Raw genomic sequence first — 110,576 nt, forward strand, 5'->3', positions numbered from 1 at the left:
GTGTCACTTTCTCTTTGGCAGCAGTGCCTTGCCCGACTGCAAGATGAATTACCTGCCACAGAATTCAGCATGTGGATCCGCCCGCTGCAGGCGGAACTGAGTGACAATACGCTCGCTCTTTACGCGCCCAATCGCTTTGTGCTCGACTGGGTTCGCGATAAGTATCTGAACAACATCAACGCGCTGCTTAACGACTTTTGTGGGACTGAAGTCCCAAAGCTTCGTTTTGAGGTCGGAGCCAAGTCGGTGGCTCCCGCTCGCGGCGTGAAGAAGGCGGCGCCCAGCGGCGCAGAGCCGGCGGAAAGCGCTCGCTCGGCGGCCGTGCGGCCAAGCTGGGAGAACGCGTCGTCTCAGCCCGAGCTGGCCTACCGCTCCGGCGTTAATCCCAAGCATCAGTTCGACAACTTTGTCGAGGGTAAATCCAACCAGTTGGCGAGAGCCGCGGCGCGCCAGGTGGCCGATAACCCCGGCGGCGCCTACAATCCGCTGTTCTTATACGGCGGCACCGGTTTGGGTAAAACCCACCTGCTGCACGCGGTCGGCAACGGCATTATCGAACGTAAGCCCAACGCTAAAGTGGTTTACATGCACTCCGAGCGCTTCGTTCAGGACATGGTGAAGGCGCTGCAAAACAATGCGATAGAAGAATTTAAGCGCTACTACCGTTCCGTTGACGCGCTGCTTATCGACGACATTCAGTTTTTTGCCAACAAAGAGCGCTCGCAGGAAGAGTTTTTCCACACCTTCAACGCGCTGCTAGAAGGTAACCAGCAGATCATTTTGACCTCCGATCGCTACCCGAAAGAGATCAACGGCGTTGAGGATCGTCTGAAATCCCGCTTCGGCTGGGGCCTGACGGTGGCGATCGAGCCGCCGGAGCTGGAAACCCGTGTGGCTATCCTGATGAAAAAGGCCGATGAGAACGACATTCGCCTGCCGGCGGAAGTGGCGTTTTTCATCGCCAAGCGCCTGCGTTCCAACGTGCGGGAGCTGGAGGGCGCGCTCAACCGGGTTATCGCCAACGCCAACTTTACCGGCCGCGCAATTACCATCGACTTCGTGCGCGAAGCGCTGCGCGACCTGCTGGCTTTACAAGAAAAGCTGGTGACTATCGATAACATTCAGAAAACCGTCGCCGAATACTATAAAATCAAAATCGCCGACCTGCTTTCCAAGCGCCGCTCCCGTTCGGTCGCCCGACCGCGCCAAATGGCAATGGCGCTGGCAAAAGAGTTGACCAACCACAGCCTGCCGGAAATCGGCGACGCGTTTGGCGGTCGGGATCACACTACGGTGCTGCACGCTTGTCGTAAAATTGAGCAGCTGCGTGAAGAAAGCCACGACATTAAAGAAGATTTCTCTAACTTAATCAGAACACTATCATCATAACGCTTATGAAATTTATCATTGACCGCGAACATTTGTTAAAGCCGCTGCAACAGGTTAGCAGCCCGCTGGGTGGCCGTCCTACGCTGCCCATTCTCGGCAATCTTCTGATTCAAGTGACGGAAGGCTATTTACTGCTAACCGGTACTGACCTGGAAATGGAGATGGTCGCACGTATTAGCCTGACGCAGCCCCATGAACCGGGCGCTATCACCGTGCCGGCGCGGAAGTTTCTCGATATTTGCCGCGGCCTGCCCGACGGCGCGGAAATCAGCTTTACGCTGGAAAACGACCGCGTGCTGGTTCGCTCCGGGCGCAGCCGCTTCTCGCTTTCTACGCTGCCGGCGGCGGACTACCCGAATCTGGACGACTGGAAGAGCGACGTAGAGTTTACGCTGCCGCAGGCGACGCTCAAGCGCCTGATTGAAGCGACCCAGTTCTCTATGGCCCATCAGGACGTGCGCTACTACCTCAACGGTATGATGTTTGAAACCGAAGGGGAAGAGCTGCGCACCGTCGCGACGGACGGCCACCGCCTGGCGGTCTGCTCGATGTCCGTCGGCCAGAAGCTGCCGCCTCACGACGTTATCGTGCCGCGCAAAGGCGTTCTGGAGCTGTTCCGCCTGCTGGACAACAGCAACGACGTCAGGCTGCAAATCGGCAGCAACAACATTCGCGCCCACGTCGGCGACTTTATCTTCACCTCCAAGCTGGTCGACGGCCGCTTCCCCGACTATCGTCGCGTTCTGCCCAAAAATCCGGACAAAACGCTGGAAGCCAACTGCGATGAGCTCAAGCAGGCGTTTTCTCGCGCGGCCATCCTCTCTAACGAGAAGTTCCGCGGCGTGCGGCTGCATCTGAATCAGAACCAACTGAAGATCACGGCCAACAACCCGGAGCAGGAAGAGGCGGAAGAGATCCTCGACGTACGCTACGACGGCACCGATCTGGAAATCGGCTTTAACGTCAGCTACGTGCTGGACGTGCTCAACGCCCTGAAGTGCGAAGAGGTGAGAATGCTGTTGACGGACTCGGTGTCCAGCGTACAGCTGGAAGACTGCGATAACGTCAGCGCAGCCTACGTTGTTATGCCTATGCGCCTGTAAGCGGAGCTCACGTCGTATTTAAATGGCATTAACCCGCTTACTGATCAACGATTTCCGCAACATTATGTCGGCAGACCTGACTCCGTCTGCCGGCTTTAATTTTTTTATTGGCCCTAACGGCAGCGGAAAGACCAGCGTATTAGAAGCGGTATACGCGCTGGGGCACGGTCGCGCCTTTCGCAGCCTGCAAACCGGGCGCGTAGTGCGGCATGAGCAGCAGGAATTTGTATTACATGGTAGAATAGCCGACGGCGGCGAACGCGAGCTGTCGATTGGTCTGCGTAAAAGTCGGTTGGGGGATACGCTGGTGCGTATTGACGGCAGCGACGGGCACAAAGTGTCTGAATTGGCTCAGCTTTTACCTATCCAGCTGATAACGCCGGAAGGCTTTACGCTATTGAACGGCGGGCCGAAGTACCGTCGGGCCTTTTTGGACTGGGGATGTTTTCACAGCGAGCCCCATTTCTTTCACGGCTGGAATAACCTCAGGCGGCTGCTGAAGCAGCGTAACGCCGCGCTGCGTCAAACCCAACGCTATTCGCAGATCCGCCCGTGGGACAAAGAGATCGTCCCGCTGGCGACGCAGGTGAGCGAGTGGCGCGCGGCCTACGCCGAGGCAATCGCGCAGGATATTACTCAAACCTGCAGCGCGTTTTTACCGGAGTTTTCGCTGTCGTTCTCTTTTCAGCGCGGTTGGGATAAAGAGTGCGACTATGGCGAACTGCTCGAACGGCAGTTTGAGCGCGATCGGGCGTTGACCTATACGGCGTCCGGCCCGCACAAGGCGGATTTCCGCATTCGGGCGGACGGCGTGCCGGTCGAAGATATGCTGTCTCGCGGGCAGCTTAAGTTACTGATGTGCGCACTGCGCTTGGCTCAGGGTGAGTTCCTTACTCGCCAGAGCGGACGCCGTTGCCTGTATCTTATCGATGATTTTGCCTCTGAGCTTGACGTTCAGCGCCGCAAGCTGTTGGCTGACCGCCTGAAAGCGACCGGCGCACAGGTGTTTGTCAGCGCCGTCAGCGCTGAGCAGATTGCTGACATGATGGACAAAAATGGCAGGATGTTCTTAGTAGAACATGGCAAAATACAGCATCAACCACAGGATTTAGAGTGAGCGAGAAACGCTAATGTCGAATACATATGATTCCTCAAGTATCAAGGTGTTAAAAGGTCTGGACGCGGTTCGTAAGCGACCGGGAATGTACATCGGTGACACGGACGACGGAACCGGCCTGCACCACATGGTATTTGAGGTTGTCGATAACGCGATCGACGAGGCGCTGGCGGGTTACTGTAAGGATATCGTAGTCACCATCCACAGCGATAACTCTGTCTCCGTACAGGACGACGGCCGCGGTATTCCGACGGACATCCACCCCGAAGAGGGCGTGTCGGCGGCGGAGGTTATCATGACCGTACTGCACGCCGGCGGCAAGTTTGACGATAACTCGTATAAAGTTTCCGGCGGCCTGCACGGCGTAGGGGTATCGGTAGTGAACGCGCTGTCCGATAAGCTGGAGATGGTTATCGATCGCGGCGGCAAGGTCTACCGACAAATCTATCGTCACGGCGTGCCGGAAGCGCCGCTTGCGCCTATCGGCGAGAGCGATAAAACCGGTACCCGCATTCGCTTCTGGCCAAGCCCGGACACCTTTTCCAGCAATCTGGAATTCCAGTACGACATTCTGGCCAAGCGCCTGCGCGAGCTGTCGTTTTTGAACTCCGGCGTTTCTATCAAGCTAAACGATGAGCGCGACGATAAGCACGATCACTTCCACTATGAAGGCGGCATCAAGGCGTTTGTCGACTACCTGAACCGCAACAAGAATCCGATCCATCCGTCGGTGTTTTATTTCTCCAACGAGAATAAAGAAGGCATCAACGTAGAGGTTTCTCTGCAGTGGAACGACGGCTTCCAGGAAAATATCTACTGCTTTACCAACAACATTCCGCAGCGCGACGGCGGTACTCACCTGGCCGGCTTCCGCGCCGCGATGACCCGCACGCTGAATAACTATATGGAAGCGGAAGGCTATAGCAAAAAGGCGAAAATCAGCGCCACTGGCGACGACGCCCGTGAAGGCCTGGTTGCCGTTGTTTCCGTTAAGGTGCCGGATCCCAAGTTCTCCTCTCAGACCAAAGACAAGCTGGTGTCTTCCGAAGTGAAGTCTGCCGTTGAATCCGTTATGGCGGAAAAGCTGTCTGAATACCTGCTGGAAAACCCCAGCGACGCTAAAATCGTCGTCGGCAAGATTATCGACGCCGCGCGCGCGCGCGAAGCCGCCCGTAAGGCGCGGGAGATGACTCGCCGCAAGGGCGCGCTGGACTTGGGCGGCCTGCCCGGCAAGCTGGCGGACTGCCAGGAGCGCGACCCGGCGCTGTCTGAACTCTATCTGGTGGAAGGGGACTCGGCGGGCGGCTCTGCCAAGCAGGGGCGTAACCGTAAGAATCAGGCGATCCTGCCGCTGAAGGGCAAGATCCTCAACGTCGAGAAGGCGCGCTTTGACAAGATGCTCTCCTCGCAGGAAGTCGCGACGCTGATTACCGCACTGGGCTGCGGCATTGGTCGCGACGAGTACAATCCGGACAAGCTGCGCTATCACAGCATCATCATCATGACCGATGCCGACGTCGACGGCTCGCACATCCGTACGCTGCTGCTGACGTTCTTCTATCGTCAAATGCCGGAAGTCATCGAGCGCGGCTATGTCTATATCGCTCAGCCGCCGCTGTACAAGGTGAAGAAAGGCAAGCAGGAGCAGTACATCAAAGACGACGAGGCGATGGATCAGTATCAGATTACCACTGCACTGGACGGCGCTGCGCTGCACGTTAACCCGCATGCGCCCGCGCTGGCCGGCGAACCGTTGGAGCGCCTGGTTGCCGAGTACTATGCAATTGAGAAGATGTTTAAGCGCATGGAGCGCCGCACGCCGATGGCGCTGCTGAACCAGTTGGTATACCAACCTACGCTGACGGAAACGCTGATGGCCGACAGGGCGTCGGTTCAGTCCTGGGTCGATGCAACCGTAGCGACGCTGAACGAGCGCGAGCAGCACGGCAGCGCTTATATCGCCGACGTGCGTGAAAACGCCGAGCGCGGCGTATTTGAGCCGGTTATTGGCGTTCGCACCCACGGGGTAGATACCAACTACCCGCTGACCGTCGATTTTGTGCTCGGCAGCGAATACCGCAAGATTTGCCAGCTCGGCGAACAGCTGCGCGAACTTATCGAAGACGGCGCCTTCATCGAACGCGGCGAGCGCCGCCAGCCGGTAGCCAGCTTCGCGCAGGCGATCGACTGGCTGGTGAAAGAGTCGCGCCGCGGCCTGACTATCCAGCGCTATAAAGGACTGGGCGAGATGAACCCCGAACAGCTGTGGGAAACCACCATGGACCCGCAGGGCCGCCGCATGCTTCAGGTGACCATCAAGGACGCCATCGCCGCTGACCAGCTGTTCACCACGCTGATGGGCGATGAAGTTGAACCACGCCGCGCCTTTATCGAAGAGAACGCGCTGAAGGTGGCGAACCTCGACGTGTAGCGGGGCGATTGCCTAAGAGTAAAAGCAGAAAGGCAGCCTGTGGGCTGCCTTTCTTATATAAACAAGGGCCCTTAATATAGCCATTGTCATGAATCACATTGATATTTGTGCCGCTCCGACGCCTCATGGATATAGTGAAGACTATCTGACCATAGACGGTATCCCTATCGTTGATTGTCTGGAACAGTGGGTTTCAGAGAGCAAACACGATGCCCTGCCTCCTCTTAAGAGTCTAAAAGGGCTGTATCCGGCCTGGGGGCCGGAAATGATGTGTCGAGGAGAGCGGCTATTTATTCAGGAGCTGCTGCAAAGCCCATTAACGCAAAACGTGCCGATTCTGGTCTGTGAAGACGATCTGGACTTAAGCTGTCTGGTTATTGTCGCTAAAGTTCGTAAAGAGGCAGAGACAGTGCATTGGGACGGTATCGGCCTGTTTCAGCCCGTAGGCATGAACAATGAAGATGAGGTGATGTCTGGGATGCTGCGGTTTGGCGAACGGTGGCGAGGCTGGGTGAGCGAACGCTGGGACGAAGAGCGGCTGATGCGCTGTAGGAACTATGTGAACCGCTTTTTACAGCGGGATGAAAATATCCTTTGGATAGCGCATCCCGGCTGGAGGTTTGAGAAAAGGGCGTGGGAACAGTGCGTATCTTTTTATCAGAGCCTGACTTAGCTACTTCTTAGCCTCAGGCTTCTTATACCCCGAATCCCTCATCTGCCCGCTGGCCCGCTTCTGTTTGTCTGATTCGGACACCTTTTTTCGGGAGGATTCTCGCCCGTTGGTGGAGCGGTAGTAGTCGTAGGGCAACAGTACGGTGTCGAGAACGGCGGTAAACGGCATGTCGAGAACCACCAGCGAGCGCATCAGCCAGCCGCTGTTATCGTTCTGGAGCTCATTGACGTTGTGTTCGACGCCGGGGTAGTAGCCTTCGTAGGGCGCGACGTGGCCCATGATGCTGGAACAGCCCGACAGTGAAAACATCGTTGCGCTGGCGAAAGTCGTCAATAGCGTACGTTTTATGCTAACCACCATTCGTTGCCACCCACAAATCGGTTATTAAGGCCGGATTCGTTCCCTGAAGTTCGAAGACACAGAGTTATAACATTCATCTCAGAAAATGAGAATAAGCGATATCTCATAATGCTACGCCGCCGTCATTAATTAGGCGGGGCGCAGCCTGAGAAGAAAATCAAAGTCCACTATTGAAATGCGTCCCGGTGTCCCCATTTATTAAGTGTAGCTGAGAAGGTTTATGCCGAATGAGGGTAAACCGCTATTTAAACCGTTCGTCCAATGGTGGAGAACGGGAATTATCACCTCGCTGATGAGTTAGGAGGCTTTGTATCTATGCGTAACTTTGACCTGTCCCCGCTGTTTCGTTCCGCCATTGGTTTCGACCGCCTGTTAAACACCCTTGAGTCTGGATTAAATCAGGGCAACGGCGGCTATCCTCCCTATAACGTCGAGCTGGTCGACGAGCACCACTACCGCATTGCGATTGCGGTTGCGGGCTTTGCCGAAAGCGAGCTGGACATCACCGCCCAACCGAATATGTTGATCGTACGTGGCGCAAAGCAGGGGCAGCAGCCGGAAAAGACCTATCTCTATCAGGGGATCGCCGAGCGCAATTTCGAGCGCAAATTCCAACTGGCCGAGCATATTCAGGTAGAAGGCGCCCATTTGGAAAACGGCCTGCTCTATATCGAGCTGGCGCGCGTTATCCCTGAGGCCTCCAAGCCGCGCCGTATCGACATTAAGTAATTAAGGCTTGGCAAAAGCCGAAGAGATTTAATCGCCTGCCGTAACGGGGGCAAACTTTACTCGCTTCAAAGAAGGAGTTAATACCATGCGTAACTATGATTTATCACCCTTACTTCGTCAGTGGATCGGCTTTGACAAACTGGCTAATGCCCTGCAGGGAAGCGCCGACTCGAACTTCCCTCCGTACAATATTGAGAAAAGCGACGATAACCACTACCGCATTACGCTCGCGTTGGCCGGGTTTAAACAAGACGACCTGGAAATCGAAGCGGAAGGCCAGCGCCTGACCGTTCGCGGCAATCCGACGCAGGTCGAAAAAGAGGTTAAATACCTCCATCAGGGCTTGTCCTGCAAGGCGTTTGAGCTGAGCTTCACGCTGGCGGACCACATGCACGTTTCCGAAGCCAAGTTTGAGCTGGGGCTGCTGCACATTGATATCGTGCGCCAGGTGCCGGAAGCGCTGCAGGCGCAGCGGATAGCGATTGGCACGAAGGTAGAAACGCCGGCGATCGACGTTCAGCAATAGCGCTGACGGCCCAGAAATAAAAAAGGCGAAGCCGTAAGGCTTCGCCTTTTCTTTAAGCAAAATCAGCCTTCGGCGTGAGCTCGCTCGATCTCTTCGGCCAGAATGGCGATGCCCTTTTCTATCAGCTCGGGAGCGGGAACGTAGTTCATGCGCATGCACTGCTGGGTGTGCGGCCACGCCCTATCCAATCCGGGAAAGAAGTGCTGACCAGGCACCATCAGCACGCCGCGAGCTTTGAGGCGTTCATACAGCGTTTGGCTGGTAATCGGCAGGTCTTTAAACCACAGCCACAGAAAGATAGCGCCTTCCGGCTTGTGGATGAGACAGCGCTCCGGCGACAGGTAGCGGCGAAGGATGCCGAGCGTTTGTTTCACTCTGGCCTGATAAAACGGCCCGATAACCTGTTGCGACAGCTTTAACAAATCGCCGCGCTGAATCATTTCCAACGCCAGCGCGGGGCCGACGCTGCCCGGCGCCAGGCTGATAATGCCGTTCAGGTTGCCGAGGGCTGTGATTATCTCTTCATTGGCGATAACGATGCCGCAGCGCGTGCCCGGCAACCCAAGCTTGGACAGGCTCATACACAGGATCGTGTTGGCGTTCCACAAGGGCGTCGCCTGGCTGAAAATGATGCCGGGGAAAGGCACGCCGTAGGCGTTATCGATGATGAGCGGGATCCCTTTTTGGCGAGCGATGGCGTCGAGGCGGGTAAGCTCTTCGTCCGTCAGCACGTTGCCGGTCGGGTTGGTCGGTCGCGAGACGCACATTAGGCCGATATCGTCGCCAACCTGAAGGTGGTCGAAGTCGACGTGGTATTTGAACATGCCGTCCGGCAGCAGCTCAATGGTGGGCTTGTAAGAGACCAGCAGGTCGTCCTCAAGGCCGACGTCCGCATAGCCGACGTACTCCGGCGCCATCGGGAACAGCACCTTTTTTACCTGACCGTCCGGCCGATGCCCGGCAAACAGGTTAAACAGGTAGAAAAATGCGCTTTGGCTGCCGTTGGTTAAGGCGATATTTTTTGCCTCAATCGGCCAGCCTAGGGTTTGGCTTAACAGCTCGGCCAGGGCCGTTAAAAAAGCGTTTTTCCCCTGCGGGCCGTCGTAGTTGCACAATGACTCGGTCAGTTTGCCTTCTTTTAGCAGGTCGGCGCAGAGCGTCTCAAAGTAGCTTTGCATGGCGGGGATCTGCGCAGGGTTGCCGCCGCCGAGCATAATTGCGCCGGGCGTGCGTAAGCCGTCATTCAGGTCGCTCATTAACTGGGTAATGCCGGAAAAGCGGGTGAACTTATTGCCAAAAGAAGAAAAAGTCATGGGTATACGTTAAAAGTCAGGGTGAGAAAACATAGCCGGTAACAATAACCGATAGGCAAAGGCCGATGCAACGGGGCCGCAAGGGGGGATGTGCCGCCGTCGCTTGGCGTAAATGCTGCATTTGCCTTTCTATTTGGTGATATTTTCGGCGATATCCGCCGGTCGTAAACCGATTGGGAATGGGGAGCGAAAAAAACGTTGCGTTTGTGCTGGAGGAAAAAGTGCCGCTTAACCTAACCTGTATCAAAAAGCGTTTGGTTAAGCGGCGCAAAAGGGCTTAGCGGATGACCTGTGGGTTTACGCAGTTGTCGCTGATACTGTCGGCCATGGCGGCGATCAGGTTGTCCACGGCGGATTTCGCCATAGCGTAGCGGGCCTCAAAGGTGGCGGAGCCGACGTGGGGGACGGCCACGACGTTGGGCATGGAAAGCAGCGGAGAGTCCGTGGGCAACGGTTCTCGCTCGAAGACGTCCAGCCCGGCGCCGGCGATTTTCCCCTGCGAGAGGGCGTCAATCAGCGCATTTTCGTCGACCACGGGGCCGCGCCCGGCGTTGATAAAATAGGCGTCGGGCTTCATCAGCGCCAGCTTCTCGGCGTTGATGAGATGATGGGTCTGCGGCGACAAAGGCAGGATCAGGCACACGTAGTCGGCGGTCGACATCAGCTTGTCCAAATCCATATAGATGGCGTTAAACCGATCTTCCGCTTCGGCATTGCGGGTGCGCGTGTGGTAAATGATTTTCATATCAAAGCCGAAGTGGGCGCGCTGCGCCAACGCGGTGCCTATTCTACCCAAACCGATAATGCCCATGGTTTTATGATGTACGTCGGTGCCGAACCAGCTTTCGTCAACGCTGCCTTTCCACTCTCCCGCTTTTACCCGTTCAGCGACGTTGACGATGCGCCTGCCGCAGGCCAGCACCAGCGCCATAATGGTGTCCGCGACCGTGTCGGTCAGCGCGCCGGGGGTGTGCATCAGCGGGATGCGCCTCTCGGTAAGCGCCTCAACGTCAAAGTTGTCGTATCCGGCGGAAATGGTGGACACGGCCCGCAGCCTGGGCGCTCTTTGCAGCAGGTCTCTGTCGATAGTTAACCCTGCGCCGATAAGCCCGTCTGCGTGCTCAAGCGATGCGAGGAATTCGGGAAAGTTGTCGTCGTTGATAGCGTCAAAGGCGGTAACGTTAAAGCGCTTTTCCAGTTTTTGTTTGAGTTCGGCAGGCAGCTTTTTATAACAGACGATCGAGGGTTTCATGACGTCTCCTCATGGAATAAAACGTAGAGAACAGAGTAGGAACGTAACGATAAACAATAGCATATAAAATGGGCAGAATATGACTGTTTTTTCAGCACAATGCGGCCTGCATTCCATGAAAAAGAATAGCTTTTAATGGCTTTTCTGCAATGATGTCATTCTCTTTTATAAATACGGTTTAGAACGCTCAATGGACGATTTTTCCCCGCTTTTAGATACCGAGCACATGTTTAAATGGTTGGCCGACGAGCCCTTCCCGGCAATCAGGACTGACGTTGAGTCACTGCTGTGCCAGTCGGTGGCCGGTTCGCGCTTGCTGTCTTTTCAGGTGACGTCGACGCCGCAGTGGCTGACAGGCGGACGGAGCGAGGGTGAAGATGCTAAACATGTGATTCTGGTTCGTACGGGCGTAGCGTTTGAATTTACGCTCTCGGTACAGACGCCAGCGAACGATGTTTTCGATCTAAAAGGCGTCTATACGCGATGCGGATATCGTCTGGACGATCCTGAGAACAGGAAATATCAGAGTTGGCTGGATATCGACGGCGAACTGGCGGCCTTTGGCAAAGACGGGGAGCTTATGCTCAGGCTCTATGAGGAAAATGAGGAATAGCCCCAGCAAGAAATAAAAACGCCGACAAAGGTTTGTCGGCGCCTAGTGTGTAACGAACGGTGATTACAGCGGGCTGAGCGTGATGGTCACGCGGCGGTTTTGCGCCTTGCCCTGTTCGGTACTGTTAGAGGCTACCGGCTGATCCGGACCGACGCCCGCCGTACGGATACGGCCGGCAGATACGCCCTGAGTAATCAACGAGCTGGCGACGCTGTCGGCACGCTGCTGTGAAAGCCGCATGTTGGTCGCGCGCGAGCCGGTGCTGTCGGTGTGGCCAACGACGTTAACGGCGGTTTTGTCATACTCTTTCAGCACCATCGCGACACCAACCAGCGTATTGGCTCCAGCAGGCTTCAGAGAGCTGCTGCCGGTATCGAAGGTGACGTTATCAGGCATGTTCAGGATAATCTGGTCGCCGTTACGCGTGACGCTAACGCCGGTTCCGGCCATCTTTTCACGCAGTTTGGCTTCCTGCACGTCCATATAGTAACCCGCGCCTCCGCCCAGCAGCGCGCCGGCGGCTGCGCCGATAAGGGCGCCCTTGCCGCGATCTTTCTTCGAGGAGGAAAGCGCGCCTACGCCGGCGCCCACGGCCGCGCCGATGCCTGCGCCGATGCCGGCTTTACCGGCCTGGGATTCACCGGTATAAGGATTGGTGGTACATCCGGAGATAACCAACGTGCCGCTCAGCAGTGCGGCAAGCGCGATTGTCGATTTTTTCATGTTCATTCCTTACGAATTACTGATTTGAGCTACTGCCCAGAATAGCGCCTGAGGCTGCGCCTACCGCAGCGCCAGCGGCCGCGCCGATAAGCGCGCCTTTCTTGTAATCTTTATGCGACGAAGAAAGCGCGCCTACGCCCGCACCGACTACGGCGCCAACGCCAGCGCCTACGCCGACGTTAGCCGCCTGATTGTTATTCTGGTTGCCGCCGCCATAAGGGTTAGTGCAACCCGCTAAAGTTAGCGTGGATGCGGCGACCAGCACAACGGTTGCAATCAATGTTTTCATGGTCTGTTCCTCAACAAGAATCAGCGTTTAGATACATTGATTAAAGATCAATTCTAACAAAAGGGAAGATTCTTTACGCAAACTTTTCACTTGCGCGACGTTTCTTTAACAAAGAATATCTGTTTATTTTCAGTGTATTGAGCATATCTCTATAAAAATTGAAGAAAATGTAACAGGTTCTTCTTTTGTTATCTTTTAGATAGATGAGTGGCGTGCCAGCGCATGACGTAAGTGGTTTGGCCCGTTTCCGGATGGGGCTGTTCGGCTACGGCGTTAAATCCGTGTTTTAGATAAAAGCCGACGGCGTTGGCGTTCTCTTTATACACTTCTAACAGCAGTATGGGATAAAGCGTCTTCGCCTTTTCAATCAACGCGCTGCCGACGCCGTAGCCTTGCGCCGCGCGGGTAACGAACAGCGCGCCGATAAACTGCCGTTTCATAATGCTGATAAAGCCCAGCAGCGCGCCGTCTTTTTCAGCAATCCAGGTCTCGGCGTCGGGTAGATAGACGTCGCGCACCAGCGCTTCGCTCTCCAGCCAATACGATTTATCGACAAACGGGTGAGCCTCTATGGTGGTTGTCAGCCATAGAGACATCAGCGCGTCCAGCCTGTCCGCCTGAAACGGTCGGATCATGCCCCGTGTTCCGGGTGGCAAAAACACTCAATCATATGATCGTTGATAAGCCCCATCGACTGCATGTAAGCGTAGCAGATAGTGGTGCCTACAAACTTGAAGCCGCGCTTTTTCAGGGCTTTGGCCATGGCGTCGGAGGTCGGCGTTGAGGCCGGCAGCCCCGCGACGTCCTTTAATGAATAGTGGTTAATAACCGGCGCATGGTTGACGAACGACCAGATAAAGTCAGCGAAGTCTTCACCATTCTCGCGCATCGCCAGATAGGCTTTGGCGTTGTTGATAATGGCTTGAAGCTTGCCGCGGTGGCGAATAAGGCCCGGGTTTTGCAGCAGGCGTTCAACGTCGGCATCGGTCATGGCGGCCACTTTTTCCGGCGCAAACTGATGAAAGCACTGGCGATAGGCTTCGCGCTTTTTTAACACCGTTATCCAGGATAGCCCGGCCTGTTGCCCCTCAAGGCACAGCTTTTCAAACAGTTTCTGACCGTCAAAGACGGGGACGCCCCACTCTTCATCGTGATAGGCGATGTAAAGTGGGTCTTGGCTCACCCAGCTACAGCGTTGCATAACGTTCTCTCCTGACGTTGGTTTGCGTTTGGCGCGAGAATTGAGATTTTGCCCTCTGTTTATGGCTATTTATCGCCTTTCTCCTGCCCGTTGCCGCTCGAAATCTATAGGTTATATAGGTTATACTGATTAACTACACTAATTTAACCCCATTCTATCGTGCGCGGATCCAACATGCAGAAGTTTGATACTAAAACCTTTCAGGGATTAATCCTTACGCTACAGGATTATTGGTCGCGTCAGGGCTGTACCATCGTTCAACCACTTGATATGGAAGTGGGCGCCGGTACGTCTCACCCAATAACCTGCCTGCGGGCGCTTGGCCCAGAGCCGATCGCTGCCGCTTACGTTCAGCCATCGCGTCGTCCTACCGACGGGCGCTACGGCGAGAACCCCAACCGCCTGCAGCACTACTATCAGTTTCAGGTGATCATCAAGCCTTCTCCGGACAACATTCAGGAGCTCTATCTGGGCTCGCTGAAGGAGCTGGGGCTGGATCCGACCGTGCACGATATTCGATTCGTTGAAGACAACTGGGAAAACCCGACGCTGGGCGCCTGGGGCCTCGGTTGGGAAGTATGGCTCAACGGCATGGAAGTTACGCAGTTTACCTACTTCCAGCAGGTCGGCGGCCTGGAGTGTAAGCCGGTGACCGGCGAGATCACCTACGGGTTGGAGCGTCTGGCGATGTACATTCAGGGCGTCGACAGCGTCTACGATCTGGTTTGGAGCGACGGTCCGTTCGGCAGAACGACCTATGGCGATATCTACCATCAGAACGAAGTAGAGCAGTCGACCTACAACTTTGAGTATGCGGACACCGACTTCCTGTTCAGCTGCTTTGAGCAGTATGAAAAGGAAGCTCAAAGCCTGCTGGCGCTGGAAACGCCGCTGCCTTTGCCTGCCTATGAGCGCATTTTGAAAGCGGCGCACAGCTTCAACCTGCTGGACGCGCGCAAGGCCATCTCCGTTACGGAGCGCCAGCGCTACATTCTGCGCATTCGCACGCTGACCAAGTCGGTCGCCGAAGCCTACTATGCGTCTCGCGAGGCGCTGGGCTTCCCGATGTGTCACTCTTCATCAGATAAGAAAAAGGTTTAAGAGAACGCCATGACTCAACAGACTTTCCTTGTGGAAATCGGCACGGAAGAGTTGCCACCGAAAGCGCTTCGCTCTCTTGCCGAATCATTTGCCGCTAACTTTACCGCCGAGCTGGACGCGGCCTCTCTGGCTCACGGCGCAGTAGAGTGGTTCGCCGCGCCGCGTCGGCTGGCGCTAAAAGTAGCCGGGCTCAGCGCATCGCAGCCCGATCGTGAAGTAGAAAAGCGCGGTCCCGCCGTTGCGCAGGCGTTTGACGCCGACGGTAAGCCGAGCAAGGCCGCCGAGGGCTGGGCCCGCGGCTGTGGAATTACCGTAGATCAGGCCGAACGCCTGACGACCGACAAGGGCGAATGGCTGCTGTATCGCGCTCAGGTTAAAGGGCAACCGGTGCAGGACATGCTGGCCGGGCTTGTCGCACAGGCGCTGGCTAAGCTGCCTATCCCCAAGCCGATGCGCTGGGGCGATAAAGAAACTCAGTTTATCCGCCCGGTGCATACCGTAACGATGCTCTACGGCAGCGAACTGATTGCCGGTTCCGTTCTCGGCATTGAGTCTTCCCGCGTTATTCGCGGCCACCGCTTTATGGGCGAGCCGGAAATTACGCTGGAAAGCGCCGAGCAGTATCCGCAGGTATTAAAAGAGCGCGGTAAGGTCATTGCCGATTACGATACCCGTAAGCTTCTTATCAAGCGCGATGCCGAAGCGGCCGCGCTTAAGCTTGGCGGCATCGCCGACATCAGCGACAGCCTGCTGGAAGAGGTGACCTCCCTGGTTGAGTGGCCGGTGGTGCTGACGGCCAAGTTTGAAGAAAAGTTCCTGGCCGTGCCGTCGGAAGCGCTGGTGCACACCATGAAGGGCGACCAGAAGTACTTCCCGGTGTATGACGCGCAGGGACGCCTAATGCCGAACTTTATCTTCGTCAGCAACATTGAGTCCAAAGATCCGCAGCAAATTATTTCCGGTAATGAGAAGGTCGTACGCCCGCGCCTGGCGGACGCCGAGTTCTTCTTTAATACCGACCGCAAGCATCGCTTGGAAGACCGCCTGCCGCGTCTTGAAACCGTGCTGTTCCAACAGCAGCTGGGCACGCTGCGCGACAAAACCGATCGCATTCAGGCGCTGGCCGGCTGGGTAGCCGAGCAGATTGGCGCCGACGTGAATAAAGCGACCCGCGCGGGCCTGCTGTCCAAGTGCGACCTGATGACTAACATGGTGTTCGAGTTCACCGATACGCAGGGTGTGATGGGCATGCACTACGCGCGCTTTGACGGTGAAGACGAAGAGGTGGCGCAGGCGCTAAACGAGCAGTACATGCCGCGCTTCGCCGGCGATAGCCTGCCGGATTCGCTGGTGGCCTGCTGTGTTGCCATCGCCGACAAGATGGATACGCTGGCGGGCATTTTCGGCATTGGCCAGCATCCGAAAGGGGATAAAGATCCGTTTGCGCTGCGCCGCGCCGCGCTGGGCGTGCTTCGCATTATCGTCGAGAAGTCCCTGCCGCTGGATTTGGCTACCCTGACCGCAGAGGCCGTTCGCCTGTACGGCGGCAAGCTGACCAACGGCAATACGGTCGACGGCGTGGTGGAGTTCATGCTGGGCCGCTTCCGCGCCTGGTATCAGGATGAGGGCTACACGACGGACGTTATTCTCGCCGTTCTGGCGCGTCGTCCTACCCGCCCGGCAGACTTCGACGCCCGCGTGAAGGCGGTGTCCCACTTCCGTACCTTGGATGCCGCGACCTCTCTGGCGGAGGCCAACAAGCGCGTCTCCAACATTCTGTCCAAGTCGACGGATACGCTGCACGAAAGAACCAACGCGGCGCTTTTGAAGGAGCCGGCGGAAGTGCATTTGGCGGCGCACCTTGCCGTCATGCGCGACAAGCTGGAACCGCTGTTTGAGGAAGGGCGCTATCAGGAAGCGCTGGTCGAGCTGGCGGAGCTGCGCGAGTTCGTCGACGCCTTCTTTGATAACGTCATGGTGATGGCCGAGGATGAAAGCCTGCGGGTTAATCGCTTGACCATGCTCAGCAAGCTGCGCGAGCTGTTCTTGAAAGTGGCCGATATCTCTGTACTGAGTAAAGCCTAATCCTGCCCTACGCCGCTGAACCATAATTTACTGATATTTATGGTTCGGCGGCGTTATTTTTTGTAACCGCTACGACATTTTTTAACAATATTTCTACCTAAAATTAATTAAAAGGATATTATTTCATCAGCAGCCTTATGGGCAGCTTTTCATTTTTCGCCAAGCGGGCTTATCTCTATTTCCGCTTTCTTTTTCACTATTTCCTGTTTATCAGAGTGGGATTATTTATGGAAAAAATGACGCCACTAAAGCCAGTTCCATCCCTGATTGCAATCGCCGTTACGCTCCTTATCTGGTTTGTTATTCCTGTCCCTGAGGGCGTGACGCCCAATGCCTGGCAGCTTTTAGCGCTGTTTGTCGGCACGATTGTGGCTATTATCGGCAAAGCCATGCCGATAGGCGCGCTTTCTATTATCGCCATTGCGCTGGTGGCGTTAACGGGGGTCACCAATCCAGGCAAGCCGGGCGCGGCGCTTAACGACGCGCTGAGCGGCTTTTCCAATCAGCTTATTTGGCTTATCGGCATTTCGATGATGGTCTCCTTGAGCCTGAGTAAAACCGGTCTGGGGGCGCGCATCGGCTACTATTTCATTTCACTGTTCGGTAAAAAGACGCTGGGAATTGCGTACGCGTTAGCCATCGCCGAGACGACGCTGGCGCCGGTGACGCCCAGCAACACCGCGCGCGGCGGGGGCATCATTCACCCTATCATGCGCTCCATCGCCGATAGCTTTAACTCCAAGCCTGAGCCGGGCTCTACGGAAAAAATCGGTCGCTATCTTTCTTTGGTCAACTACAACATCAACCCGATTACGTCGGCGATGTTTATCACCGCGACCGCGCCGAACCCGCTTATCGTGGCGCTGATTATCAAAGGCACCGATCCCAGTATTGAGCTGACCTGGGGCATGTGGGCTATTGCGGCGATAGCGCCGGCCATCGTTTCGCTGCTCGTCGTGCCGTTGGTGATCTACTGGATTTATCCACCAGAAATTAAAAGCACGCCGAACGCGCCGGTATTTGCCAAAGAGAAGCTGCGGGAGCTTGGGCCCATATCGCTGTCAGAAAAGATAACGCTGGCGGTTTTCGCTCTGCTGCTGGCTCTGTGGGCCGGTATTCCCGTCTTTTTCTTCGGCGACTCGTGGGCGGTTAACCCGACTACGGCGGCGTTCATTGGCCTGGCTGTTTTGCTGATGACCGGCGTACTGAGCTGGGAAGACATACTCAAGCATAAGGGCGCGTGGGATACGATAACCTGGTTTGCCGCGCTGGTCATGATGGCGACGTTTTTGGGTAAGCTGGGGCTTATCAGCTGGCTTTCTCAATCCGTCGGCGCCGCAATAGGCAGCCTCGGCATCGGTTGGATTGGCGGAACGCTTTTGCTGATACTGGTCTATGTCTACTCGCATTACTTCTTTGCCAGTACGACGGCGCACATTACCGCCATGTTCGCCGCGTTTTTCGCCGCCGGGCTCGCGTTGGGCGCGCCGCCGGCTCTGCTTGGGCTGATGCTGGCGTTCGCCTCCTCGCTGATGATGTCGCTAACCCACTACGGTACGGGCACGGCGCCTATTATCTTCGGCTCTGGCTACGCAACGCTTTCTGAATGGTGGAAGGTCGGCTTTATTCTCAGCGTGGTCAACCTGACCATCTGGGCGGTTGTCGGCGGCGCGTGGTGGAAGTGGCTGGGCTACTGGTAACTGCTGCGAAAGGATAAAAAGCCGCGTTAAGCGGCTTTTTCATTAAGGGCGGTCGCTAAACGACGCCTTTAGCTCGTTAAGCTGCTCGTCCTTACGTTGCCAGGTTTCGTGCAGCCACAGCTGAAACTGGCGCTTGTAGGCTTTGTCGTTCAGATAGTCGCCGCGAATGCTGTCATCTACCGGCAGGGTTTCAATACGCATAACGATGCGCTTCATCCGGCCGCAGAGCAGGTCGATAAACGGCTTTTTCTGATTATCAGGATAGAACAGCGTGACGTTGAGAATTCTGTCGAACTGCGAACCCAGCACGTTAAGCGCCAGCGCGATGCCCGCTGACTTCGGGGGCAGCAGGTTTTCATAGGGGGAATTGTTTTCCAGCCTCTTTTGTTCCGTAAAGCGAGAACCCTCTACAAAGTTAACGATGGTGGTCGGAGTATGGCGAAACTTTTCGCAGGAGCGGCGGGTGGTCTCAATATCCTTACCTCGCTTTTCCGGATGCTTTAGCAGATAGGCGCGGGAATATCTGCGCATAAACGGCATGTCCATCGCCCAGCACGCCAGGCCGATGAACGGCACCCAGGCCAGCTGCTGCTTAAGAAAGTATTTGTGCATGGGAATGCGATCGCGCAGGGCGACGCAGAGCACTACGATGTCCGTCCAGCTTTTATGGTTGCTGATAAGCAGATACCAGCTGTCTTTGCTCAGATTTTCCGTACCTTCGATGTCCCACTCTATACGTCCATTTGTTTTAAGAATAAAGGCTAAAGAGAGGCACCAGCAGTACATCATTACGTTGCAAAAGGCGCTGACGCCGCGGTGAACGGCAGGGAAAGGCAGTAAAAGTTTGAAAACTCCGGCGACGGCCATCGGCACTGAACACAGTGCGGTAAAAATAATCGTTAACGCTGTTGAGTATAAAAATATAAACGGAGCAAACAGGTTTGGCATGTCGTGGCTTTCATTGTTGTCGTTAAAAATGTGAAAATAGGCGAGGCGCTAAATTAGGGCTAATTCTAACAGAAAGCGAAAAGTATGATAAATTTTTGCTGCAATCTTAGCCTGATGCAACAGGTTGGGGTATTAAGCCGTTTGCAGGGAACCCAGAAAGCGTTAGCGTGAACTATTATTAAAAGCGCTAAACGTTGCCCCGATCTTTTGGCCTTAGGAGTGGTTTTAGATGAACGCGCTGATATCCTGCCGGTTGATGGGATTATTCAGTAAATTGTCAGGAAGTCTACCTCTCCCCCTTGACAGATATGAATGACTGGTAAATCAAATATCCACAGTTGAAGATCGTGTTGTTAATGGCAAAAAAATAAGTAAGTTAATTGTATCTATATGATTCAACGTTAATTAATTTTCACATAAAGCTAATTTGACATTGCTGTATCAGATTAACTTAATTTTAGTCACAGACTTATCCACAGGCACGCGTCTTTTTATGACGCTTTTTTGACGTTTTCCACCGGGCATTTTATCTCTACTTCCCGCCGTTGGTTGCAGCGCGCTTAGGCAGCCTATTGCCGCGTGCGATATGTTCCGTATTGGGCAAGGTTTTTTGGTCCTGCGTCAGCGCTGTGTATAATGGACTCATATCGCCAACCTCATTCACGACTCCAACCGCGAAGAATAAATACCATGGCTAAAATAGCAGAAAATTCGTTTGTCCTCGTTGACGGTTCTTCCTATCTCTACCGGGCGTTTCACGCCTTTCCGCCGTTGACTAACCGCCATGGAGAGCCCACCGGCGCCATGTATGGCGTAATGAATATGCTGCGCAGCCTGGTGGCCCAAAGCAGCCCTAGCCATATTGCCGTGGTGTTTGACGCGAAGGGTAAAACGTTTCGTGACGAGCTGTTTGCCGAATATAAGTCCCACCGCCCGCCGATGCCTGATGATCTGCGCGCCCAGATAGAGCCGCTGCACCAAATGGTGCGGGCGATGGGGTTCCCGCTGTTGGTTGTGCCGGGCGTTGAGGCGGACGACGTTATCGGTACGCTGGCGAAGGCCGCGGCGGCAAAGGGGCGCGACGTACTGATAAGCACCGGCGATAAGGATATGGCCCAGTTGGTGACGCCCCAGATTACGCTGATTAACACCATGAACAATACCCTGCTTGGTCCGCAGGAAGTCTGCGACAAATACGGCGTGCCGCCGGAGCTGATTATCGACTTCCTGGCGCTGATGGGCGACTCGTCGGACAACATCCCCGGCGTTCCCGGCGTTGGTGAAAAGACCGCTCAGGCTCTGTTGCAGGGAATCGGCAGTATCAGCAGCATTTATGGCCAGCTGGATAAAATCGCCGAGCTGAGCTTTCGCGGGGCTAAAACGATGGCGGCGAAGCTGGAACAGCATAAAGACGCTGCCTATCTCTCCTATCAGCTGGCGACGATTAAGACGGACGTAGAGCTGGACGTGACGGAAGACGCCCTCACGCTGGGCGAACCGGATGTGGATCAGCTTCGCGATCTGTTTGCCCGCTACGAATTCAAACGCTGGCTGACGGAGCTTGAAACCACCGGAACGGTGAGCGCGGGAGCGAAAAACGGCAAAAGCGCGCCAACCTCCTACCAGTCGGCGCCGGTAGAAAAGGCGCCTGCGAGCGTTAGCCTTGCGCGCGACGGCTATGAAACGGTTCTGGACAAGGCGCGTTTTGACCACTGGCTTGCCCTGCTCGCCAAGGCGGACAACGTCGCTTTTGATACGGAAACCGACGGGCTGGACTACATGAGCGCCAATCTGGTCGGCGTTTCCTTCGCCATCGAGCGCGGTAAGGGGGTATACGTTCCCTTTGGCCATGACTACATTGGCGCGCCGGAGCAGCTTCAGTGCGACGAAGTGCTCAATGCGCTCAAGCCGTGGCTTGAAGATGCCTCTATTAGAAAGATTGGCCAGAACCTGAAGTTTGATCAAAGCATGCTGGCGCGCTACGGCATCGAACTCAAAGGCATTGCGTTTGACACTATGCTGGAGTCCTACGTGCTCGACAGCGTCGCCGGTCGCCATGATATGGACAGCCTGGCCGATCGCTATCTGGGCCATAAAACCATCAGCTTTGAGGAAATCGCGGGGAAGGGCAAAAATCAGCTGACCTTTAACCAACTGGCGCTTGAAGAAGCGGGCGTCTACGCGGCGGAAGACGCTGACGTCACGCTTTGCCTGCATCAGGCCATGTGGCCTAAGCTTGAGGCGGAACCGGGGCTTAAGAAAGTATTCTGCGATATTGAGATGCCGCTGGTGCCGGTACTGTCTCACATGGAGCGAACGGGCGTGCTGATCGACAGCGGTATTTTAAACCAACACTCCGTCGAGCTGGCGGAGCGCCTTGCGGCGCTTGAGGTCGAGGCACACGAGCTGGCGGGCGAGCCGTTTAACCTGTCGTCCACCAAGCAGCTTCAGGCGATTTTTTATGAAAAGCAAAAGCTGCCGGTGTTAAAGAAAACCCCGGGCGGAGCGCCTTCAACCAACGAAGAGGTGCTGGCCGAGCTGGCTCTCGACTACCCGCTGCCGAAGGTGATTTTGGAACACCGCGGTTTGGCCAAGCTGAAGTCGACCTATACCGACAAGCTGCCGCAGATGATTAACCCGGTCTCCGGGCGCGTGCATACCTCGTTTCACCAGGCGGTGACGGCAACCGGTCGCCTGTCGTCCAGCGATCCTAACCTGCAGAATATTCCGGTTCGCAATGAAGAAGGGCGACGCATTCGCCAGGCCTTTATTGCACCGGAAGGCTATCGCATTATGGCGGCGGACTATTCGCAGATTGAGCTGCGCATTATGGCGCACCTTTCCGATGATAAGGGGCTGCTGGACGCATTCGCACAGGGGAAGGACATTCACCGCGCGACGGCGTCCGAAGTGTTCGGCACCCCGCTTGAACAGGTGACGGGAGAACAGCGCCGCAGTGCCAAGGCGATAAACTTCGGTCTGATTTACGGCATGAGCGCCTTTGGTCTGGCGCGCCAGTTGGGGATCCCTCGCGGTGAAGCGCAGCGCTATATGGATCTCTACTTTGAGCGCTATCCTGGCGTTCTCTCCTACATGGAGCGCACTCGCGTGCAGGCGTCGGAGCAGGGCTACGTTGAAACCCTGTTTGGCCGTCGGCTGTATCTGCCTGACATCAAGTCCAGCAACGGCATGCGCCGCAAGGGCGCCGAGCGTGCGGCAATTAACGCGCCGATGCAGGGGACGGCGGCCGATATTATTAAAACGGCGATGATTGACGTCGACAGCTGGCTTAGAGAAGAAGCGCCGCGAGTCAAAATGATCATGCAGGTACACGATGAACTGGTGTTTGAAGTTCATGAAGCGGAGCTTGCCGAATGCGGTGAGAAGGTGCGTAACATCATGGAGCAGTGCGTTACGTTAAAAATTCCGCTGAAGGTGGACGTAGGCAGCGGTATCAATTGGGACGAAGCGCATTAATGGCCTTTTGATATATTGACTACTCTTTTATTTAAATCCCCGATAGGCATATCGGGGATTTTTATTGGATTAATGTCTTTTTTCTTTAATATATCGATAAAGATAGGTTGACTATAAGTATTAGCTAATGTTTTTTATTTTTGTAATTCATTATTCTTAATCTTGATAGGCTGTTACTTATGCCTTCGTTGTCATCGAAATAAAATAAATAAAAAGAGCTAAACTTTATTATTTTGCGCTGATAGGCTCTCAATGCCTGATTTTTTAATGGAAAAACTAAGCTATTTCCAATTAAAAATAATAAAGGCGGATTAATTAATTCGTACATTAAAGGGAAAAGAATCACATGCGTTGTAGCGCGGCGAAATTTTATGCATAGTTCGGCGTGGTATTTTGCATAACAAGAACGCCAAAAAAATGCTGATTTTGCATTATGCAAAATTGAACGCCTCAACGCCACTTATAGATAAAAAAGCCCCACGATGAATGGGGCTTTATAGGTGTTACGCTTTGCTAGTTAGTAGAGCTGATGACTATCCAGCCTTGAGCATTAACTGAATACTGTAATGTAACGGTCTTGTTGTTTGCGGAAATAGAATATAAACCAGAGCCATTAATACCGTATGGTTCGGCTGACAGCAAATTAGTATTCGATATGCCTGGCTTATGAAATGTCACTGTTAGACCGTCATATCCGCCAAATAAACTAATGTTACCATCCATTGCGTAAACCAAATACGTATCAAAATCATATTGTGTCATGGTAGTTGGAACGCCTATAAATTTACTGATAGATCGCCGGCTGACATATCCAGAATCATAAATGGGTGTAAACGGGGTAGCTGTATCCCCGATACTAGCAGGCGCTCTTGTTACCTGCGCCGCCGCGCATAGGTGCGTGTTATAAACGATTAATGATGATGCCGACCACGCTCTAAGTTCTATTTCATAGACTGTTTGCTCTGTCAATCCATAAGCGCTAGGGGAACTATGGGAAAGCTCAACAATTTTGCTACCACCAAGCAATCTAATCTCTTTACTATATATCTTGCCGCTCGTTACGCCTTGCGCTTTAATAAAAACATCCACATCACCTGTTAGAACTTGAACGGCAATACCTAATGATAAATCACTACTAAAAGTAGTTGTAACATTTTGTGATATAACATAAATATCAGCTTCAGATGTGGCGGCTCTTGATATATTTATTTTAGTCCCATACGCGTATCCATTCGAACTATTTGAATTATAATTCCCATAAGTGAATGTTAAATCAGATAATGATGCGCTTCCTAGCACTCCTTTATACCATGCTGAATTACCTAAATCGTTAGAGTACACTAACAGTTGATTGATAGTTGGAGATGAAAGTATTTCTTTATGTCCAGAACCAAAAACTTTAGCATGGTTATTTGTAGACTGTATCGGCTGTAGGTTTTTAAAGGTTAGCGTCGCTGTTGCGCCGGTTACATTTTCCCCATAAGTGGCCCTAGATAAAAGGATTTCATAACTATTACCTGCACCACTAACTAAGAAGCCATACGGCCCACGCGTAGTATTCCCGCCGTTCATTACCTGATATTTATTTTCCGTCCCCATCAATACACCAGGTTGAGAACACGCCTCAATGTATCCATAAAATTTATTCGCCAGCCCATGATCTTCAAACGGCTTTGAATATACGCTACGTTTACAATATTCAATAGTTGCGTATACCTCGTTGGTATTGCTTGTAGAGTCCCACTCAACGCCAACGTCACAACTGGACGGAATAATATCAACCGTTCCGTATGGGCCACCAATCCGACCATAAATTTTATTAGCGTTAGAATTAACCCCGCGAACCCCACGGAATGCATCATGACACCAACCAACATGAACTTCATTTGTATACGCGTCAGAAAACTTTATGTTTGTTCCGAACCCCCCAATATAATTAATATAGTGAGGTGAACATCCCATCCCTGCGACTTCAAGACCTATTGTCTGATCCAATCCAATGATTTCTGTGGATGTTCCTACTAAATGTCCTATGATAATTTGACATGCTGGGCTTTTAACTCTTACAGCCGTACCTGAAGATGGGGTGTATATCAGTTTCTGTAGCTTTAATTTTGTAACACTAAAATCCTCTAGCTCGGGGGGTAAATTAGCGGTTTCCCTAATTTCTAGGGTGTTGGATATTTTATAGGTTTGATATCCAATCACATCCATGTGTTTAGGTAATACATACTGAATGGCATCAAGAATCGCCTGAGTATCATCAGCCACTCCATCACCAATCGCGCCGAACATTTCAGGCGTTACAAATGTTATAGCCTCATCCAATGTACCTATGTTTGTACCAATGAGAGAACCATTCCCATTAGCTAAATCCTTACGTAAGGCAGCATCACTAATACCAATCCATGCCCCTTGGCCTATTCCCCCTGTAGAGTCAGGGGTTGAACCTGTTGGAACTGTTTTAGGAAATGCCCCATCCCAGCGGTATAAGCTGTTTTCAGACTCAAAAATAACTAATTGAAACTGATTCGTTAACGCTTTAATTTCAAACAGCCCCGCCTCAAAGCTGCCTACTGTTCCGTAGCCCTTATTCATTACGAATTGTTTGCTGGCTAAAACGGTATCATGGTCAACGACGAGTTCGACGGCTGCGACGTTATCAACCTTGACCACGATATTGATATAAACTTGTTTTGCTGAACCAAACGCCAAGGCGGGGATATAGGTTTCAGGATATTTACCAACAGCAATTAACCCGCCTTTATCGTCATATAAGCCCACCTCACGAACTACCCAGTCGCCGTCTATATCTTGAGGGATAACGGCTTCAGCGATAACGTTGTTTTGATTATCGTCATCCGTTCGTAAATCATTCAGATTTCCGCGCCATAGCTCATTGCGTAAATTCGTTTGATCGTCGGTCGGCTCATAATACGCGCCGCCCCCATCACCCGCGCCCATCGCCGGGATTTTCAAAGGTTGTTGTGCGGCTAACGCATCGGCTAACGCTTGTTTTCCGTAATTAGTGAGTATCGTATAAAAAGTTTTCATAGCGTTGCCTTACTTGGGGTATATAGTGGTAATTTCGCCGCCGTAACCGGCGGTCGTGGTAGTAATAGTCAATGTCCCGCTGGAACTGTCCATAACCGGGCAGATAACGTAGCGGCCATACTGGCCGAATACGTCATGAGGCGATCGTGATATGTCCAGCAATACATCGGCTTGAACTTCTAGCCCTGACAGGGCCGAATCATTATTGATAAGGTCAATAACACCCACGGGATCGAACTGGAGCCTGAAGAGTTCAACGAGTACCGGCGCTTCGTTCTCGGCCAGATTTACGCCTTCATAACGTAACGCCACCTTATGCGGAGGTTCATTTAGTAGCGGTATGCTGGTATTTCCTGCATGTTTGTACTTCACCGTGACCGGCTGAACGATAGGAGTTTTTAAAAACTCAATGGCTCCCCACCGTTCGTCAACGGTGTAATCCGTGCCGGCAGTTAAACCCGAAATAGAAACATCCCAGACGCTGGAATATTCCAACGTATAGCGGCCGCCAGCCTTAACGCCTGGTCGTAGTGTTTCTGATATTGCACGGGCTGAACGGACAACGTTTTTTCCATACAGTAATAACGCCAGGTTAGCCGGCGAACGGTCGAACCATACCGCCTTCATGACACCTTCCTGGCTAACGATATGGTTATCAATATTCCCGATACGACCGTTTATTGACTGCTTTTGATATTGGGTTTCGTGGGTTAGCTCTACCGTTAATTCCCCGACGTCGCCCACCCATCGCCAGGCATTCGCCACGCCGTTAATACAGGGGGAGAGATACACGCGGCCCTGGCCGTAATAGTAGTTATTACCGGACATCATGCCCCCTCATATCCGCGCGGCAATTCGGCGGTGTAGTGATAAAACGATGCCAGGCCATCGCGACGGCTTCCTATCCTGAGAATGTGCGCCTGGCCGCTTGATGAGGCTGTATAGGGGACAGTGAATGCGTTTAGCGTAGTTTCAGCCGACCAGACCACGGCGGCAGTGTCTTTTCTGACGATTTCCAGGCGGTAGATTGTCCCCAGTTCTGGGCCTATGTTCCCCGCCAGGCAATCAATGAGTTGATCGGCTTGTAGTACGCGATCGCGATATGACCAGGTAACGCTATACGTTGACGCTTCAGCAATGCTCGCCGGCCAACTTACCCCATTAACCTTTATGTTACTCGGCGGATACGGGCGCGCCTGGCGTTGGGCCATTGTATGAGAGAGAACCGGCGCCGATGTGAACGGCAACACTTCGCCGCTTGTCTGGGTTAATAGCTTGGCTTCGACGGTTTCACCTGCTACGTATTCAACGCGATCGGACTCCATGTCGGTGATAAGCCACAGCACGCTTCCTTTTGCGTGGGCGGCGGGGAGTGAATCGCCACAGCCACGCCCAACGGTTAACGTGCGCGCGACCAGGTCGACGCCGTCTATCCTGACTAGCTCATCGTTAATGAACGCTGACAGCCCGACCGGCGGGGCCGCTATCAGCTCTTTTAGATAAAATACGGTGTCCAGGTTGCCGGCTGCTCTGTCTAATTCGGCAGACAACAGCCAGTCACCGTTCCCATGATTAGCCCAGTCCGCGCCCTCGGCGTGGGTGTAGAGCTGATAGTTAATGGATGCCGACGACGGCGCAGCGGCCAGAACGCCGAGATAACAGCTACTGGGTAATACGGCGTTAAGCTCTGCCGGCGTCAAATACGCTGCCAGGGAAATATAGGGTTGCTCAATCGCTCGGCTTAGTTCTACCGGGCGGGCGGTTGCGTCAGAAGGTACCCAGATACTGTCCTGCTGTCCGCTGCTCCATACCGTCGCCGGCATCCCGAAAACGTCTTGCACGGCCGTTATTGTTAGCGCCCCGTCGTCGCCTTCTTCGATTTTGCCAACGCGTAACACCATGTTATCGATATTGCGATCGGGAAGACTTACGCGGAAACAGGACGCCGGCGCTAATTCGCTCCCCCTGCGATCGAACTTGATAACCAGGCGGGCTATCCCGGACGCGCCAACCTCTAACTCCCGTTGTGCGACGCGGGCGGCCAGGTCATACGTTGGTAGTGCTTTATATTCGATGGCGCTACTAATTAATCCTACGGACGTTATCGAACCCAGATTCTGGGCGCGGGCCTCGCCGTCGGTATGCGTGACCGGATCGTGATAGGTGATGACCACCTCATTAACGGCGTTGTCCGTGCTGGTGTTATCGTCGTCTTGCACTTCGATAATGCCGTTATCTAGAGTAAATAACGGTAAATCATTAGGGTTATAGTCCGCCCGGATTAAGACCAAGTTTAACTTACCCGTATTGAGATCGGCATACTGCGCCGCGCTGATATGGTCTAAAACCTGCTGTATGAACGTGTCCAGGCTGTCCTGGCGGTTATACCGAAAACACAGCCCAAATCCCTCGTTATAGAGCGTATCAGCGGCTTTAACGTAACTGGCTATGTTGATATCGTCATACGACAGGCCGCGCCCCCAGTCGCGATTTGTGGCGCACTCAATCAAAATATGCGCCGGGTTCATGGCGTGGATACTGCGCAGGTTAGCCCGCTGGGCGTCGGTTAAGTCACTGTCGTTCTCAAGCGTAGCGTCAGGATTAGACAGTTTTATCATGGCTTTCTCCGGATACCAGGCCGGGCCGTTGTCCCAGCCCCTGGTTGAGCGCCGAACGCGAAACGACCACGGCTTAGGGGCGGCGCTGTAGCAACTTACCAGGCCACTAAAAAACGTTGTCACCAGGCCACGGAAACCGGGAATGAGGCCCGACATAATGCTGTTTAAACTGGGGGATGGTTGTTGGTCTGCGTCACCCATTGCAACTTCTAACACGCCCTTGATCCCGCCTTCGCCGCCGGTATCCTCACCGCCGAATAGGTTCGGCTTGTTGATATAAATATATGTGCTGGCGCTTATCTGGCCTTCTGTGCCTGCAAATACGCATTTCTTATCTGCACTGATCGCCACGATTTCATTAACCGGGCCACGGCCTAAGCCAGATTGAATGTCCCAATAATAGCGATAGCCTACCGTGACTTTTTTACTTCCCTTACTGCCGCCCATTATTCGCCGCCCTCGGTTTCTTGCGCCTTCCTAATGACGCGTAGGGCCAGCTCGTCGCCGGTGGCCTCTAACGTTTCGGAATCGATGAAGCCATCGCGCAGGAACGCGTCCAGATCCAGGTTGTACCGGGCAAAAAAGTTACGTAATCCCCAGGCGCACCCGCCGCCGTTTCGTATGTGTTCCATCGTAATTTTCATGGCTCCCCCTTACTTCTTAATCGCTGAATAGCGATAGTTACCGAACGCCAAAACAAACCAATCCTCTGTCCAGCAGTCGCCAAAAAAGATGCATTGCGGCGTACCTTCTTCCGGCTGTGGTAATTGCCAGTCGTCCTCGGTCGCCGCTTCTGGCGTGGTATTTTTATTCCTGGGCGTTAATGCCTGATTTAAGACATAAGACGCGACAAGAACGGCAACGAATTTGGCAACAGCCCACCACATGGCGATCTCCTTAAAAAAGTTTGATAATTCCGAACGGCGACACGCCCGGCATCTGGGGTTGTCCGCCGTAGTTCAAATGGTTGTTAAACTTGCTTGAACAGGTGTTAATAATGCGATCGCAGCCCGGATAAAGCGTGACCACCTGACCAACGCTAAAGCCGGCAGTGCCGCCAAAGATGCCGATCGTGTTGCCGTTCTGTCCCTTCAGGCCGCGCCGTTCTGTGAGGCCGTCAACCGTCCATTCGATGAAGCCGCCTGAAAACCAGCCGTCCGGAAGCGAGCCAGGAAGTGCGATCGTCAAGCTGGCACCGTCCAGGGCTAAAACGGTCAGGCTCGTAGCGGCAAATTTGGTTTTATCAACCCGGCAGTTGTGGTCGTACAGCGAATAGGGGCAGTTTCGCCCCCAAGTGAGCCGTAAGCCGTTACGCGTAAAGGTACTGGCGATACTGTTGGTTATCAGCTTCACACGATCGGTCGCTTCCCGTTTTGCTTCCGTGACCGTTCCCACCCAGACGATCCGGTAATCGCCGCTGGTGTCGTCCGCCTGATTGCGAAAAACGCGCAGGCGTACAGAACTAGACGGTGGAGCCCCGCGAAACATCAACGCGACGGGGTTGGTTGCCGGCACGGTAATTTCCAGCCCGTCACTGGTGCCGACGGTCACGCCTGGACACTGGATTGCGGCCGCCTCCCAGGTGTAGCCGTTAAATGCCATATCCCTGTCGGCGTTGGTGTAGCGGTAAAATCGCGTGTCATCGCGGCTAAACTCGTAGAACTCAACCGGACGACCGTTAGCGACAGACATTTCGAACTCATTCCAGCTCATCGCGCAGGCTCCTAAATTGGGCGGATACTGTCGCCACGCCGTCGGCGTCCGTTAGGTGTTCCCATTGCACGGCGTCAGCGTTCAAACGAAACAGCCCCATAAACGACAGGTTAGTGATTTGTGATAAAGGAATATGGAGGGCGGATCCATCCAGGCTTAAGCGTTCAACGTCATTAGAAAGCCGGCTAACGTTGATTATGCGACGGTATACGCGGGAGCCGTCCGTCAAAGTAATGGCAATATCTCGGCGGCCTGAAGTCAGTCCGTAAGTGCTGAGGCCGGTAAACTGTACGTCCAGGTGGTTGCCGTTCGCATCGCTCACGGGCTCAAGGTCGGAGGCTGGCCCCTGCATCCAGAGGGGACGCTGACAACCGCGTAAATAATAGAATAAGGCCCGTAACTGTCCCTGCGTTCCACGCCCGGCGGCAACCCAGGTATGCTGCAGTACAATAAACGCCTGTTGCGCGGTATCGGTTCTAAACGGGATCCCGGTGCTGTTGTCCAGTTCTAACAACATGCGCGAATACTCCGCGCTTAAATCGTCTATCCACTCGGCGTCATGCTCCAGAACGGGGTGCCCTCGGTACATTGTGCCGGGGGCTTGCTCCGGGGAGTCATGACCACCGACCAGGCGAAAGCGCACTTGAGCGCGGATAACTGAGCTGGAACGACGGGCGATGGTTGGCGGGTCGGTCAGTTCGGCGGCATAGAGCGGATAAATCGCCGTTCCTGTCGCCCAGGCTCGCGCTAGCGGAGCCGTTAACGTTAGGCCCGCATCGCTGACGGCCGCAACGGTGGCGACTTCATACTCCGCAAGCCAGGACTGCGTAGACTGTAATAGAACGGACGTTCCGGCCTGGTAATCGCGGCCGTTGGTGGCGAGTGGAATAAACGACGCGCCAACCGGCAGCGGCGCATTTAACCAGGCGATATCCTGCCATATGGGCATAAGCCACCGCATCGCGCCGGCACGCGCTAATGCGTTTTCAAACGTGGCGCGCTCTTGGCTGGCGGCCACATAGCTAAATTCAAATAGGCGGCGCGGGGACAAACGGCGGGCGATACGCTGCTCCGCGCCGCTTTGTGATTGGAGAATGTCGGTTTTCCATTCCAACGTCTCAGTGATGCCGTCGGCCCAATCTGGAGCCGCTAACCAAGGAAGATGGGCCGTCATGACTTGATCCCCAGTTCCTGGCGTAGCGTCTGAGCGTTCGCCCGGATAAACGTCATCATGCTACGTTTGCCGCCGACGGTATTAATCCCAGCGCTGAAGGCTTCCGCACTGTCTAACACTAACGTTTGTTGTATAACCGGCGCTTGTGCCTGGCTATCTCCGGGCGCGATGGCTTTTAACTTCTCCGGGCTTTCGTTAACGCGTGAATAGCTTTGTGGTGTGGGTGACGATACCAGACCACCGCTGGCGAACTTGGGTAACTGGCCGTTGTTCAACGCGTGCATAAAACCCACGCCGTAACGCTGTACCGCTCTGGTTTTCATGACGAATTCACCATTGGATAACCATGCCGGGATACTGTCGGACGTCGATGTTCCGGGGCCGGTAATGTGGCCGCCCGTTGCGGCTGCAACTGATACGGCTGACGCAGCGCCTGACGCCGCACCGCTGCCAGCAGTTGCGGACGCGATCGCGGTTGACAGCGTTGCCGCGCCGGCAGTAAACGCCGTAGTTAACGCGGTGGTTAACGCCGTCACGCCGGTTGTCATGGCGGTAGTAAACGCCGTAGTAAAGGCTGTAGAGCCCGCCGTTAATGACGTTCCCATCGCTGTGGCCCCGGTGGTTGAGGCCGTAGTGATCGCCGTGGCGTAAGTTGCCGCGCCGGCGGTCGCGGAGGCCGTATCCCCGGCAACGTTTGTCGCCGTTGTTGTTGCGGTGGTGGCCGCCGTAGCTGCTGCCGGCGCGGCCGCTGAACCCATACCGAATAGGCTTGATAATTGACCACCGACCGAGCTTAAGCCCTGCATTGCCATCTCGCCCAGGTTGCGGGATGCCATCTGGGCCATTGAGCTAACAACGGATTTAGCTAGATTCAGGAGCGCGTCGCTTAAGTTGTCTGTCCCGTCGGCCAAGCCGTTTAAACTGCTCTCAATGCCGTTTTGAAGGCCGTTTGTAAATGCGCTGGTCAGGCTGTCGGAGGTGTCCTTCAGGCGCATCATTTCGGACTCAAGGCTTGCTATCAGCTCGCGGGTATTTTCTCCCGCTTGGCCGGGTAAGTCGGCCATTTCGCGTAACTGGGGTAAATACTCTTCGATTTTCTGGCCGACCTCGGTGTGAAGATCTACCAGTTGCCGGCGGCCTTCCATTTCAGACAACAACCCACCCTGAACCTGGGCTTGTATGCTGGTTTCTCGCTGGCTGCGATACGTTGACAGGTCATCGATTTCTTTCTTTATGGCATCGACGCGGACTTTGGTTTCCTGGAGCGGTAACAGCTTATCAATCCAGTTTAAGCCCTCGGTATTTCCTGTTTTCTCAAACTCTTTTCGCAGCTCGGCCATTTGCGACCGGACTTCCAACAGCCCGGATCCTTCAACGTCGCCCAGCTCTCTTAAATAGTCGATTTGGAGCTGAATATTGCGCGTTGCGTTGGCGTCGGCCTGCTGCTTTTGTTCTTCCGTCTGGATAACTAACATCGCAGCTTCAGCGCGGGCCTTTAGGGCTCCAGTTAAACCTTTTTCGGCCAGCTCATAGGCCCGAACCTGTGCCTGGTTTTTACCCAAGAGCGCCGCCTGTTTTTCCAGGCTTTTTACGTAATTTTCGTTAGCATTGGCCGCCGACTTGGCGGCGCTGGCGGCTGCGTTGGCGCGCTTCCTGTTGTCTTTGGCGGCGTCAACCTGCTTTTGCAGGTTGATCAGCGATTCCATGCTGGCGCGGAGTTTGTCAATATCGTCCGGAGCCTGGCCGGCGGCGACCGCTGCGGCTATCACGTTATCGCGTAAAATGGCTAACTGTTCGGCGGCCGTGTAGGTCGCATCGGCCAGTTCTTTCTCCAATTTGGTCTTTAACTTGTCCGCTTGCCCCGTTAATGCCTCCACCGTCGCTTCGTTTGCACCGACCGCCCGCGCCAGTTCTGTGCTCCAGTTCGTCCCCTTTACGGGGCCGTTTTCGAACATCTCATCCAGCGTTTGGCTTAACGTTTTACCTTCTTTATTGACGGTTTCCAACGCACGGGCCAAACGTTGGTCTAACCCATTGGATAAAATGCCCTGAGCGGCGGTCAGTGATTCAAATTTGGGCGTTAACTCTTCGATTTGCTTGTTGACTTTCTCAAGCTTGCTTTCGGCAAGCATGATCATAAGTCCGGATTCTGCCGGACTTTCAAAAAGGTGATCGATTTGCTGCTTTAGCGTGGCGGCCTGTTCTTGTAGCTCCTGGAGCTTTTTAGAATCCTGCTCTAAAACGCTGGTATTGCCTTTCTGTTGGGTCAGCGCGTCGGACGTTGACACCGCGCCGCTTAACTTGCCGTGCGCGTCGACCAGTTCCAGCGTTTTTTTGCGCTGGTCTTCTAATGTCTGGATGGTTTGGCGGTGCTGTTGCTCCAGCGCGGCTTCCCGTTCGCGAACCGCTGCATAAGCAGCCCCCAAAGCGGTAACGGCCATCGTAACGCCGGTGATCGCGAGTCCTGCCGGGCCGCCAAAGAGGCCCATCGCGCCGGATCCTAACGACGATATCATCGACCGGCTTTTTTTCGACGCTCCTAGCGCCTTTTCGGCGGCGGCTTGGCGGAGTAACGCAGCCGTTAGGGCATCTTCTGCTTTCGCCTGGGCGACGGGATTTAACACGCCACCCACGCGGGCGCGGGCCATTTCAGCCTGCGTGGCCGTCACGGCGGCTTTTGCTTCGGCCAGTTCTGCGGCGGCGAGCTGTTGTGTTTCCGCCGTCAGCTTACGGGAGGCGATTGCAGCGGAGGCCAGCGCGGCAACCTTGCGCCCGGCCATCATAACGGCAACGCCGGTCGCGGCAGCCATCAGGCCAGACAGGTTATTGGCAAGCCCGGAAATCACCGCCGCAACGGCTTTTGATGCGCCTAACGCGTCGTTAGTGCCGCCCACGAAATCCACCCAGGCGTTAGACATTTCAGTCACGGCACGGCCGATTGTGAGCGGCATTTGTGCGAATTCTTTGTCAATGTCCGCCGCGCCTTCCTTCAGCGCCCTAAATACTACTTCCGTGGTGAGCTTCCCGTCCTCGGCCAGCTTGCGCAGTTCGCCGCGAGTCTTACCTAGCGACGTTTGCAGCATTTCCATGATGCGGGGCATCTGTTCAGATACCGAGTTGAACTCCTCACCGCGCAACGTACCGGACGCCAAGCCCTGGGAAAGTTGAATGATCGCAGCACTAGATTCCTGCGCCGTTGCGCCAGATACAACGGCCGCTTTGTTAATGGTTTCGGTGACGCGCAATAGTTCAGACTGAGACGCGCCGCTGCCTTTCAACGACCGCGCCAGGCGGGTATAAAGTTCAGCAGTAGAGGCGATTTGCTGGCCGGTGTCGCTTGCCAGTTGAGTAACCGATTTAAAGGTTGTTGCGGCCTGTTCGTTGGTCGTCGATACAAGGCGGATCCGGGCGGCTAGGCTGGTGTATTCATCAGAGACGCCCGCCAGGCTTTTAGCTAGGCCAGCGCCCAACGTTAGGCCGGTGACTGCGCCGGCTATCGTTTTTAATCGCGTTAGTGATGCGCCAATTTTATCGACGCTCTGATCGGTTTTGTTAAGGCTTCTTGTTGCCGCGTTGGCGGAGTTTTGGAGGTGATCAAGACCGGCGGCGGCCACGTTGCCAGACTGGCCCAGCGTCTTACTACTGGAACTCGCCCCGGCTAGCGTATTCTGCAAGCCTTTAAGGGCTTGCTGTGCGCCTTTTAAATCAGCCTGGATCCGTAGCTGTAGTTCAATGTTGCCGTTGCCGCTTGCCATGTCTTGTTACCTTTTAAGAGGCTTTAACGGCGGCTTAACGCCTTTTTAAATGCCTCTAGATACCCTTTAAATGATTTGCCATCTGCCTGGCCGGCTCGGTTGTCGAGCGTCCAATGCAATCGCGCCTCTAATTCCCGTTGTTGCGCCTGGTCATAAAAGAGGATGACCTGGCGCGCGGTGTAGTTCTTCAGGTCGTCGAATCGGTGCCCGTGGTCGATAAGGCATTGAAAGACGGCTCCCCATTCTGGCGGCTTGCCATTGCCTGGCGCGCCATGTTTTCCAGTGCGGGCCGCAGGGCGCTGCGGGTAAAAAAATCAGCGTTAACCCCCCACCAAAGGAGTAGAAGCGTTTCGCTGTCTGGGCCGCTTAATGCCGCTACCCATTCCTTCTTCTGACTGCACGCGATCGCGACCGCTTCTATAACTTCATTTTCGAGCGTTGCCAGAACGTCGTAGAGCGCATCAAGCGAGATAGCGCTTTGCGGCGTCTGAGCCGTCAGGAGTTGTGCGAATGCGTCGGTGATGGCTTTTAACGGCTGGCGGTGCCGTAACTGCTCCGCCAGCGTGTATTCGTGGATCTGGACGGCCACGCCGTTGATCTCGGCGTGGCGTTCAGGAAACATCGTATTCAAGGAGTCATCCATTTACGCGGCGCTCCCGACGTGGATAATTCGCCCGTAACGGCCCAGCGCGCTATCTGACGGGCGCTGGGTGTCCATCAATACCCCGGCGGTGGTTTCCAGACCAGAGAGGGAGGTATCGGTGTTAATGAGGTTGAGCGCCGCAACTGGGTCAAACTGGATTTTGTACAGCTCAACGATGATTTTGGCGTTATCTTCGGCCAGGTTCATGCCCTCGTAACGCATCGCCAGCTCTTTAACCGGCTGCGTAAACATAGTGCTGTTGATAGAACTGCCGTGTGAGTAGTTAACCGTTGTCGGCCCGGCTTGGGCGGTTAAAAACTCAATAGCGCCGAATTCCGGATCGACCGTGTAATCGGTGCCCTCGACCAGCGACCCAATCACTACCGCGCTGACCTGTTGGTGTTGCAGGGAGTAGCGATCGCCCGCTTTGATATTGAGCGGCAGTGCTTCGCCGGTAACTGAGCCCGACGCGTCGGCGACTTGTTCCCCGTAAAGCAGCGTCGCCAGGTTTTCCGGTGAATACTCGTACCAGGTGGAGTTGACGGTGCCGTCTTTGCCGGTATTGATGCGTCGAACGGCCGAACGTTGGCCGGTGTAGCTCTCTTTGTGGTCGAAGTTTTCGACGGACAGCGCGACGGACAGAGAATCCACATCGCCCACCCAGCGCCAGGCCAGCGGCTGGCCCTGTTCATTGCGTAGGGCCAGATAGACTTTGCCCTGGCCGTAGTAATACGTTTCCTGACTCATTGCGGATCCTCGTTGTTGTCGGCTTTCGCCGGTTGGGTTTTGGTCTTCGACGGTTTGCCGATCTGCTGGTCTTTCAGCCAGCGGCCGGTCAGGTCGTCAACGTCCAATTCGGCGCCGGGCTGGTAAGGTTGCCCGGCGTGCGTATGTGGTTTGATTAACGTAATTTTCACTTGTAGCCCCCCAGGGATGCCGGGATCTGCACTTGAAACACTAATGGGAAAAAGCCGTAGCCGTCCTCATACTGGGCCGGTAACTGCTGCGGGTGGCGTCTTACAGGGGGGCAGCTCCCGATCTCCGGTTTCCAGCCGCTTAACGCCTCTATCACGCGTGACAGATACGGGCCGGCCTCGCTGTTGATTTCCTCACCCATGCCGCGCCCATCGGCGTAATACACAACCACGACGACGGCCCAGAGCTGGGTGACGAACTGTTGGCGCGCCTGAATGCCGCCGGTTGCGGCGGGGGTCGCGCTGATAGAGTCGCCCAGATAGAGCACATACGCCGCCGGGGCGGGGATGTTCTCTTCCTGAATTTGCGCCAGGCCCGCCGCGCCGGTGATTTCCCTCAAATCGGGGAGGGTTTCGCGTAGACGCTTGATGATTAGCGGTTCGCTGAAAAGGTAATCGGTCACCATAATCCCGTATCTCGCTTAAACATGTTTCGCCCAGAGCTAAACATCACCGTGTCCTCCGGCTCCATCACTTCGCCGGCCGAGTCCAGGCCCAAAGACAACCGCCCGGCAGCAACGCCTTCGAGCTGTTTCACTCGGCGGCCGTAGGTTTTCGCCACAGGGGAATCGTCTTTGGGGTTCTGGTAGAGATAAAAACGGGCTAAATCGCACGCAATCCGACGCAGAACTTCAGGAACGCTTTTTAACGGCAGCAGCCCGCGCCCCTCCAGATACATGTTGATCTCTGAATCGGCGTCGCTAATAGCGTTGTTAACTACAGCGCTATCAATTTGGCCGGTCGGCGGGCTGGCTCGGTCGGAGAGTTGCCTGATCTCCTTCTCACCAAACGCCTCGATCAAATCGTCTTGCGTGCAATAGCCCATTATTCGTCGTCCTGTTCCTGGTCGTCGGCGGCGTTATCGTCGACGACCTTAACCTTCAGGTGATCGTCGTCGTTGATGGCTTTCCATTGCGCTTTGCTGAACTGGGATTTGCGGACGCGTTCACCTTCAGCGGAAAACATCATCCCGCCGCGCATACGACGCGGCAGGCCGACAGCGCGAACGAGATAAACTGGTTCAGTCGGTTTCTTTGGGGCTTCGGTGGTCGTTGCCCCTTCAGCAGTAGTCGCTGGCGTGGTAACGGTGGCCGTTGTTCCTTCAGCTGTAGTCGCGGACGTGTCGGCGGTGGGGGTTGTTTCTTTTGCCATGTTGGAGGCTCTCCATTTATCAAGTTGACGGCGTGACCTGCGCCACGCCGTTGATTACGTCGATTTAGTTCAACCAGGCGCAGTCCAGGATCTTGCTTAACCCGTAGTTAGGGTTATCTTCACCGCCGGCCAGGAACTGTTTTTCCACGATGGTTTTAGCCGCCGGCACCAGGGTAGACGGAACAACCAGTAATGCCGGATTAATGTTCAACGGATCGCCGCCGTCAGCCTTCATAGCGCGTAGTGCCTGATAGGCTTCCTGGTAGTTCTCCGGCGTCAGCGGTTTAGTTGACTTAACGCACATTTGCCACAAACCGAAACCCACCGCCGAACGGGCGCGGATCCCGTACAGGAATACGTCGTCCATAAAGACCTTATCGGAGGTTTGATCGCTGAGTTTGTTCGTGATTTGCGGCTTGGTGCGTTCTTGAAAAATGAACGGTTTCAAGGGTTGTGTAGTATCCATCAGATACCAGGCCGTACTTGTGCCGGCAAAATAGTTACTCACCGCCGTAGGCGTGCCGGTGCCATCTACGTTGGGGTAGACAGGGTGATCGGTGTCAAAAAAGTTTTGACCGTCGTAACACAATTGGCTTTCACCGACTTTCAACAACCCGAAAACGTGTCGGTTCGGGTAAACCTCGGACTCTTTGCCCTGCATCTGGAAAATGGGGCCATATAATCCGATGTTGTCGTCTTCGATAGCCACGCGATCTACAGAAACCGTCGATTCGTATTTCAGGTTATCGATGGTATAGCCGTGTGACGCCATATCACGTAGCGTCCTGGAACCGCCGTTCCATGCTTTCATCTGCGGGAACTGGCCCAGCCAGCCGTAGACGTTAGACGCCGCAGACGACGGCACAACCATTGCCACGTCCTTGTAGGTTGAATCAGCCAGTTTAATGCCGTCTTGGAACGATTTATTAAATGTGACCGACAGCGCTTTAAGCGTATCTGGGGTGATAATCATTATTTAGCGTCTCCGTAAAGGCTCTTCTTTGTTGCTGCGAATTCTTCCGGAGTAACCCCGGTGAGTGCCGCCACCTGTAGCTCAACTTGCGTTAAGCCGTGTTTATCTCCTGCGGGGGGCTTGCCTTCGGTTTGGCTGCCGGTCAGCGCCGCAATCGGGGCCGCTGCGGTCACAAACGAACGAAGCGCCGCAATATCTTTTCCACCCAGTTCACGCGCCCAGGCTTCCATTGAGGGCAACAGGCGGCCATCGTCTAACGCCCCCTTAACCAGCGTTTCCAGCTCGCCGGAATCCAAACGGCTGGTGAGCGCGGCCATTTGCTTTTGCATGTCCGTCACGACGCCGATCGGCACGAACTTGGCCGGATCCGGATCACCGTTGCCTTTTTGCTGCGCGGCTAATGCGGCAGTTTTCAAAGCGGTAATTTCCTTATCTTTATCGGTAAGAAGGGTTAAGACGCGCGTCAGGCTGGCGCTTGCGCTCTCGCCCTCCGGTGTCGGCATTTTTGCGGCGGCTTCTTGCAGTGCGGCCAGAATGTCCGCCTCGGTGGCGTCCTCCGCCAACCCCAGCAGCTTTCGCAGCAGCGCCAGTAGTTCTTCGTTCATTGGGTTCTCCCGTGGGGGTAGTTGTGACGCCAGCGCCAGGCGGCTGGCTGCGGTGGTGACTTCTTTCATGCCGTCCAGGCCGGGATCGTTGGTCAGGGCTGCGTGATAGACGTCCAGAATTTCCCCGGTTTTTGGGGTATAAGAGAAAACCGGGGAGATATAGAGGTATTCTTTGTTGCGGATAAGCTCGGCAGCGCGGGGCGTCCATTCGACGTCATCAACGAAAAGGCCGGCATCCTCCCAAACGACTTTTGAGCCATGCCACCAACCGGCGGCCGGCGCATCTTTGCCGTTTTGCTGGGTAAAGAGGGTTTGATGTTCGTAATCAATGACGATTTTGTTTTTGCGGGCGGAAAGCTTCGCGATGATCCGTTTCGCAACGGCTTCGGTCATAACCCAATGGGCGCAATCTTCCGGCCGTCTATCGACGGATCGGAAGTTGCCCGCCGGGAACAACTGGATCCGGTTCCCGGTGGTGCTGATTTCAAATGAACATGCCGCGACGGCGATTTGGGATGTCTTTTTCATGCGAACGATTATCGAGCGCACGAAAAAACGTAATCAGAGGATGGGATTCGTCACATTATGAGAGGGGGAGAAATGAAGCGTTTTTATAGTACACCGATTTGATAGCTGTTAAACCCCTTTTAAATCTCTCTGTGCGTTTTTAACTATTTTTAGGCGATGAACGATACCCGAATAATAGAAAGTCGCTTAAATCGCGTTTTAGGCGCGTTCATCACGATTTCAATAATGCATCTTGTAACGTCGTCATTAACGCGTCATACGCGGGCGTAATCAGCTTGTCGTCGGCGGTGAGAGGATAGAACCGGCGCGACGGGATAGTGATTTGATAATTGACCGCGCGGGCCACGGCGCGCTTATGGCTGCGTTTGGCGAATCGTGCCAGGTTCTTATGATTTTCCTGTCGTTTCAGGGTGCCGTCCGCGTTCGTACGCAGGCGAACGACGCCAGAGCGATTAATCACGCCGCCTTTATATTGAATACGGGCATAGATTAGGTTCGTGCTGAGTTGGGCGAAATTGTCGCCGCTGTCGGTTTGAATGGAGGATGCCAGGTGCCCGGATACCTGGAGAATTTTTCCGGGCCAGTGGCCCTTAGCGGCCCGTTGCTTTTTGGTTTGTGGGCGTAAGTCCTGCCAGCTCCTGGCTGGGTAGCCTTCATCATGAAACAGTTTCATTGACTGGGCGTGGAGCGTTTCGGCAACGCTTAACATCAACGCTCGCGGCTTCTCTACCGCGCCTGAAACCTGCGTTAGCCTGTCCCGTAGCGCCTTATCGTCTAATGTAACGGTAATCTTTGACATTATCGCGCATCCTTCAGAATTTGGCCGTTCTTCTCAATCGTCGCCAGCTCCGCTGCAGTGACGATCACAAACTGGGCGATCGTCTGTTGAGTGTCTACCGTCGCCTGATACCAATCACCGGCCGCCCTGGCTTTAAAAAAGTGCAAGGCGGCGTTATCTGATACCACGACGCCGGCGGACTCAATAACATCTTGTACCTGGAACAACTCATCAACGGGCGGCAACGTCTTGGCCTGTATCTGTCGCGCCAGGCCATGCTCGGTTAGCCAGCACGTTCGCCCGGCAAGTTTAAGCGCGCCCACTTCCTGAGCCGACAGAACGGCCCCGGCCAGCATGTCGCCGGTGGCCTCGTTTGCTCTGGCATTGGCTAACATTTTGGTTAACTCCGGCCCATTGAGGCCGGCGGCGATGTACGGTCGCGCCAGTTCGATGTCGTACTTATCCAGATTGGCTTTCCAGACCTCACGACCGGGATTGTTGTCAAACCCAACGTCCGGGAAAAACGTGATAGTTTCCCCTTTATCGGTAAAGCGAACCCCGCGAACGGGCGTAAAGATGGGCTGGCCGTTCTCGTCCTCGCCGGTCATGACCTGTTGAGTAATTTCACTGTCCGTTTTGGATATCACCAGGCCCAGCGCTTTAACCTCGGCCTCTGTCAACGCTTCGACGCGGCAGCGGCAGTTAAAGCCGTTGGGCGGGAAAATGAATTGCCAAATCGGATCCAGGTAATGAAAAACTTTGTTGTGCAACTTGGCATGGCTAGGGCGCGTCTTCGCGTCCATCACTGCTACATAGCGCCAGTAGGGGCGATTTTTGGCGTTGGCTACCATCGACTCATAGCGGCCGGCCATGAGTGCGCTTTGTGTCGTCGTTCGGTAGATAGTCCCCAGCCTGGCCGGATTACCTAGCTGCTTTTTAGTGATTTCGCCGGTGGTTAAGTCGATGCGTTCGTCCGTTCCCCACCATCCTTTTTTCTTCAGAATGGGAGCCAGATTGTTTTTAAACCACGTCACTGATTGGCCAGCTTTCATCGACTCTCGCAGGCCGTTAACGATATCTTGAGCGATATCCAGGCGCGTAAGATTGGCGAACCCGAACGCGTAGGCATGATCCGCCGCGCCCATGTTTTCCGCGTCGGTGCGGATCCGGTAGCCCTTGTTTTTTAAATAGCGCAATGCCCCGGCCGGGGGCATGGTAAACAGGGCGCTAACTTCGGCGACGGTTAACGGCATTATTCGTTACTCTGCCCGGCGGCATGACCGATTAAGCGCGCTATCGTGTTCGTATCGCCCAGACTTGCTTGAAGCAACGCCGGATCCATTGTGGGGAATGCTTCAGCCAGCGCGGCCAGCAGTTCCGCTTCATTGTCTACCCGCGACAGTGCCGCCAAGGCGGGCTCTAACAATACGATTAAGGCGTCGGCCGGTTCGTCGCTCTGTAAGACCTTATCAACGCCGGCGTCGACGCCGCGTTGGATAGGGTCTTCCGTGGTGTTTCGGCTCAATAACATCTTTACCAGGGCGGCTACCGCGCCCGGCTTTATGCTCTTGGTCGCCGCAGGCGCTGGCGTCGGGGGATTAACGGCAAAACTTTTCCTTTGTATCAATTCTTCTAACTGGGGCGACTTCAGGCGCGGCGTTCGGCGCGGGTCGGCGTGGCCTCGGCGGTTTAACACAATCATGGGATAGAACAGATCGCGGCGCAACGTGGCGGCAACTTGTTTGAAGTCAGAAATCAGTAGATCGTCTCGTACCCCCTCATGAATAACACCCAGGGCGTTAGTTGAGGTTTTGCCGTCCGCCTGGGTCGTAAGGGTGCCGCCTAGAATGGCTTTAGACATCGACTTTTCCGCCCACTCGGTTAACGCCAGGTGCGGCGCGGCTGAACCGCTAACGGCGTCTTTGATTTCAATTTCCATTTCAGTGGGAATAATACCGCCGGCATAACGGCCCAGCTCGGTAACGGCGCGCATCAGCTCCATTTTTTCTTTTTTACCGATGCCTGACGGGTATTTACCGATACGCAATGGGATCCCGTAGATTTCCAGCAGTTCGGCCAGCGATTGAGCGCCCAGATTACGGTAGATATACGGCCACGATAGCGTTCGCATCAGACCAGCACGGGCAACATAGCCGGATCGCGACTTATGGCGATGGCTTATCCAGCCGAACGGCCGCAATTTTTCGCCTTGGCCGTCATCGGTACGCAGTAACAGCTCGTTTTGATTGTTACGGTCTAACTGAAACCATGACGCCGGGCGATAGTCGAACGCGCGCGGATACCATTCCGGGCCGTAGCGCATCCAGTTAATCTCGCTATTACTGAACCCCTGGCCTAGCGCGTCCATCATATCGATGATCAGGTCTTCCCATTCGTCCAGCTCGGTGATGAATTCACCCAGCCAAGCGGCGTCCGCTCTTTCTTCAGGCGTCGGTTTTGGCGGTGGTACAACAACGGAATTAACGGTTAATAGCGCCCGTTTGCGCTTTTGCATCTCGGCGAACAGGTGAGGGTCGCGCTCTTCCATGTCGGTAAAGAGATCGGCCTGGCGCATTAAGTTTCCCTGTTCCGCTTCGTCTAGAATTGCCTGAAGCGCGCGCGGCGTTAGGCGAACGCTGGGGTGTTCGGCGTAGATGTTTTGCAGCGATTGAACGTGCGACGATTGCGGCTCGGTTAAAATGCTGCGCTCGATAGGCTTTCCATTAATATCAACAATAACGCTTTTAACGCTCTTCATTTTTACCACCGTAAACCGAAGCCGCCGTCGTCCTCGGCGTCGTCGTCATCAAAATCAAAAAATCGGGAGCTTTGGGACGTTTGCCGGGCGATCGGTTGCCACTCAAAACCCACAGAACGGGAAACGGCAATCATCCAAAGGATATGGAGAGCCGAAAGGTTGTCGAAGTGGTGGCCGGTTTGCGGTTCCGGCCACTCTTCGAGCTGGGATATCATTGATAACAGCCCAGGATGAAACAGGATCCGGGGGTTAAACCGGTCATTGATGTAGGGCTCCAGAGAGTCGACACGCACTTCCAGCGGTACGGACGCAGTTACACCCACTAAAGGGAGTGCTACGCCTTGGCGTAATCCTGCCTGGACAAACGTCTGGCGCGAATGCTCATAGGCGTTATTGTTTTCAAAGCCGATGGCATGGCATTTAAAACGCCGTTGAACGTCGATTAAATCCGCCTCTAATTTGGACGGTAGACGGCGTTTACTCTCGGCCTCCATAACGTTTAGCCGCTGTTTATGGAGGTCATAGCCACCGACGATAATTGACGACGGGTCGGCCTTCTGGCCTTTACCCATCGACGGGTCACACGCGCCAAAAATCAGCCATTCGCGCCAGGTCTGCACATAAAATTGAATGTTCGTGAATGTGCGGTCTTCATCGGTTCGCGGGTCGCCCTGCATTTCCGTTGAGAACGCCTTATTATTTTTTGCCCGCTGGCGCATTAGCCAGAACAGCGGGCGAACGGCGGGCCAGGACGTGACCGCGCCTTCGTCCATTGCGGCTTTATTGTCGAGATAGAAGCGGTAAGACGGCAATTTATCGTCGGGCAAGTCTAAATCCAGCTCTTTGGCCTGTTCCTGCGCCTGTTTATCGTCATTGAGCATGATTTCAACGCACCTATCCCACAACTCCATATGAGTGGGGAGGGTCACGATCGCGCGGAAATGGTGGACAATGTGGCCTATGGTACGTTTTGCCCTGGATATGGGATCGTCTTTATTCAGTACCGTACCGACACCCATATATTTTACTGAGCCATCAGGCGGCCCCAAGTAGTCGATCGCTTTTGAAAGCCAGTTCCAGCGGTTCTCCCGCTCCGTTGGGCTCTTGGCTTCGGCGTCGGTGATCAAGTCATCCCCTAGCAGCAGTTTAGGGCGGCTCGCGCCGTGAAACGTTCCGCGTATTGCCTGCTCTGCACCGAACGATTCAACTTTTACGCCGTTGGACGTGATGAACTCGCCGATTTTCCACATCGGCCCCTTGCCGCAGATTTCCGGGAAATCCAGCATCAACGCGGCGTTAACGATCAACTCTGTTTTCACCACTTCTAAAAGTTTGCTAGGAAGTTTGGTTTCAGCGCCTAACAGAATGATGTAGTCAATAAACGGCGGCCGTTCGCCTGTAAACCCTAACGCCTGGCGAACGTCATCACGTTGATGTAGCCCTTGTACTGCGCACCAGAGCGGGCCGATTTTCGTTAACAGGGACGATTTAGCCTCGCCGCGGGGCGCTATCCACCACTCCATACAGCCGCCAGGGCGTTGGAGTAATTGCGGGTAACGCTGGCAAAAATGCGCGTGAAATAGCGACTTCTCGCCCCTGATATGGTGCGGGAAATAGGTATACGCGAAAAACTCGAAATCACCGCCCAGAACGCGGCGGCGACGTTCTGCTATCGCTTCAGGAGCCGGATCCAGACCGGTGCTATGCGCCTTAATGTCTTTTCTTAATGCCTGCCGTATAGCGGCCAGCTCTTTAAGAAATTCGCGTCCGGTAAACTTTGCCATTGGTTACGACTCCGCCGTCGCCTGCGCGGCTTCCAGACGCTTACACGCTACATCAAAATAGTGGGTGCTCATTTCGATCCCGACAAAAGGATGCCCGGACATCAGCGCGGCCACGCCGGTGGAGGCGGAGCCCATAAACGGATCGAGAATTGTGCCGCCTGGTCGAATCGGGGCGATAAGGTCAGTCATCACGGGAACCGGTTTCCCTGTCATATGCAGTTTTTCAGCCGGGATCACGCGCTGGCTAATCAACCCCGGCCAGGGGCCGCCGTGGTCAGCCTTTGATAACGCGCCCTTACTTCCCCAAACCACATATTCGCATTGGTGGCGAAAATAGCCGGTATGAGGCGCGCGGCTTGATGACGTCTTATCCCAGGGCACAATCCCGCGCCAAGTGAAGCCACCGCCCTGGAAAACGTCGGTTAAGGTGGGGAGCTGTCGCCAGTCGGTAAAAATCATGGAATACGCGCCAGGCTCCAGCAGGTGGAACGCCTGGCCGAGCCAGCACATTGTCCAATATCCCCAGGAGCGGGCGTCTCGGTTGTCGCCGTAAAAGTCGACGTTATAGCCGGTTTCAGTACGGCCCGTGTATTTATCATGTGGGCGCTGTTGTCGGCTGCCAATATGCAACCCGCCGCTACTGTAGGGTGGATCCGTAATTAAGCCGGCGAAAGATGCCGGCGGCAACGTCTGTAAAATCTCCAGACTATCGCCACAATAGAGCGTGGCCGCGCCTATCACCTGCTTTTGGGTCATTCGTCTTGCTCCGCATTGATAGCCTGAACGATGCGATCCATTGCCTGGTATGGGGTTTCGTTATAGCCCCGATCCGCGTGTAGCCGCTGGCCGTCGGTAAGGGTCACAACAACCTCACGATTACAGTTAAGCTCCACCCCGGCCACACTATTGGCGGCGATGTATTGTTCTTGTTTGATTTGAATTAACTTAGCCATATAGCCTCTCTATTTCGTGCCCGAACGGCTCCAGAATGTCGTCGAACGCCTGGAGGTGTTGCGGGTATCGCTCTTTGATAAAAACGGACAACTGCTGCAGGACTTCCAACGCGGTAGCCAATTGACTGGTTTCCGGTAATAACCGCTTACTGCTGGCAACCGCTTTATTCAGCGCGTCGGTCAGGCTAACCAGCAGTTTTACCCGGTCGGCCGCCGGCAGTTCTTCGCCGTTCGCGTCGGCGTTCTCCAGCCGTTCCATTGTTGAGTTGAACTGAATGATTAGCGCAGTGATCATCGTTCGCCCCAGCTCTTCCAGACTTCCCCCGGCGAATACGCGCGCAGCGCGTACTTTGTCCCAGTCGTCGCCGGCGTCCCTGGCCGCGTTTTTCCAGCGTTGCGCGGTGCCGTAGGCAATCCCCACCATTTTGGCGGAGACGTCCAACGACAGGCCGTCCATTACGTAGGCCCGGCGCAGCTGTTCACGCGTTTCCTGTGGGTGTGCCATCAGAACCCCATCTTGGCTTTAATCAGCAATACGACCGCCGTTACCATTCCCCCGGCGATGCCGCCAGATACAGCCCCGGCGACCGCCCCTTGTTTAACCGCTGCTGCTTTAACCTCGTCAACGCTGGCCTCTATGCGCTTAAGGCGGTCATTCATTTCCTGCATTAACGCCAGTTCCGGCGATACTGCCGGGGCCGGGCGCGCCTTTTTCCTTGTGGTGGTCATTGTTTGTCCGCCTTCCTGTCCAATTTCGATTCAATCCGTTCTATCCCGCGCCGCATCTCCTGAAGGTTGTCCATGATCTGGGTGACGTCGCGCGCCGCATCATCCCGGCGCTGGTACTTTTCGCGGATATCTTTAATTTCTTTTTGCAGTTCCTTAAGGTCTGCATGAGTGTTTCTCAGCCATAGGCCGCCAAGACACGCCACAATTCCAAGGGCGACTTGAAACGCTAAATCCATTGTTAGGGCCACGTTCATTTCCCCTCGCTCCAGGCTTTGATCTGGTTTAGCTGGGTGTATAGCCCCATGCACCACGGGCCGTAATCGGCCGCGTGGTTTAACAGATCTATGGGTGGTAATCCTTCGCCGGCGCTGGCGGCATGGGTGGAATGACCAGCAGCGCTGCCGGGATTTTGGGACAGGTTTCCGGTGTCGGGATATCCGAGCGCGGCGCGGTAGGCGCGCAGGCTGTCAGGGCCAAGACCGGTAAACACATCAGGATCCTTTTTAACTGCGTCATGATTTCGCCTTTTTAGCTTCTGTTTTAGGTCGTTGAGCTGTTGCTGTGCGGTTACAAGGTCGGCGGCGATTTTTTCCGCGCGGGCGGCCTGTTCTTGGATTTTTTGAACGCTGGCGGCAAGGGCAATATTGTGCCGTTCTGTCGCCTCGCGCTTTTCTCGCTCATAGCCGGTGATTTGTCGCTGTAGTTCGTGGATCTGGTCATTAGCCGTTCGTAGGCGGTACTCACTGCCGGCGATACCCTCGTTAAACCCCACTTTCCAGGACAAACCGGCCAGCGCGGCGGCAATCACAAGCGCCACCCAATACTCTTTTAAGAAAGACAGCAGCGCCTTAAACATTTTTCTCAACCTCCCTGTCTCGCTTCAGGGCTTGCCATTTGGCCCCCTGGGACTGAATCACCCACGCACCCAGATAGGCGGCGATGTGCCACTCGGCCAGACGGCCGCAGAGAGTTTCCCAAATCATGGCGAACGAACTCACCAGGAACGCGCCCATTAGAATGGTGTCGGACGTGGAGAGGCGGCCAGTGGGGCTGGCTATCAGCTCTTTTAGCCGCATAACACCCCCCAGGCGGTTTGATACTGTTTAACGCGCTCGTTAATACCGTTTAAACCGCCGTTAATACGCCGCGTAAGTCCTTCAATGTCGCGAGCGTCGGCAAATTGATTGCAGTTATTGGCATACCAGAACCACCCGGCCGAACGGGCCGCCAGTTCATCGTTCTCCAATAGTTCGGGCTGGGCGATTAAATCCAGCTCCAGCGCGTGGCCGCACTGGAGGTAGTTATCGTAAAAGGTGATTTGCTTAAGCCCACGACCGCGAAAACGCCAGCCGTCGTCCGGGCCGTCGTTGCCGTAACGGCCGCCGTAAACCAGGTTAGCTATCTGCCGCTGGCGTTCGGTCGGGACAACCTTCTCGCCAGGCTGACGGCCTAGCGCGTTAGCCTGGGCGGTGCTGATACGCTTACGGGGAAACGTGGCGATAAGGCCCGCCGGGGAATAGTTGAGGTTTTCGACGGTGCGGGTAAAGCCGGCTGATTCAACGAAAATCTGCGCAATAAAGGCCGCCTGGCGTGCCGGCGTATCAATGCCGAACTCCTGCATGGCGTACATGACGTGGTTATACCAGCGAACCGTTAAGGATAACGATAAACTGGCCGCTTGGCGTAATTGCTCTTGAGTGGGGTAATTCATGGCGCTATCTCAAAATCTTAGATAGCGCCAGTGTTACAAAATGGGGAGGTGGGTATCAGTGGAAGAGGTTCGTCACATTAATCAAGTGACTGTCAAACTATCTTAATTGGTTGTTTTCCTCATCACAACCACAACGCGACATATTGTCAACAGCGCTCTGCAAACGGGACTTAAGATAAAACGATGCATAATCTCTATCGCGTAATTGACGAATACTCACTACCACTTCATAAGTATACGCTTTATCTTTTATCGTCCACCGCCATTGGATACACACCGTATGGCTTTCTATAAAGAACATCACCTTAGCGGCCGGGTTAGCTTTTTGGCACTCATCGATAAAGTCTAAAATATCCATCATAACAGCCTCATTTGTTCTTGAGCCCCGTCACCCTGGGCGATAATTTTTTGAGCTTGACGATCGCTTAAGTTAAAGCGCGGGCATAACTCCATTAATGCGAACCGGCCAGACTCGCCGGCGGCGATCTTCTGCCGGTATTGCGCGATAAAGGCACGGTTTCGCCATTCGCGTAGCGCAGCTTCACAACGTGGAATATAAAGCACCTCACCGCCAAACCGCTGTTCTATCTTCGTGGCCACGTCGGCTCCTAACGTATCGATTAAGACCGCCGCGCGACGGTTGCCACGCTTACGGGCGCTAACGCCGACCGGGAACGAGACGCCGCCCAGCTTTTTAATCAGGGTTTCCGTGTCACGGTATCCGATTAAATCGATGATATCCAGCACGACCGGCGGTAGCAGATCGCGTAGTTGTTCAAAGTCTGGATTGTTCATGCGTTCCGCCTTTTTGCGTCCTTAATCAGCGCCACTAATACGCCGTTAAGTTGCTCATCAGTAAGCCACTCGATAACAAGCTGGCCGTACATATGCCCGGCCATCGCTTCGGCATACTTCCAAGACCGGCCAGCGTCAGCCAATAGCGCCTCAATCTTGCTTAAAATAGCCTTACGCTTGGCGGCGACCTTCGGGCGGCGGCCGTGCTTGGACGAACGGCGCGGGAAACCCTGTTCATGCATGTACTCTTTGATAGCCTCCAACTCTTCGAGCGTGCATTTTGCCGCGCTGGTTTTACCGCCAGCCAGGCGGGCAATCACGGCGCGGTAGGTTTCATCGTCCCAGCCGAGCGCGGCTTGACCTGCCTTTACTGCGCCAATTAAACGATTCTTTATTAATGCCACAGTTATTTACCCCGCTTTTTAGCGTTAGCCATCGACCGACGCAGCGACGCGAGAGAACGCCCGACCGTCTTATATTCAGTTGGTGTGTCGCCGTGCCAGCGGTTAAACACGGCATGATCCTGGCGTGATACCAACTCCAAATTTTCAAGGCAACAGTTCAAGCGATCGTTATCCCTAAACACAACTATCATCCCTGCGGGTATCTCTCCGTTTGCCTGTTCCCACAGTAGACGATGTTTAAATTTCCATTGGTTCGGCTCTGCGACTTTTATTTCCAGATAGCCGTCCTCATTGGTGATTTCAGTACCAACGGGTAAATGGTTGTGCGGTAGCTGGCCCTTTTTAAACGAGCCGGCGTTGGCTTTCACTAGCCCTTTAGTCCCGGCGTTGAATGGTTTGTGTCCTGTGGAAAATTGACCAGAGCGCCCCGTTTTAAGGCCCATGTTTTTACGGATCCCGTTGATGGCCTCTTTTGTTCTATCAGTACCAAACGCCCGATTAAACAACGTGGTTAGCTCTGGCAGTGGTAGTAGATAATTATTCCGGATCCAGGCCCGCATTGCGGGCGTATAGACAAAGCGAGTCATTATTTTTTAACCTCTAAAAAGCGCGGCATAACCTCGGCTTTATCGGCTCCTAATGCGCGCTGAACATCCAGCGCCAACCGCCCGTTATCTACGATTTTTGACGCAATGCAGGCTATCTCACGAGAGCGTTTTAACTCTGTCTCCAGTTGCTCCACCGTCAAACTTTCGTCTCCAAGCCGTTCTATCTGGGCAAACAGGTGATTATTAAGGTCTTCAAGCGTATTTTTCATATCACGTTCCCTTACGGATCAGGCGCTACGCACTGAAAAACGAGTAACATTGATGCCGTACAAAAACGCGGCGGCCCGGTCTAACGTCGTCCACGTCTTGTAGTCACCGCGCCGTTCGCGCAGGTAGTACGAAACGCCGCAATTGCGGTTAATAGCAAACAGGTGATAGACTCCGTTAAAGCGCTGGATCACAAACTCATCAACGCCGCCGCTTTCCACCAACTGCCTAAAGGCCACCATCCCAACAAGTTCATTTTTCATACGGCACCAATCCGGTTATTTTGATGCTGCAATTAGATTGCTTTGGTTTAGCTGCTCCGCACACTGTGAACAGATCCCCGTTCCTTTTTCGCGGTTAATCTGCACCCAGTGACACGGCACGCCGGCGTCGGATACGCAGGCGTGATGGTCGTCACAGCCACAAACCTTGCATTTAGCGACAGGGATCGGCTCCAGGTGTTCGATAGAGACGCCGCCCGCACGACCAGAGACGCTCACAACGACCGCACCATGCCCCAGAGCCCAGGCAGGCGTCCGCGTAGTAACAGTCGTATAGTCAGGAACGCCCCGGATATGGTAGTAACGGAACAGTGCGCCGACTGGATACAGTTCGTTAAAACGTTCAGCGCTGATATTGCGTAGTGTCTTCATTAACGGATCCCCCGCGTCGCTTTGAATTGTTCGACCTTGGCCTTCATTTCACGCTTTAAACTCGCCTTATTGATGGCGTAGCCGCGTGAGTCATAGAAACGTAAACGCGATTTTGTCGGGTAGTTCGGGAACTCAACGACGACAGACCGATTGCTTAAGCTGTAAACGCGCTTTTCTCCGTTCTGCTGGTATTCACACCCTGTGACGGTTAATAACATGATGAATTCTCCTCGTATTCTTTCCCGTGTTGCCGACGGCTACGGGCCGCAGCCATGCGAAAAACGTTCATGTCTTCATACATAAACAGTAAATCGCGTTGTTTGGCTCGGTCGAACTCCATCACCGCGCCTTTGCTTTTCTCCCAGCCCTTAAGTAAATAAATCGCGTCAGCCTGATCGAGCATGGAAAGCGACATAGCCAGATACTGGTCATGCGTCAGGCCGTCAGGAAAAATAGCCGGGTTTAATACAATGAAGCTGCGATTCCTCAATGTGGTTGCGGCTTCATTGAATGCTGGCCGGTTAAACTCCGGCAAGCCCGTCATAGGGCCAGAGATAAAAATGACAGGTGTCATACGGCGGCCTCCGTTCCCCAGCGGCGCTCAATCGCGGTTAAACAGTATTGGGCGCGGTGGTGGTAATATTCGACGTTTGCGGGAGCCTTCGCCGTTGCTTTTGCCTGAAGCCAGAGAGGGATAGCCGCTTCGTAAAGTGCATCTTTCTCCAGTTCTACGGCGGCGCTCGCCACATCCAACAATTCCGCGTTAATCATGACGATCTCCCAATTCGCTCAACGTCCGACGAACCGCCGATCGCGTGTCCTAGTTTCGCTGTCAACCCAGACGCATAACCGGATACCGCAGCATGATCGGCACCTCGGCATTTTTTAGCCGCTCGGCTCTCGCCGGTCTTCATGCCTGTTTCAGTCATTCGAGCGTGATACGCCTCCATTAGCGCTTCTTCCGGCTGCGTTACGGCAAATTCCTGAAGCACTTCATAAGCACCATGCACCCAGCTCTCGCAGAACGTATCCGCGCGGGCCGTCTTCGTTTCTGGCTTAATGTTTTTACGCATAGTGCCGATATACTCACGCCGCGCGGCCATCATTTGACGCGACAGAACGTCAAACGTATAAGCGGCGATTTGGGGGCGTTCTGCGGGGCCGTAAAAGATAACTATGCGTTTCGGGATCCCGCGATAGCCGGTATAACGGAAGGAGTAATAACAGCGAACGCCAAACGCCTGGCTAATGGCGTTGGCCGCTTCGTGAGGGTTCGTACTGCGGCGAGCCAGGTTCAGCAGCTTTTTAATCTTTTGGAGATATTTTTCTTTATTCATGACGATTAACTCCTTTTGCTACTAATTTTCTTAGTCAGCTTATGAATTAAATCCTTGCCATTAATGGCCGTTGCCACTCCTATATAGGCACCCATACCAAGACAAACACCGACGCTTAAAAGCGCGAAAAATAGATCAAGCGTTTTTATAAACATTTGCCATTTCCTTGTTTTAGGCGTAAGCCGGCCCCTGGCTGGTTACGCCATATAAAAAGTTAATTACGTTTTAAATAAGGTTTAAATTGCGCTTAATTAAAGTGGTTTTAACTTCTCACACCTCACAAAATAGGGGGCTAAATTAATTTCAACGACCGGGCCGTTCTTACAATCAACCGCAGCAGCTACCGTTCTGACAATGCTCATTCCTCGTAATGCTGGGTGAGGGCAGTAGCCGAATTGCTGGCCTACTGGATACTGACGATTAAACTCTTTCGCCGTCATATCACACCGCCGCGATATCCAATGGGATCGCAATTAATTTCCCGCTGTCGTCCTTCTCTCGGAAATTGATATACGTTTTCGACGTTGCCACCATCAGCGAATCGGCGATAGCGTCCATTGCTTGGAGCCAGCGCTCGTCGTCAATTTTGATACGTCGCAGAGACAGAATGCGCCCAGTGTTAAGCTGGCCTTCTTTGTCTACGGCGAACGCATCAGACACTAGAGCGCGGAGGTTATCATTAGCTCCCTCTGACCACTCATGGAGACATTCGTCAATAATTGACTTAGCAACCTGAAGCTCTGGCCCGAACGCCAGCGAGTCCTGAACCTTTATCTGGATTTGGTGGCTGCCGTCGTAGCTGCTAAAAGTGATGTTTCCTTTAATTCCGCCCGGCTGGCGGTTGTATTTTTCGGCCACTAAATCGATAAACGCGTAGCAGTCATTAAACGCCGACGTTTTAAAGTCGATCATGGCGCGCTGAAGCTTTTTAGCCGCGTCGACCTGGGCGCGGACAAAGGCGTCCATTTCGAGATCGTAAGGTGGCACCATATCGACGGGAACCAGTCGGCCCTTACGGTCGGCCATGTACCCTTCAGGGATTGATTGTTGGTTTTTCTCTGTCATAACGTTCTCCTATTGAATGATTTTTGCGTCTACTATTTGATATGTCCCATGCGATAACTGCTGAAAAAGATATTCGCAATGGGCCTTTGATTGGTTGATTAAGTTAAGTTCTAACTTGTTGATGTCCTCCGTTCCGCCCTGGCGATAATTCACCATCACCGCGCCTGTTTCTTCATCACAAATGACCTCAACTTCCAGGACTCCGGCCACGTTCTGTTCCCTCCTAAGTGTTAATGTAACGACTCCGACCAGACGACCTTGCAGCCGTCTACCATAAATGCACCTTGCTTATAGGGGCCACTAGGGCCACAACCAAAGTTCTGATAAAACGCTACGCCCGACTCGATAAGTCGATCGCTATAACCGCAGCGCTGGATCCTGATAACAGGGCGGCCATCGTGAACGCTGATACCTCTGAGCGTTGCGCCATTCTTAACGAGCTGTCTTGCTACAGCTCCGGCACGCTCAAGCGCCGACAGCATTAATTCTTCATTCATGGTGATAGCCTCCGTTAGTTAATCAGCATTTCCGAGAACTTACGCACCGCGCCAGCGCTTACTGCTTCGCCGCTGATCGTGCTGTGACGATGTACGCCGCGCAGCAACTTAAACAACCGGCGCGCGTTGCCGCGTGAGGCCGTAAATAGGGCATCACTAACGGTCGGCTCTGCCGCGCTTGGTAACACGCTAACGGCGATTTCGTCGATGTCGTTACGTGGCAGTTCGTCGCCGAGCGGTAACGCGAACGCCACGCGGCTATAGAGCTGTTTATATTCGCCGCGGCGGCCTTTAAGGTTAACAATCAGGCGCGGCATACCAGCCAGAACGACACCGATTCCCGCTTTATCGTGGATACGGCGGATCGTCTCTAGCGCTCGATAAGGCAGGTTCTCTGCTTCGTCAATCAGCAGCGCCCGCCCAGAGCCACGCAGCGCGTTAATACACGCGTCGCTAAGATCGTGCAGGTTGCCGCGACGGTTTAACCCTAACTTGGCGCTGAGTTCCTCAAGAACAACACGGGCCGTGTATCCCGGATCCGCTTCAATGAGGATTGCGTCGCGGTTTTCTGCCACGTACTGACGCATGATCATCGTTTTACCTAAGCCGGCATCGCCGTAGATAACGTTAATTTCCCCGTCAAGGTGGGCCATTTTGATAACATCTAAGCCACGCCGGGCGGTGTAGGTCGGCACAAATGCAATGCTAATCTTTTGGTTCTGGGTCTTTTCCTTCTCATTCTCGCGATTCAGAAAGCCCTGGACGTCGGCCTCCAGGCTCTCAACGTCGCCCTGATACTTACTCAATAAATATTGGTTAATAACGGCCGGACTTTTGCCAATAGCGCGGGCGACCTGAGTTTGAGACCATCCTTTACGGGCGATCAAATCGGCTAACTCGGTTCTAATCATGGTGATTGCTCCTACTTATGCGTTCCATTTTTTCGTAAATACTCATCCCGATCGCTCTCTAAAAAGAAGAATTGCTTATCTTCAGCGGGGATAAGTTCGGGGGTTCCCAGAAACTCACTTAAAGAGTTAATAGGTTTGGCCTCAATCAGTGGCCGTGCTTCGGCTTCGATTTCCTGGCGGTGCTGTTCGTTAAGCTTCAGGCGACGTTTACGGCGTTTTTCCATCGCGTCCTGCATAGCGTTAACAGGGATAGCCGCACGCTTGTTGCCGTCCCAGACAGCGTCACAAACATAGTCGCCATTAAGGCGGCGAACGATAACGCGGCTAGCATCGTGAATGTCGTAAGCAACCCGAACCTCGTCACCGTCAACTCCGATAAGTTCTTCGGCAAAATATTGGTTATTCATCAGCTCCAGCCAGCCGCGCTGCGCCGTACGGATCTGTTCAGGCATGAACATATCGCGCAGTTCTATCTCGCTTAGGTATTCGATTTCATCGCCTTCAGCCTCTAACGCAGAACGGCGGGCCTCTGCTGGTGTCATGTGTTTACCGTCCAGTTTCGGCAATTCGCTATGGCGATGACCGTAGTTATATTTATCGACCTCTTCGGCTATCACATCTAACAGTTGTTGCCAGGAGGGAAGCTTGACGATCGCCTTTTGCTGGCGATTATCCAGAGGCTTGCCGTTCTCAATGGCTCGTACTGCGGACTCAATCGCGCGGCCAGTGACGCGTACGTTTTCGCGGTCAGCCCCGAGGCCGTTATAGGTTTGGTATTTTTGAGCAATAGCGCGAGGGATAACGGCGTTTAGCCGCTCGATAATCCCGCGAGACTGTGGATTACCTGGGATACTGGTCATGTGCTGGATCCCCAATCGGGGGAAAATACCAGTAATATCGGCGTCCAGAGTTTTGTTCGTTTCGCCGCCGCCGTTGTCCGAATAGACAAACAGCGGCTTACCGTACAAGCCCATCGCATAACGGTAAGCGTCTGCCACAGCGATCGCGTTCTCAGATAGAGCCAAACTCCAGCCAACAACGAACCGGCTACGGCCATCAATAACGAGCGTCAGCTCTGGCGTGAATGGGCGGCCGTGGATAGGGTGTGCGACTTTCATATTCAAAGATTTACCATCCGAGATCCAACACCCATTCACTGGCATCGTTGACCAATCGCGTTTAACGTAGGTTTCCAGCGCTCGCGCGGCAGATCCAGTAAGACGGCCTCGCGCTTTTTCACGCCGGGGGAGTTTCTTCATTGCTCGCCGAACGGCATCATATGACGGGCAAACGGCTAACATCGCAGGCTGATCGGCGTACAGCTCCGCCCATTCATCACAAAATGATTCATAGGCACTGGCGATCGTGGGGCCGTTCAGATTGCGCCAGTGCGCCAGGAATTGAGGGAGCCATTTAATCTGCTCAGGTTTCGTTTGTTTATGATGTCCGGGCGCTAATAGGGCTAACCGTTCCGCGCCGTTCTGGGCGCGGCAATAGTCCACAACCCACGAATTTAGCGACCGAACGCTAACGCCTACACGGCTAGTCCCGCGCCGGGCGTTGGCTCGTTCGGAGTGCTGCTGCAGGGTATCCGGTAAACTACGAGTGCGTGACCGGTCACAAATGAAATTAATCGCTTTGATGCGTGATAAGCCGTCAGCCTCCAGCCGCAACACTTCCGCCACTAAGGCACAGCGGGAATCAGCGATCGCGCGCTGGGCGTCGGTAAGCTCCGCCGTCTTACTCTCAAGTAGGGCCGGGCATTGGCGCACCAACTCAAGCTCGGTCTTAGACTTGGCGATAGTGGTTTTTATGGTGGCGGGTTTTGGCGCTACGCGTGCCGTAGCCAGCACCGAGTGATAGTGGCGTTCAATAACAGCCTCGCGAGCCTCGGAAGGTAAGCAATCAATATGATATTCAAACGTAACGCCTTTAACGCCCGAACGTTGACGAAAAAGCCAGTTTTCTTTCTGTGCTTTTCTGATTATGGAGCTGACAGACGCTGGTAAACCAGGTAGTCCTTTCATCTCCAATGTTGTCATCCAAACGTTTAACGTTGTCATATCAATACCTTTCCGGCCAGATCTCTTGGGGCGATAAGCCAATCGCATCGGATATTATTTGTTCGCCTTTCGGATAATGCTTATCTAACGCGTTTTTTAAGGTGTACGGTGATAAGCCATGCATACGCCCTAATCCCGATAGAGACAGATTTTTTTTTCTCAGTGCCGCGATCACATCTGCTCTATGCATGTTCACTCTTTTTTCGATCTTCATTTCATGCCATCCTTAAGGATTAACTCGATAGCTAGCTGCTAAAGTACTCGGCTAGCTATAAAGAAATTTAGTGTCATTTCATTTTCATGTCAATAAATGAAATGACAAATGAAATGACAAAATCAGCATTTTTCACATATATCATTGATATTTATGTTGTTTATTTTTCATTTCAAATTGAATTTAATTTCATTATATGAACTGAAAGGGAGTGACTGTGGATTCAAAAAAAGAATGGTTTACCATCAAGGAACTAACAGACTTACAACTACCAGGGTTGAAGGGAGCTTTTTCTACTATTCATAGAAAAGCAAAACAACAAGAATGGCGTGAGCAGAAAAAGACAGGCGTCAAAGGTATTGCGTATGAATATCATGTGTCATCATTCCCTGATGAAGCCCAAAAAGCATTAGGTATTAGAGCGATAAGCACGAATGATACTTATAGCAGTAATAAACTTTGGGATATGTTAAAGGCTTTAAGCGAAGATGAAAAAAATATCATTGTGAATTTCATCCAACGGGAGGGATTGAATAGCTTACTGAGATTAATATCTTCGTATTCAATGAGTAATCAACAATCAACAATCCCATGGGGTGAGTTTCTCGACAGCATTCCCGAATCTACTAGTGATAACCAGAATCCCAATGCCCCGTGGGTCGATGATAAAACCCGAGATCGATTAAAAGAGACACTAATAGATATAGGGTTGGATCGTAAGCGTATATCCTCATTAATTATGTTGTTTTCTTTGCCAGAAGCTTATGCGAGAGAGATATTATCAAAATATGTGCAAAGTGAACGAATCACCTCATCCCAGCAAACCGTAACAGGCCAACAGGAAAAAAAGACAAAAGCAGGCTGATGCTTAGCTAGGCCGAGCATAATTATTTCTTTTTGAGGAGGGCTGGTACCACAAAGAAAAAAGCGACACTAAAACGCTTTCTTTTCCCTCTATTCTCCTTTTGTGTTATTCATTTAAAATCAATTAATTACGAAAAGTAAAAAGTCAGTTGTTTTTTACTTTTCGCTACCAGAAAAAAGTAAAAAAAATATGGTGTTATTCATATTAAACAGAACTAACAATGTTCCATAAAGAGTAGACAAAAAACCGTAGATAGGTTTTTTATGCGGTTTTTTCTGTCAGTATTTTACAAACTGAAAAACAATAAATTAATCATATATATCAATAGATTAATCACAAAAAACCGAACGTCAGAATAAATCTATAAACGGTTCTTTTCTTAGAGAAAGAAAAAAACTTGGTTACAAGATGTTTAGTTAAAAAATAAGATAATGACCAATGGATTAATTTTTATTACTTTTCATTTAGTTAGGTTGAGTATTAAAACCGTTTAAAAGGCGATTAAAAGGAGGCTGATTTTTGATTATAGTTATGCAAAATATAATGCAAAAAACTGCCTTTTTGGTCATTTTTAAAAATTCTATGCAAAATCCCTGAACTCTCCCGCAACCCGCACCACAAGCCGCGCACCGCGTCGCCAGGCTTCCCCCTCAGCTATGCAGAATTGATCACCTCCCCACAGCGTGAACTTAATACTAATGAAGTGGAAATGGTTAACGGCGGCTGGGCTAAGAGCATCAGCGACGCGGTTGAAGGTGCATTATTCGGCGCCGGCGACGCGATGGCTACCGGTATGGCCGTAGGTACTCAAATCGGCGGCGGGGCTGGCGGTGGCGTACTGGGCTTTGGACTTTTCGGTAGCCTGGCTGGCGTTATCGTTGGTGGCATTGTTGGCTTAGTGTATGGTACCGTCGGCGGGTTTGCATTAGGTCGTGAAGACATCGAAGACAACATTGCTGACTATCGCGACAAGTTTGGCGTCCGTTCACAAGGTCTATAATCGGTCTTCCCAACGGATCGTTGTTAACTGACTCAGTCCGATTTAAACACAGGCGCTTATTAGCGCCTGTGTTTTTTAATAGTGCATCCAATAGCATTTCTATACCCTATTGATTTTTTTATATCTTTTTTCATGATGGATGGATGTTTTTGTAGAAAAATTACATAAATGCCTGTCAAATTTGTGACGTATCTAACGATGTTGGGCATGTTTTTTGTAATTTTACTACAAAATAACTTCTCCAGAGTGAACAAATGGAGTAAAGTAACCGGCGTAGGGTACAGAGGTAAGATGTTCTATTTTTCAACCCTGTAATAGGATTGGCTCTATATTAGCCGCCCCGTTCGTTTGAACGGGGCGTTTTTTTATCTGCAAAATGAAACGTAGAAGCTTTACGGCGTAAAACGCTTTGAGATTCAGTTATTAACTGTGATACCAGCTTTTAACCTCGTTCCATATTCTCTCGTCTTCATCCCGGTAACCTTCCGGAACTTCAACGCAAACGCCGCCTCTTTGGCGTAAATCCAACCGTTGCCCGGTATGTACCTGCGGCGGCTGGCGGAGGTACATGCGAAATCCGCTGGCGTTAAATGTGATGTCGCCTCCTCCAAGCTCCAGTCGGTAATCATAGGAACAGGGGCTTTCTGGAAATATTCCCGGGATTGGCGCTGACTGATGAAGCTCGTAAATAAAAAGATGCGGCGGGCCTGCGTTAATATTTAACTTAACGTCTGAGGCCAGATCGAAGATCATGGTTGCGGGAGCAAGCTGAAAATGGAAACAGCATTCCTCGTTTGTTGGCGGCGTTATCCACCCCAGAATGTAATCAATATCCAAACGCAGCTGTAAAACGTCGGCGTAGGGGACGACGGCATGTATATGCACGTCGTGCCAGCCCATCTGTTCAAAGTCGCTCTCGTCCCAGCGCGTCCTTATATCACTCATTCCGCTTCTTCTGCGGGCGCTTCGTCCGTAAGGCTAAACCATTCGTCCAACTTTTGGCGCAGCTTGTCGACGCCGAACTTTTTCAAAGAAGAGAAGGCTTCCACCTGAATATCGCCCTGGAAGGGCAGGATGGCTTCGCGCACCATGTTGACCTGCGCTCTGCGGGCGCCCTGCGCCAGCTTGTCGGCTTTGGTTAAAAGCAGCATCACGGGAAGGCCTGAGTCGACCGCCCACTGGATCATCTGCTGGTCGAGGTCTTTTAGCGGATGGCGGATGTCCATCAGAACAACCAGCCCCTTCAGGCATTCGCGCTTTTGCAGGTATTCCCCCAGCGCGCGCTGCCATTTGTGCTTCATTTCCTCTGGAACCTCAGCATATCCGTAGCCCGGCAGGTCGACCAGGTGCAGGTTTTCTTCCACCCGAAACAGGTTTATCAGCTGGGTTCGCCCCGGCGTCTTACTGGTCCGCGCCAGGCTCTTTTGGTTAGTCAGCGTATTCAGCGCGCTGGACTTACCCGCATTAGAGCGGCCGGCAAAGGCTATCTCAATGCCGATATCCTCCGGCAAATGCCGAATGTCCGGCGCGCTGGTGACGAAATGCGTCTGCTGGTAGTTAAGATTTTTTATCGTCAAAGCGTGCGTCTCCTTCGGTCATCGTTTCGGCGGCAATTATACTTATTTACCGCCATAAAGGGGGAATTTCTTGCGGAGCGGCTTGGGCACTAGCAGAAAGGCTGAGAATTGCCACCGTGAGCGTGTGAGACATTTGCCATTGCCGCGTAGGGCAATATCGTCTTTTTTATCTTCGTTTTGAGATGAATATCTTTATTTTCAGCGTGTTAATTTTGACAGGTAAAAATTGGCTCGGATTACACGCTCTGGCTACCTTGTTCGGCGCGCGCAAAGGGGTAAATTACACATCAAGCAAGGGAACGCGAGGAACGAAGTTCACAGGACGTGCGCTTCGGCTCAGGGAGCATCAGGACGATGCGACGAGCAAAAGGGAATGACCCACAGGATGTGGGAAAGCGTTATCAGGATAGCATAACGCGCAATAGGGAAATTAAGGGAAACGCGCAAGCGTAGTTCAGGATGAACGGCTAAGGAAAGCGCCAGGGACGACTTTTATTCTTCAGGACGAGATAAGGGACGATTTTCCAGGGATTGGGCAGTAAAGCAAAAGGATAGACCGGGACGTCAATTGACTCACAGGGATGGAGCACGACAATTGCATTAGGGCGACAGAGTTATCTGTCGCCTTTTTTCTTTGTTTCTGGTAGATTCCGCGAAAGTTAATCCCCTCTGTTTGAGAACCCACTATGAAGCAGCCGCAGCAGGCCCCAAAAGGCAATATCAAGACTCCAAAAGCAAAGCGCAAAAGCCGCGAAGAGCTGAACGCCGAAGGCAAAGAGCGCAAGCGTCAGAAAAAGCATCGCGGCAACGCGGCGGGTTCTCGCGCCAATGGTTCATCCGCTTCCCAAAATTCGTCTCGGAAGGGGGGCGCAAAAGACCCGCGCATCGGCAGCAAAACCCCCGTGCAGCTGACGGTTTCCGATGAAGCGAAAGTTCAGAAAACGGTGTTAAAAGAAGAGCGCGCGCATCGCGCCGAGCCTCTGTCTGCGGAAAAAGAGCTGGCCCGGCTTGAGAACGACGAGCGTTTGAACGAGCTGCTGGACGCACTGGAAGCAGGAAAGGCGCTGTCGGACGAAGAGCACGACTACGTTAACGATACGCTCGATCGCATTGACGAATTAATGGTACAGTTGGGCATCGATCTGGGCGATGGCGATGAGGAAGAAGAGTCTCCCGAACAGAAGGAGAATATTCTTAACCTACTGAAGAATAAAGGCTAAGAGAGTCGTCCGCGCTATGCAGTGGCTGTTTCCGTTTGTTGGGCTGCTGCTGGCATGCTATCTGGTCTGGCTGTTAGGCCGGCTGTTGTGGCTGAATCGGCTGAAAGATCGCCGCTATTCGGCAAAATACTCCCGCGGCACAAAGGCACCTATAACAACGACGCGACCGCGGAGAAGAAAAAACAAGACGGAGTGAGCAAATGTCTTCGCAGTTGATTGACTGGGATCTGGCCCTTATTCAGAAATACAACTATTCCGGCCCTCGGTATACCTCTTATCCAACCGCCCTTGAGTTTAGCGAAAGCTACGGCGAAGGTGATTTCGCTTCGGCGGCCGAACGTTATCCTTCGCGTCCGCTTTCTCTGTACGTTCATATCCCTTTCTGTCACAAGCTGTGCTATTTCTGCGGCTGTAATAAAATAGTCACTCGCCAGGGGCATAAGGTGGAACGCTATCTCGACATGCTGGAAAAAGAGATAGAACGACGTGCGCCGCTGTTTGCCTCCCGCCACGTGTCGCAAATGCACTGGGGTGGCGGTACGCCCACCTATCTGAACAAAGAGCAGATTACCCGCCTTAACGGCCTGCTGCGCAAGCATTTCCACTTCCAGCCGGAAGCGGAAGTATCAATCGAGATAGACCCTCGTGAAATCGAACTCGATATTCTCGACCACCTTCGCGCTGAAGGCTTTAACCGCATGAGCATGGGCGTTCAGGACTTCGACAAAGACGTTCAGCGTCTGGTTAACCGCGAGCAGGACGAAGAGTTTATCTTCTCTCTGATCCGGCACGCCAAAGAGCTCGGCTTCCGCTCGACCAATATTGATCTGATTTACGGCCTGCCGAAGCAAACGCCGGAGAGCTTTGCGCTGACGCTTAAGCGCGTCGCCGAGCTGAGCCCGGACCGCCTGAGCGTGTTTAACTACGCTCACCTGCCGAGCCGCTTTGCCGCACAGATGAAGATTAAGGATGACGACCTGCCGTCGGCTAATGACAAGCTTTCTATCCTGCAGGAAACCATCGCGTTCCTGACAGAGGCAGGCTATCAGTTTATCGGTATGGACCACTTTGCCCGCCCGGACGACGAGCTGGCCGTGGCCCAGCGTGAAGGCAAGCTGCACCGCAACTTTCAGGGTTACACCACTCACGGCGATAGCGACCTGCTGGGCCTTGGGGTTTCCGCCATCAGCATGCTTGGCGATACCTATGCGCAGAACCAGAAAGACCTGAAGGCCTACTACGCCAGCATTGAGGAGAAGGGCAACGCCCTGTGGAAAGGCCTCGCCATGACGGAAGACGACTGCCTGCGCCGCGACGTCATCAAGACGCTGATTTGTAACTTCCACCTGCGCTTTGCCGACATTGAGCGGGCCTACGGCATTCGCTTCGTTGAGCACTTCGCGCAAGACCTGGCGCTGCTCGCACCGCTGGCGAAAGACGGCCTGGTGACTATCGACGAAGCGGGCATTGACGTGACCGGTAAAGGGCGGCTGCTTATACGCAATATCTGCATGTGCTTTGACACCTACCTGCGCCAGCAGGCGCGCAGGCAGCAGTTCTCGCGCGTGATTTAAAGAACGTCAGAAAAAACAAACGGCCGCAAATGCGGCCGTTTGTCGTTTCGTGACGCGATAGCCGTCAGGAGAACAGCACAAACATAATAACGCACAGCACGGCGGCTAAACCGGTCTGTGGCGATTGCCCGGCCGCTGAGCCAATTTCTGCGCCGGACTGAAGCAGTGAATAGAGACTTTCCAACATAACCATACTCCATGCGGACCCAAAAGGTAGACGCGCGCAGGTCTTTTAAAGGGTTTTAGGCTGTATCTGCCGCGTTTTGGCCACTGTCTTGAATACGGCGCGCCAAGCGCTGCCGATACGATTCACGTAGTGGGCTAAGCCGGCTAAAGGATATCAGAATTTTGGCAAAAAAATGCGCGCCAGATTACAAAAAACGGGCGATAAATGCCTTCGCCCGTACGGTGCGTTATTCCATGCCCAGCTCTTTGAGCTTACGGGTCAGCGTGTTTCTTCCCCAGCCCAGCAGCTGTGCCGCTTCCTGCTTGTGGCCGTGAGTATGGCGCAGAGCGACTGTAAGGAGAATGCGCTCCATGTCCGGCAGCGCTTCTGACAGCAGGTCCGTTTTCCCTGCGCTCAGCGCCTGCTCGGCCCACCGTTCCAACAGCGTCGTCCAGTGGCCGTCGAACGTCGCCGATGCGGGAGGCTTCGGCGCGTCTTCGGCATTGCCGAACAGCTCCGGCGGCAGATCCTGAGGCAGAACTTCTTTACCTGCGGCCATTACCGTCAGCCAGCGACAGGTGTTTTCCAACTGGCGCACGTTGCCGGACCAGCCCATTTGGCTCAGGGCCTTCTCGGTATCAGGATGAAGCACTTTCGCCTCAACGCCCAGCTCCTGCGCGGTCATCAACAGAAAGTGGCGGGCCAGGCGAGGGATGTCCTCGCGCCGCTCCCGCAGCGGAGGTAAATTAATGCGGATCACGTTGAGCCGGTGGAACAGGTCCTCGCGAAACTTGTGCTCTTTAACCAGCAGCTCAAGGTTTTGGTGGGTCGCGGCGATAATCCTCACGTCGACTTTAATCGGATCGTAGCCGCCCACGCGGTAAAACTGGCCGTCGGCCAACACCCGCAGCAGCCGAGTCTGGACTTCCAACGGCATATCACCGATTTCGTCTAAAAACAGCGTTCCGCCGTCTGCCTGCTCGAAGCGGCCCTGGCGGATCTGCCCGGCGCCGGTGAATGCGCCCTTTTCGTGGCCAAACAGCTCTGATTCAATCAGGTCTTTGGGGATCGCCGCCATGTTGAGGGCGATAAACTTGCCCGCGGCGCGGGGGCTGTGGCGGTGCAGCGCGTGGGCTACGAGCTCTTTCCCCGTTCCAGACTCCCCGTTGATTAATACGCTGATAGAGGAGAGCGAAAGACGACCGATGATGCGGTAGACCTCCTGCATTGCCGGGGCTTCCCCGATAATGTCCGTCGTCGGGCTTGCGTTATGGTTAACGCTTTCCGGCTGGCGTATTTCCCGATAGTGCCCAATGGCGCGCTCAACCAGGGCAACGGCGTCGTCGACGTCAAACGGCTTGGGCAGATAGTCAAAGGCGCCGAACTGGTAGGCGCTGACGGCGGCGTCGAGGTCGGAGTGGGCGGTCATAATGATGACCGGCAGCAGGGGGCGCTGCAGCTTGATTTTTTGCAGCAGCGTCAGCCCGTCGATGCCGGGCATGCGGATATCGGAGATCAGCACGTCAGGCTCGTCGTCGTTTAGGGCGGCGAGCGCGCTGTCGGCGCTGTCGAAGCTAACGCATTTTACGCTGGCGCCGGTTAACGCGCGCTCGAGAACCCAGCGAATGGCGCTGTCGTCATCGACTATCCAGACGGTATCCTGACTCATCGTTCCCCCTATTTACGGATAGGCAAGTAGACCGAAAACTCGGTGTGGCCCGGCCAACTGTTAAACTCAATTTTTCCCCGGTGCCGGTCAATCAGGCTGCGGGCGATGGAAAGCCCAAGCCCGGAGCCGCCTTCGCGCCCGCTGACCATCGGATAAAAAATCGTATCCTGCAGCTGCGGCGCAATGCCGGGCCCGTTGTCTTCAATGTCGATTCGGGCGCACAGGCGATAGCGTTCGCCGTGCAGCGTCATCTGGGACGCGGTTCGCGTCCTGATGATGATAGTACCGCCCTGACTCGCCAGCGCCTGCATGGCGTTTCTGGCGATGTTGAGCAGCACCTGTTCAATCTGTTCCGGGTCGTGGCTCAGCTCCGGCATGCTCGGGTCATAGTCGCGCACCAGAGAAACGTTATCGGGCTTCTCCAGCGTCAGAAGCTGGTAAACGCGTTCGGACACCTGATGAATGTTCTGTTCCACCCACTGGCCGGGATGCTGCGGCCCAAGAAGGCGGTCGACGAGGTTGCGCAGGCGATCTGCCTGCTCGATGATGACGCGGGTATATTCCGTCAACTGAGGGTCAGGAAGCGCCTTCGCCAGCAGCTGGGCCGCGCCGCGCAGGCCGCCCAGCGGGTTTTTGATCTCGTGAGCCAGGCCGCGAACCAGCTCTCTGGCCGCCGCCTGCTGTGAATGCTGAAGCTGTTCCTGACTCAGGCGACGGTGGTTATCCAGCGCTGACAGCTCCATCAGAATATGGTCGTCGGCCAGCTTCTGCGCGCTTAGGGTCAGCACGTGTAGGTGACCGTCAATGACCATGGAAACTTCGTTATCGGTAAAGCCTTGGTCTTCGCTCAGGCTGGACCACATAAGTGGAACGTCAAGGGACAGATAGTCCACCAAATCCGGCAAAGGCGTGCCGAACAGCTTGCGCGAGCTTTGAACCAGCAGCTGCTGCGCCGAAGGGTTGGCGTAAAGGATTGACAAAGAGAGATCGAGAATCAGCACGCAGGTAACCTGCGAATTCAGGATTTGCTCCGTATCGGGCAGCGTTTGGCTCGCCATGGATAACTCCTTTGCACCAAGTCGGGGCGTTCATTGATGCAGGCTTAACTCTCGAGGTTAATCCTGAACAATTTGAGGAGTTAAACGGAGGGAGAGTCTTCCGTTGGGGTCGACTTGGCGTAAGCCAACGAAGCGCCCCTAGGAAGGCTATGCCCGACGCACTCCCAAAGCTAATACAAGCGTCCTTCCGGCCGAGCACGATGGTTATATAGGCAGGTCGTATTTACGGCCGGAATATCCACTGGTGCCGATTTAACAGGTTAGTTGAGCCCATCTCACGATGGGCTCTGGTTAATAACGCTTCGTTATTAAACGCTATAGTACAGCTCAAACTCCAGCGGGTGCGGCGCCATGCGTACGCGGTTCATCTCTTCCTGCTTCACTTCGATATAGGCGTCAATCGCATCGTTGGTGAAGACGTTGCCGCGGGTCAGGAACTCGCGATCGGCGTCCAGACAGGCGAGCGCTTCTTCCAGAGAACCGGCGACGGTCGGAATGTTCTTGGCTTCTTCCGGCGGCAGGTCGTACAGGTTCTTATCCATGGCGTCGCCCGGATGGATTTTGTTGATGATGCCGTCGAGGCCGGCCATCAGCAGCGCGGCGAAGGCCAGGTACGGGTTAGCGGCCGGATCCGGGAAGCGAACCTCAATGCGGCGAGCTTTCGGGCTGGCGACGACCGGAATGCGGATTGACGCAGAGCGGTTGCGCGCAGAATAGGCCAGCATAACCGGCGCTTCGAAACCCGGCACCAGACGCTTGTAGGAGTTGGTGGTCGGGTTGGCCAGCGCGTTGATGGCCTTAGCGTGCTTGATAACGCCGCCGATGTAGTACAGCGCCGTTTCAGACAGGCCGCCGTACTTGTCGCCAGCGAACAGGTTGGTGCCGTTCTTGGACAGCGACATGTGGCAGTGCATGCCGGAACCGTTATCGCCGACCAGCGGCTTAGGCATAAAGGTAGCGGTTTTGCCAAACGCGTGGGCGACGTTGTGAACCACATACTTGTAAATCTGGGTTTCGTCCGCTTTTTTGGTCATGGTGTTAAAACGGGTAGCCACTTCGTTCTGGCCGGCGGTGGCCACTTCGTGGTGGTGCGCTTCAACGACCAGCCCCATCTCTTCCATCGTCAGACACATGGCGGAGCGCAGGTCCTGTGAAGAGTCGACCGGAGGAACCGGGAAGTAGCCGCCCTTAACGCCCGGACGGTGGCCCTTGTTGCCGCCTTCGTACTTGGTGCCGGTATTCCACGCCGCTTCGATATCGTCGATGTGATAGTAGGCGCCGGCGATGCTGTTGCCAAAGCGGATATCGTCAAACAGGAAGAACTCGGGTTCAGGCCCAAACAGCACGCAGTCAGCGATGCCGGAAGAGCGCAGAAAATCTTCAGCGCGCTTGGAGATGGAACGCGGGTCGCGCTCGTAGCCTTGCATGGTGCCGGGCTCAAGGATATCGCAGCGGATAATCAGCGTCGTCTCTTCGAAGAACGGGTCCAGCAGCGCGGTGCTCGGATCGGGCATCAGCACCATGTCGGATTCGTTAATGCCTTTCCAACCGGCGATAGAAGAACCGTCGAACATTTTTCCGTCTTCAAAGAAGTCAGCGTCGACCTGATGAGCGGGAATGGTAATGTGCTGCTCTTTACCCTTGGTATCGGTAAAGCGCAGGTCTACAAACTTTACTTCATGCTCATTAAGCATAGTCAAAACGTGTTCTGTGGACATGGTTATTCTCCCGGTGACGAATTTCGCTTAGAGTAATCCCCGTAGGGGATGGGCCTTTACTATGCAGGCCTAATGTCGCCAAGCCCGCTGCTATAAGCAAAGGCTATGCGATAATCATGCCAGTTTATTTACTCTTCGTTAACAGGCCGTTTTTCCTGCGGCTACGGGCTATGAGTATGAACGAAAATGCAAATTTTGCATCCCAAATTGCACTATTTTAGTGCGTTTTTTTATGCGTCGCCGCTTTTTGGTGCGACAAGGCGTTTTTTGTCGTTTTTTCAATCGTGAATACGATCACAACCTGTTCGTGTAGGCGTTGTTTTTCACGAATCTTTATGATCTTGTTTTTTTACTGCGCCTAAAGTGTGTACAATAGCGCGCTATTTCTTATGCCTGAGGCAAATCTGTGATTGAAAATCTGCGTAACATCGCCATTATCGCGCACGTAGACCATGGTAAAACCACCCTGGTTGACAAGCTGCTGCAACTGTCAGGAACATTAGGGGAGCGTAACGACGCAGGCGAGCGCGTTATGGACTCCGGCGATCTCGAAAAAGAACGTGGGATCACTATCTTGGCCAAGAACACGGCCATCACCTGGAATAACTATCGTATTAACATCGTTGATACTCCCGGACACGCCGACTTTGGCGGCGAAGTTGAGCGGGTGATGTCAATGGTTGACTCCGTTTTGCTGCTGGTTGACGCGATGGACGGGCCGATGCCCCAAACGCGCTTCGTTACGCAAAAGGCGTTTGCCTACGGCCTTAAGCCTATCGTCGTCGTCAACAAGGTTGACCGCCCCGGCGCGCGCCCTGACTGGGTTGTAGATCAGGTTTTTGACCTGTTCGTCAACCTGGGCGCGACCGACGAGCAACTGGACTTCCCGATTATTTTCGCATCGGCGCTTAACGGCGTCGCCGGTCTGGACCACAACGACCTGGCTGACAACATGGACCCGCTGTTTGAAGCGATCGTCAAACACGTTGCGCCGCCGGCCGTCGACCTCGACGGTCCGTTCCAGATGCAGATTTCCCAGCTGGACTACAACAGTTACGTTGGCGTTATCGGCGTAGGCCGCATCAAGCGCGGTAAAGTGAAGCCGAACCAGCAGGTCACCATCATCGACAGCGAAGGCCAGCGTCGTAACGGCAAGATTGGCCAGGTGCTGGGCCACATGGGCCTGAAGCGCTATGAAGCCGACGTGGCGGAAGCGGGCGATATCGTCGCTATCACCGGCCTAGGCGAGCTGAACATCTCCGATACGGTCTGTGACGTTTCTACGCCTGAAGCGCTGCCGCCGCTGACGGTCGACGAACCGACGGTCACCATGTTCTTCTGCGTCAACACCTCGCCGTTCTGCGGCAAAGAGGGTAAATACGTGACGTCGCGTCAGATCCTCGACCGCCTGCGTAAAGAGCTGGTGCACAACGTGGCGCTGCGCGTAGAAGAAACCGAAGACCCGGATGCGTTCCGCGTTTCCGGCCGCGGCGAGCTTCACCTGTCCGTTCTTATCGAAAACATGCGTCGTGAAGGCTACGAGCTGGCGGTATCTCGCCCGAAGGTTATCTTCCGCGGCAAACAGGAACCGTTTGAGCAGGTGACTGTAGATATCGAAGAGCAGCATCAGGGGCCTCTGATGGAAGCGCTGGGCCTGCGTAAGGGCGAACTGCGCGACATGGTGCCGGACGGCAAAGGCCGCGTGCGTTTAGACTACGTGATCCCAAGCCGCGGGCTTATCGGCTTCCGTACCGAGTTCATGACCATGACTTCCGGTACCGGCCTGCTGTACTCCACCTTCAGCCACTACGACGACATTCGTCCGGGCGAAATCGGCCAGCGCAACAACGGCGTTATGATTTCCAACGGTACGGGTAAAGCGTTGGCTTACGCGCTCTACAGCCTGCAAGATCGCGGCCGCCTGTTCCTGGGCCACGGCGTAGAAGTGTACGAAGGCCAGATCATCGGCATTCACACCCGTTCTAACGACCTGACGGTCAACTGCCTGACCGGTAAGAAGCTGACCAACGTTCGCGCATCGGGCACCGATGAAGCGACGACGCTGTCTCCGGCAATCAAGATGACCCTTGAGCAAGCGCTCGAGTTTATCGATGACGATGAGCTGGTCGAAGTGACGCCGCAGTCTATCCGCCTGCGCAAACGTCACCTGACGGAAAACGACCGTAAGCGCGCTTACCGCAGCGGGAAAGAGTAACGGGTTGTAGATACAGTCCGATAGATACAGAGGGGCCGTAAGGCCCCTTTGCTTTTTGAACGCTTGCGTTAGATTGAAGGAACAACGCTTATTTCTGCGCCTGCTTCAACACGGCGTTAATGCTGACAGGAAAGAAGCGGTTAACGTCCACGCCGACGTTTATCGCCCTTGGCCCCAGCGCGCTTAGTCGCTTGCGCTGTTCCGGGTCTTTGCCCGAGTTGTGGACGTGCCCGTAAAGATGGATAGCGTCTCTGAAATAGCCCTGCCACTCTAAAATCGGATAGTGGAACATCACTATCTTCTGCTTTTGGTAATCCAGCTCGTAGTAGTCTTTGACCCATTCAAACATTGATGTGTCGAACTCCGGGTCGTCTAAAAACTTGTCGTGGTTGCCGCGAATCAGGTATTTCTTGCCGTTAAGCCTGCGCAGGATTTGATTGGCGTCCTGCCCCGTGCCGCGAAAAAGGAAGTCGCCCAGAATATAAATCTCATCCCGTTCGGTGACGAGGGCATTCCAGTTGTGGATAAGCGTATCGTTCATATGGCGCACGCTTTCAAACGGCCTGCCGCACAGGTTGATGATGTTGGAATGGCAGAAGTGGGTGTCTGAGGTGAAGTAAATCATCGCTGTTTTCTTATCGTCCTTGTTATTAAGAAGAGATGTCTGGCGGGGGAAGCGGCGAAGACGAATGCCTTCGCCGGAATCGAACGTTAACCGAACAGTTTCCCTTTAAGCAGCGCCATACCCAGAGACAGCATGTCCGGGTTGACCGGCTCTTCGCCCTTCGGCGACAGCTTGTCGACGATGTCCGGCAGGTATTGGGCGATAATCGCCGATGCATGACCGTTATCCATGCCTAATTTAGCGGAAAGCTGTTCCATTGCGGCCTGGCTGATGACGTCGCGCACCTGATCTGCGCTGATGGGCAGGTTAGCGCCGGTGCCAATCCAGGACTGAACCAGCTCGGCGAGGCCGCCCTGGCGGAATGTTTCCAGCAGGCCGGAAAGGCCGCCCTGCTGCTCAAGCCATTGAAGAATGGCCATATAGTCAACGCCGCCTTTAGAAGCGCCGTTGCCGCCGAGCATGCCGCCCAGCTGGTCTAATAAACTCATTGTGATAACTCCCGATGCCCGTTTTGTGAGGAAAGCTCCCTGCCCTGCCTCTTGAAAATGACTTTTGATAAACGCCCGGCGTGAGCCGAAGGCAGATGGTGCACAATTCGGACGTTAAACAAAATCGCGAAGGATTATACCGGAGAGCGCCTAAAATGCGCGCGTTTTTCTGTCTGGCTTCTCGGCGTGAAGTAGAAATGAAATGTCTTGAGTTCCCTCTTCTTAACCTCAATACGGTGTGATAGCGTAGGCCTACGGATAGGTTCGCATTGAGGTAGGTGCACCATGCTGTACATTTTCGACTTGGGTAACGTAATCGTCGACATCGATTTCAAAAGAGTGTTGGGCGTGTGGAGCCGACTGAGCGGCATTCCTCTGGCGACGCTGTCCGAGCGCTTTCGCATGGGAAAACCTTTCGAAATGCACGAACGAGGCGAAATCAGCGACGAGGCGTTCGCCGACCTGCTGTGCGAAGAAATGGAGATGCCGCTGAGCTTTGCGCAGTTTGCCGAGGGCTGGCAGGCGATCTTTATCGATCAGCGCGACGATACGCTGGCGGTCATGCAGCGGCTGCGCCAAGAGGGGAATCGGGTGGTGATCCTGTCCAACACCAACGCGCTGCACTGTAGCTACTGGCCCGCACGCTTCCCCGACGTCGGCGCCTCCGCCGACAGGATCTACCTCTCCCAAGAGCTTGGCATGCGAAAGCCCGAGGTGGACATTTATCTCCACGTGCTCAGGCAGGAAGGCGCTAAGCCGGAAGACGCGCTGTTCTTCGACGATCACCGCGACAACGTTCTTAGTGCCCGGTCGATTGGCCTGCCCACGGTACACGTTATCGACCGGCGGACGGTGCCGGACTATTTTCGCTAACGCCCTGCGGGCAACGGGTTATTTCTCCAGTAGCTGCTGCGCAAGCCTGTCGATATCCTCATAGAGCCACAGCTTACCGAGCCAGTCGCTTGGTATGCCTTGGGCGCCGTAGTAAGCCCCTGCGATCTGCCCGGCAATAGCGGCGGTGGTGTCTGCGTCGTCGCCCAGATTTGCCGCGGCCAGAACGGTTTGTTCAAAGCTGTCGCTTTGGGCAAAGCACCACAGCGCGGCCTCCAGGCTTTGTACGCAATAGCCCGTACCGAAGATGGCCGAGCGCGGCTTATCGAGGTATCGGCCCTCGGCTATCTGGCGCAGGTTTTCTTGCTCCGGCAGTTCGGCAATATCCGTCAGAACGCGCCTTTTGTCTTTCCCGCTGAGCGCATTCATCAACATCTGAGCGAACAGGCGGCAGCTTTCCACCGCTTCGGGAGCCGCATGCGTTGTGCGCGAAGAGTCGGCCGCATAGCGCAGCGTTTGCTCAGGATGGGGATAATAGTAAAGCACCGCGGGCGCGAGCCGCATCAAAGAGCCATTGCCCGCCGTTTTAGGATCGACAGAACCGGCAAAGGGATTACCGTCCAGAGAGAATCGCCTCAGCGCCTCGGCCGTCGTTGCGCCGATATCAAAGCACTGGCCGGTGGAGCTGAAGTAGCCCCATTGCCACCAGTTCAGATAGCGGTTCATTTGGTCGCGCGCGTCAAATCCTTTACGCAGAATCAGGCTTTCCGCCAGACACAGGGCCATGGATGTATCGTCGGTCCACTGCCCGGCCTGTAAGTTAAACGGGCCGCCGCCCGTCATCTCCGTGACTTCAGGAAAGGAATCTTTAGGGCTGAACTCAACGGTGGTGCCCACGGCGTCACCGCTTGCCAGCCCCAGCAGGCATCCTCGATATCGATTTAACAGGTCAGGCATGACGTTTTCCCTCTTTCTTACCGTTATCTTACTCGATTGGGTGATTGAAGCCGGTCATTTTTTCCCTCGGCGGCGCGGTGTATTATGGCACTCCCTTTTTCATCGTAGCGAGCGGAAGCAATAAAAATATGATCGCACTGATTCAGCGAGTAGCGCAGGCGAGCGTGGTGGTAGACGGCCAAACCGTCGGCGCTATCGATAGCGGGCTTTTGGTGCTGCTGGGCGTAGAGAAGGACGACACGCCGGAAAAGTCGGCGCGCCTGTGCGAGCGGGTGCTGGGCTATCGAATTTTTAGCGACGAACAGGGCAAGATGAACCTGAACGTGCAGCAGGCCGGCGGCAGCGTGCTGGTAGTTTCCCAGTTTACGCTGGTGGCCGATACGCAAAAGGGCATGCGCCCAAGCTTTTCTCGCGGAGCGACCCCTGCGGACGCCGAGCGCCTGTACCTCGACTTCGTGGAACGCTGCAAAGAAAAGGTGCCAACCCAAACCGGCGTTTTCGCTGCCGATATGAAGGTTTCCTTGGTCAACGACGGGCCGGTGACGTTTAGCCTGCAAATTTAGGGCGAGGGACGATGTTTAATAGCAGGAAATGGATGATTCTTGGCGCGGTGGCGCTGGCGTTTATAGGTTACGTTTATTTTAGCGGCGATACGGAGTACAACAACGCGTTTCGCGCCTTTTTGCGTAGCCTTGCGCGAGCGCTGTAATTCGATAGGAAAGAGCGTAGGAAAGGAGTCTTTCAATGAAGTTCGTCCTGTTTTTCTTGACGCTGTTCTGGCCGTTGTTTCAGGCCTACGCCGATGAAAAGAGTCTTATGGTTGATGCTTATGATGGGGAAGGGATTCTTTTCTCAGAGTACAGCAAGCAAAAAGGGCTCGGAAAAATAGACTTGGTTAATGCCGGAATGGCGGTAGAGCTGGCGGAAATCTATGTCATGCACGTTTATGGCAAAGAGTGCGTTGAGAAAGAACGCCCTTTTTACGTAACCGACAAAGGTCGCTACTGGCGGATAGAGGGCTACCTGCCACCGGACATGACCGGCGGCGTTTTTCTTATCGAGATCGACAAAGAGAACGGCAGAGTGATGACGCTGTCGCACGGGAAGTAGCGAAACGAAGGGTGATTTTTCTCTATGAACGATATCGAATTTGATGAAGTTCTCTATCCGGTAGCTTGGCGGCTGAACTCAAAAGACTGTCGCCTGTCGTCAGGTGAGAAAAGGCGAATCACCCTGCTGAATGCCGTGCAGGCACGGCGGCTTTGGGATTCGATTTTCCCCTTTAGCCACTTAATGGAAATGCCACGTTCATTTTGTACCGTGTTGGAAAAGAGAACGCTGGACTTTGATGACGTCGAGACGTCATCCCTGTTTTTTACCGACAGGCTGCAGGGCGTGGACGCTATTCATTTTCTCTGGGGACGTAACGCAGGTGCAACGCTCCCCGTCGACGTTTTTATCGCATCGTGGGACGATTTTTTTTATCCCAGTGATGAAAGCAGCGCTATCGTTATTCCGAATGACGATAGAGTTATCTTTTCGTATGAAGAGCATTTCTTTTATGCCCGGATAAATTAAGCGCCTTGGGCATTTCCAATGGAATATGAAAAAGTTGATGAAGAAACGGTCTTCAGCCTAGCCTAGCAGGCATTAGCGGGTGATAAAGCCCATTATCTGTTAGAAACGCTGCACGCGCACTACGCAGAGAATAAGCTATTTTCTGACGGTGGCCGAAAGGGTTGGATTATCTCCGTCAGAATGAGCGTGCCTGAGTCTTTTGAACCCGACCTGCTTTTTATTGAGGTCTCCGATCCTGGCGGAGTGGTTTATATACCGGGCGTGCTGTAACTTCCCATACTCACCGGAGTGCATATTTGGCGTTACTCTTGGCAAAAGAGTAACGCCAAAGGGAGAAATAAAAGGCTTCGCTACGCGCCAGCAAACTTGTATCTCTGGTTCAGGTCGTTAGCCAGCAGCGTGAATAGCTGATTCGTTAGCTTCTCCGTCACCTCCAGCGCTTGAGTGAATACCTTATTTTCGAACGCATTGACCAATCCGAGCGCCTTACTTGAGTCGGATTCGGCGATAAAGGCTTTCTCTAGCTTTTTCTGCATTCGCGCAAACTGCATTTCGGCGTCGCGATACCCTTTCTGAACGATGGGGGCGTACTTGTGGTAGTCAACCATGACCAGCGTCTGAAGCTTTCTGAACTTCCACTGGGCCGATTCCGAGTCCGCACTGCCGTCCGTGACCTTTTTGTACCCATCGGGGAAGTCCGTCAGGCAGCCTGGGTAGAACGGAATGTAGATAGAAATAGACGGCATGCCGTAGGAGACGTATTCCACGTTGGCGATCTGTACCGGCAGGCCGTTTCTTGACTGCAAAATGTGCGACTGCTGAGTGCGAAACAGCGAGATTGGCCGCAGGGTATAGTCCGGCATGGCGGTGTACGGCATTCTGCCCAGATTCTCGTAGGTGTTTCTAAGCCCCGCCTTTACCGCGTCGATATCCATTTTGGCGGACGGTTTCTCAAATACGTTAAAGCCATCGGGTTTTTCCAGACGGGTTTTGATCCCTTTCGTGTACAGATGCTGCAGCGCATAGACCCGCGGGTAGTTGTAGTAGCGGTCTTTAGCATCGTCGTGGAGCGTATAGGCCTTTTCAAAATCGAATTCGCCGTCGACCTTAGGGTTATACAGCCCGTTGTCGACGGCGTATTTAACCAGCGTCTTCGAGGCCATAAAGTGACTGGTGTCGTTTGGCCTGTACTGGCGCAGCCGGCCCTGATTGCCGGTCACGAAGTAGCTGTCATCGGGTATGCGCGTTGCCAGCCATTGGTGGCCGCTGCCGGTTTCCAGATACCAAATTTCTTTTTCATCGACAAACGCGACGCCGAAGCCTTCGCCCGCACCCTTTTCATCGATGATTTTACCCAGCTTTGCCGCACCTTCTTTCGCGCTGGTGATATAGGGCAGAATGACGTCGGTGATGCTGTCTTCCGTGATACCGGTATCCGGCAGGTAAGGATCGTTTTTCAGCGCGGCGTCGCTGGCAAAAATGGTTTCTGTCGCCGTCATGCCGACGCCCTTATCGTTAAAACCCGCGGCGCCCCAGGTCATTTCGTCAGCGCTTTTGCCGGGTAGCCCGTTGGAGAAAGAGGTATAGCCAAAGGCGGTTTTAGGAATGGGGTAGGTGAACCGGTTTTCATTTGCCCGAAACGTGTTACCGGCATTTTTTCTCGCAGGATGAACCAACAGCACTTTCGACAGGCAGGGATCGTGATCTTCCGTACGGGCGATAATTCTGGAACCGTCAGTCGTCGCCTGGCTGCCGACAAGAATGGTAGTACAGGAATCAGGGTGGGTGACGTGTGAGAAAATGGAGGGAATGGTAGCGGGATTATTCATTTCAAACTCCTATCCAGAGGAAGTGACGTCATAAAGCCGCGTTGGGTATGTACGATTATTACGGCTATATGGAATATCTTTTTATTACGCTCTTACCGTTTAACAACATGGGAGAATGTTTTTTAATTAGCACTGTTCTTAAAAAGAATATAACAAGCACAATTAAGAATTTTCTGTGATGGAACTCGGCTTTTATATTTTTAAATGCAGCTTTTTCTATATGAGGCCCCACCCTTTTTAGGCTGAATTATTTTATACCACAATATCAAAATATGATTATTCAATAGATTTTCTCTGTCTTGGTGAGGCTCCATCTCGTTGATATAATTTTTAAAATTTAGAAGTCAGATAAATCATAGAAGAGAAATAACTTAGCTCATTGGCTGAATGATAGTTAGGCTGACCGTATTTATATAAACTGCATGATTTATTCTTAAACGTTGATTTTATTACTCCATTGGTGATTCATTTTTTTCGTTAAAGCTGATGAAATTATCTCTTGTGCTAATAAGATATCTCGATATCTGTAATGAAACTTGATAAAAAATATCATCTTCAACAACAATTAAATTTCGAATTAGGAAAGATACTCCATCTTTTTATAGAAATTAGCCGCGCTTTTACGCTTTTAATCAACGTGACGCTAAAACCAGCCGGAACGCCAAGGTGACCTACCGGAAGCTAACTGTGAATGCTTATAAAGCCAAAGCGCCGCATTTTTGCGTTGCCTTTTGGCTCCCCCCATTGCCCTTTCCCCCTGAACGCGCTATCAATATAAAAAAACTATAACCACAACAACAACCAGAGAGCCTTTATGTACCACCTGCGCGTCCCCGCTACCGAACAAGAGCTAAACGACTACTATCAGTTTCGTTGGGAAATGCTGCGTAAGCCGCTGAATCAGCCGATTGGCTCGGAGAAGGACGGTTACGACCTGACGGCCTACCATCAGATGATTATCGATGCCCAGGGCCGGGTGGTGGCGGTAGGGCGGCTATACGTGAATGCGGACAATGAGGGGTCCATTCGCTTTCTGGCGGTGGCGGAGGACGTCCGCTATAAGGGGCTGGGAACGCTTCTGGCGATGACGCTGGAGTCGATAGCGCGTCAGGAAGGGGTAAAGCGGATCGTCTGCCGAGCGCGCGAAGAAACGGTCTCCTTTTTTGAAAAGCTTGGCTTCGTCAATCAGGGAGAAGTCACTGCGCCGTTGACCACGCCGGTACGCCATTTTCTGATGCGTAAGCCCGTCGCCTCGCTGGACGATATTCTCCACCATCCCGACTGGTGCGCAGAGCTGCAAAACGCCTGGCACGGCTCGATTCCCCTCAGCGAAAAGATGGGCGTTCGCATTGTTCAGTACACCGGCCAGCGGTTTATCACCACCATGTCCCAGAGCGTTAATACCAACCTGCATCAGACTCAGTTTGCCGGCAGCCTGTTTTCGCTAGCGACCCTGACCGGCTGGGGGCTGATTTGGCTGCTGCTTCAGGAGCAGCGGCTAGGCGGAGCCATCGTGTTGGTGGATGCCCACGTTCGCTATCATAAGCCGGTCAGCGGCCGGGCGATCGCAACCGCCGAGCGAGGCTCGGTTAAAGGAGATCTGGACCGCTTGGCGAAAGGGCGCAAGGCCCGAGTACAGCTCGAAGTGCACGTTGCCGGAGATGGGGACGTCGGCTGCGTGTTTGAAGGAACCTATATGGTGCTTCCAGAAGCGCATTAGCGCCCCTTTCCCCTTCCTAAAACAAAGGCTGCGGAGCCGGGCTTTCTTCCTGTGACGGCTGCGTTGGTGCTTCTTGCTGCGGCGTGGCGTTTTGCTCGTCCGGATAGCGCTGGCCGTCGTCGCCCTGAATAGACAGCGAGCTTTTCAAATCGGGCTTCGCTTCAGCGCCCTTAAGGCTTCCCTTCAGCGTTAGTTTGAGGCTGCCGTTTCCCTTCAGCGGCACCGGCTCCCAGCCCCAGTTTTGTAAGATATTCACCGAAACGCCGCGCCCGCTTAGCGAGAGATCGAGCGGCCTGTCGCTGCTCTGGCCGATGGTTGCCTGCCCTTCCAGCAGCCCGGTCGCGGTGAAGGCGCTGGTGTCGCTAAAGGTAATCGCGTTGGCGTCAGCGCTTACAACGGTGGACGGGTGGCGCAGATCGGTTTTATTCAGCGTCGCCGCAGAGGCGTTAACGGTCAGGTTGCCTTTCCACAGGCCAAATTGGCGGTCTTTGACGAGATGTAAATCGCTGCCGCTGCTGTCGACAGAGGTGAACTGGAACGGAAAGTCGGGATTGATATCAATGATAATGCTGCGATTGACGGCGAACTTATTGACGTACAGTTCGCGAAGCCAATCGGGCATCGGCTCCAAAAGGGCGCTTTTCCAGCTTTGCGGCAGCGTATAGAGCAAAGAAGTCAGCGCGACGTCGTCAAGCCGCAGGGTATGGTCTTTACGCGACCAGGCGCCGGTAGCGCGCACCAGGCCGTCCTGCCAGCGGCTGCTGAACTGTTTGATTTTTAGCGTATCGCCTTCCAGCTCCAGGTTTAGCACCGGATTCACCAGATGCTGGTCGCCCAGCACGATGTCATAGGCGTTGAACAGCGCGCTGCCGGCGTCAGCCTGCCATAGGCCGCCTTCTCGCCGGAGGTCTTTTAAAGACAGTGAGAAGTCGCTAAGCGCCCAGCCGTCGCCCTGTATGTTAGTGTTGATAAGGTCGGCGCGATTTAGCGTTAGGCTTACGCCGTCAACGTAGTTGTCTATTTGCGTTAAAAGCGCAGGCAGCGCCTGATGGCTTTGATACTTGACGTCGCTCAGGCGAAAGTAGTCTATCGTCCAACGGCCGTCCGGCGCGCGTTTGGCGCTGCCGGTCAGCAGGCCTCCGGCCAGATCGGCGCCGACGTTGGTGAGCAGCAGCTGGTTATCCCGTACGTCGCCCTGAATCAGAACGTTAGCGGTTTCCAGCTCGTTTAGCCAAAGCTTCGAAGCGCTGAACTCAAAGTGGGCGTTGTCGGTTGGAATCAGGCCGGACGTCAGCCTCCACGGAAGAAAGCCGCCGTTGACGCCTTCGCCTTTCAGCGCTATCTCGGGCGTTTTAACGTCGACGGACACGTTTCGCAGCTGCAGGCGTTGGCTCCTGACGTCCGGCGCGCCGGTTTTATCGGCCGAAAGCGTGAGCGTTCCTCCGTCCACTTCCAGTGAGGCAAAGCTGAGCGGCGTTTGCCAGAAGTCATCGCCTAAGTCGACGGTGAGTTTCTGCGCCTTTACCAGCGGCTCACGCTCTTTTACGCCAAACTCGGCCTGATTCAGCGTCAGCCTGAAGGGCGAGCTCAGGCTGTAGTCCAGATTGCTGAAAGCCAACCGGTAGGGCGAGTTGTTGCTTATCCATTGGCTTATCCATCCCGCGGCGTAGCCGGTTTGCGCAATAAAATAGAGCGCAGCGACGCCCAGAACGATGACGATAAGAAGCGTGTAAAAAGCTTTACGGATAAGTGCCATAGCCGGATTTAAACCACGGTAGCTGATGATAGGCATATTTTATGCCCCATTTGGCGAGGAATCTCAATGATGACGTCGAGGATTTCGAGAAAGAACGCGGTTTTTCCTTAACGAGCTGCCGTTATCAGCCGTTCGTTAAGGAACTATAAAAGCCCCTTTAGCTCGTCTGCACACAGGCTGGCCTCAAAAGGAATGACCTCGGCGGTCGCTAGGCCTAAACGTTGGAAAGGGTCCATTTGTAGACGGCGATGCAGGCTTTCAATACTGTCGCTTTTAGCGAGGATCACGCCGCCGGTTCGAGGGATTTTTCGGCCCGAGGCAAGAAATACGCCGTCGGCATAGCCCTGTTTCAGCCACTCAACGTGAGCCGGTATTTGTTCATCAATTTCGCTCAGGGGTTTGACGTAATTTAAGACGACAACATAAATCATACTCATACTGAAGGCCTTATGGTGTGAAGCGTGGAAATCAGAAAACGCGGTTGAAGCCGCCGCTTTGCGTTACTCACTGCGGGTCGTGGGGTCGGTTTGGGGATGAGCGCAAGGAAAGGGCGACAAGCGGCATTGTAACCGCTTGTCGTAGGACAGAATTTACTTCTCGTGCGGAAACACCAGGTTCAGCACGATGGCGGTAATGCCGCCAGCCGCGATGCCGGAGGATAGCAGGGTTTTCAGCCATTCGGGGGCGAACTGCAGGATCTGCGGCTGTTGAGAAACACCGAGGCCGACCGCCAGCGACAGCGCCATAATCATGATGGCGCGGCGGTTAAGCTTCTCGCGAGAAACGATGCGCACGCCCGATGCGGCGATAGTACCGAACATCACGATGGTCGCGCCGCCCAGCACAGGTTCCGGAATGCTGAGAACGAACTGGCTGACGACCGGGAACAGGCCGAGCAGCACCAGCATGATGGCAACCACGTAGCCTACGTAGCGGCTGGCTACGCCGGTCAGCTGGATAACGCCGTTGTTTTGGCCGAAGCAGGAGTTCGGAAAGGTGTTAAACACCGCAGACAGCATAGAGTTCAAGCCGTTGGCCAGTACGCCGCCCTTCAGGCGCTTCATGTAGACCGGGCCGGTCACAGGCTGCTCGGATACGTCAGAGGTGGCGGTAATATCGCCGATGGTTTCCAGCGAAGTGATCATAAACACCAGCATAAGAGGGATAAGCAGCGTCCAGTCTATACCTAAGCCGTAGTAAAGCGGCGTTGGCACCATAATCAGCTCGCTTTCCACCTTGGCCTGCTCCGGCAGCATACCCATCGCCCAGGCCAGCAGGTAGCCGATGGCCATCGCGATCACCAGCGAAGAAACCCGCAGGTACGGATTGCGCTGGCGGTTAAGCAGAATGATAGTCGCCAATACGACGCCGGCCAAAAGCAGGTTGCTTGGCGAACCGAAGGTGTTATTGGTTTCGGACATGGCGCCGTAGCCGCCGCCGATAGAGATCAGGCCGACCTGAATTAGCGACAGGCCGATAATCATCACCACGATGCCGGAAACCAGCGGCGTAATGATGCGCTGGGCCAGATGCAGAATGCGCGAAAGGAAGATTTCGGTACAGGAGGCCAGCATCAGCGTGCCGAACAGCGTGGCCATCATGGTCGGCACGTCCGCGCCGCCGTTTTTCAGCGCCGTTCCGCCCATAATCAGCGGGGCGACGAAGTTAAAGCTGGTGCCCTGAATAGACAGCAGGCCTGAACCGACCGGCCCCCAGGTGCGGATTTGTAACAGAGAGGCAAGTCCGGAAGCGAACAGCGACATGCTGATGATATGTTGGGTGTCCTGTGCGGGAAGCCCCAGCGCTTGACAAATAAGCATGGCCGGCGTGATGACGGCGACAAACATCGCCAGCAGGTGCTGCAGCGCGGCAAACAGGGTCTGCGCCAGCGGCGGACGGTCCTCAAGGTGGTAGATAAGTTCACTGCGCGAGGATTTGGCTTGCGGCTCTGCGCGGACAACGGGGGTAGAATCCGGGATGAGATCGGCGCTGCTCATAGGGGAAAGAAAACCTCTGAAGTTACAAAGTGGGCATTTTAATCGAATTAAAATTTATCGCAACCGTTTGCGCATACGTTTGCTGATTTAAAGAAAATGGCATTTGGCTACGGGCGTCGCGAATCGGTTGAATCGGGCGTCGGTTTGGCCCATTCTCGATAAAAACAGTCGGAGTAAAGAATGAAAAAGATAATGCTCATCGGTTTTGGCGGCATGGCGCATGAGGTGATAGCTCGACTGCCGCAGGGCGTTTCCGTTGGCTGGATTGTCGCCCGCGAGCGCCACCATGCGGCGATCGCCCAGCTCAGCGGAGGAGCGATAAAAGCCATTTCACATCCTATCGAGTGTAGCGAACGCCCCGATCTGGTACTGGAATGCGCCAGCCAGCAGGCGGTGAAAGAGTTCGGCGAAGCGGTGCTAAGCCGAGGCTGGGATTTAGCGTTGGCCTCCACCGGCGCGCTGGCGCAGGCTCAACTGCTCGAAACGCTGCGCACTAGGGCGCGGATTAATCACGCAAAGCTGACGATCCTCTCTGGCGCGGTGGCCGGCATGGATGGGCTGGCGGCGGCGCGGGAAGGTGGGCTGGAAAGTGTTACCTACGTCTCCAACAAAAGCCCGGCAAGCTGGCGAGGAAGCCCGGCGGAACAGCTTGTCAATCTCGATAACGTCAGTGAAGCAACGGTGTTTTTTGAAGGCTCGGCCCGCGAGGCGGCGCAGACCTTCCCCGCGAACGCTAACGTAGCGGCCACTATCGCCCTGATGGGTATCGGTATGGACAACACCCGGGTGCAGCTTCGCGTTGACCCCCACACCCGACGCAATACCCACCGCATTCAGGCGGCGGGCGCGTTCGGCGAGTTTCATATTGAGCTTAACGGCAATACGCTTTCCAGCAATCCGAAAACGTCGATGCTGGCCGCGCTCAGCGCGGTAGAAGCCTGTCGGCGGCTGGTGGACGACGGTTTGGCGGCATAGAGGCATAGATCGTCAGGCGTGGGTGTACTTCGCGCTCTCCGGCAGCCAGCGCTCAATCAGGGCGCTGGCGCTGTCGGGGTGATTTTGGTGGATATAGCGGGCGACGCGCTGGACTTCCGGGATCATGGACTGGTCGCGCAGCAGGTCCGCCACTTTAAACTCGGTAATGCCGGTTTGTCTGGTTCCCAGCAGCTCGCCGGGGCCGCGAATCTCCAGATCTTTCTGGGCGATAACGAAGCCGTCGTTGCTGTCGCGCAGCACCTGCAGGCGCTTTTGCGCCGTTTTGCTCAGCGGCGTTTTGTACAGCAGCACGCAGTGGGAGGCAACGGCGCCGCGGCCTACTCGCCCGCGCAGCTGATGGAGCTGGGCAAGCCCCAGGCGTTCAGGGTTTTCGATAATCATCAGGCTGGCGTTTGGCACGTCGACGCCGACCTCAATAACCGTCGTAGCGACCAGCAGCTGTAGCTCGCCCTGCTTAAAGGACTGCATGACCGCCTGCTTTTCCTGCGACTTCATGCGGCCGTGCACCAGACCGATGCTCAGCTCCGGCAGGACGGACTTCAACTCTTCGGCGGTTGCTTCCGCCGCCTGAGCTTCCAGCACGTCGGACTCTTCAATCAGGGTACACACCCAGTAGGCCTGGCGGCCTTCCTGCTTACAGGCGCCCTGCACGCGGGCAATCACGTCATCGCGCCGCGAGTCGGGGATAGCAACCGTGGTGACCGGCGTACGCCCCGGCGGCAGCTCGTCGATAACCGAGGTGTCCATGTCCGCATAGGCGGTCATCGCCAGCGTGCGGGGGATCGGGGTGGCGGTCATCACCAGCTGGTGCGGGTGGAACCCCTGTTCTTCGCCCTTTTCCCACAGCGCCAGCCGCTGGTGGACGCCAAAGCGGTGCTGTTCATCGATGATAACCAGCGCCAGTGACGAAAATTTCACCTGCTCCTGGAAGATGGCGTGAGTGCCGATCACCATAGACACTTCGCCCGAAGCGACGGCGGCCATCTGCTCCTGGCGCGCCTTGCCCTTTTGCTTGCCGGCCAGCCAGCCGACCTTGATGCCCAGCGGCTCAAACCACTGGCGAAAGCCGTTGGCGTGCTGTTCGGCCAAAAGCTCGGTCGGCGCCATCAGCGCGACCTGTTTGCCGCTTTCTATCGCTGCCAGCGCCGCCAGCGCTGCGACCAGCGTCTTGCCGGAGCCGACGTCGCCCTGCACCAGCCGCATCATGGGGTAGGGCTTCGCCAAGTCTTGCTCAATTTCTGCGACAACGCGCGTCTGCGCGCCGGTAGGGCTAAACGGCAGTGAGGACAGCAGGCGTTTTTTCAACGCCTCGCCGCCCGCCAACGCCTGTGCGCGATAGCTTTGCGCGCCGGTGCGCGTGGCCAGCATGCTGAGATTGTGGGCCAGCAGCTCTTCCAAAATCAGCCGCCGCTGTGCGGGGTGTTGGCCCTGTTCAAGGGTGGCGAGCTGAATGTCCGGCGGCGGACGGTGAAGGGTTTTCAGCGCCTGCGGCAGGCTGATGAGGTTGCCCAGAAGCTCGGCGGGCAGCAGCTCAACGACGGCGCAGGTGTCCAGCAGCGAAAGGGCCTGATCGGTCAATTTGCGCAGCGTTGCCTGTCGTACCCCTTCGGTGGTGGGGTAAACCGGCGTCAGGTTTTCTTCTAACTCGATGGCGTCCCGATCGCCTTGAATTCGGTATTCCGGATGGAGGATCTCTGCGCCGTGCGTACCGCGCTTTACTTCACCGTAGGCCTTGACCCGCCGGCCCGCCGACAGGCCGTTTTTCATTGCGGCGTTGAAGTTGAAAAAGCGCATGGTAAGCACGCCGGTGCCGTCGGTAATCTGACACGTCAGCATGCGGCGGCGGCCAAAAACGATGTCGCAGCGAACGACTTCGCCCTCGACGGTGGCGTGGAGCCCCGGCAGCAGCTCGCCAATAGGATAAAGGCGCGTACGGTCTTCGTAGCGCATGGGGAGGTGGAACAGTAGGTCCTGTACGGTGAACAGGCCGAGCTTGGCCAGCTTCGCCGACTGGCTGGCGCCGACTCCGGAGAGGGCGCTGAGAGGAACGGCGTCCAGCAGGCGGCCCTTCATGGCTTAGTCCTTCCTACTCTTAGGCTTGAGCGCCTGCATGGCGGCCCACCAGGCGTCGTCGGCGACGATCTCGCCGTTTTCATCAATGAGCGGCTGAGGCAACCCCTTGCGCTTGGCGACGTTGGCCAACACCGGATAGCCGCCTTCAAATAGAAAGCGCTGCTGTTCTTCAATGTTCAGCGTGCTGCCTTCCCGCCGGTACATGCCGGCGTTCTGGCGTTGGCGCTGGGCCTCATACAGGATCAGGGCCGAGGCGACCGACACGTTGAGCGACTGCACCATACCGATCATCGGAATAATGATATCCCGATCGGCCAGCGCCAGCGCTTCTTTGGTGATGCCGCTTTTTTCCTGCCCCAGCAGGATGCAGGTTGGGCGGGTGTAGTCGATGTCGCGAAAGTCGACGGCGCTGTCCGACAGGTTGGTCGCCAGAATCTGCATGCCCTGCTGCTTAAGGTGGCCGACGGCGCTCTGAATATCGCGATGGGTTTTCACCTTTACCCAGCTGTTGCTGCCCGCGGCGCTGGCGACCTGCGTGCGCATGCGCTCATGGGGCCAAACCGCGTGCACTTCGTGTACGCCGACGGCGTCAGCGGTGCGGATAATGGCGGACACGTTGTGGGGCTTGTGAACCTGCTCAAGGCAGACCGTCAGATCGGTCTGCCTGGTGGCCAGCATATGGCGTATGCGGGCGTAACGTTCTGGAGACATAACGCTTAGTTTCTGTTACGGGTGACTTTAATGACGTCCGGCATGATGCGAATTTTGCGCATGATGTTTGCCAGATGCACGCGGTTGTGGGTGGTCAGCCGAATGTAGGCTATGTAGACCCGCCCGTCCTTCTCTTCCGTATTCAGGCTTTGAATATTGGACTTGGCCGAGTTGATTTCTGCCGTCAGGTTGGCGAGCACGCCCTGGTGGTTGAACATCTCCACCTTGATTTCGGCGATAAACTCCTGCTCGGTGTCTTCCGCCCACTCGACCGCCATGAACTTTTCCGGCTCTTTCTGGTAGCCGCGAATGTTTCGGCAAGACTCATGGTGAATGACCAGCCCTTTACCAGGGCTGACGTGGCCGATGATTGGGTCGCCGGGGATCGGGCGGCAGCACTTGGCGAACGTCAGCAGCACGCCGTCCGCGCCGCGAATAGCCAGCTTGCGCCCGTTGATGGCCGGCTCTTCGTCCTGCGCCTCTGCGTCGTTAAGCAGGTTTTTGGCGATCATGATGCTCATGACGTTGCCTAAGCCTACTTCGGCCAGCAGGTCGTCAAGGGTGGCAAGCTTGAGGCGCTTAAGCTCGCGGTTGAGGCTTTTCGCGTCGATGTCGCTGACCTTACGCCCTTGGCCTAACGCGTGGTTGAGGAGCCTGCGCCCTAAGCCTACGGCATCATCGCGCTTGAGGTTTTTCAGCATTTGGCGGATTTTGGTTCGCGCCTTGGAGGTGACGACAAAGTTTAGCCAAGCGGCGTTGGGCCTGGCGCCCGGCGCGGTGATGATCTCCACCGTCTGGCCGTTGTGCAGCTCCTGCGACAGCGGATAGGGCTGCCTGTCGACGCGAGCGCCGACGCAGGCGTGGCCGATGTCGGTATGTACAGCATAGGCGAAGTCCACCGCCGTGGAGCCTGCCTGAAGCTCAACGATGCGCCCTTTAGGTGTGAAAACGTATATTTCGTCCGGCAGCAGGTCGGATTTTACGCTTTCGATAAATTCAAACGAGCTGCCGGCGCTTTGCTGAAGCTCCAGCAGGCTTTGCATCCAGCGCTGGGCGCGGATCTGCGCGGCTGTGCCTGACTCACCCGCCTGTTTGTAAGCCCAGTGGGCGGCGACGCCCATCTCGGCCATCTGGTCCATGTCTTCGGTGCGGATCTGCACCTCGACCGGAACGCCGTGCGGGCCAATGAGCGAGGTATGCAGCGACTGGTAGCCGTTGGCCTTAGGGATCGCGATATAGTCTTTAACCCGGCCCGGGCGCGGCTTGTACAGGCTGTGAACCTGCCCCAGAACGCGATAACAGGTATCTACGTCGCTGACGATGATGCGAAAGGCGTAGATGTCCATAATGGAGTGAAAGCGCTGCTCTTTAAGGTGCATCTTGCGATAGATCGAATACAGATGCTTTTCCCGACCGTTAACGCGGCAGGGGATGCCCGCCTCTTTAATCCGCCCGTCGATCTCGGACAGGATGCGTTGGATCATCTCTTTACGGTTGCCGCGCGCGGCTTTCACCACTTCTTTGATGACGCGATAGCGATTGGGATAGAGCGCTTCAAAACCGAGCTCTTCGAGCTCGATCTTCAAATGATGGATGCCGAGTCGGTGCGCCAGGGGGCTGTAAATTTCCAGCGTTTCCCGCGCGATGCGGCGGCGCTTGTCAGGGCGCAAAGACCCCAGCGTGCGCATGTTGTGAGTTCGGTCGGCGAGCTTGATGAGAATGACGCGGATGTCTTGCACCATCGCCATAATCATCTTGCGGAAGTTTTCCGCCTGCGCCTCTTTTTTATCGCGAAACTTCAGCTTATCGAGCTTGGAGACGCCTTCCACCAGTTCAGCCACGCTTTTGCCAAACTGGCTTTCGATGTCCTGATAGGTGGTGGGCGTGTCTTCAATCACGTCATGAAGCAGCGCGGCGATAAGCGTTTCATAGTCCAGCCGCATGCCCGCCAGAATGCAGGCGACGGCGACGGGGTGGGTAATGTAAGGCTCACCGCTGGAACGCGCTTGCCCCTCATGGGCGTCGCGCGCGACGACGAATGCCTGCTTAAGGCACTCTATCTGTTCTTCCGGCAGGTACTGTTTCGCCAGTGTGTTTAGGCTTTCAAACAGATACAAGGGCAAGTCCGCCAGCTATTAACGACGACCTTCAGCAATAGCGGCGACGGCTTGCATTTCAGCGGCATCCTGCTCTTGCTGTTCCTGACGGGCCTGGGAATCCAGAATTTGGCTGTTGATCAGGCCTTCTTCGATTTCACGCAGGGCGATAACGGTGTACTTATCGTTTTCTTCCGGCACCAGAGGATCTTTGCCCTGGGTTTGGATTTGACGAGCGCGACGAGCCGCGACCAGAACCAGGTCAAAGCGGTTGCCAATTTTTTCTACAGCGTCTTGAACGGTTACGCGTGCCATAAATGTATCACTCCACAGATGAAAAACGGACTGGGCATCATACTGAAACCGGCCTCAGTCTGCCAATAGTTTACTGATTAACGCTTCATTTCGCAGTTTCTGGCGGTCCAGACGCAGGCGTTCGCTGCGAATGATGGCCCTCAGATCGTGCAAAGCGAGATCGAAATCGTCGTTGATGAGCAGATAGTCGTACTCATCATAGTGGGACATCTCCCTTACTGCCTTATCCATACGCCCGGCGATCACTTCATCGCTGTCCTGGCCGCGTCCCTGAAGGCGGCGGACCAGTTCATCCTTAGAGGGCGGAAGAATGAATACGCTGCGGCTTTGCGGCATTTTTTCCCGGATCTGGCGGGCGCCCTGCCAGTCGATGTCCAAAAAGACGTCAATGCCCTGAGAAAGCGCACGCTCGATTTTTGCCCGCGAAGTGCCGTAGTAGTTGCCGAACACTTCCGCATATTCTAAAAACGCGTCTTCTGCGATGAGGCGCTTAAATTCCTCAGTGCTAACGTAGTAGTAGTGCTCGCCTTCGGCCTCTCCCGGCCGCTTTTCCCGAGTGGTGTGGGAAATGGAAACCTGCATATCGTACGTCGGCTGCGTTTTTAACAGTGCCTGAATCAGGCTGGATTTTCCCGCGCCGCTGGGAGCGGAAATAATATAAAGCGTACCTTTTGCCATCGAACCCTTCGCTATCGTTGTACTTGCTCGCTGCTGCCGTCGTTTGGTCTTGAATATATTGAACAATAGCCCGAAGCGAACCGGATGAGATTGCCGTTCACTTAGCGCATATCGAATATAAAGGCGTAAAAAATCCCCTAATAGTATACACCGTCGCCATTACGCATAAAACCTCGTCACACCATAACCTTCTTATTTTTATTTTGTGCAGCGGAAAGTTTCTATTTCGAGCTGCTTCGCAAAATAAAGCGGCATTACATGAAATACCTTTTTTCTTTTCGACGCGTTTTCCTCTTTTGCCGTTTTTCACTGGCCGCTTGCGATTGGTCGGATTTTAATGGCGCCAGTCAATAAAGGGAGACCGAACGTGTTATTAATCATAAGGCTGGTGCTGGCCGGGCTGCTGGTTTTTTCGCTAAACCACGCTGCGCTGGCGAAGGAAAACGGCGGCTGCCCGCCGTGGAGCGCGAAGCGAGCGACAAAGGAAATGGACGCGCTGACGTCGGCCCTGAACCGTTGGGATAGCGCCTATCGCCAGAACGGCGTTTCCCTGATTGAGGATGAGGTTTACGACCAGCTGGCGGCGCAGCGGGAGCGCTGGCGCGCCTGTTTTCCCGAGATAGAGAGCAAAAGACGCAATAGCTTACCGCCGCCGCGCGCTTATCCCGTGGTGCATCCGGTCGTCCATACGGGGTTGAACAAGCTGGAGGACGAGCGAGCGGTAAAGATGTGGATAGCGAAGCGACAAGACCTGTGGCTACAGCCGAAGATTGACGGCGTGGCCGCAACGCTGACGTATCAGAACGGCCGGTTGGTGTCCGCCGTCAGCCGAGGCGACGGCGAGCGCGGGGAGGACTGGACTGCGAGGGCGCGGGAGCTGCCCGGCGTCCCGCAGCGAATCAATACCTCCTTGCCGCTGGTTGTTGTGCAGGGAGAGCTGTTTTGGCGGCTGGGCTCCCACGTTCAGAAGCGGGACGGCGGGCAAAACGCCAGAGCGAAGGTCGCCGGCGCAATGATGAGCAAAACGACCTCCTCGCAGGCGGCACAGCGCGTCGCCTTCTGGGTCTGGGAGTGGCCAAACGGGCCTGAGAGCATGAGCGAACGGCTGGCAGGATTGGCGGCGATGGGCTTTACGTTCGGCGCCGGGCCTGAGGATACGCGCCGGATTTCCTCATTTGACGACGCCGTCGACCTGCGGAAATACTGGTTCGAGCACTCTCAGCCTTTCGCCAGCGACGGCGTCGTCATTCGTCAGGGAGAGCGCCCTCCGGGTGACGGCTGGGCCGCGCGATCGCCCATTTGGGCCGCCGCGTGGAAGTACCCTCCGCCGCAGCAGACGGCGGAAGTGACGGCGATTTCCTTTAACGTAGGGCGAACGGGAAGGACGTCTGCGGTGGCCCACCTGAGGCCGGTTACGCTGGGAGATAAGCGGGTAAAACGCGTGGCGTTGGGTACGCTGTCTCGCTGGCGTGCGCTTGACGTTCGCCCCGGCGACGTCGTTGCGCTTACTCTCGCCGGGCAGGGCATTCCGCACGTGAATCGGGTCGTTTGGCGAACGGAGGAAAGGGGTGAGGTTTCCGCTCCGGATCCATCCCGCTACCACCGCTTAAGCTGCTGGCGCATCGAAGAGGAGGAATGTCGGGAGCAGTACGTTTCCCGCTTGGTCTGGCTAAGTGGAAAGCAGGGGCTGGGCCTCAGCGGCCTTAGCGAAAAAAGCTGGCAAAGGCTAGTGGATGGCGGAAAAGCGCCGGACCTGGCGTCGTGGCTGTCCCTAACCCGCGAGGAGATTGAGTCTCTACCCGGCTACGGCCCGCGCGCGGCGAACCGGCTGTATGAGCAAATCGCCAGAGCGAAGAAGCAAGACGCCGCGCTGTGGCTACGCGGGTTGGGTATGACCTTTGTGTCGCTGTCCCACATCCGCGAAACCGGTTGGGAACGTCTTGCCGCCAGAGACGAGTTGGCGTGGCGACAGGAGGCGGGCTTAAGCGAGAGCGGCGCGCACAGGGCGTTTGAATTCGTTCATCATCCCGAACTGCTGGCCGTTATCGCGCGCCTTAAGGATGAAGGCATTGAAGGCTTTTAGCACGCTTCGCTCGTCGGCTCTCGGTGCATATAGCATGCGCCTTCGCCGTAGGCCTTTAGCTTTTCCCGCAGCCGCGGCGTTTCGGCTACGGGCCGATACCCCTGATTTTGCCAATAGCTTTTAGCCTGCGCCAGAGACACCAGGCTGGTGTGGCTAAGACCCTGCCGCTTCGCGCTGCGGCGAGCGGCGTTAAACAGTGCCTTACCAACGCCGAGCCGCTGGGCGTTAGGCGCAATGGCGCAGTCGTGAACGAACCAGCTGTCAGCGAACTTTGGCAGCGCGTCCAGCGTTCCGTCCAGCTCGGGCGGGAAGGCGCGTTGCCAGGGGTAGGATATCAGGTAGCCAAGCAGAGAGCCTGACGGCTCAGCGCCGTTCGCCGCGACCCAGCAGCTGTCGGCCGAGAGCGAGAGGCGGTTTTCGAAGAAGGCGGCGCTTTCTAAAATGTCGGGGGAGTAAACGGCAGCCTGTATGCGCAGGACGTTTTTAATGTCGTCCTCGGCCATCGGGCGAATGCGGTACAACACGATAAAACCTTTTAAATTAATGGATAACGGTAGAAATGAAACGTTTTTGGCTAGTATACCTGAAGTCAGGCGTGAAGGCTAAGTTGGGAAGATGCGTAGGCTTGAGTGAAGCTGTCATACTTTTATATTGTGGATTATAATGAACGAATCGAACGATTTAATCGATCTAATTAAAAGGATGACGCTAATGCAAACGTTAACTGCAAATGAAGCTAAGACACAGTTTGGCGATATGCTGCTTAAGGTGCAACGGGAGCCTGTGCAAATTAGCCGTAACGGTAAACCCGTTGCGGTTGTTATTTCAATTGAGGAGTATCAGCATATGGAAATGATTAAGAGACAGAGGTTGGTAGAGAAATTGCAACGAGCGAAAGGGGATATTGCTAATGGTGATATGGTTGATGGGGAACAGTTCTTTTCCGAACTTTTAACTGGCCCCCGAGACTAATGGGACGATATGTTTTAACAGCGGAAGCTCAAAAGGACTTAGTAGATATTCGTAGGTATACGCGTGAACAATGGGGTAACCGTCAATCCGTTAGTTACCTTTCCCAAATGCAGCGCACTCTACAAAACTTAGCCGATGCACCAGCAATAGGAAAAAGTAGAGAAGATGAGTTTGGTTTGAACGTTTACAGTTTTCCTTATTCTAGCCACATAATTTATTATGCAAGGCACTCCACCGGAATAGTCATCTTGGCTGTTTTACATCAAAGTCAGATCCCTGCCAGTCATCTTCTTCACCGGCCCCACTAGATTAACCACCCAAGCCACGGCGTTTTGCCGCGGCTTGGGTTTTAGCTTATCACTCGACCGACTCTTCCGCCTTGATGCGGGGCCGGTAGGGGAAGCGCTTGCGCACCAGCACGAAGAACAGCGGTACGAAGAAGATGGCCAGGAAGGTGGCGGTCAGCATACCGCCCAGTACCCCGGTGCCGACGGCGTGCTGGCTGCCGGAGCCCGCGCCGTTGCTGATGGCCATCGGCAGCACGCCGAAGATAAACGCCATCGAGGTCATCAGTATTGGCCGCAGGCGGTAGCGGCAGGCTTCCAGCGTTGCCGTCATCAGGTCTTTGCCTGCGCGGTTAAGATCGTTGGCGAATTCGACGATGAGGATGGCGTTCTTGGCCGACAGGCCGATAATCGTCAGGATCCCGACCTGGAAGTACACGTCATTTTCTAACCCACGCAGCGACGTCGCCACCACGGCGCCGAGTATGCCAAGAGGCACTACCAGCATGACCGAGAACGGAATTGACCAACTCTCATACAGTGCGGCGAGGCAGAGGAAAACGACCAGTAGGGAAATCGCGTACAGTACCGGTGCCTGCGATCCGGATAGGCGTTCCTGATAGGACATGCCGGTCCAGTCCAATCCGATGCCGTCCGGCAGCTGTGCGACCAGTTTCTCCATGGTGTCCATCGCGGTGCCGCTGCTGACGTTAGGCGCAGCTTCGCCAAGGATTTCCACCGCAGCGTTGCCGTTATAGCGCTCTAGCCTTGGCGAGCCGTAAACCCAGCGGGTTGAAGCGAACTCGGAGAACGGCACCATGTCGCCGTTTGCGTTGTTGACGTACCAGCGGTTGATATCGTCGGGCTGCATGCGGTAAGGCGCTGCGCTTTGGACGTAAACCTTTTTGACTCGACCGCGATCGAGAAAGTCGTTGACGTAGGTCGAACCCCAGGCGGTTTTCAGCGTGTTGTTGATATCGTCAATCTTGATGCTCAGCGCCTGCGCCTTGCGCTGGTCAATATCGACCTGAAGTTCCGGGCTGTCGTCCAGGCCGTTGTGCCGTACGCGGGTGAGCGACGGCTCTTTAGCGGCGGCTTCCAGCAGCGTATCGCGTGCCTTCATCAGCGCATCGTGCCCAAGCCCGGCGAAGTCCTGTAGCTCCATATCAAAACCGGAAGAGCTGCCTAAGCCGGAGATGGCCGGCGGGCTGCTGGCGAATACGCGGGCCTCGCTAATTTTATTGAAGGCGCGGGTGGCGCGCTCAATGATGGCGAACGAGCTGTCTTCCGACGAGGTGCGTTCCTTCCAGTCTTTCAAGCGAACGAACAGGCGCGCAACGTTTTGGCCGTTTCCTCCGGGGCCGGAACCTACGATAGCAAAAGCCGACAGCACGTTTTTCTTTTCATCATCCAGCAGGTATTTTTCTACTTTTTCAACGACTTTCAGCGTTTGTTGCTGCGTCGAACCCACCGGGAGCTGTACCTGGACCATGAATACGCCGCGGTCTTCAAGGGGAAGAAACGAGGTTGGCAATTTCATGAACAGCCAAGCCAGCCCGCCGACTATCAGTACGTAAATCAGGATAGTGCGTCCGCTGCGGTGGATAACGTTAGTGACGCCGCGCTCGTAGCAGTGGGCGCTTTTGTCAAAGGAGCGATTAAACCAGCCAAAAAAGCCCCGCCGAGTGTGGATATGTCCGCTGGGGATGGGCTTAAGCATCGTGGCGCACAGCGCCGGCGTCAGAATAAGCGCAACCAGTACCGACAGCACCATTGCGGAGACGATAGTGATAGAAAATTGACGATAGATTGCGCCGGTAGTGCCGCCTAAAAACGCCATGGGGACGAATACCGCCGACAGCACCAGCGCGATGCCGACCAGCGCGCTTTGGATTTGCCCCATTGACTTACGCGTTGCCTCTCGGGGCGAAAGCCCTTCCACCGCCATGACGCGCTCGACGTTTTCTACGACGACGATGGCGTCGTCGACCAAAAGTCCGATCGCCAGCACCATGGCGAACATAGTCAGCGTATTGACGCTAAAGCCGAAGAGGTAGAGGACGGAAAATGTTCCCAGCAGTACGACCGGGACGGCGATGGTAGGAATGAGCGTTGCCCGAAAGTTCTGTAAAAACAGATACATTACCAGGAAAACTAACAAAACCGCTTCAAACAGCGTCTTTACGACGTCTTTGATGGAGGCTTCAACGAACGGCGTGGTTTCATAAGCGTATTCCGCCTTCAGCCCGTGAGGGAAGTAGTGCGACAGTTCGGCAATCTTGTCTTTTACCAGCTTGTCGGTCGCCAGCTCGTTGGCGCCGGACGCCAGCTTAATCCCCATGCCGGAGGCGGGCATGCCGTTATAGCGGCTCAGGTAGTCGTACTTTTCCGCGCCCAGTTCAACGGTGGCGACGTCGCCCAGCGTAACGAAGGAGCCGTCCTGATTTACTCGCAGCGTGATGGCGCGAAACTGCTCCGCCGTCTGCAGCTGGGCCTGTGCGTTCATGGTGGCGTTGAGCGTCTGGCCGGCTACCGACGGCGTGCCGCCAACCTGACCGACGGCGATTTGCTTGTTTTGTGAAGAGATGGCGTCGACGACGTTTTGCGCCGTCAGCCTATAGCTATTGAGCTTGTTCGGATCGAGCCAAATCCGCATGGCGTATTGCGAACCGTAGGCGTCCACGCTGCCAACGCCGTTGATACGGCTGATAGGGTCCTGCAAATTACTGGCGACGTAGTCGGCAATATCCTGACGGCTCATGCTGTGATCGGTTGACACAAAGGCGACGGTCATCAGCGAGCTGTCGCCGGATTTCGACACGGTGACGCCCTGCTGCTGTACGTCCTGAGGCAGCTTTCGGGTGGCGCTTTGCAGCTTGTTTTGCACCTGCTGCATCGCTTCGTTGGGGTCAGTACCAGCGGTAAAGGTGAGCGTGATGGATGCGCTGCCGGTGTTGCTGCTCTGGGACGACATGTACATCAGGTTGTCGAGCCCGGTCATGCTCTGTTCAATGATTTGGGTGACCGTGTTTTCCAGCGTTTGGGCCGATGCGCCCGGATAGCTGGCGGAAATTCTGACCGTCGGCGGCGCCAGGTTTGGATACTGTTCTACCGGCAGTGAATTGAGGGCAAGCAGCCCGGACAGGCTGAGAATAATAGCGATAACCCAGGCAAAGATGGGGCGGTCGGTAAAAAAGTTAGCCATGGATACTGCTTCTCATCAGGTAACGCCTTTTTATTGAAGACTGTTTGTCAGCATATTTGTCAATATTGCCGCCATTTTACTCCGTCCCTCACAAAAAAAGGTGGAGAAAAAATGGAGATACTGTAAAGAAGTGTGCAGCCTGTGGAAAGCGCCAGCGTATTAATTCTCGCGTTCATCGCTCTGTAGCGCCTATTTACGTCGCTGCAATTTTCCTCAATTCGCCTTTTTCCAGTGAATGGCTGATTTATAGATTATCATTAGGCTGTGTCTTCTGACTGCGTCAATCGTTATTCGAAGAGGCTTACAGGGAGGGAGGATCGCGCGCAGGATGCGGTTATTCGCCGTCAGTTTTGGCGATTTTCACTCACTCATTGATAACGTCATTCATGAAAAAGTTTATCTCCTTTCTCTATAACAGGTTGATTCAACGCGTTATCGCCCATTCGATGTCGATAGACCGCATCGAGGATGAGCGAAAGGTGAAGCACGTCATCTATACCACGGTCTTTACCGCCATTGGCGCTTTTGCGTTCGTGCCGGTTCACCTGTTTGGCGCTCAAAGCTGGCTTGCCGCGCTGTGTAATGCGGTGTGCGGTTTTCTTAGCATTATTATTCTGGTCGATCTGTGGATGAGAGGGCGCTTAAAGCAGAGCGTGTGGTTTACCGTAATATTGACCTCTCTGCTGGTCATCATCGTGTTCTGGGCGCTTCAAGGGGAATACCAAATCAGCGCCTATCTGGTGATCCCGGCGGGCTTTGCCTTCCTTCTCTTGGGCGGAAAGCAGGGGTCTGCCTACAGCGTCTGCTATTTTCTCGTTATTCTGACGATTATGTTAACCCATTTGGGCAGCTGGCCGATATTCAACCAGAGCTATGTGGCGTTGCTCAACCTGTTGGGAGCCATCGCGCTATCGCTGTTTTGGGGATATATCGGTGAGTACATTCGCGGCGGCAGCTTTCAGGAGCTGGAAGTGATTGCCGATAGCGACAGCTTAACGTCCGCCATTAACCGACGTTCCTTTTTTGCCCACCTGCAGGGATTAAAACAGCAGGCGACGGCTGAGCGAATGACGTTCGCCATGATGATTATCGATATCGACTACTTTAAGTCCGTCAACGATACCTACGGGCATGACAGCGGCGATCGGGTGCTGGTGGACGTCGTCAAGCTGGTGAAGGGCACGGTAAGAAGCGGCGACATTGTCGGGCGCATCGGCGGAGAGGAGTTCGCGCTGCTGTTGCCGAACCTGACGCGAATCGAGGCCTTTAGCAGCGCCAGTCGCCTGTGTAAACGCGTTCAACGCCATGAATTCACCTCGACGGACGGCGCTCGGATCTCTTTGACAATAAGCATCGGCGTAACGGTGATTACGCCGGATAAAGACATGATGACGCCGGAAGATATCTACCGCTCGGCCGACAGCCAGCTGTATCGGGCGAAGAGAAGCGGGCGAAACCGCATCTCTATTGATTCCCGATAGGCCGCGTGCCGGCGCTTACTTCATGCGGCGACTGACGGAGACTTCCTGACCGAGCTGCCAGACGGCCATGGCATAGTGGGTACTGTGGTTGTAGCGCGTAATGGCGTAGAAGTTGGGCAATCCGTACCAGTACTGAAAGCTTTTTCCCATATCCAGTCTAAGCAGGCTGGTTTCCTTATAGTTCCCCAACGGAGCCGTAGGCCTGAGTTTGGCGGCGGCAAGAGCGGTCGCGGTGTAGCGCGTGTTGAAGCCGTGCTTCAGCATGGGGGCGTCGCCCTGAGCGACGATGGCCACTTTTTCGCCCGGCTGCCAGCCGTGGGCCTTAAAGTAGTTCGCGACGCTGCCAATGGCGTCAACCGGGTCCCACAGGTTGACGTGCCCGTCGCCGTTGAAGTCGACGGCGTAGTCCTTGAAGGATGACGGCATAAACTGGCCGTAGCCCATAGCGCCGGCATAGGAACCCTGTAGCGACAGCGGATCCCTACCTTCTGCGCGCGCCATCAGCAGGTAAATTTCCAGCTCTTTGGTAAAGTAGGCTGCCCGGCGCGGGTAGTCAAAGGAGAGCGTCGCTAGCGCATCGATAATGCGGGTTTTTCCCATCACTCGGCCCCAGCGGGTTTCTACGCCAATAATGCCGACGATGATTTCCGGCGGCACGCCGTACGTTTTCTCTGCCCGCTTAAGCGCATCTTCGTACTGGTTCCAGAACTCCACCCCTTTTTGCACGTTATCGGTCGTGATGAACTTGTTGCGATAGCGGATCCAGGCGCCGTTAGGCACCGGCACGCTCGGCGTTTGCGGCGTGGTTTTAGGTGTCGGCGCCTGCTGCTCCATCAGGTTTAAAACGTAGTCCAAGCGCTTGGTCTGGGCCAGAACGTCGTGAAGCTGCTGCCGGTCGAAGCCGTGGGTATTTACCATGTTGTCGATAAAGCGCTCCGCATTCGGATTGCCGGAAAAGTCGCCCGTCAACGGATGAACGCTGTGCTCTGGGTCCAGCTTAAAGCCGCCGGACGTGGAACTCTCCAATTCGCTTTTGGCGCTGAGGTCGGGCTTGCTGCTACAGGCGGTGAGCAACAGGAATAGGGGCAGAAAGAGAGTCAGATAGCGCATGTCACATCCGTAGGCGGCAGAATAAAAAAACAGCCACTATGGTAAGACATTCTGATAGCCGCTTAAACCGGAATCTTTCATTGCGGGACGGCTCGCTTTTTACTAAAGATGAACGGACAGAATGCGGCTCGTCTGGGTATACTGCACATCACGACTTTTTCACGAGCAACAGTCATGACGACAACGATAAAGCGGGCGTCCTGGGCGGGCGGATGGGCGACCCTGCGCGATCTGGAAATTGTGCAAACGGTGATAGACGCCGGCAGCGTAACCGGCGCGGCGGAGCGGTTGGGGATTTCTCAACCGGCGGTGAGCCGCACGCTCAACCAGATAGAGACCCGCTGCGGCCGTCCACTGTTCCTGCGGGAGGGTAACCGCCTCAGCCCAACCGCCGACGCGCTAACGCTTTATCAGGAAATAGGCATTATCGCCGAGTCATTTAGCCGGCTGACCCAGTTTCAGCAGCGTCAGCGCCGGGCGCCGCTTCGCATTCTGGCGCCGTCGACGCTGGCCCACGGCTTTGTAAATCGCATAACTGCCGAGTTTATGCAGGCTTATCCTGAAATTACCGTCTACCTGGAGATCGTGCGCAGCGAGCAGATCCCGGCGATGATGGCGCAGGGGCAGGCGGACGTCGCGATAGCCGACGCTGTGGCCTATAACGACAACTACAGCCTTAGCCAGACGCCCGTTCGCAAAACCCGCATCGTCTGTGCGCTGCCCGTCGGGCACCCGCTTTGCGAGACGCCTGAAATTACTCCCGCCTCCCTTCACGGTCTTCCCTTTATCGCCCTCATCAAAAACAACATTGGCCGCGATCTGCTGGATCGGGCGCTGGCCAAATCGGGCGCCGAGCCGCGTCGGGTTGCGGAGGTCTCCGATCTGGAAAGCGCTCTGACGTTTGTCGAGGCAGGGCTGGGGCTAAGCCTGGTCAGCGCGTTTCCGCTGCCGAATTCGTCGACCGTTTGCTATCGGCCGTTTTTACCGGAAATCCAGAGCGAAATCGTCTGCTTCAGTCGAAAAGCGGCCGACGGCGACACCCAGCGCTACATCGACTTTCTGCGCGCCCGTCAGCCTGAAAGCGACGCGTTTTCCTCGCCGCTCTGAGAGGGCTATGGTCGTTCCAGAATGGCCTGAATCCCTTCGGTGAACAGCGTCAGCCCGGTCGTTAGCGCCGCCTCGTCGATGTCAAAGCGGGCGTGGTGGTGGCCGGCGGTTTGAGACGCGCCGACGATAAAGAAAATCGCCTTGCCGCCGTGCTCCTGTACGCGCCTGACCATCAGCGAGACGTCTTCGCTGCCGCCCATTGAAGCGCTGACGTTGGTCAGAGCGGTGAGGCCATCGACGACGCCCTGCATAACGTCAACCATCTCTGGGTCGTTAGTAAAATCCAGCGCTTCGCCGGTTTTCTCTATTTTAGTAGTGAGCTGGTGGATTTGGGCCGCGCCCAGCGCGCAGCGCTCGACGTAGTCGACCAGATATTGGGTGATTTCTGCCGTTTGCCCGCGCACTTCGATTTCCATTTTCGCCGTCGCCGGGATAACGTTGCGGCCTTCTCCGGCCCGCAGCGTGCCGACGTTGATGCGCGACATGCCGCCGCTGTGGCGAGGCGCCGCCATGATTTGCCCGGCGGCCAGGCAGGCGCCCGTCAGCGCGTTGTGGCCTTTTTCCGGGTCTGCGCCCGCGTGAGCCGGCTTGCCCTCAAAGTAGACGTCGAGCTTGGTGGTGCAGAGGAAGTCCTTCGGGTCTAGGGCGACTTCTCCCATTTTCAGATTACAGCCCAGGTGCATGCCCATCAGGTAGTCGACGTCGTCCAGCACGCCGCTGTCGCTGATTGGGCGAGCGCCGCGGACGCCCTCTTCCGCCGGCTGAAAAATCAGCTTGAACCTGCCGCGAAGCCCGGCCCGATTTTTACACAGCCAGACGGCGACGCCGAGCCCGATGGCGCTGTGCCCGTCGTGGCCGCAGGCGTGCATCAGGCCGTCGCAGCGGGAGGCGAAGCCTTCTTTGGCCGGGCGGTGTTCTTGCTTATTGGATTCCTGTACCGCGACGCAGTCAATGTCGAAACGAAAGCCGAAGGTGGGGCCGGGAACGCCGGTATCCAGCTCGGCCATGCAGCCGGTGAGTCCGTCCATTTCGTCCAACAGCGCTTGAGAAACGCCCTGTTCCCTGGCCGCGTCAATCGCCCGCGCAACCAACTGTTCGTCGCGGCCGAGAATGCTTTCCCGACGCACGATCTGCGGGCCGGTTTTGACCGAAAGCCCCATGCTGCGCAGGGTTTGAATAATCGTTGCGGTGGTGACGAACTCCGTCCAGCCTATTTCAGGATACCGGTGGATTTGCCTGCGCCAGGCGCGGAGCTGGTCTGGGGTGATTGACGTCATGGAGAATTCCTCTTCTTTCGTACGAGACCGGATGGGAAGCGTAAATAATATAAGTTATGATTTTAATAACTCATAAGTTATGAATGAGCAATAGCCAAAGTGAAACTAGACGTTAAACTCTAGACGCTAAACTAATGGTGCTTTAGCTGCTCCACCCCTTCGGCTTCTCGCTGGCGGGCCTTAAGAAACGCGGGCCTGTTCTGGCAGCGGCTGACGTATTCTTCATGCGGTTCTGATAGCGTAATGCCCAAGCCTTTTGCCCAAGAGAGCACGTGGCTAATAAAAATATCCGCGAGCGTAAAACTTTCACCCGTGGGTGACTGCGTGTTCGGCAAGGCTTGATAAGCAAGCTCAAATTCGCGCCGGGCGACGGGCGCGATGGCGGGAACGCGCTGCGCTTCGGGCAGCAGCATTCCGTGCTTGAGCATGGTCCACAGCGGCTGCTCCAGATCCGTCACGGCGTAGGACAGCCACATATCGACCTCAGCCCGTCTCTTTTTTTCTGCCGGATAAAGCCGACCGTCGCCGTAGTTTTCGGCCAGGTATTTACAAATGGCGACGGATTCGAACAGGCGAACGTCGTCGTCAATCAGCGCCGGTACCTTGGTTAAAGGATGCGGGCTGCCGTGGCCGGGGGCGATGCGGCTTTTGTTTTTGACGTCGATAAACTGGGTTTCATAGCTGAGCCCAAGCTCTTCGGCGGTCCATAGGGCGCGGGTAGAGCGGCTGAAGGGGTAGGCGTAAATGAGCATGACGTTCTCCGGTAGAGGTGGGGATCTTCACTTTGGCGTTTAACGGAGGGGATGTCTATAGCGGCCACGCAGTTTGGTTTTGTTTGGATATTTAGAGCGGAAACCGCCCGACATTCTTATTGGAATTAGTGGTAACCTACTAATATATAATAAATAATATTTTAATAATTCCATAATAACCCTTTCAAACCCCCACGCATGTTAGGTTGTTGGCCGTTAATTATTTGGTCTCCGCGATCGTTATTACCTCCTAAACAATGACAGACACACGCTATCGTTTACATTTTCCCTTTGGTCGAACAAAGCGCCTTGGCGTATTTTTGTTTGCGCTGACGCTTGCCTGCCCGCTAGCGGCCAAGCAGACGACGTCGACGGCGAAAGTTAAGGCTAAAGCGTATAAGGTCGCCCACGCGCATCCGCACAAGCCGCCTGCTCACGTCGTCCAACCGGTTTTTAGCCACGCCGCGCTGCAGCGTATGCACAATCGGGAAATGCTGCTGGCGAAGTATCACACCTTGCAGGAACAGAAAAAGGAAAAGATGAAGGGCGTGGTGTTTGCCACCAAGTCGGTCGTAAGGGCGCAGAACCGTAAGCTGGTTGAGCAGCATCCCGAATGGTTTGCGCCCTATCGAGCGCCCGAATCCCATGAGCCGGCCGACAGCGAATACGTTCAGAACGTGACGGATAAGGCCATCACCCGGCTGGAAGATCAGCTAGGGAAGCCCTATGTGTGGGGCGGAGAGACGCCGCAGGAGGGCTTTGACTGCAGCGGCCTGGTGTTTTACGCCTATAACCGCCTGCTGGCGGCAAAGCTGCCGCGCACTGCTGACCAAATGTACCACTATCCTCGAGCCCGACCGGTGAACAAAGGGGCGCTTCGCCGCGGCGACTTAATCTTTTTCCATATCCATTCGACGGACCATGCCGACCACGTGGGCGTTTATCTGGGCAATGGTCGCTTTATCGAAGCGCCGCGCACCGGAGAGCGCATTCGCATCAGCGACTTCAGCAACGACTTCTGGCAGGATCACTATCTGGGCGCTCGCAGGGTGCTGTCTGAAGATACGGTGCTTTAGGGGGCTACGCCGCCACCTCCCGTGATTAATAAAGCAGCGTTAAATACAGCAAAAAGCCGGTAATTATCGCGGCAACGGTGAAGACAAACGCGTTAAAAAGTCCTGCCTTTCCTTTCTCATCCTGAGCCTGTGAGGGTGGGAAGGGAACGTGTTCCGGCCGGTGCTCAGCCTTATCCGTCGTCGATTCGACGCGGCGTTCATCGATGATTTTACCGCTAGAGCGCTCGACGTCTCGCCGCTGGGCAAATTCGGCCAGCGTCGGGGACGCATACGGCCTGACCTTCACTTCTTCAATCCCGTCGTCGGTCTGAATGCCCTCTTTGGCCAGTTGGAGCGAGGCGCTGGCGGAAGAGCCCAGCTGTCGTATCAGCTTGATTCTGAGCTTTTGAAGCTCAACCTTGTTTAACTCCACCGGAGCGGCAAGGCGGCGCTCGGTGCTTATTTTTTCCACCGCCGCTATGGTACGGCTGTAGAGCAGGGCGGCGCTTGCATCTTCCTCTTTTGATGAACCGGAGCCGGTGGTTAACAGTATTTGCGTGGCCGCTAGCAGAATGGCCTTGTTCAGCACGCCGTCGTCGGCATCGGCCTGTGGGGTCACCGTTTCCGGCACAGGGGCGCTTCTGGCGCCGTTCGTCATTGAAAGCCTTCCCGTCGGCGTCGGTTGATCGTTTTGGCCTGCGCCAGAGAGAGAAATCATTTCGCCTTGTTCCCTGTGTTGCTTTTCTGTCGTTTTTGTTCGTGCGGGCGAGAGGCGTTGAGATCCCGTCGTCCGAGTGGGCATCGCTGATTGATATAAGCGACGCGGGGGGCGGGAAACTTAATTGGGATTTGGACTAAATTGGCCTATAGCGTGAAACGGCGGGGCAAAGCCGATATTTTGCGGGACATCTCCAGACTCTAAATTCCTTTTCTTGTTGCGGATCGTTAGCCGCAGTATCGTCGCATCGTGCCCGCGAAAGTAGGCATCGGGATTGGTTTTCTGAATAATAAACCGCCGGCGGCGTGGGGCGAGTGAGCGTCTTTTTATTAATCGCTCGTTGGAGACTATCTTATGGCTACAGGTTCTAACCAATCCAGCTCATTACTTTTCATTTTTCTTGCTGGTCGAAAGGCGAGTGGCTGACGCAGGAGGCTTACCGCGCTGCCGTTGGGAAGAGATACTAAATCCTTAGACTTAAGAAAGGCCAGAGGCATGCCCTTACTCATACTCTGCGAGTAGCCATAATATAGGCCTTGGGGCGGCCTGGTCGCCGTATTCGTTAAGCTATCATTTTATCTTTTAGGGAAAATCACAGATACTTCCCAAATAGGGAATTTTCAGTCAAAATGAGAGTCAGAGGATTAGGGAAGATTCATGATTTCAGCCAACGGCATAATCGAGCTAGAAGTGCCTTAGATGCTTGGTATGATGAAGTTTGCAGAGCGACTTGGAAAACACCTCAAGACATAAAGAACAGGTTCCCAAGCGCCGACTTCCTTGCTAATAACAAAGTCATTTTTAATATAAAAGGTAACAACTATCGCTTGGTTGTGCTGGTTGTCTACATTGCAGGCGTAGTTGTAATTGAAAAAATTGGCACCCACGCCGAGTATGATAAGTGGAGGCTCTAATGGCACAGCAAAATTGGCGCATCTTCAAGACCCACGATGACTATGAGCGTGGAATGGATCGCTTATTGCAGCTTGCTAATAGCGATCTTCAGCCCGATACCGATGATTTTGATGAGTTCGAACTACTCAGCCTGCTTGTTGGGCATTATGAAGAATCCAAGTTCCCGATGGATAAGCCAGACCCCATTGAGGCTATCAAATTTAGGATGGAGCAGCAGGGCTTAACCCAATCTGACATGACCCGGTTCATGGGTTCTGCATCCAAAGTTTCGGAAGTGCTTAATTACAAGCGTCGCCTCAGTCTGTCAATGATAAGGCGGCTGCATAAGGGGTTGGGTATACCGGCTGATATTCTGATTCAAGATGTTAATCACGTTGAAGCTGAGGATGGCATTAAGCTTTCAGATGAAGACATTTACTGGGCAGCTTGATGCAACCATTAAGAATATGAAAAGAGTTTTTTGAATTTTGATATTTTTTCTTTCTGTATATTATATGTGAAATACAATGTCTGATTTACTTTATCTAATCCTTTGTACGGAACATTATCATTGAATGTATAACCTATGTTATCTAATTTAATCCCCAGCCTTATAAGGTGTTCGTTTTTTATATCACTATGGGATTTTAAAAATTGTATTATATGGTATAGAGCTAGTTTCTTATTTTTATTATTTGATGTGGTAATTATACTTTCTAATTCTTCATGAGATTTTTCTAATAAAAAATTCAAATTAATCAATAAAAAAGCTTCAAAAATGCTATAAGGAAGGTTTTCCGCTAATTCTGAAAGTAAAAAAGCTTCTTCATGGGTTCCAAATACCTTTGATGAAGATTCCTGAATATATTTATAGTTTTTATCATAAAAAGCATCGCTTATGTCTTTTAGGAGACCGTCAAATTTATTTGATTTCATACCAAAACCTTATAGGAATAATCCTGAGTGTTATTAAACTGGATCCGACCCTATAAATCCAGGCGCTTTTTGTAATACCCGCAGACGCTGATATTCCCGTGATGAGGCCGAGCCGGGTACGCCAGTACCCGCGTCAATGGAGCCGACGCCGCATCACGTCAACGCCGCAAAATAAACCGTCTGCTGCATATTGGCCTTACGCGCTTCGGCAAAGCCTTCACGGACCAGCGTTTTAAGATCGCTGCGCGCGGTGTTGTCCGACACGCCTAACCGTTCGGCGATGTGCGCTACGGTAATCCCCTGACTTTCGTCGGCCAGCATAATGTTCAGCAAAGTGACCTGCCGCTGCGTCAGGCGTTGTAACGCCCCTGAGTCAAAAAGCGTTCTGTCGAGTCGTGCGCGGCGCTTTATGACGGTATCGATGTGGCCATAGAATTTATCTAACGCCCGCTTCACGATGCCCAGCTGATATTCGAGAAAATAGGTTAAATCCATGCCGTCCGTTTCAGTGTACTGATAGCTATAGGCATATTTAGTCGACGCCGCGTAAAGCAAACTGCTGATAGAAATATAGCGAAACGCCTCGTACCCTGATTTCAGCATAAACCAGTAAAACAGGGCCCGCGCGGTTCGCCCATTGCCATCCCGGAAAGGATGCTCGTGTGCAATCATGAAATGCAGGATACAGGCGCGAACCAGCGGATGAACGTAGGTTTCGGCATCCGCATTTACCCATGCACATACCCGCTCGAGCCGTTCGTCAATATGCTCGGCCTTTGGCGGTTGATGAACGACGTTGCCGTCATAATCGGCGATAACAACGTCGTCAGTGGTCCGAAAGTGGCCCGGTGCGTACTTCCTGTCGTCAATGCCCGTCATGCCGACCGAATGAAAATGGCGAATAAGCGCGGGAGTGAGCTGTTCATCAAGGCGTGCGGAAATTTCGCCCATCAGCCGGGCGTTGCCGACGATCATCTGTTCGCTCTCCGTGCGCGGCTTGCGCCCCGTTTCCAGCATGTTTTTCGCCACCTGCGTGGTGGTGTTGGCCCCTTCCAACTGGGCGCTGGTAATGGCCTCATCGAGTCGCAGTTGGCTTAGCATCGCGCCAATATCCTGTAGCCGCTGCTGCTGTTGAAGCAGGGCCTGGGCCGTTGCGTATTTATCCACCCGTTCGCACACTTCCGACATCAGCGGCGTGTTATTAAACCCTGCGCGTTCACCCTGCTCATTGGCATAGTTGAGAAACTGCATCGCGGCGCTACGCGCGCGCCGGGTGAAGCTCCAGGCAAGAACCGGGTCCTGCCCTTTGTTAACGCGGAACTGAAACTCGTCCCATGGGAGATAGCGCCCTTTATCATCGACAACGCGTGACCAGGAGGCGTAAGACGCCAGCTGTTCGCCGGTGATATGGCTCAATGGGACGAGCGCGGGAGGTCGTTTAATCGCCATGGAGAACTATCTCAAAAAATAGGAATATTGAGATAGTTTAGCGGATGGGGGCAGAATAGCAATGTTGCTTGTTGATGACTGGCGTATTCGTGGTAGCGCCACCGCCAGCCTCTGTTTCTGAAGCTCATCAAACGGCCTCAGGCGCGCCAACGCAAAAAAATATTCCGACCAGCCATCGCGACCAATCGGAATATCCACTAACGCCTACATGAACGAAAAAGAAAAAACCTACGTCAACGACCCCAATATCTTCAACTCCAGCTCGTCCGGCACTTCGTTATAGGAGAGCACCTGCAACCCCGGCGCAAACAGCCGCGCGTAGCGCGACAGCAGCGGGCGCAGTAGCGGGGCGACCAGCAGCACCGGCTCTTTGCCGGCGGCCTTCATCTGCTCTTGTATCTGCGGCATGTTGGTCTGGAACTGGCTGAGCATGTTGGGATCGACCGGTACGCTGTCCAGCGACGTCTTGCCGCCCTGCTGGGCCTGGTTGACGACGCTGAGAAGCAGGTTTTCCAGCTCGTTGTTTAAGGTATAGACCGACAGCTCGCGGTGGCGGGCCAGAGACTGCGTAATGCTTCGGCGCATCGCCAGGCGCACGTCCGAGGTAAGGAGGATCGGGTCCTTGGTGTTTACGCTAGCGGTGACCAGCACCGTTGCGACGGTGACGATATCCCTAAGCGAAACGCCCTCGGTGAGAAGCTGACGATACACCTTTAGCAGCTGGCCATAGTTCAGCGCCGCGCCGAGGTCTTCGGCAAGCCTTGGCGCCATCGAGCCCAATCGGTTGTGCAGATAGGTGATGTCGTCGTAGTTGAAGAGCTCGGGAATGTAGTTGCGCACGGTTTTGTTAACGTGCGTCGCGATAACGCTGGCGGTGTCGATAACCTGATAGCCGAGATTGAGCGCTTTGGCCTTCTGCGTGGGCTGTATCCAGGTGACCGGCATACCGTAGGCCGGATCGGTGCCTAAAACGCCGTCGATTTCTCCGTAGGTTTCGCTGGAAGGCAGCGCCATCAGCCTGTCGGCAGGGACTTCCCCCTCGGCGGCGTTAATGCCGTTGATGTAGATGGCGTACTGCGTCGGCTTGAGGCGGAAGTTTTCCCGTATGCGAATTTCCGGCAGAAGAACGCCGTTGTTGTCGGATATCACCTGCCGCACGCCTCGAATGCGCTGGGTCAGCGGGTTGCCCTTGGTCTTATCCACCAGCGAAACCAGCTTGTAGCCGAGGCTCAGGCTGATGGGCTCAATCAGCGGAATGGTTTCCCAACTGACCTGCTGCTCCGCCGTTTCGGTGATGGACTTGCTCAGGTCGGCCAGGCTTTTTTCATCCGTCTCCGCTACCTGAGGGCGCTTACTCTGGCGCCATGCGACAAAGCACAGCAGGGCGGTAAAGGCCAGGAACGGCAGGTGGGGCATACCGGGCACGATGGCCAGCACGAACATAACGCCGGCGGCGGTGTAGAGTATCGACGGGGTTGCCAAAAGCTGCGAACGCACGTCGGTCGCGATATCGCCGCTGTCGCTGATGCGGGTCACGATAACGGCGGCGGCGGTAGACAGCAGCAGCGAAGGAATTTGCGCTACCAGACCGTCACCGATGGTCATCAGCACGTACTGTTGGAAGGCCGCTTCGGCGCTGAGGTTGTGTTTGAAGATGCCGATGCAGATACCGCCAATCATGTTGATGGCGAGGATCATCATCCCGGCGATGGCGTCGCCGCGCACAAACTTCGAGGCGCCGTCCATCGCACCGTAGAAGTCGGCTTCTCCCGCCACTTCTTTACGTCTGGCCTGCGCCTGCGCCTGGTTGATAAGCCCGGCGTTCAGGTCGGCGTCGATAGCCATCTGCTTGCCCGGCATGGCGTCCAGAGTAAAGCGCGCGGAAACCTCGGAAATACGCTCGGCGCCCTTGGTGACGACGATAAAGTTGATGATCATCAGGATGATGAACACCACAAAACCGACCACGAAGTTGCCGCCGATCACCACCTGACCGAAGGATTCAATCACCTTACCCGCCGCGCCTACGCCCTCGTGGCCGAACAGCAGGACCACGCGGGTCGACGCCACGTTGAGCGTCAGGCGCATCAGTGTGGTTATCAGCAGTACGGTTGGGAACAGGCTGAAGTCCAGCGGCCGCTTGGTGGAGACGCTGACCAGCAGCACCAGCACCGCCAGCACGATGTTGAAGGTGAACAGTATGTCCAGCAGCATCGGCGGCAGCGGTAGGATAACCATCGCCAAAATACACAGCAGTACCAGAGGAACGCCAAGGCGTCCGCCCCGTAAGGCTGTCAGCACTCGTTTAATCATTTTCTGTATCCTGTTTCAACGCCTCTTGAGGGATGGATATGTGTTGGTTTAGGTGCGGGCGATCCTGCTGGCCGGCGCGCCAGCTCTTCAGCTGCAGCGTGTAAGTCAGCACGTGAGCGATGGCCCGGTAAAGCTGGAAGGGGATCTGCTGGTTAATCCGCGTGGTGTAGTAGACGGCGCGCGCGAGCTTTGGAAACTCGACGACTTCGATGCCGCTCTCTTTCGCCACCTGACGGATAAACAGCGCAATCTCGTCGGTGCCTTTAGCGACGACGAACGGCGCGGCGGCGCGTGATTGGTCATAGCGCAGCGCGACCGCGAAGTGGGTCGGGTTGACGATCACCACGTCGGCGCTCGGCACCACTTTGCGAATTTGCCCCATCGCCATTTGCCGCTGTAGCCGCCTGATTTTCGCTTTGACTTCCGGCTTGCCTTCCTGGTTTTTGTACTCTTCTTTCACTTCCTGCTTGGTCATCTTCAGCCCGCGGGTGAACATGAACTTCGCCAGCGGAGCGTCCAAGAGTGCGAAAAAGGCGAAGAGAATAATGAAGTTGAGCATGATGCCGGCATACAGCGACAGGCCAGTGGTAACGGCCTGATAGAAAAAGTGGTTTTGCAGATTAAGAAAGCTGTGGAAGTTGCTGCGCAGGCTCAGCCCCAGCATTACCAAAACGATAATCGCCTTGAGCGCCATCTTGCCGGTTTCTACCGTATGCTCTTTGGAAAACAGTTTGCCAAACCCTTTTAGCGGATTGATTTTGCCGAAGTCAGGCAGAATTTTTTTCGGTACGACGATCCAGCCGCCCGGCACCAGCGATGCCGCTGACGCCGCCAGCGGTATCGGCAGCAGCGTCAGGATGAACTTGCTTAAGACGAGCAGGTTATGCAGTAAAAATTGGCCGATGATGGCGTCGTCGCCGACCTGCTGCGCAAACTGGTGTACGGTAATGAACCCTTCGCGAATAAAGTCGCAGTACCACGGGAAACTGGTGCTGAGCACCAAATACGCGGCGAACAGCCCTGCGGCCAGGCTCACGTCTTTGGAGCGGGCGACCTGCCCCTCTTCGCGCGCTTTGCGAAGCTTCTGGGCGGAGGGTTTCTCGCTTTTTTCTTCGCTGCCGTTATCAGCCATGAGCGGGAACCCTCAGCGCATCGAGCTGTTGCAGAACAAAGTTGACCAGATGCAGATAGCGATCCGGCATGCAGTAAAGCAGGGCGGCGAAGCACACCAGCCCGAACAGCATGTTGATGGGAAAGCCTAACGAATACAGGTTGAGCGCCGGCGACACGCGGTTGAGCAGGCCAAAGCAGCCCTGAACGATAAGCATCACGAAGGTGGTGGGCAGGGCCAAAAGCGTTGCCGCGCCGAACGTCCAGGTCATCGCCAGCGCGATGCTGCGAAGCGACTGGGGCGTCAACGCGTTGCCGATGGGCCAATAGGTGAAGCTTTTGTACAGCACGCTAACCAGCAGCAGGTGGCCGTCCATAATGAAAAACAGCAGTGCGGCGTAGATATAAATAAACTGGGACAGCACGGTAACG

The 110,576-nt window shown here is 54.6% G+C and carries 114 protein-coding genes (1 of these 114 running past the window's edge); 32 read left to right on the plus strand and 82 right to left on the minus strand.

Going from position 1 to position 110,576, the window contains the following annotated elements:
- The 5 genes from dnaA (at position 1) to V8L73_RS00025 (ending at position 6,713) form a co-directional block, all read left to right on the plus strand.
- Entirely contained in the window at positions 1–1,389 is a 1,389-nt protein-coding gene (dnaA, locus tag V8L73_RS00005) for a chromosomal replication initiator protein DnaA (RefSeq protein WP_347253839.1), read from the plus strand.
- A 5-nt stretch (positions 1,390–1,394) separates the two neighbouring features.
- Positions 1,395–2,492 (plus strand): DNA polymerase III subunit beta, encoded by a 1,098-nt coding sequence (gene dnaN, locus V8L73_RS00010; protein ID WP_347253840.1) that lies wholly within the window; start codon positions 1,395–1,397, stop codon positions 2,490–2,492.
- 22 nt (positions 2,493–2,514) lie between these two features.
- The gene (gene recF / locus V8L73_RS00015) at positions 2,515–3,609 is read left to right on the plus strand and encodes a DNA replication/repair protein RecF (RefSeq protein WP_347253841.1); all 1,095 of its coding nucleotides are present in this window, start codon (positions 2,515–2,517) and stop codon (positions 3,607–3,609) included.
- Between the two features lie 13 nt (positions 3,610–3,622).
- Complete coding sequence (gyrB, locus tag V8L73_RS00020; RefSeq protein WP_347253842.1) at positions 3,623–6,040, plus strand: DNA topoisomerase (ATP-hydrolyzing) subunit B; 2,418 nt, start codon at positions 3,623–3,625, stop codon at positions 6,038–6,040.
- Positions 6,041–6,128: 88 nt separating this feature from the next.
- Positions 6,129–6,713 carry a hypothetical protein gene (locus V8L73_RS00025; RefSeq protein WP_347253843.1) on the plus strand — a complete coding sequence of 195 codons (585 nt, stop codon included), beginning with the start codon at positions 6,129–6,131 and terminating at the stop codon, positions 6,711–6,713.
- Here the strand turns inward: V8L73_RS00025 and V8L73_RS00030 are convergent, their stop codons facing one another.
- Complete coding sequence (locus tag V8L73_RS00030; RefSeq protein ID WP_261831867.1) at positions 6,714–7,073, minus strand: YceK/YidQ family lipoprotein; 360 nt, start codon at positions 7,071–7,073, stop codon at positions 6,714–6,716.
- A gap of 315 nt (positions 7,074–7,388) precedes the next feature.
- On the opposite strand from V8L73_RS00030, the gene ibpA reads away from it, so the two are divergent.
- Positions 7,389–7,802 carry a small heat shock chaperone IbpA gene (ibpA, locus tag V8L73_RS00035; RefSeq protein WP_027273783.1) on the plus strand — a complete coding sequence of 138 codons (414 nt, stop codon included), beginning with the start codon at positions 7,389–7,391 and terminating at the stop codon, positions 7,800–7,802.
- A gap of 85 nt (positions 7,803–7,887) precedes the next feature.
- On the plus strand, positions 7,888–8,328 hold the full coding sequence (gene ibpB / locus V8L73_RS00040) for a small heat shock chaperone IbpB (protein ID WP_027273782.1): 441 nt from the start codon (positions 7,888–7,890) through the stop codon (positions 8,326–8,328).
- Between the two features lie 62 nt (positions 8,329–8,390).
- Here the strand turns inward: ibpB and V8L73_RS00045 are convergent, their stop codons facing one another.
- The gene (locus V8L73_RS00045) at positions 8,391–9,641 is read right to left on the minus strand and encodes a valine--pyruvate transaminase (protein WP_027273781.1); all 1,251 of its coding nucleotides are present in this window, start codon (positions 9,639–9,641) and stop codon (positions 8,391–8,393) included.
- 277 nt (positions 9,642–9,918) lie between these two features.
- Positions 9,919–10,893: a glyoxylate/hydroxypyruvate reductase GhrB gene (gene ghrB / locus V8L73_RS00050; RefSeq protein WP_027273780.1), complete on the minus strand. Its 975-nt coding sequence runs from the start codon at positions 10,891–10,893 to the stop codon at positions 9,919–9,921.
- Positions 10,894–11,083: 190 nt separating this feature from the next.
- Here ghrB and V8L73_RS00055 point away from each other — a divergent pair, with 190 nt between their 5' ends.
- Complete coding sequence (locus tag V8L73_RS00055) at positions 11,084–11,506, plus strand: hypothetical protein (RefSeq protein ID WP_347253844.1); 423 nt, start codon at positions 11,084–11,086, stop codon at positions 11,504–11,506.
- Between the two features lie 63 nt (positions 11,507–11,569).
- On the opposite strand, the gene V8L73_RS00060 is transcribed toward V8L73_RS00055, so the two are convergent.
- The 4 genes from V8L73_RS00060 to V8L73_RS00075 all read right to left on the minus strand — a co-directional run bounded on the left by V8L73_RS00060 (position 11,570) and on the right by V8L73_RS00075 (position 13,719).
- Positions 11,570–12,229: an OmpA family lipoprotein gene (locus V8L73_RS00060; RefSeq protein ID WP_027273778.1), complete on the minus strand. Its 660-nt coding sequence runs from the start codon at positions 12,227–12,229 to the stop codon at positions 11,570–11,572.
- Between the two features lie 16 nt (positions 12,230–12,245).
- Positions 12,246–12,518 carry a glycine zipper 2TM domain-containing protein gene (locus tag V8L73_RS00065; RefSeq protein ID WP_027273777.1) on the minus strand — a complete coding sequence of 91 codons (273 nt, stop codon included), beginning with the start codon at positions 12,516–12,518 and terminating at the stop codon, positions 12,246–12,248.
- A 188-nt stretch (positions 12,519–12,706) separates the two neighbouring features.
- Positions 12,707–13,153, minus strand: a complete 447-nt coding sequence (locus tag V8L73_RS00070; RefSeq protein ID WP_027273776.1) for an N-acetyltransferase — start codon at positions 13,151–13,153, stop codon at positions 12,707–12,709.
- Complete coding sequence (locus V8L73_RS00075; protein ID WP_027273775.1) at positions 13,150–13,719, minus strand: DNA-3-methyladenine glycosylase I; 570 nt, start codon at positions 13,717–13,719, stop codon at positions 13,150–13,152. The genes V8L73_RS00070 and V8L73_RS00075 overlap by 4 nt, the downstream gene beginning before the upstream one ends.
- A gap of 174 nt (positions 13,720–13,893) precedes the next feature.
- Between V8L73_RS00075 and glyQ the strand changes: the two genes are divergently transcribed.
- From glyQ to V8L73_RS00090, 3 genes are all read left to right on the plus strand, one after another.
- Positions 13,894–14,820 carry a glycine--tRNA ligase subunit alpha gene (gene glyQ / locus V8L73_RS00080; protein WP_027273774.1) on the plus strand — a complete coding sequence of 309 codons (927 nt, stop codon included), beginning with the start codon at positions 13,894–13,896 and terminating at the stop codon, positions 14,818–14,820.
- A gap of 9 nt (positions 14,821–14,829) precedes the next feature.
- Positions 14,830–16,905 carry a glycine--tRNA ligase subunit beta gene (gene glyS / locus V8L73_RS00085; RefSeq protein ID WP_347253845.1) on the plus strand — a complete coding sequence of 692 codons (2,076 nt, stop codon included), beginning with the start codon at positions 14,830–14,832 and terminating at the stop codon, positions 16,903–16,905.
- A 227-nt stretch (positions 16,906–17,132) separates the two neighbouring features.
- Complete coding sequence (locus tag V8L73_RS00090; protein WP_027273772.1) at positions 17,133–18,605, plus strand: DASS family sodium-coupled anion symporter; 1,473 nt, start codon at positions 17,133–17,135, stop codon at positions 18,603–18,605.
- A 42-nt stretch (positions 18,606–18,647) separates the two neighbouring features.
- Here the strand turns inward: V8L73_RS00090 and V8L73_RS00095 are convergent, their stop codons facing one another.
- Complete coding sequence (locus tag V8L73_RS00095; RefSeq protein WP_347253846.1) at positions 18,648–19,553, minus strand: acyltransferase; 906 nt, start codon at positions 19,551–19,553, stop codon at positions 18,648–18,650.
- Positions 19,554–20,243: 690 nt separating this feature from the next.
- On the opposite strand from V8L73_RS00095, the gene polA reads away from it, so the two are divergent.
- Positions 20,244–23,030: a DNA polymerase I gene (polA, locus tag V8L73_RS00100; protein WP_347253847.1), complete on the plus strand. Its 2,787-nt coding sequence runs from the start codon at positions 20,244–20,246 to the stop codon at positions 23,028–23,030.
- A gap of 513 nt (positions 23,031–23,543) precedes the next feature.
- Here polA and V8L73_RS00105 read toward each other — a convergent pair.
- The 45 genes from V8L73_RS00105 to V8L73_RS00325 form a co-directional block, all read right to left on the minus strand.
- On the minus strand, positions 23,544–26,084 hold the full coding sequence (locus V8L73_RS00105; RefSeq protein WP_347253446.1) for a phage tail protein: 2,541 nt from the start codon (positions 26,082–26,084) through the stop codon (positions 23,544–23,546).
- 9 nt (positions 26,085–26,093) lie between these two features.
- Positions 26,094–26,912: a hypothetical protein gene (locus V8L73_RS00110; RefSeq protein WP_347253447.1), complete on the minus strand. Its 819-nt coding sequence runs from the start codon at positions 26,910–26,912 to the stop codon at positions 26,094–26,096.
- Positions 26,912–29,149 carry a hypothetical protein gene (locus tag V8L73_RS00115; RefSeq protein ID WP_347253448.1) on the minus strand — a complete coding sequence of 746 codons (2,238 nt, stop codon included), beginning with the start codon at positions 29,147–29,149 and terminating at the stop codon, positions 26,912–26,914. Before V8L73_RS00115 ends, V8L73_RS00110 begins: the two co-directional genes overlap by 1 nt.
- Entirely contained in the window at positions 29,149–29,346 is a 198-nt protein-coding gene (locus V8L73_RS00120; protein WP_347253449.1) for a hypothetical protein, read from the minus strand. The genes V8L73_RS00115 and V8L73_RS00120 overlap by 1 nt, the downstream gene beginning before the upstream one ends.
- A gap of 9 nt (positions 29,347–29,355) precedes the next feature.
- The gene (locus V8L73_RS00125) at positions 29,356–29,589 is read right to left on the minus strand and encodes a hypothetical protein (RefSeq protein WP_347253450.1); all 234 of its coding nucleotides are present in this window, start codon (positions 29,587–29,589) and stop codon (positions 29,356–29,358) included.
- A gap of 10 nt (positions 29,590–29,599) precedes the next feature.
- The gene (locus V8L73_RS00130; RefSeq protein ID WP_347253451.1) at positions 29,600–30,415 is read right to left on the minus strand and encodes a phage BR0599 family protein; all 816 of its coding nucleotides are present in this window, start codon (positions 30,413–30,415) and stop codon (positions 29,600–29,602) included.
- Positions 30,402–31,589: a hypothetical protein gene (locus V8L73_RS00135; protein ID WP_347253452.1), complete on the minus strand. Its 1,188-nt coding sequence runs from the start codon at positions 31,587–31,589 to the stop codon at positions 30,402–30,404. The genes V8L73_RS00130 and V8L73_RS00135 overlap by 14 nt, the downstream gene beginning before the upstream one ends.
- Positions 31,586–35,344 carry a tape measure protein gene (locus V8L73_RS00140; RefSeq protein WP_347253453.1) on the minus strand — a complete coding sequence of 1,253 codons (3,759 nt, stop codon included), beginning with the start codon at positions 35,342–35,344 and terminating at the stop codon, positions 31,586–31,588. Before V8L73_RS00140 ends, V8L73_RS00135 begins: the two co-directional genes overlap by 4 nt.
- A 187-nt stretch (positions 35,345–35,531) precedes the next feature.
- A complete protein-coding gene (locus tag V8L73_RS00145; RefSeq protein WP_347253454.1) occupies positions 35,532–35,987 on the minus strand; it encodes a DUF6631 family protein in 456 nt (151 codons plus the stop codon).
- Positions 35,988–36,734 (minus strand): hypothetical protein, encoded by a 747-nt coding sequence (locus V8L73_RS00150; RefSeq protein WP_347253455.1) that lies wholly within the window; start codon positions 36,732–36,734, stop codon positions 35,988–35,990.
- Positions 36,731–36,904: a DUF7210 family protein gene (locus tag V8L73_RS00155; protein ID WP_347253456.1), complete on the minus strand. Its 174-nt coding sequence runs from the start codon at positions 36,902–36,904 to the stop codon at positions 36,731–36,733. Before V8L73_RS00155 ends, V8L73_RS00150 begins: the two co-directional genes overlap by 4 nt.
- Positions 36,901–37,368, minus strand: coding sequence for a phage tail terminator protein (locus V8L73_RS00160; RefSeq protein ID WP_347253457.1), 468 nt, complete (start codon positions 37,366–37,368; stop codon positions 36,901–36,903). Before V8L73_RS00160 ends, V8L73_RS00155 begins: the two co-directional genes overlap by 4 nt.
- Entirely contained in the window at positions 37,362–37,787 is a 426-nt protein-coding gene (locus tag V8L73_RS00165; RefSeq protein WP_347253458.1) for a DUF1320 domain-containing protein, read from the minus strand. The genes V8L73_RS00160 and V8L73_RS00165 overlap by 7 nt, the downstream gene beginning before the upstream one ends.
- The gene (locus V8L73_RS00170; RefSeq protein WP_347253459.1) at positions 37,787–38,113 is read right to left on the minus strand and encodes a hypothetical protein; all 327 of its coding nucleotides are present in this window, start codon (positions 38,111–38,113) and stop codon (positions 37,787–37,789) included. Before V8L73_RS00170 ends, V8L73_RS00165 begins: the two co-directional genes overlap by 1 nt.
- 64 nt (positions 38,114–38,177) lie before the next feature.
- Positions 38,178–39,086: a Mu-like prophage major head subunit gpT family protein gene (locus tag V8L73_RS00175; RefSeq protein ID WP_347253460.1), complete on the minus strand. Its 909-nt coding sequence runs from the start codon at positions 39,084–39,086 to the stop codon at positions 38,178–38,180.
- The gene (locus V8L73_RS00180) at positions 39,086–40,219 is read right to left on the minus strand and encodes a phage protease (RefSeq protein ID WP_347253461.1); all 1,134 of its coding nucleotides are present in this window, start codon (positions 40,217–40,219) and stop codon (positions 39,086–39,088) included. The genes V8L73_RS00175 and V8L73_RS00180 overlap by 1 nt, the downstream gene beginning before the upstream one ends.
- A 211-nt stretch (positions 40,220–40,430) precedes the next feature.
- Positions 40,431–41,018 (minus strand): phage virion morphogenesis protein, encoded by a 588-nt coding sequence (locus tag V8L73_RS00185; protein WP_347253462.1) that lies wholly within the window; start codon positions 41,016–41,018, stop codon positions 40,431–40,433.
- On the minus strand, positions 41,018–42,250 hold the full coding sequence (locus V8L73_RS00190; RefSeq protein WP_347253463.1) for a phage minor head protein: 1,233 nt from the start codon (positions 42,248–42,250) through the stop codon (positions 41,018–41,020). Before V8L73_RS00190 ends, V8L73_RS00185 begins: the two co-directional genes overlap by 1 nt.
- Complete coding sequence (locus V8L73_RS00195; protein ID WP_347253464.1) at positions 42,250–43,755, minus strand: phage portal protein family protein; 1,506 nt, start codon at positions 43,753–43,755, stop codon at positions 42,250–42,252. The genes V8L73_RS00190 and V8L73_RS00195 overlap by 1 nt, the downstream gene beginning before the upstream one ends.
- A gap of 2 nt (positions 43,756–43,757) precedes the next feature.
- Positions 43,758–45,539: a hypothetical protein gene (locus V8L73_RS00200; protein WP_347253465.1), complete on the minus strand. Its 1,782-nt coding sequence runs from the start codon at positions 45,537–45,539 to the stop codon at positions 43,758–43,760.
- 3 nt (positions 45,540–45,542) lie between these two features.
- Positions 45,543–46,295 carry a DNA-methyltransferase gene (locus V8L73_RS00205; RefSeq protein ID WP_347253466.1) on the minus strand — a complete coding sequence of 251 codons (753 nt, stop codon included), beginning with the start codon at positions 46,293–46,295 and terminating at the stop codon, positions 45,543–45,545.
- Positions 46,292–46,492, minus strand: a complete 201-nt coding sequence (locus V8L73_RS00210) for a hypothetical protein (RefSeq protein WP_347253467.1) — start codon at positions 46,490–46,492, stop codon at positions 46,292–46,294. Before V8L73_RS00210 ends, V8L73_RS00205 begins: the two co-directional genes overlap by 4 nt.
- Positions 46,485–46,997: a DUF1804 family protein gene (locus tag V8L73_RS00215; protein WP_347253468.1), complete on the minus strand. Its 513-nt coding sequence runs from the start codon at positions 46,995–46,997 to the stop codon at positions 46,485–46,487. The genes V8L73_RS00210 and V8L73_RS00215 overlap by 8 nt, the downstream gene beginning before the upstream one ends.
- Positions 46,997–47,221: a hypothetical protein gene (locus tag V8L73_RS00220; RefSeq protein WP_347253469.1), complete on the minus strand. Its 225-nt coding sequence runs from the start codon at positions 47,219–47,221 to the stop codon at positions 46,997–46,999. The genes V8L73_RS00215 and V8L73_RS00220 overlap by 1 nt, the downstream gene beginning before the upstream one ends.
- The gene (locus tag V8L73_RS00225) at positions 47,218–47,475 is read right to left on the minus strand and encodes a hypothetical protein (RefSeq protein WP_347253470.1); all 258 of its coding nucleotides are present in this window, start codon (positions 47,473–47,475) and stop codon (positions 47,218–47,220) included. Before V8L73_RS00225 ends, V8L73_RS00220 begins: the two co-directional genes overlap by 4 nt.
- Positions 47,472–48,077, minus strand: coding sequence for a hypothetical protein (locus V8L73_RS00230; protein WP_347253471.1), 606 nt, complete (start codon positions 48,075–48,077; stop codon positions 47,472–47,474). The genes V8L73_RS00225 and V8L73_RS00230 overlap by 4 nt, the downstream gene beginning before the upstream one ends.
- Entirely contained in the window at positions 48,070–48,297 is a 228-nt protein-coding gene (locus V8L73_RS00235; RefSeq protein ID WP_347253472.1) for a hypothetical protein, read from the minus strand. The genes V8L73_RS00230 and V8L73_RS00235 overlap by 8 nt, the downstream gene beginning before the upstream one ends.
- Entirely contained in the window at positions 48,288–48,932 is a 645-nt protein-coding gene (locus tag V8L73_RS00240) for a glycoside hydrolase family 19 protein (RefSeq protein ID WP_347253473.1), read from the minus strand. Before V8L73_RS00240 ends, V8L73_RS00235 begins: the two co-directional genes overlap by 10 nt.
- A gap of 97 nt (positions 48,933–49,029) precedes the next feature.
- Positions 49,030–49,293: a hypothetical protein gene (locus tag V8L73_RS00245; RefSeq protein WP_347253474.1), complete on the minus strand. Its 264-nt coding sequence runs from the start codon at positions 49,291–49,293 to the stop codon at positions 49,030–49,032.
- Positions 49,290–49,727, minus strand: coding sequence for a Mor transcription activator family protein (locus V8L73_RS00250; RefSeq protein ID WP_347253475.1), 438 nt, complete (start codon positions 49,725–49,727; stop codon positions 49,290–49,292). The genes V8L73_RS00245 and V8L73_RS00250 overlap by 4 nt, the downstream gene beginning before the upstream one ends.
- Positions 49,724–50,131, minus strand: coding sequence for a gp16 family protein (locus tag V8L73_RS00255; protein ID WP_422655594.1), 408 nt, complete (start codon positions 50,129–50,131; stop codon positions 49,724–49,726). The genes V8L73_RS00250 and V8L73_RS00255 overlap by 4 nt, the downstream gene beginning before the upstream one ends.
- A 2-nt stretch (positions 50,132–50,133) precedes the next feature.
- Positions 50,134–50,718 (minus strand): HNH endonuclease signature motif containing protein, encoded by a 585-nt coding sequence (locus V8L73_RS00260; protein ID WP_347253476.1) that lies wholly within the window; start codon positions 50,716–50,718, stop codon positions 50,134–50,136.
- Complete coding sequence (locus V8L73_RS00265) at positions 50,718–50,948, minus strand: hypothetical protein (RefSeq protein ID WP_347253477.1); 231 nt, start codon at positions 50,946–50,948, stop codon at positions 50,718–50,720. The genes V8L73_RS00260 and V8L73_RS00265 overlap by 1 nt, the downstream gene beginning before the upstream one ends.
- An 18-nt stretch (positions 50,949–50,966) precedes the next feature.
- Complete coding sequence (locus tag V8L73_RS00270; RefSeq protein WP_347253478.1) at positions 50,967–51,209, minus strand: hypothetical protein; 243 nt, start codon at positions 51,207–51,209, stop codon at positions 50,967–50,969.
- Positions 51,210–51,224: 15 nt separating this feature from the next.
- Positions 51,225–51,599, minus strand: coding sequence for a hypothetical protein (locus tag V8L73_RS00275; RefSeq protein ID WP_347253479.1), 375 nt, complete (start codon positions 51,597–51,599; stop codon positions 51,225–51,227).
- Entirely contained in the window at positions 51,599–51,817 is a 219-nt protein-coding gene (locus tag V8L73_RS00280) for a hypothetical protein (RefSeq protein WP_347253480.1), read from the minus strand. Before V8L73_RS00280 ends, V8L73_RS00275 begins: the two co-directional genes overlap by 1 nt.
- A complete protein-coding gene (locus tag V8L73_RS00285; protein ID WP_347253481.1) occupies positions 51,808–52,173 on the minus strand; it encodes a DUF4406 domain-containing protein in 366 nt (121 codons plus the stop codon). The genes V8L73_RS00280 and V8L73_RS00285 overlap by 10 nt, the downstream gene beginning before the upstream one ends.
- A complete protein-coding gene (locus V8L73_RS00290; protein WP_347253482.1) occupies positions 52,170–52,370 on the minus strand; it encodes an ANR family transcriptional regulator in 201 nt (66 codons plus the stop codon). The genes V8L73_RS00285 and V8L73_RS00290 overlap by 4 nt, the downstream gene beginning before the upstream one ends.
- A complete protein-coding gene (locus V8L73_RS00295) occupies positions 52,367–52,936 on the minus strand; it encodes a DUF2786 domain-containing protein (protein ID WP_347253483.1) in 570 nt (189 codons plus the stop codon). Before V8L73_RS00295 ends, V8L73_RS00290 begins: the two co-directional genes overlap by 4 nt.
- 441 nt (positions 52,937–53,377) lie before the next feature.
- Complete coding sequence (locus tag V8L73_RS00300) at positions 53,378–54,001, minus strand: DUF3164 family protein (RefSeq protein WP_347253848.1); 624 nt, start codon at positions 53,999–54,001, stop codon at positions 53,378–53,380.
- A 9-nt stretch (positions 54,002–54,010) separates the two neighbouring features.
- Positions 54,011–54,211: a hypothetical protein gene (locus V8L73_RS00305; protein ID WP_347253849.1), complete on the minus strand. Its 201-nt coding sequence runs from the start codon at positions 54,209–54,211 to the stop codon at positions 54,011–54,013.
- Positions 54,212–54,231: 20 nt separating this feature from the next.
- The gene (locus V8L73_RS00310) at positions 54,232–54,498 is read right to left on the minus strand and encodes a hypothetical protein (protein ID WP_347253850.1); all 267 of its coding nucleotides are present in this window, start codon (positions 54,496–54,498) and stop codon (positions 54,232–54,234) included.
- 14 nt (positions 54,499–54,512) lie between these two features.
- Positions 54,513–55,409, minus strand: a complete 897-nt coding sequence (locus V8L73_RS00315; RefSeq protein ID WP_347253851.1) for an AAA family ATPase — start codon at positions 55,407–55,409, stop codon at positions 54,513–54,515.
- 11 nt (positions 55,410–55,420) lie between these two features.
- The gene (locus V8L73_RS00320) at positions 55,421–57,472 is read right to left on the minus strand and encodes a DNA-binding protein (protein WP_347253852.1); all 2,052 of its coding nucleotides are present in this window, start codon (positions 57,470–57,472) and stop codon (positions 55,421–55,423) included.
- Between the two features lies 1 nt (position 57,473).
- Positions 57,474–57,686 (minus strand): helix-turn-helix transcriptional regulator, encoded by a 213-nt coding sequence (locus V8L73_RS00325; protein WP_347253853.1) that lies wholly within the window; start codon positions 57,684–57,686, stop codon positions 57,474–57,476.
- Between the two features lie 217 nt (positions 57,687–57,903).
- Here V8L73_RS00325 and V8L73_RS00330 point away from each other — a divergent pair, with 217 nt between their 5' ends.
- Positions 57,904–58,551 (plus strand): DNA-binding protein, encoded by a 648-nt coding sequence (locus V8L73_RS00330; protein ID WP_347253854.1) that lies wholly within the window; start codon positions 57,904–57,906, stop codon positions 58,549–58,551.
- Between the two features lie 664 nt (positions 58,552–59,215).
- Positions 59,216–59,551 (plus strand): colicin V synthesis protein, encoded by a 336-nt coding sequence (locus V8L73_RS00335; RefSeq protein ID WP_347253855.1) that lies wholly within the window; start codon positions 59,216–59,218, stop codon positions 59,549–59,551.
- Between the two features lie 423 nt (positions 59,552–59,974).
- Here V8L73_RS00335 and V8L73_RS00340 read toward each other — a convergent pair whose 3' ends face one another.
- Positions 59,975–60,496: a hypothetical protein gene (locus tag V8L73_RS00340; protein WP_347253856.1), complete on the minus strand. Its 522-nt coding sequence runs from the start codon at positions 60,494–60,496 to the stop codon at positions 59,975–59,977.
- On the minus strand, positions 60,493–61,128 hold the full coding sequence (yihA, locus tag V8L73_RS00345; RefSeq protein ID WP_027273770.1) for a ribosome biogenesis GTP-binding protein YihA/YsxC: 636 nt from the start codon (positions 61,126–61,128) through the stop codon (positions 60,493–60,495). The genes V8L73_RS00340 and yihA overlap by 4 nt, the downstream gene beginning before the upstream one ends.
- 686 nt (positions 61,129–61,814) lie before the next feature.
- Here yihA and yihI point away from each other — a divergent pair.
- Entirely contained in the window at positions 61,815–62,348 is a 534-nt protein-coding gene (yihI, locus tag V8L73_RS00350) for a Der GTPase-activating protein YihI (protein WP_347253857.1), read from the plus strand.
- Positions 62,349–62,548: 200 nt separating this feature from the next.
- Positions 62,549–63,922: an oxygen-independent coproporphyrinogen III oxidase gene (gene hemN / locus V8L73_RS00355; protein WP_027273767.1), complete on the plus strand. Its 1,374-nt coding sequence runs from the start codon at positions 62,549–62,551 to the stop codon at positions 63,920–63,922.
- Between the two features lie 64 nt (positions 63,923–63,986).
- Here hemN and V8L73_RS00360 read toward each other — a convergent pair whose 3' ends face one another.
- From V8L73_RS00360 to glnA, 4 genes are all read right to left on the minus strand, one after another.
- On the minus strand, positions 63,987–64,109 hold the full coding sequence (locus tag V8L73_RS00360; RefSeq protein ID WP_147654607.1) for a YshB family small membrane protein: 123 nt from the start codon (positions 64,107–64,109) through the stop codon (positions 63,987–63,989).
- Positions 64,110–64,335: 226 nt separating this feature from the next.
- On the minus strand, positions 64,336–65,757 hold the full coding sequence (glnG, locus tag V8L73_RS00365; protein ID WP_347253858.1) for a nitrogen regulation protein NR(I): 1,422 nt from the start codon (positions 65,755–65,757) through the stop codon (positions 64,336–64,338).
- Positions 65,758–65,765: 8 nt separating this feature from the next.
- On the minus strand, positions 65,766–66,815 hold the full coding sequence (glnL, locus tag V8L73_RS00370) for a nitrogen regulation protein NR(II) (protein WP_027273765.1): 1,050 nt from the start codon (positions 66,813–66,815) through the stop codon (positions 65,766–65,768).
- 308 nt (positions 66,816–67,123) lie between these two features.
- A complete protein-coding gene (gene glnA / locus V8L73_RS00375) occupies positions 67,124–68,533 on the minus strand; it encodes a glutamate--ammonia ligase (protein ID WP_027273764.1) in 1,410 nt (469 codons plus the stop codon).
- A gap of 406 nt (positions 68,534–68,939) precedes the next feature.
- Here glnA and typA point away from each other — a divergent pair, with 406 nt between their 5' ends.
- The gene (typA, locus tag V8L73_RS00380) at positions 68,940–70,748 is read left to right on the plus strand and encodes a translational GTPase TypA (RefSeq protein WP_027273763.1); all 1,809 of its coding nucleotides are present in this window, start codon (positions 68,940–68,942) and stop codon (positions 70,746–70,748) included.
- A gap of 88 nt (positions 70,749–70,836) precedes the next feature.
- Here typA and V8L73_RS00385 read toward each other — a convergent pair whose 3' ends face one another.
- A complete protein-coding gene (locus tag V8L73_RS00385) occupies positions 70,837–71,373 on the minus strand; it encodes a metallophosphoesterase (protein WP_347253859.1) in 537 nt (178 codons plus the stop codon).
- An 86-nt stretch (positions 71,374–71,459) separates the two neighbouring features.
- Positions 71,460–71,861 (minus strand): YidB family protein, encoded by a 402-nt coding sequence (locus V8L73_RS00390; RefSeq protein ID WP_347253860.1) that lies wholly within the window; start codon positions 71,859–71,861, stop codon positions 71,460–71,462.
- A gap of 285 nt (positions 71,862–72,146) precedes the next feature.
- Between V8L73_RS00390 and yihX the strand changes: the two genes are divergently transcribed.
- Positions 72,147–72,734 carry a glucose-1-phosphatase gene (gene yihX, locus V8L73_RS00395; RefSeq protein WP_261831854.1) on the plus strand — a complete coding sequence of 196 codons (588 nt, stop codon included), beginning with the start codon at positions 72,147–72,149 and terminating at the stop codon, positions 72,732–72,734.
- 18 nt (positions 72,735–72,752) lie between these two features.
- Here yihX and V8L73_RS00400 read toward each other — a convergent pair whose 3' ends face one another.
- Positions 72,753–73,649 carry an ADP-ribosylglycohydrolase family protein gene (locus V8L73_RS00400; protein ID WP_347253861.1) on the minus strand — a complete coding sequence of 299 codons (897 nt, stop codon included), beginning with the start codon at positions 73,647–73,649 and terminating at the stop codon, positions 72,753–72,755.
- Between the two features lie 128 nt (positions 73,650–73,777).
- On the opposite strand from V8L73_RS00400, the gene dtd reads away from it, so the two are divergent.
- Genes dtd through V8L73_RS00420 form a run of 4 tightly spaced genes read left to right on the plus strand, consistent with a single transcriptional unit; the run spans position 73,778 to position 75,227 of the window.
- Positions 73,778–74,212, plus strand: coding sequence for a D-aminoacyl-tRNA deacylase (gene dtd, locus V8L73_RS00405; protein WP_347253862.1), 435 nt, complete (start codon positions 73,778–73,780; stop codon positions 74,210–74,212).
- Positions 74,213–74,223: 11 nt separating this feature from the next.
- Positions 74,224–74,358 carry a hypothetical protein gene (locus V8L73_RS00410; protein ID WP_255309095.1) on the plus strand — a complete coding sequence of 45 codons (135 nt, stop codon included), beginning with the start codon at positions 74,224–74,226 and terminating at the stop codon, positions 74,356–74,358.
- 35 nt (positions 74,359–74,393) lie between these two features.
- Positions 74,394–74,759, plus strand: a complete 366-nt coding sequence (locus V8L73_RS00415) for a YbbC/YhhH family protein (protein ID WP_347253863.1) — start codon at positions 74,394–74,396, stop codon at positions 74,757–74,759.
- A 24-nt stretch (positions 74,760–74,783) separates the two neighbouring features.
- Positions 74,784–75,227 carry a hypothetical protein gene (locus tag V8L73_RS00420; protein ID WP_347253864.1) on the plus strand — a complete coding sequence of 148 codons (444 nt, stop codon included), beginning with the start codon at positions 74,784–74,786 and terminating at the stop codon, positions 75,225–75,227.
- 350 nt (positions 75,228–75,577) lie between these two features.
- On the opposite strand, the gene V8L73_RS00425 is transcribed toward V8L73_RS00420, so the two are convergent.
- Entirely contained in the window at positions 75,578–77,056 is a 1,479-nt protein-coding gene (locus tag V8L73_RS00425) for a C69 family dipeptidase (RefSeq protein WP_347253865.1), read from the minus strand.
- Between the two features lie 814 nt (positions 77,057–77,870).
- Here V8L73_RS00425 and fabY point away from each other — a divergent pair.
- A complete protein-coding gene (fabY, locus tag V8L73_RS00430; protein WP_347253866.1) occupies positions 77,871–78,776 on the plus strand; it encodes a fatty acid biosynthesis protein FabY in 906 nt (301 codons plus the stop codon).
- A 16-nt stretch (positions 78,777–78,792) separates the two neighbouring features.
- On the opposite strand, the gene V8L73_RS00435 is transcribed toward fabY, so the two are convergent.
- From V8L73_RS00435 to V8L73_RS00445, 3 genes are all read right to left on the minus strand, one after another.
- A complete protein-coding gene (locus V8L73_RS00435; protein ID WP_347253867.1) occupies positions 78,793–80,568 on the minus strand; it encodes an AsmA family protein in 1,776 nt (591 codons plus the stop codon).
- A 107-nt stretch (positions 80,569–80,675) separates the two neighbouring features.
- A complete protein-coding gene (locus V8L73_RS00440; protein ID WP_027273753.1) occupies positions 80,676–80,969 on the minus strand; it encodes a YciI family protein in 294 nt (97 codons plus the stop codon).
- A gap of 153 nt (positions 80,970–81,122) precedes the next feature.
- Entirely contained in the window at positions 81,123–82,529 is a 1,407-nt protein-coding gene (locus tag V8L73_RS00445; RefSeq protein ID WP_347253868.1) for a uracil-xanthine permease family protein, read from the minus strand.
- Positions 82,530–82,709: 180 nt separating this feature from the next.
- Here V8L73_RS00445 and V8L73_RS00450 point away from each other — a divergent pair, with 180 nt between their 5' ends.
- Positions 82,710–83,504, plus strand: a complete 795-nt coding sequence (locus V8L73_RS00450) for an aspartate dehydrogenase (protein WP_347253869.1) — start codon at positions 82,710–82,712, stop codon at positions 83,502–83,504.
- Between the two features lie 12 nt (positions 83,505–83,516).
- Here the strand turns inward: V8L73_RS00450 and recG are convergent, their stop codons facing one another.
- Genes recG through gmk form a run of 5 tightly spaced genes read right to left on the minus strand, consistent with a single transcriptional unit; the run spans position 83,517 to position 89,398 of the window.
- Entirely contained in the window at positions 83,517–85,598 is a 2,082-nt protein-coding gene (recG, locus tag V8L73_RS00455) for an ATP-dependent DNA helicase RecG (RefSeq protein ID WP_347253870.1), read from the minus strand.
- 3 nt (positions 85,599–85,601) lie between these two features.
- Positions 85,602–86,309, minus strand: a complete 708-nt coding sequence (trmH, locus tag V8L73_RS00460; RefSeq protein ID WP_347253871.1) for a tRNA (guanosine(18)-2'-O)-methyltransferase TrmH — start codon at positions 86,307–86,309, stop codon at positions 85,602–85,604.
- A 5-nt stretch (positions 86,310–86,314) separates the two neighbouring features.
- A complete protein-coding gene (gene spoT, locus V8L73_RS00465) occupies positions 86,315–88,426 on the minus strand; it encodes a bifunctional GTP diphosphokinase/guanosine-3',5'-bis pyrophosphate 3'-pyrophosphohydrolase (RefSeq protein WP_027273748.1) in 2,112 nt (703 codons plus the stop codon).
- 18 nt (positions 88,427–88,444) lie between these two features.
- Positions 88,445–88,720, minus strand: a complete 276-nt coding sequence (gene rpoZ / locus V8L73_RS00470; protein ID WP_027273747.1) for a DNA-directed RNA polymerase subunit omega — start codon at positions 88,718–88,720, stop codon at positions 88,445–88,447.
- Between the two features lie 54 nt (positions 88,721–88,774).
- Positions 88,775–89,398: a guanylate kinase gene (gene gmk, locus V8L73_RS00475; protein WP_027273746.1), complete on the minus strand. Its 624-nt coding sequence runs from the start codon at positions 89,396–89,398 to the stop codon at positions 88,775–88,777.
- Positions 89,399–89,765: 367 nt separating this feature from the next.
- On the opposite strand from gmk, the gene ligB reads away from it, so the two are divergent.
- Positions 89,766–91,481, plus strand: coding sequence for an NAD-dependent DNA ligase LigB (ligB, locus tag V8L73_RS00480; protein ID WP_347253872.1), 1,716 nt, complete (start codon positions 89,766–89,768; stop codon positions 91,479–91,481).
- Here the strand turns inward: ligB and V8L73_RS00485 are convergent.
- Positions 91,478–92,005, minus strand: coding sequence for a GNAT family N-acetyltransferase (locus V8L73_RS00485; protein WP_211218895.1), 528 nt, complete (start codon positions 92,003–92,005; stop codon positions 91,478–91,480). The two genes, ligB and V8L73_RS00485, sit on opposite strands and share 4 nt — an antisense overlap.
- Before the next feature lie 187 nt (positions 92,006–92,192).
- Between V8L73_RS00485 and V8L73_RS00490 the strand changes: the two genes are divergently transcribed.
- Both V8L73_RS00490 and V8L73_RS00495 read left to right on the plus strand, forming a co-directional pair.
- On the plus strand, positions 92,193–92,453 hold the full coding sequence (locus V8L73_RS00490) for a type II toxin-antitoxin system Phd/YefM family antitoxin (protein WP_027273743.1): 261 nt from the start codon (positions 92,193–92,195) through the stop codon (positions 92,451–92,453).
- A complete protein-coding gene (locus V8L73_RS00495; RefSeq protein ID WP_261831842.1) occupies positions 92,453–92,761 on the plus strand; it encodes a type II toxin-antitoxin system RelE/ParE family toxin in 309 nt (102 codons plus the stop codon). The genes V8L73_RS00490 and V8L73_RS00495 overlap by 1 nt, the downstream gene beginning before the upstream one ends.
- A gap of 49 nt (positions 92,762–92,810) precedes the next feature.
- Here the strand turns inward: V8L73_RS00495 and acrD are convergent, their stop codons facing one another.
- Positions 92,811–95,942 carry a multidrug efflux RND transporter permease AcrD gene (gene acrD / locus V8L73_RS00500; RefSeq protein WP_261831841.1) on the minus strand — a complete coding sequence of 1,044 codons (3,132 nt, stop codon included), beginning with the start codon at positions 95,940–95,942 and terminating at the stop codon, positions 92,811–92,813.
- 386 nt (positions 95,943–96,328) lie between these two features.
- On the opposite strand from acrD, the gene V8L73_RS00505 reads away from it, so the two are divergent.
- Positions 96,329–97,423, plus strand: coding sequence for a GGDEF domain-containing protein (locus V8L73_RS00505; RefSeq protein ID WP_347253873.1), 1,095 nt, complete (start codon positions 96,329–96,331; stop codon positions 97,421–97,423).
- A gap of 15 nt (positions 97,424–97,438) precedes the next feature.
- On the opposite strand, the gene mltB is transcribed toward V8L73_RS00505, so the two are convergent.
- Positions 97,439–98,533: a lytic murein transglycosylase B gene (gene mltB, locus V8L73_RS00510; RefSeq protein ID WP_347253874.1), complete on the minus strand. Its 1,095-nt coding sequence runs from the start codon at positions 98,531–98,533 to the stop codon at positions 97,439–97,441.
- Between the two features lie 174 nt (positions 98,534–98,707).
- On the opposite strand from mltB, the gene V8L73_RS00515 reads away from it, so the two are divergent.
- Positions 98,708–99,640 carry a LysR family transcriptional regulator gene (locus tag V8L73_RS00515; protein WP_347253875.1) on the plus strand — a complete coding sequence of 311 codons (933 nt, stop codon included), beginning with the start codon at positions 98,708–98,710 and terminating at the stop codon, positions 99,638–99,640.
- A 5-nt stretch (positions 99,641–99,645) separates the two neighbouring features.
- Here V8L73_RS00515 and V8L73_RS00520 read toward each other — a convergent pair whose 3' ends face one another.
- Together V8L73_RS00520 and V8L73_RS00525 are read right to left on the minus strand one after the other, a co-directional pair.
- Positions 99,646–100,917: an amidohydrolase gene (locus V8L73_RS00520; RefSeq protein WP_347253876.1), complete on the minus strand. Its 1,272-nt coding sequence runs from the start codon at positions 100,915–100,917 to the stop codon at positions 99,646–99,648.
- 131 nt (positions 100,918–101,048) lie between these two features.
- Positions 101,049–101,669 (minus strand): glutathione S-transferase family protein, encoded by a 621-nt coding sequence (locus V8L73_RS00525; RefSeq protein WP_261831836.1) that lies wholly within the window; start codon positions 101,667–101,669, stop codon positions 101,049–101,051.
- Positions 101,670–101,926: 257 nt separating this feature from the next.
- Here V8L73_RS00525 and V8L73_RS00530 point away from each other — a divergent pair, with 257 nt between their 5' ends.
- On the plus strand, positions 101,927–102,745 hold the full coding sequence (locus V8L73_RS00530) for a C40 family peptidase (RefSeq protein ID WP_422655603.1): 819 nt from the start codon (positions 101,927–101,929) through the stop codon (positions 102,743–102,745).
- A gap of 25 nt (positions 102,746–102,770) precedes the next feature.
- Here V8L73_RS00530 and V8L73_RS00535 read toward each other — a convergent pair whose 3' ends face one another.
- Positions 102,771–103,442 carry a hypothetical protein gene (locus tag V8L73_RS00535; protein ID WP_347253878.1) on the minus strand — a complete coding sequence of 224 codons (672 nt, stop codon included), beginning with the start codon at positions 103,440–103,442 and terminating at the stop codon, positions 102,771–102,773.
- A 629-nt stretch (positions 103,443–104,071) separates the two neighbouring features.
- Here V8L73_RS00535 and V8L73_RS00540 point away from each other — a divergent pair.
- A complete protein-coding gene (locus tag V8L73_RS00540) occupies positions 104,072–104,356 on the plus strand; it encodes a type II toxin-antitoxin system HigB family toxin (RefSeq protein ID WP_027273734.1) in 285 nt (94 codons plus the stop codon).
- Positions 104,356–104,787 (plus strand): helix-turn-helix domain-containing protein, encoded by a 432-nt coding sequence (locus V8L73_RS00545; protein ID WP_051155593.1) that lies wholly within the window; start codon positions 104,356–104,358, stop codon positions 104,785–104,787. Before V8L73_RS00540 ends, V8L73_RS00545 begins: the two co-directional genes overlap by 1 nt.
- Positions 104,788–104,795: 8 nt before the next feature.
- Here V8L73_RS00545 and V8L73_RS00550 read toward each other — a convergent pair whose 3' ends face one another.
- From V8L73_RS00550 to fliR, 5 genes are all read right to left on the minus strand, one after another.
- On the minus strand, positions 104,796–105,272 hold the full coding sequence (locus V8L73_RS00550) for a hypothetical protein (RefSeq protein ID WP_347253879.1): 477 nt from the start codon (positions 105,270–105,272) through the stop codon (positions 104,796–104,798).
- A gap of 153 nt (positions 105,273–105,425) precedes the next feature.
- Positions 105,426–106,721 carry a Fic family protein gene (locus V8L73_RS00555; RefSeq protein ID WP_347253880.1) on the minus strand — a complete coding sequence of 432 codons (1,296 nt, stop codon included), beginning with the start codon at positions 106,719–106,721 and terminating at the stop codon, positions 105,426–105,428.
- Between the two features lie 228 nt (positions 106,722–106,949).
- Positions 106,950–109,034: a flagellar biosynthesis protein FlhA gene (gene flhA, locus V8L73_RS00560; protein WP_347253881.1), complete on the minus strand. Its 2,085-nt coding sequence runs from the start codon at positions 109,032–109,034 to the stop codon at positions 106,950–106,952.
- The gene (gene flhB / locus V8L73_RS00565) at positions 109,027–110,166 is read right to left on the minus strand and encodes a flagellar type III secretion system protein FlhB (protein ID WP_027273726.1); all 1,140 of its coding nucleotides are present in this window, start codon (positions 110,164–110,166) and stop codon (positions 109,027–109,029) included. Before flhB ends, flhA begins: the two co-directional genes overlap by 8 nt.
- On the minus strand, positions 110,159–110,576 hold the 3' portion of the coding sequence (fliR, locus tag V8L73_RS00570) for a flagellar biosynthetic protein FliR (RefSeq protein WP_027273725.1). Its footprint extends 365 nt past the window's final position; 418 of the gene's 783 nt are visible here — the last part of the coding sequence; its start codon lies beyond the right edge, outside the window; the stop codon is at positions 110,159–110,161. The genes flhB and fliR overlap by 8 nt, the downstream gene beginning before the upstream one ends.

The sequence above is a fragment of the Leminorella grimontii genome, from assembly GCF_039789245.1.
GTDB classification, from domain to species: Bacteria; Pseudomonadota; Gammaproteobacteria; order Enterobacterales; family Enterobacteriaceae; genus Leminorella; species Leminorella grimontii.

What these genes read in the sequence shown, in the direction of transcription:
- glyS (WP_347253845.1), top strand. Translation starts at nt 14,830, where the DNA reads ATGACTCAACAGACTTTCCTTGTGGAAATCGGCACGGAAGAGTTGCCA.
- V8L73_RS00265 (WP_347253477.1), bottom strand. Translation starts at nt 50,948, where the DNA reads ATGAAAAATACGCTTGAAGACCTTAATAATCACCTGTTTGCCCAGATA.
- dtd (WP_347253862.1), top strand. Translation starts at nt 73,778, where the DNA reads ATGATCGCACTGATTCAGCGAGTAGCGCAGGCGAGCGTGGTGGTAGAC.
- V8L73_RS00450 (WP_347253869.1), top strand. Translation starts at nt 82,710, where the DNA reads ATGAAAAAGATAATGCTCATCGGTTTTGGCGGCATGGCGCATGAGGTG.
- V8L73_RS00205 (WP_347253466.1), bottom strand. Translation starts at nt 46,295, where the DNA reads ATGACCCAAAAGCAGGTGATAGGCGCGGCCACGCTCTATTGTGGCGAT.
- glyQ (WP_027273774.1), top strand. Translation starts at nt 13,894, where the DNA reads ATGCAGAAGTTTGATACTAAAACCTTTCAGGGATTAATCCTTACGCTA.
- V8L73_RS00525 (WP_261831836.1), bottom strand. Translation starts at nt 101,669, where the DNA reads ATGCTCATTTACGCCTACCCCTTCAGCCGCTCTACCCGCGCCCTATGG.
- V8L73_RS00400 (WP_347253861.1), bottom strand. Translation starts at nt 73,649, where the DNA reads ATGCCTGACCTGTTAAATCGATATCGAGGATGCCTGCTGGGGCTGGCA.
- glnL (WP_027273765.1), bottom strand. Translation starts at nt 66,815, where the DNA reads ATGGCGAGCCAAACGCTGCCCGATACGGAGCAAATCCTGAATTCGCAG.
- V8L73_RS00300 (WP_347253848.1), bottom strand. Translation starts at nt 54,001, where the DNA reads ATGACAGAGAAAAACCAACAATCAATCCCTGAAGGGTACATGGCCGAC.
- V8L73_RS00325 (WP_347253853.1), bottom strand. Translation starts at nt 57,686, where the DNA reads ATGAAGATCGAAAAAAGAGTGAACATGCATAGAGCAGATGTGATCGCG.
- V8L73_RS00410 (WP_255309095.1), top strand. Translation starts at nt 74,224, where the DNA reads ATGTTTAATAGCAGGAAATGGATGATTCTTGGCGCGGTGGCGCTGGCG.
- rpoZ (WP_027273747.1), bottom strand. Translation starts at nt 88,720, where the DNA reads ATGGCACGCGTAACCGTTCAAGACGCTGTAGAAAAAATTGGCAACCGC.
- V8L73_RS00290 (WP_347253482.1), bottom strand. Translation starts at nt 52,370, where the DNA reads ATGATTAACGCGGAATTGTTGGATGTGGCGAGCGCCGCCGTAGAACTG.
- V8L73_RS00240 (WP_347253473.1), bottom strand. Translation starts at nt 48,932, where the DNA reads ATGAATTACCCCACTCAAGAGCAATTACGCCAAGCGGCCAGTTTATCG.
- flhB (WP_027273726.1), bottom strand. Translation starts at nt 110,166, where the DNA reads ATGGCTGATAACGGCAGCGAAGAAAAAAGCGAGAAACCCTCCGCCCAG.
- V8L73_RS00385 (WP_347253859.1), bottom strand. Translation starts at nt 71,373, where the DNA reads ATGATTTACTTCACCTCAGACACCCACTTCTGCCATTCCAACATCATC.
- V8L73_RS00090 (WP_027273772.1), top strand. Translation starts at nt 17,133, where the DNA reads ATGGAAAAAATGACGCCACTAAAGCCAGTTCCATCCCTGATTGCAATC.
- V8L73_RS00275 (WP_347253479.1), bottom strand. Translation starts at nt 51,599, where the DNA reads ATGAAGACACTACGCAATATCAGCGCTGAACGTTTTAACGAACTGTAT.
- V8L73_RS00220 (WP_347253469.1), bottom strand. Translation starts at nt 47,221, where the DNA reads ATGACCACCACAAGGAAAAAGGCGCGCCCGGCCCCGGCAGTATCGCCG.
- V8L73_RS00045 (WP_027273781.1), bottom strand. Translation starts at nt 9,641, where the DNA reads ATGACTTTTTCTTCTTTTGGCAATAAGTTCACCCGCTTTTCCGGCATT.
- V8L73_RS00260 (WP_347253476.1), bottom strand. Translation starts at nt 50,718, where the DNA reads ATGACTCGCTTTGTCTATACGCCCGCAATGCGGGCCTGGATCCGGAAT.
- V8L73_RS00110 (WP_347253447.1), bottom strand. Translation starts at nt 26,912, where the DNA reads ATGTCCGGTAATAACTACTATTACGGCCAGGGCCGCGTGTATCTCTCC.
- V8L73_RS00445 (WP_347253868.1), bottom strand. Translation starts at nt 82,529, where the DNA reads ATGAGCAGCGCCGATCTCATCCCGGATTCTACCCCCGTTGTCCGCGCA.
- V8L73_RS00175 (WP_347253460.1), bottom strand. Translation starts at nt 39,086, where the DNA reads ATGATTATCACCCCAGATACGCTTAAAGCGCTGTCGGTCACATTTAAT.
- V8L73_RS00030 (WP_261831867.1), bottom strand. Translation starts at nt 7,073, where the DNA reads ATGGTGGTTAGCATAAAACGTACGCTATTGACGACTTTCGCCAGCGCA.
- V8L73_RS00360 (WP_147654607.1), bottom strand. Translation starts at nt 64,109, where the DNA reads ATGTTGGAAAGTCTCTATTCACTGCTTCAGTCCGGCGCAGAAATTGGC.
- V8L73_RS00225 (WP_347253470.1), bottom strand. Translation starts at nt 47,475, where the DNA reads ATGAACGTGGCCCTAACAATGGATTTAGCGTTTCAAGTCGCCCTTGGA.
- V8L73_RS00140 (WP_347253453.1), bottom strand. Translation starts at nt 35,344, where the DNA reads ATGGCAAGCGGCAACGGCAACATTGAACTACAGCTACGGATCCAGGCT.
- V8L73_RS00120 (WP_347253449.1), bottom strand. Translation starts at nt 29,346, where the DNA reads ATGAAAATTACGATGGAACACATACGAAACGGCGGCGGGTGCGCCTGG.
- V8L73_RS00390 (WP_347253860.1), bottom strand. Translation starts at nt 71,861, where the DNA reads ATGAGTTTATTAGACCAGCTGGGCGGCATGCTCGGCGGCAACGGCGCT.
- glnG (WP_347253858.1), bottom strand. Translation starts at nt 65,757, where the DNA reads ATGAGTCAGGATACCGTCTGGATAGTCGATGACGACAGCGCCATTCGC.
- fabY (WP_347253866.1), top strand. Translation starts at nt 77,871, where the DNA reads ATGTACCACCTGCGCGTCCCCGCTACCGAACAAGAGCTAAACGACTAC.
- V8L73_RS00170 (WP_347253459.1), bottom strand. Translation starts at nt 38,113, where the DNA reads ATGGCAAAAGAAACAACCCCCACCGCCGACACGTCCGCGACTACAGCT.
- V8L73_RS00150 (WP_347253455.1), bottom strand. Translation starts at nt 36,734, where the DNA reads ATGAGTCAGGAAACGTATTACTACGGCCAGGGCAAAGTCTATCTGGCC.
- V8L73_RS00425 (WP_347253865.1), bottom strand. Translation starts at nt 77,056, where the DNA reads ATGAATAATCCCGCTACCATTCCCTCCATTTTCTCACACGTCACCCAC.
- V8L73_RS00075 (WP_027273775.1), bottom strand. Translation starts at nt 13,719, where the DNA reads ATGCAACGCTGTAGCTGGGTGAGCCAAGACCCACTTTACATCGCCTAT.
- V8L73_RS00190 (WP_347253463.1), bottom strand. Translation starts at nt 42,250, where the DNA reads ATGCCGTTAACCGTCGCCGAAGTTAGCGCCCTGTTTACCATGCCCCCG.
- yihX (WP_261831854.1), top strand. Translation starts at nt 72,147, where the DNA reads ATGCTGTACATTTTCGACTTGGGTAACGTAATCGTCGACATCGATTTC.
- V8L73_RS00180 (WP_347253461.1), bottom strand. Translation starts at nt 40,219, where the DNA reads ATGAAAAAGACATCCCAAATCGCCGTCGCGGCATGTTCATTTGAAATC.
- V8L73_RS00270 (WP_347253478.1), bottom strand. Translation starts at nt 51,209, where the DNA reads ATGAAAAATGAACTTGTTGGGATGGTGGCCTTTAGGCAGTTGGTGGAA.
- V8L73_RS00025 (WP_347253843.1), top strand. Translation starts at nt 6,129, where the DNA reads ATGAATCACATTGATATTTGTGCCGCTCCGACGCCTCATGGATATAGT.
- hemN (WP_027273767.1), top strand. Translation starts at nt 62,549, where the DNA reads ATGTCTTCGCAGTTGATTGACTGGGATCTGGCCCTTATTCAGAAATAC.
- V8L73_RS00095 (WP_347253846.1), bottom strand. Translation starts at nt 19,553, where the DNA reads ATGCCAAACCTGTTTGCTCCGTTTATATTTTTATACTCAACAGCGTTA.
- ghrB (WP_027273780.1), bottom strand. Translation starts at nt 10,893, where the DNA reads ATGAAACCCTCGATCGTCTGTTATAAAAAGCTGCCTGCCGAACTCAAA.
- V8L73_RS00195 (WP_347253464.1), bottom strand. Translation starts at nt 43,755, where the DNA reads ATGAAGAGCGTTAAAAGCGTTATTGTTGATATTAATGGAAAGCCTATC.
- recF (WP_347253841.1), top strand. Translation starts at nt 2,515, where the DNA reads ATGGCATTAACCCGCTTACTGATCAACGATTTCCGCAACATTATGTCG.
- ibpB (WP_027273782.1), top strand. Translation starts at nt 7,888, where the DNA reads ATGCGTAACTATGATTTATCACCCTTACTTCGTCAGTGGATCGGCTTT.
- V8L73_RS00160 (WP_347253457.1), bottom strand. Translation starts at nt 37,368, where the DNA reads ATGGTGACCGATTACCTTTTCAGCGAACCGCTAATCATCAAGCGTCTA.
- glnA (WP_027273764.1), bottom strand. Translation starts at nt 68,533, where the DNA reads ATGTCCACAGAACACGTTTTGACTATGCTTAATGAGCATGAAGTAAAG.
- V8L73_RS00165 (WP_347253458.1), bottom strand. Translation starts at nt 37,787, where the DNA reads ATGGGCTATTGCACGCAAGACGATTTGATCGAGGCGTTTGGTGAGAAG.
- V8L73_RS00415 (WP_347253863.1), top strand. Translation starts at nt 74,394, where the DNA reads ATGAAGTTCGTCCTGTTTTTCTTGACGCTGTTCTGGCCGTTGTTTCAG.
- V8L73_RS00440 (WP_027273753.1), bottom strand. Translation starts at nt 80,969, where the DNA reads ATGAGTATGATTTATGTTGTCGTCTTAAATTACGTCAAACCCCTGAGC.
- V8L73_RS00055 (WP_347253844.1), top strand. Translation starts at nt 11,084, where the DNA reads ATGGACGATTTTTCCCCGCTTTTAGATACCGAGCACATGTTTAAATGG.
- V8L73_RS00515 (WP_347253875.1), top strand. Translation starts at nt 98,708, where the DNA reads ATGACGACAACGATAAAGCGGGCGTCCTGGGCGGGCGGATGGGCGACC.
- V8L73_RS00535 (WP_347253878.1), bottom strand. Translation starts at nt 103,442, where the DNA reads ATGATTTCTCTCTCTGGCGCAGGCCAAAACGATCAACCGACGCCGACG.
- V8L73_RS00235 (WP_347253472.1), bottom strand. Translation starts at nt 48,297, where the DNA reads ATGCGGCTAAAAGAGCTGATAGCCAGCCCCACTGGCCGCCTCTCCACG.
- V8L73_RS00495 (WP_261831842.1), top strand. Translation starts at nt 92,453, where the DNA reads ATGGGACGATATGTTTTAACAGCGGAAGCTCAAAAGGACTTAGTAGAT.
- V8L73_RS00315 (WP_347253851.1), bottom strand. Translation starts at nt 55,409, where the DNA reads ATGATTAGAACCGAGTTAGCCGATTTGATCGCCCGTAAAGGATGGTCT.
- V8L73_RS00135 (WP_347253452.1), bottom strand. Translation starts at nt 31,589, where the DNA reads ATGACGGCCCATCTTCCTTGGTTAGCGGCTCCAGATTGGGCCGACGGC.
- V8L73_RS00540 (WP_027273734.1), top strand. Translation starts at nt 104,072, where the DNA reads ATGAGAGTCAGAGGATTAGGGAAGATTCATGATTTCAGCCAACGGCAT.
- V8L73_RS00065 (WP_027273777.1), bottom strand. Translation starts at nt 12,518, where the DNA reads ATGAAAACATTGATTGCAACCGTTGTGCTGGTCGCCGCATCCACGCTA.
- V8L73_RS00545 (WP_051155593.1), top strand. Translation starts at nt 104,356, where the DNA reads ATGGCACAGCAAAATTGGCGCATCTTCAAGACCCACGATGACTATGAG.
- V8L73_RS00125 (WP_347253450.1), bottom strand. Translation starts at nt 29,589, where the DNA reads ATGTGGTGGGCTGTTGCCAAATTCGTTGCCGTTCTTGTCGCGTCTTAT.
- trmH (WP_347253871.1), bottom strand. Translation starts at nt 86,309, where the DNA reads ATGTCTCCAGAACGTTACGCCCGCATACGCCATATGCTGGCCACCAGG.
- flhA (WP_347253881.1), bottom strand. Translation starts at nt 109,034, where the DNA reads ATGATTAAACGAGTGCTGACAGCCTTACGGGGCGGACGCCTTGGCGTT.
- V8L73_RS00340 (WP_347253856.1), bottom strand. Translation starts at nt 60,496, where the DNA reads ATGAGTGATATAAGGACGCGCTGGGACGAGAGCGACTTTGAACAGATG.
- yihI (WP_347253857.1), top strand. Translation starts at nt 61,815, where the DNA reads ATGAAGCAGCCGCAGCAGGCCCCAAAAGGCAATATCAAGACTCCAAAA.
- V8L73_RS00070 (WP_027273776.1), bottom strand. Translation starts at nt 13,153, where the DNA reads ATGATCCGACCGTTTCAGGCGGACAGGCTGGACGCGCTGATGTCTCTA.
- V8L73_RS00145 (WP_347253454.1), bottom strand. Translation starts at nt 35,987, where the DNA reads ATGGATGACTCCTTGAATACGATGTTTCCTGAACGCCACGCCGAGATC.
- recG (WP_347253870.1), bottom strand. Translation starts at nt 85,598, where the DNA reads ATGAAGGGCCGCCTGCTGGACGCCGTTCCTCTCAGCGCCCTCTCCGGA.
- polA (WP_347253847.1), top strand. Translation starts at nt 20,244, where the DNA reads ATGGCTAAAATAGCAGAAAATTCGTTTGTCCTCGTTGACGGTTCTTCC.
- dnaN (WP_347253840.1), top strand. Translation starts at nt 1,395, where the DNA reads ATGAAATTTATCATTGACCGCGAACATTTGTTAAAGCCGCTGCAACAG.
- V8L73_RS00435 (WP_347253867.1), bottom strand. Translation starts at nt 80,568, where the DNA reads ATGCCTATCATCAGCTACCGTGGTTTAAATCCGGCTATGGCACTTATC.
- gyrB (WP_347253842.1), top strand. Translation starts at nt 3,623, where the DNA reads ATGTCGAATACATATGATTCCTCAAGTATCAAGGTGTTAAAAGGTCTG.
- V8L73_RS00285 (WP_347253481.1), bottom strand. Translation starts at nt 52,173, where the DNA reads ATGACACCTGTCATTTTTATCTCTGGCCCTATGACGGGCTTGCCGGAG.
- V8L73_RS00555 (WP_347253880.1), bottom strand. Translation starts at nt 106,721, where the DNA reads ATGGCGATTAAACGACCTCCCGCGCTCGTCCCATTGAGCCATATCACC.
- V8L73_RS00115 (WP_347253448.1), bottom strand. Translation starts at nt 29,149, where the DNA reads ATGGGCGGCAGTAAGGGAAGTAAAAAAGTCACGGTAGGCTATCGCTAT.
- V8L73_RS00550 (WP_347253879.1), bottom strand. Translation starts at nt 105,272, where the DNA reads ATGAAATCAAATAAATTTGACGGTCTCCTAAAAGACATAAGCGATGCT.
- V8L73_RS00280 (WP_347253480.1), bottom strand. Translation starts at nt 51,817, where the DNA reads ATGTTATTAACCGTCACAGGGTGTGAATACCAGCAGAACGGAGAAAAG.
- V8L73_RS00210 (WP_347253467.1), bottom strand. Translation starts at nt 46,492, where the DNA reads ATGGCTAAGTTAATTCAAATCAAACAAGAACAATACATCGCCGCCAAT.
- V8L73_RS00105 (WP_347253446.1), bottom strand. Translation starts at nt 26,084, where the DNA reads ATGAAAACTTTTTATACGATACTCACTAATTACGGAAAACAAGCGTTA.
- V8L73_RS00420 (WP_347253864.1), top strand. Translation starts at nt 74,784, where the DNA reads ATGAACGATATCGAATTTGATGAAGTTCTCTATCCGGTAGCTTGGCGG.
- mltB (WP_347253874.1), bottom strand. Translation starts at nt 98,533, where the DNA reads ATGCGCTATCTGACTCTCTTTCTGCCCCTATTCCTGTTGCTCACCGCC.
- V8L73_RS00295 (WP_347253483.1), bottom strand. Translation starts at nt 52,936, where the DNA reads ATGAATAAAGAAAAATATCTCCAAAAGATTAAAAAGCTGCTGAACCTG.
- V8L73_RS00505 (WP_347253873.1), top strand. Translation starts at nt 96,329, where the DNA reads ATGAAAAAGTTTATCTCCTTTCTCTATAACAGGTTGATTCAACGCGTT.
- V8L73_RS00230 (WP_347253471.1), bottom strand. Translation starts at nt 48,077, where the DNA reads ATGTTTAAGGCGCTGCTGTCTTTCTTAAAAGAGTATTGGGTGGCGCTT.
- acrD (WP_261831841.1), bottom strand. Translation starts at nt 95,942, where the DNA reads ATGGCTAACTTTTTTACCGACCGCCCCATCTTTGCCTGGGTTATCGCT.
- V8L73_RS00200 (WP_347253465.1), bottom strand. Translation starts at nt 45,539, where the DNA reads ATGGCAAAGTTTACCGGACGCGAATTTCTTAAAGAGCTGGCCGCTATA.
- V8L73_RS00530 (WP_422655603.1), top strand. Translation starts at nt 101,927, where the DNA reads ATGACAGACACACGCTATCGTTTACATTTTCCCTTTGGTCGAACAAAG.
- V8L73_RS00310 (WP_347253850.1), bottom strand. Translation starts at nt 54,498, where the DNA reads ATGAATGAAGAATTAATGCTGTCGGCGCTTGAGCGTGCCGGAGCTGTA.
- V8L73_RS00215 (WP_347253468.1), bottom strand. Translation starts at nt 46,997, where the DNA reads ATGGCACACCCACAGGAAACGCGTGAACAGCTGCGCCGGGCCTACGTA.
- gmk (WP_027273746.1), bottom strand. Translation starts at nt 89,398, where the DNA reads ATGGCAAAAGGTACGCTTTATATTATTTCCGCTCCCAGCGGCGCGGGA.
- V8L73_RS00185 (WP_347253462.1), bottom strand. Translation starts at nt 41,018, where the DNA reads ATGTCAAAGATTACCGTTACATTAGACGATAAGGCGCTACGGGACAGG.
- V8L73_RS00520 (WP_347253876.1), bottom strand. Translation starts at nt 100,917, where the DNA reads ATGACGTCAATCACCCCAGACCAGCTCCGCGCCTGGCGCAGGCAAATC.
- V8L73_RS00130 (WP_347253451.1), bottom strand. Translation starts at nt 30,415, where the DNA reads ATGAGCTGGAATGAGTTCGAAATGTCTGTCGCTAACGGTCGTCCGGTT.
- V8L73_RS00490 (WP_027273743.1), top strand. Translation starts at nt 92,193, where the DNA reads ATGCAAACGTTAACTGCAAATGAAGCTAAGACACAGTTTGGCGATATG.
- V8L73_RS00245 (WP_347253474.1), bottom strand. Translation starts at nt 49,293, where the DNA reads ATGATGGATATTTTAGACTTTATCGATGAGTGCCAAAAAGCTAACCCG.
- V8L73_RS00320 (WP_347253852.1), bottom strand. Translation starts at nt 57,472, where the DNA reads ATGACAACGTTAAACGTTTGGATGACAACATTGGAGATGAAAGGACTA.
- V8L73_RS00060 (WP_027273778.1), bottom strand. Translation starts at nt 12,229, where the DNA reads ATGAAAAAATCGACAATCGCGCTTGCCGCACTGCTGAGCGGCACGTTG.
- ibpA (WP_027273783.1), top strand. Translation starts at nt 7,389, where the DNA reads ATGCGTAACTTTGACCTGTCCCCGCTGTTTCGTTCCGCCATTGGTTTC.
- V8L73_RS00250 (WP_347253475.1), bottom strand. Translation starts at nt 49,727, where the DNA reads ATGAACAATCCAGACTTTGAACAACTACGCGATCTGCTACCGCCGGTC.